General features: G+C 66.6%; 104 protein-coding genes, 3 tRNA genes, 3 pseudogenes and 1 riboswitch (2 of these 111 running past the window's edge). Of the genes and pseudogenes, 66 read left to right on the top strand and 44 right to left on the bottom strand.

From position 1 onward, the window contains the following. On the top strand, positions 1-3361 hold the 3' portion of the coding sequence (locus JOE41_RS14550) for an ExeM/NucH family extracellular endonuclease (protein ID WP_209752762.1). The gene continues 1217 nt to the left of window position 1, outside the view; 3361 of the gene's 4578 nt are visible here — the last part of the coding sequence; the start codon falls outside the window, past its left edge; the stop codon is at positions 3359-3361. A 311-nt stretch (positions 3362-3672) separates the two neighbouring features. Here JOE41_RS14550 and JOE41_RS14545 read toward each other — a convergent pair whose 3' ends face one another. Then, a complete protein-coding gene (locus JOE41_RS14545; protein WP_209752761.1) occupies positions 3673-5655 on the bottom strand; it encodes an FAD/NAD(P)-binding domain-containing protein in 1983 nt (660 codons plus the stop codon). A gap of 61 nt (positions 5656-5716) precedes the next feature. Between JOE41_RS14545 and JOE41_RS14540 the strand changes: the two genes are divergently transcribed. The 3 genes from JOE41_RS14540 (at position 5717) to JOE41_RS14530 (ending at position 9903) form a co-directional block, all read left to right on the top strand. After that, positions 5717-8029 (top strand): prolyl oligopeptidase family protein, encoded by a 2313-nt coding sequence (locus JOE41_RS14540; protein WP_209752760.1) that lies wholly within the window; start codon positions 5717-5719, stop codon positions 8027-8029. A 125-nt stretch (positions 8030-8154) separates the two neighbouring features. After that, positions 8155-8242 (top strand) — tRNA-Ser (locus JOE41_RS14535). A 71-nt stretch (positions 8243-8313) separates the two neighbouring features. Then, entirely contained in the window at positions 8314-9903 is a 1590-nt protein-coding gene (locus tag JOE41_RS14530) for an NAD(P)/FAD-dependent oxidoreductase (RefSeq protein ID WP_209752759.1), read from the top strand. A gap of 91 nt (positions 9904-9994) precedes the next feature. Here the strand turns inward: JOE41_RS14530 and JOE41_RS14525 are convergent, their stop codons facing one another. Both JOE41_RS14525 and JOE41_RS14520 read right to left on the bottom strand, forming a co-directional pair. Next, complete coding sequence (locus JOE41_RS14525) at positions 9995-11440, bottom strand: MFS transporter (protein WP_209752758.1); 1446 nt, start codon at positions 11438-11440, stop codon at positions 9995-9997. A 92-nt stretch (positions 11441-11532) separates the two neighbouring features. Then, complete coding sequence (locus JOE41_RS14520; protein ID WP_209752757.1) at positions 11533-13722, bottom strand: ATP-dependent DNA helicase RecQ; 2190 nt, start codon at positions 13720-13722, stop codon at positions 11533-11535. Positions 13723-13903: 181 nt separating this feature from the next. Between JOE41_RS14520 and JOE41_RS14515 the strand changes: the two genes are divergently transcribed. The 4 genes from JOE41_RS14515 to JOE41_RS14500 all read left to right on the top strand — a co-directional run bounded on the left by JOE41_RS14515 (position 13904) and on the right by JOE41_RS14500 (position 17559). Continuing rightward, a complete protein-coding gene (locus JOE41_RS14515) occupies positions 13904-15322 on the top strand; it encodes a phosphomannomutase/phosphoglucomutase (protein WP_043429355.1) in 1419 nt (472 codons plus the stop codon). Between the two features lie 9 nt (positions 15323-15331). Next, positions 15332-15802 (top strand): hypothetical protein, encoded by a 471-nt coding sequence (locus JOE41_RS14510; protein ID WP_011690537.1) that lies wholly within the window; start codon positions 15332-15334, stop codon positions 15800-15802. Between the two features lie 20 nt (positions 15803-15822). Then, a complete protein-coding gene (locus JOE41_RS14505; protein WP_011690536.1) occupies positions 15823-16272 on the top strand; it encodes an Rrf2 family transcriptional regulator in 450 nt (149 codons plus the stop codon). Positions 16273-16398: 126 nt separating this feature from the next. Continuing rightward, positions 16399-17559, top strand: a complete 1161-nt coding sequence (locus tag JOE41_RS14500; RefSeq protein WP_209752756.1) for a globin domain-containing protein — start codon at positions 16399-16401, stop codon at positions 17557-17559. A gap of 151 nt (positions 17560-17710) precedes the next feature. On the opposite strand, the gene JOE41_RS14495 is transcribed toward JOE41_RS14500, so the two are convergent. Continuing rightward, positions 17711-19546: a phosphoenolpyruvate carboxykinase (GTP) gene (locus JOE41_RS14495; RefSeq protein WP_209752755.1), complete on the bottom strand. Its 1836-nt coding sequence runs from the start codon at positions 19544-19546 to the stop codon at positions 17711-17713. Positions 19547-19824: 278 nt separating this feature from the next. On the opposite strand from JOE41_RS14495, the gene JOE41_RS14490 reads away from it, so the two are divergent. Beyond that, a tRNA-Arg gene (locus tag JOE41_RS14490) sits at positions 19825-19898 on the top strand. A gap of 128 nt (positions 19899-20026) precedes the next feature. Here JOE41_RS14490 and JOE41_RS14485 read toward each other — a convergent pair. Next, entirely contained in the window at positions 20027-20755 is a 729-nt protein-coding gene (locus tag JOE41_RS14485) for a FadR/GntR family transcriptional regulator (protein WP_209752754.1), read from the bottom strand. Between the two features lie 192 nt (positions 20756-20947). Between JOE41_RS14485 and JOE41_RS14480 the strand changes: the two genes are divergently transcribed. From JOE41_RS14480 to JOE41_RS14465, 4 genes are all read left to right on the top strand, one after another. After that, positions 20948-22414: an NAD(P)/FAD-dependent oxidoreductase gene (locus JOE41_RS14480; RefSeq protein WP_209752753.1), complete on the top strand. Its 1467-nt coding sequence runs from the start codon at positions 20948-20950 to the stop codon at positions 22412-22414. Between the two features lie 87 nt (positions 22415-22501). Next, the gene (locus tag JOE41_RS14475) at positions 22502-23176 is read left to right on the top strand and encodes an ABC transporter ATP-binding protein (protein ID WP_011690531.1); all 675 of its coding nucleotides are present in this window, start codon (positions 22502-22504) and stop codon (positions 23174-23176) included. Beyond that, positions 23173-25209, top strand: a complete 2037-nt coding sequence (locus JOE41_RS14470; protein WP_209752752.1) for a YhgE/Pip domain-containing protein — start codon at positions 23173-23175, stop codon at positions 25207-25209. The genes JOE41_RS14475 and JOE41_RS14470 overlap by 4 nt, the downstream gene beginning before the upstream one ends. Next, entirely contained in the window at positions 25206-25823 is a 618-nt protein-coding gene (locus JOE41_RS14465) for a TetR/AcrR family transcriptional regulator (RefSeq protein ID WP_011690529.1), read from the top strand. The genes JOE41_RS14470 and JOE41_RS14465 overlap by 4 nt, the downstream gene beginning before the upstream one ends. 527 nt (positions 25824-26350) lie before the next feature. On the opposite strand, the gene JOE41_RS14460 is transcribed toward JOE41_RS14465, so the two are convergent. The 6 genes from JOE41_RS14460 to JOE41_RS14435 form a co-directional block, all read right to left on the bottom strand. Beyond that, positions 26351-27448: an EamA family transporter gene (locus tag JOE41_RS14460; RefSeq protein ID WP_209752751.1), complete on the bottom strand. Its 1098-nt coding sequence runs from the start codon at positions 27446-27448 to the stop codon at positions 26351-26353. Positions 27449-27493: 45 nt separating this feature from the next. Further along, positions 27494-28207 carry a hypothetical protein gene (locus JOE41_RS14455; RefSeq protein WP_209752750.1) on the bottom strand — a complete coding sequence of 238 codons (714 nt, stop codon included), beginning with the start codon at positions 28205-28207 and terminating at the stop codon, positions 27494-27496. Positions 28208-28343: 136 nt separating this feature from the next. Then, a complete protein-coding gene (locus tag JOE41_RS14450; protein ID WP_011690526.1) occupies positions 28344-28871 on the bottom strand; it encodes a histidine phosphatase family protein in 528 nt (175 codons plus the stop codon). Positions 28872-28928: 57 nt separating this feature from the next. After that, a complete protein-coding gene (locus tag JOE41_RS14445; protein ID WP_011690525.1) occupies positions 28929-29132 on the bottom strand; it encodes a dodecin family protein in 204 nt (67 codons plus the stop codon). 276 nt (positions 29133-29408) lie between these two features. After that, on the bottom strand, positions 29409-30281 hold the full coding sequence (locus JOE41_RS14440; protein WP_011690524.1) for a winged helix-turn-helix domain-containing protein: 873 nt from the start codon (positions 30279-30281) through the stop codon (positions 29409-29411). Positions 30282-30824: 543 nt separating this feature from the next. Continuing rightward, positions 30825-31679, bottom strand: coding sequence for a hypothetical protein (locus tag JOE41_RS14435; protein WP_209752749.1), 855 nt, complete (start codon positions 31677-31679; stop codon positions 30825-30827). A gap of 247 nt (positions 31680-31926) precedes the next feature. Here JOE41_RS14435 and JOE41_RS14430 point away from each other — a divergent pair, with 247 nt between their 5' ends. From JOE41_RS14430 to JOE41_RS14410, 5 genes are all read left to right on the top strand, one after another. Continuing rightward, on the top strand, positions 31927-32667 hold the full coding sequence (locus JOE41_RS14430) for a response regulator transcription factor (protein WP_011690522.1): 741 nt from the start codon (positions 31927-31929) through the stop codon (positions 32665-32667). Positions 32668-32670: 3 nt separating this feature from the next. Further along, positions 32671-34203 (top strand): HAMP domain-containing sensor histidine kinase, encoded by a 1533-nt coding sequence (locus tag JOE41_RS14425; protein WP_209752748.1) that lies wholly within the window; start codon positions 32671-32673, stop codon positions 34201-34203. 138 nt (positions 34204-34341) lie between these two features. Continuing rightward, positions 34342-34526, top strand: a riboswitch (cyclic di-AMP (ydaO/yuaA leader). Continuing rightward, positions 34526-35302, top strand: a complete 777-nt coding sequence (locus JOE41_RS14420; protein ID WP_209752747.1) for a hypothetical protein — start codon at positions 34526-34528, stop codon at positions 35300-35302. Its footprint overlaps the riboswitch before it by 1 nt. 243 nt (positions 35303-35545) lie before the next feature. Further along, on the top strand, positions 35546-36058 hold the full coding sequence (locus tag JOE41_RS14415) for a hypothetical protein (protein ID WP_209752746.1): 513 nt from the start codon (positions 35546-35548) through the stop codon (positions 36056-36058). Between the two features lie 149 nt (positions 36059-36207). After that, entirely contained in the window at positions 36208-37209 is a 1002-nt protein-coding gene (locus tag JOE41_RS14410) for a dolichyl-phosphate beta-glucosyltransferase (RefSeq protein WP_209752745.1), read from the top strand. Here the strand turns inward: JOE41_RS14410 and JOE41_RS14405 are convergent. The 5 genes from JOE41_RS14405 to JOE41_RS14385 all read right to left on the bottom strand — a co-directional run bounded on the left by JOE41_RS14405 (position 37137) and on the right by JOE41_RS14385 (position 40362). After that, on the bottom strand, positions 37137-37505 hold the full coding sequence (locus JOE41_RS14405; RefSeq protein ID WP_209752744.1) for an STAS/SEC14 domain-containing protein: 369 nt from the start codon (positions 37503-37505) through the stop codon (positions 37137-37139). The genes JOE41_RS14410 and JOE41_RS14405 overlap by 73 nt on opposite strands. A 67-nt stretch (positions 37506-37572) precedes the next feature. Next, a complete protein-coding gene (locus JOE41_RS14400) occupies positions 37573-38277 on the bottom strand; it encodes an HAD-IA family hydrolase (protein WP_011690516.1) in 705 nt (234 codons plus the stop codon). Positions 38278-38321: 44 nt separating this feature from the next. After that, the gene (locus JOE41_RS14395; protein ID WP_011690515.1) at positions 38322-38699 is read right to left on the bottom strand and encodes a glyoxalase superfamily protein; all 378 of its coding nucleotides are present in this window, start codon (positions 38697-38699) and stop codon (positions 38322-38324) included. 136 nt (positions 38700-38835) lie between these two features. Then, the gene (gene upp, locus JOE41_RS14390) at positions 38836-39471 is read right to left on the bottom strand and encodes a uracil phosphoribosyltransferase (protein ID WP_011690514.1); all 636 of its coding nucleotides are present in this window, start codon (positions 39469-39471) and stop codon (positions 38836-38838) included. A 12-nt stretch (positions 39472-39483) separates the two neighbouring features. After that, positions 39484-40362: a phosphatase PAP2 family protein gene (locus JOE41_RS14385; protein ID WP_245200720.1), complete on the bottom strand. Its 879-nt coding sequence runs from the start codon at positions 40360-40362 to the stop codon at positions 39484-39486. Between the two features lie 43 nt (positions 40363-40405). Here JOE41_RS14385 and tadA point away from each other — a divergent pair, with 43 nt between their 5' ends. Beyond that, positions 40406-40909 (top strand): tRNA adenosine(34) deaminase TadA, encoded by a 504-nt coding sequence (gene tadA / locus JOE41_RS14380; RefSeq protein ID WP_209752743.1) that lies wholly within the window; start codon positions 40406-40408, stop codon positions 40907-40909. On the opposite strand, the gene JOE41_RS14375 is transcribed toward tadA, so the two are convergent. Genes JOE41_RS14375 through JOE41_RS14365 form a run of 3 tightly spaced genes read right to left on the bottom strand, consistent with a single transcriptional unit; the run spans position 40890 to position 43472 of the window. Then, positions 40890-42032, bottom strand: a complete 1143-nt coding sequence (locus JOE41_RS14375) for a glycosyltransferase family 4 protein (protein ID WP_209752742.1) — start codon at positions 42030-42032, stop codon at positions 40890-40892. The genes tadA and JOE41_RS14375 overlap by 20 nt on opposite strands. Before the next feature lie 9 nt (positions 42033-42041). After that, a complete protein-coding gene (locus tag JOE41_RS14370; RefSeq protein ID WP_011690510.1) occupies positions 42042-42440 on the bottom strand; it encodes a 6-carboxytetrahydropterin synthase in 399 nt (132 codons plus the stop codon). 3 nt (positions 42441-42443) lie between these two features. Further along, complete coding sequence (locus JOE41_RS14365) at positions 42444-43472, bottom strand: dehydrogenase (protein WP_209752741.1); 1029 nt, start codon at positions 43470-43472, stop codon at positions 42444-42446. 105 nt (positions 43473-43577) lie between these two features. Between JOE41_RS14365 and JOE41_RS14360 the strand changes: the two genes are divergently transcribed. Then, positions 43578-43664 (top strand) — tRNA-Ser (locus JOE41_RS14360). A gap of 192 nt (positions 43665-43856) precedes the next feature. Further along, complete coding sequence (locus JOE41_RS14355) at positions 43857-44024, top strand: hypothetical protein (RefSeq protein ID WP_156810606.1); 168 nt, start codon at positions 43857-43859, stop codon at positions 44022-44024. Here JOE41_RS14355 and JOE41_RS14350 read toward each other — a convergent pair. Further along, positions 44014-44433, bottom strand: coding sequence for an SMI1/KNR4 family protein (locus JOE41_RS14350; RefSeq protein WP_043429352.1), 420 nt, complete (start codon positions 44431-44433; stop codon positions 44014-44016). The two genes, JOE41_RS14355 and JOE41_RS14350, sit on opposite strands and share 11 nt — an antisense overlap. 94 nt (positions 44434-44527) lie before the next feature. Continuing rightward, positions 44528-45121 (bottom strand): class I SAM-dependent methyltransferase, encoded by a 594-nt coding sequence (locus JOE41_RS14345; RefSeq protein WP_209752740.1) that lies wholly within the window; start codon positions 45119-45121, stop codon positions 44528-44530. 142 nt (positions 45122-45263) lie between these two features. Here JOE41_RS14345 and JOE41_RS14340 point away from each other — a divergent pair, with 142 nt between their 5' ends. After that, positions 45264-45815 carry a GNAT family N-acetyltransferase gene (locus JOE41_RS14340; RefSeq protein ID WP_209752739.1) on the top strand — a complete coding sequence of 184 codons (552 nt, stop codon included), beginning with the start codon at positions 45264-45266 and terminating at the stop codon, positions 45813-45815. A gap of 38 nt (positions 45816-45853) precedes the next feature. Here JOE41_RS14340 and JOE41_RS14335 read toward each other — a convergent pair whose 3' ends face one another. The 3 genes from JOE41_RS14335 to JOE41_RS14325 form a co-directional block, all read right to left on the bottom strand. Continuing rightward, positions 45854-46639 (bottom strand): alpha/beta fold hydrolase, encoded by a 786-nt coding sequence (locus tag JOE41_RS14335; protein ID WP_307800706.1) that lies wholly within the window; start codon positions 46637-46639, stop codon positions 45854-45856. A gap of 103 nt (positions 46640-46742) precedes the next feature. After that, positions 46743-46892 (bottom strand): hypothetical protein, encoded by a 150-nt coding sequence (locus tag JOE41_RS14330; protein ID WP_209752737.1) that lies wholly within the window; start codon positions 46890-46892, stop codon positions 46743-46745. Continuing rightward, entirely contained in the window at positions 46882-47100 is a 219-nt protein-coding gene (locus JOE41_RS14325; RefSeq protein ID WP_209752736.1) for a hypothetical protein, read from the bottom strand. Before JOE41_RS14325 ends, JOE41_RS14330 begins: the two co-directional genes overlap by 11 nt. Positions 47101-47324: 224 nt before the next feature. Here JOE41_RS14325 and JOE41_RS14320 point away from each other — a divergent pair, with 224 nt between their 5' ends. After that, a complete protein-coding gene (locus tag JOE41_RS14320) occupies positions 47325-47909 on the top strand; it encodes a dihydrofolate reductase family protein (RefSeq protein WP_209752735.1) in 585 nt (194 codons plus the stop codon). A gap of 42 nt (positions 47910-47951) precedes the next feature. Here the strand turns inward: JOE41_RS14320 and JOE41_RS14315 are convergent, their stop codons facing one another. Continuing rightward, positions 47952-48593 carry a hypothetical protein gene (locus tag JOE41_RS14315; protein WP_209752734.1) on the bottom strand — a complete coding sequence of 214 codons (642 nt, stop codon included), beginning with the start codon at positions 48591-48593 and terminating at the stop codon, positions 47952-47954. A 31-nt stretch (positions 48594-48624) separates the two neighbouring features. Next, the gene (locus tag JOE41_RS14310) at positions 48625-49401 is read right to left on the bottom strand and encodes a type 1 glutamine amidotransferase domain-containing protein (protein WP_209752733.1); all 777 of its coding nucleotides are present in this window, start codon (positions 49399-49401) and stop codon (positions 48625-48627) included. Between the two features lie 209 nt (positions 49402-49610). On the opposite strand from JOE41_RS14310, the gene JOE41_RS14305 reads away from it, so the two are divergent. The 3 genes from JOE41_RS14305 to JOE41_RS14295 all read left to right on the top strand — a co-directional run bounded on the left by JOE41_RS14305 (position 49611) and on the right by JOE41_RS14295 (position 51273). Then, positions 49611-50150 (top strand): hypothetical protein, encoded by a 540-nt coding sequence (locus JOE41_RS14305; RefSeq protein WP_209752732.1) that lies wholly within the window; start codon positions 49611-49613, stop codon positions 50148-50150. Continuing rightward, positions 50134-50580, top strand: a complete 447-nt coding sequence (locus JOE41_RS14300; RefSeq protein WP_011690499.1) for a hypothetical protein — start codon at positions 50134-50136, stop codon at positions 50578-50580. Before JOE41_RS14305 ends, JOE41_RS14300 begins: the two co-directional genes overlap by 17 nt. A gap of 99 nt (positions 50581-50679) precedes the next feature. Beyond that, positions 50680-51273, top strand: a complete 594-nt coding sequence (locus JOE41_RS14295) for an adenylate kinase (protein ID WP_209752731.1) — start codon at positions 50680-50682, stop codon at positions 51271-51273. A 45-nt stretch (positions 51274-51318) separates the two neighbouring features. On the opposite strand, the gene JOE41_RS14290 is transcribed toward JOE41_RS14295, so the two are convergent. Next, positions 51319-51663: a hypothetical protein gene (locus JOE41_RS14290; protein WP_011690497.1), complete on the bottom strand. Its 345-nt coding sequence runs from the start codon at positions 51661-51663 to the stop codon at positions 51319-51321. A 227-nt stretch (positions 51664-51890) separates the two neighbouring features. Between JOE41_RS14290 and JOE41_RS14285 the strand changes: the two genes are divergently transcribed. From JOE41_RS14285 to JOE41_RS14270, 4 genes are all read left to right on the top strand, one after another. Beyond that, positions 51891-52109: a hypothetical protein gene (locus tag JOE41_RS14285; protein WP_209752730.1), complete on the top strand. Its 219-nt coding sequence runs from the start codon at positions 51891-51893 to the stop codon at positions 52107-52109. A gap of 213 nt (positions 52110-52322) precedes the next feature. Next, entirely contained in the window at positions 52323-52961 is a 639-nt protein-coding gene (locus JOE41_RS14280) for a hypothetical protein (RefSeq protein ID WP_209752729.1), read from the top strand. Positions 52962-53085: 124 nt separating this feature from the next. Continuing rightward, entirely contained in the window at positions 53086-53880 is a 795-nt protein-coding gene (locus JOE41_RS14275; protein ID WP_209752728.1) for a YcnI family protein, read from the top strand. Between the two features lie 100 nt (positions 53881-53980). Continuing rightward, on the top strand, positions 53981-54622 hold the full coding sequence (locus JOE41_RS14270; protein ID WP_011690493.1) for a DUF4232 domain-containing protein: 642 nt from the start codon (positions 53981-53983) through the stop codon (positions 54620-54622). Between the two features lie 36 nt (positions 54623-54658). On the opposite strand, the gene JOE41_RS14265 is transcribed toward JOE41_RS14270, so the two are convergent. Continuing rightward, positions 54659-55129 (bottom strand): DUF4383 domain-containing protein, encoded by a 471-nt coding sequence (locus JOE41_RS14265; RefSeq protein WP_209752727.1) that lies wholly within the window; start codon positions 55127-55129, stop codon positions 54659-54661. Positions 55130-55255: 126 nt separating this feature from the next. Between JOE41_RS14265 and JOE41_RS14260 the strand changes: the two genes are divergently transcribed. The 3 genes from JOE41_RS14260 (at position 55256) to JOE41_RS14250 (ending at position 62784) form a co-directional block, all read left to right on the top strand. Continuing rightward, positions 55256-56767, top strand: a complete 1512-nt coding sequence (locus JOE41_RS14260) for an FAD-dependent oxidoreductase (protein ID WP_209752726.1) — start codon at positions 55256-55258, stop codon at positions 56765-56767. 184 nt (positions 56768-56951) lie between these two features. Continuing rightward, positions 56952-61952, top strand: coding sequence for a DNA glycosylase AlkZ-like family protein (locus JOE41_RS14255; RefSeq protein ID WP_209753639.1), 5001 nt, complete (start codon positions 56952-56954; stop codon positions 61950-61952). Then, on the top strand, positions 61945-62784 hold the full coding sequence (locus tag JOE41_RS14250; protein WP_209752725.1) for an Fpg/Nei family DNA glycosylase: 840 nt from the start codon (positions 61945-61947) through the stop codon (positions 62782-62784). Before JOE41_RS14255 ends, JOE41_RS14250 begins: the two co-directional genes overlap by 8 nt. On the opposite strand, the gene JOE41_RS14245 is transcribed toward JOE41_RS14250, so the two are convergent. Beyond that, on the bottom strand, positions 62739-63401 hold the full coding sequence (locus JOE41_RS14245; RefSeq protein WP_209752724.1) for a YitT family protein: 663 nt from the start codon (positions 63399-63401) through the stop codon (positions 62739-62741). The genes JOE41_RS14250 and JOE41_RS14245 overlap by 46 nt on opposite strands. A gap of 61 nt (positions 63402-63462) precedes the next feature. Between JOE41_RS14245 and JOE41_RS14240 the strand changes: the two genes are divergently transcribed. Next, entirely contained in the window at positions 63463-64953 is a 1491-nt protein-coding gene (locus JOE41_RS14240; RefSeq protein ID WP_209752723.1) for a PLP-dependent aminotransferase family protein, read from the top strand. 35 nt (positions 64954-64988) lie between these two features. On the opposite strand, the gene JOE41_RS14235 is transcribed toward JOE41_RS14240, so the two are convergent. Both JOE41_RS14235 and JOE41_RS14230 read right to left on the bottom strand, forming a co-directional pair. Continuing rightward, on the bottom strand, positions 64989-65681 hold the full coding sequence (locus JOE41_RS14235; protein WP_209752722.1) for an SRPBCC domain-containing protein: 693 nt from the start codon (positions 65679-65681) through the stop codon (positions 64989-64991). Continuing rightward, positions 65674-66306, bottom strand: a complete 633-nt coding sequence (locus tag JOE41_RS14230; RefSeq protein ID WP_209752721.1) for a helix-turn-helix domain-containing protein — start codon at positions 66304-66306, stop codon at positions 65674-65676. The genes JOE41_RS14235 and JOE41_RS14230 overlap by 8 nt, the downstream gene beginning before the upstream one ends. A 157-nt stretch (positions 66307-66463) precedes the next feature. On the opposite strand from JOE41_RS14230, the gene JOE41_RS14225 reads away from it, so the two are divergent. Both JOE41_RS14225 and JOE41_RS14220 read left to right on the top strand, forming a co-directional pair. After that, positions 66464-67408: an RluA family pseudouridine synthase gene (locus tag JOE41_RS14225; protein WP_209753638.1), complete on the top strand. Its 945-nt coding sequence runs from the start codon at positions 66464-66466 to the stop codon at positions 67406-67408. A 65-nt stretch (positions 67409-67473) separates the two neighbouring features. Continuing rightward, on the top strand, positions 67474-68091 hold the full coding sequence (locus JOE41_RS14220; RefSeq protein WP_209752720.1) for a DedA family protein: 618 nt from the start codon (positions 67474-67476) through the stop codon (positions 68089-68091). Here the strand turns inward: JOE41_RS14220 and JOE41_RS14215 are convergent. From JOE41_RS14215 to JOE41_RS14205, 3 genes are all read right to left on the bottom strand, one after another. Continuing rightward, positions 68088-68393: a hypothetical protein gene (locus JOE41_RS14215; RefSeq protein ID WP_011690482.1), complete on the bottom strand. Its 306-nt coding sequence runs from the start codon at positions 68391-68393 to the stop codon at positions 68088-68090. The genes JOE41_RS14220 and JOE41_RS14215 overlap by 4 nt on opposite strands. A gap of 146 nt (positions 68394-68539) precedes the next feature. Next, entirely contained in the window at positions 68540-71404 is a 2865-nt protein-coding gene (ppc, locus tag JOE41_RS14210) for a phosphoenolpyruvate carboxylase (protein WP_209752719.1), read from the bottom strand. Positions 71405-71605: 201 nt separating this feature from the next. Further along, a complete protein-coding gene (locus JOE41_RS14205) occupies positions 71606-72286 on the bottom strand; it encodes an NADPH-dependent F420 reductase (RefSeq protein ID WP_011690480.1) in 681 nt (226 codons plus the stop codon). Between the two features lie 187 nt (positions 72287-72473). Here JOE41_RS14205 and JOE41_RS14200 point away from each other — a divergent pair, with 187 nt between their 5' ends. Both JOE41_RS14200 and JOE41_RS14195 read left to right on the top strand, forming a co-directional pair. Further along, complete coding sequence (locus JOE41_RS14200; RefSeq protein WP_011690479.1) at positions 72474-73082, top strand: TetR/AcrR family transcriptional regulator; 609 nt, start codon at positions 72474-72476, stop codon at positions 73080-73082. 23 nt (positions 73083-73105) lie between these two features. After that, complete coding sequence (locus JOE41_RS14195; protein ID WP_209752718.1) at positions 73106-73930, top strand: DUF1684 domain-containing protein; 825 nt, start codon at positions 73106-73108, stop codon at positions 73928-73930. Positions 73931-73942: 12 nt separating this feature from the next. Here the strand turns inward: JOE41_RS14195 and JOE41_RS14190 are convergent, their stop codons facing one another. After that, on the bottom strand, positions 73943-75175 hold the full coding sequence (locus JOE41_RS14190; RefSeq protein ID WP_209752717.1) for an acyl-CoA dehydrogenase family protein: 1233 nt from the start codon (positions 75173-75175) through the stop codon (positions 73943-73945). Beyond that, the gene (locus tag JOE41_RS14185) at positions 75172-75963 is read right to left on the bottom strand and encodes an SDR family NAD(P)-dependent oxidoreductase (RefSeq protein ID WP_209752716.1); all 792 of its coding nucleotides are present in this window, start codon (positions 75961-75963) and stop codon (positions 75172-75174) included. Before JOE41_RS14185 ends, JOE41_RS14190 begins: the two co-directional genes overlap by 4 nt. Positions 75964-76094: 131 nt before the next feature. Here JOE41_RS14185 and JOE41_RS14180 point away from each other — a divergent pair, with 131 nt between their 5' ends. From JOE41_RS14180 to JOE41_RS14165, 4 genes are all read left to right on the top strand, one after another. Then, complete coding sequence (locus tag JOE41_RS14180) at positions 76095-77297, top strand: glycoside hydrolase family 76 protein (RefSeq protein WP_209752715.1); 1203 nt, start codon at positions 76095-76097, stop codon at positions 77295-77297. A 201-nt stretch (positions 77298-77498) separates the two neighbouring features. Then, a complete protein-coding gene (locus JOE41_RS14175) occupies positions 77499-78554 on the top strand; it encodes an iron ABC transporter substrate-binding protein (RefSeq protein WP_011690474.1) in 1056 nt (351 codons plus the stop codon). 22 nt (positions 78555-78576) lie between these two features. Further along, the gene (locus JOE41_RS14170; protein WP_209752714.1) at positions 78577-80169 is read left to right on the top strand and encodes an iron ABC transporter permease; all 1593 of its coding nucleotides are present in this window, start codon (positions 78577-78579) and stop codon (positions 80167-80169) included. Further along, positions 80166-81356 carry an ABC transporter ATP-binding protein gene (locus tag JOE41_RS14165; RefSeq protein WP_011690472.1) on the top strand — a complete coding sequence of 397 codons (1191 nt, stop codon included), beginning with the start codon at positions 80166-80168 and terminating at the stop codon, positions 81354-81356. Before JOE41_RS14170 ends, JOE41_RS14165 begins: the two co-directional genes overlap by 4 nt. Before the next feature lie 56 nt (positions 81357-81412). On the opposite strand, the gene JOE41_RS14160 is transcribed toward JOE41_RS14165, so the two are convergent. Beyond that, positions 81413-82009 (bottom strand): YdeI family protein, encoded by a 597-nt coding sequence (locus JOE41_RS14160; protein ID WP_011690471.1) that lies wholly within the window; start codon positions 82007-82009, stop codon positions 81413-81415. Between the two features lie 83 nt (positions 82010-82092). On the opposite strand from JOE41_RS14160, the gene JOE41_RS14155 reads away from it, so the two are divergent. From JOE41_RS14155 to JOE41_RS21175, 8 genes and pseudogenes are all read left to right on the top strand, one after another. Continuing rightward, positions 82093-82809, top strand: coding sequence for a hypothetical protein (locus JOE41_RS14155; protein WP_011690470.1), 717 nt, complete (start codon positions 82093-82095; stop codon positions 82807-82809). A gap of 48 nt (positions 82810-82857) precedes the next feature. Next, on the top strand, positions 82858-83397 hold the full coding sequence (locus JOE41_RS14150; protein ID WP_011690469.1) for an NUDIX hydrolase family protein: 540 nt from the start codon (positions 82858-82860) through the stop codon (positions 83395-83397). 108 nt (positions 83398-83505) lie between these two features. Next, complete coding sequence (locus JOE41_RS14145) at positions 83506-84582, top strand: DUF6707 family protein (RefSeq protein WP_209752713.1); 1077 nt, start codon at positions 83506-83508, stop codon at positions 84580-84582. Positions 84583-84659: 77 nt separating this feature from the next. After that, a complete protein-coding gene (locus JOE41_RS14140) occupies positions 84660-85385 on the top strand; it encodes an SRPBCC domain-containing protein (RefSeq protein ID WP_209752712.1) in 726 nt (241 codons plus the stop codon). 43 nt (positions 85386-85428) lie between these two features. Continuing rightward, positions 85429-86736, top strand: coding sequence for a tRNA guanosine(34) transglycosylase Tgt (gene tgt, locus JOE41_RS14135; RefSeq protein ID WP_209752711.1), 1308 nt, complete (start codon positions 85429-85431; stop codon positions 86734-86736). Positions 86737-86844: 108 nt separating this feature from the next. Then, complete coding sequence (locus JOE41_RS14130; protein WP_209752710.1) at positions 86845-87594, top strand: dienelactone hydrolase family protein; 750 nt, start codon at positions 86845-86847, stop codon at positions 87592-87594. Between the two features lie 167 nt (positions 87595-87761). Beyond that, positions 87762-87887, top strand: a pseudogene (locus JOE41_RS21180) (type IV toxin-antitoxin system AbiEi family antitoxin domain-containing protein); the annotation flags it as partial. A gap of 321 nt (positions 87888-88208) precedes the next feature. Then, the gene (locus JOE41_RS21175) at positions 88209-88724 is read left to right on the top strand and encodes a hypothetical protein (protein ID WP_307800748.1); all 516 of its coding nucleotides are present in this window, start codon (positions 88209-88211) and stop codon (positions 88722-88724) included. Between the two features lie 80 nt (positions 88725-88804). On the opposite strand, the gene JOE41_RS14120 is transcribed toward JOE41_RS21175, so the two are convergent. After that, on the bottom strand, positions 88805-89500 hold the full coding sequence (locus JOE41_RS14120) for a queuosine precursor transporter (RefSeq protein ID WP_043429335.1): 696 nt from the start codon (positions 89498-89500) through the stop codon (positions 88805-88807). Between the two features lie 243 nt (positions 89501-89743). On the opposite strand from JOE41_RS14120, the gene JOE41_RS14115 reads away from it, so the two are divergent. The 4 genes from JOE41_RS14115 (at position 89744) to JOE41_RS14100 (ending at position 92695) form a co-directional block, all read left to right on the top strand. Then, positions 89744-90400: a TetR/AcrR family transcriptional regulator gene (locus tag JOE41_RS14115; RefSeq protein ID WP_209752708.1), complete on the top strand. Its 657-nt coding sequence runs from the start codon at positions 89744-89746 to the stop codon at positions 90398-90400. A 52-nt stretch (positions 90401-90452) separates the two neighbouring features. After that, on the top strand, positions 90453-91358 hold the full coding sequence (locus JOE41_RS14110; protein WP_209752707.1) for a TIGR01777 family oxidoreductase: 906 nt from the start codon (positions 90453-90455) through the stop codon (positions 91356-91358). Then, positions 91355-91774 (top strand): hypothetical protein, encoded by a 420-nt coding sequence (locus tag JOE41_RS14105; RefSeq protein ID WP_043429332.1) that lies wholly within the window; start codon positions 91355-91357, stop codon positions 91772-91774. Before JOE41_RS14110 ends, JOE41_RS14105 begins: the two co-directional genes overlap by 4 nt. 78 nt (positions 91775-91852) lie before the next feature. Beyond that, entirely contained in the window at positions 91853-92695 is an 843-nt protein-coding gene (locus JOE41_RS14100) for a hydroxymethylpyrimidine/phosphomethylpyrimidine kinase (protein WP_209752706.1), read from the top strand. A 124-nt stretch (positions 92696-92819) separates the two neighbouring features. Here JOE41_RS14100 and JOE41_RS14095 read toward each other — a convergent pair whose 3' ends face one another. Beyond that, complete coding sequence (locus tag JOE41_RS14095) at positions 92820-94115, bottom strand: serpin family protein (RefSeq protein ID WP_209752705.1); 1296 nt, start codon at positions 94113-94115, stop codon at positions 92820-92822. Between the two features lie 269 nt (positions 94116-94384). On the opposite strand from JOE41_RS14095, the gene JOE41_RS14090 reads away from it, so the two are divergent. Then, on the top strand, positions 94385-94774 hold the full coding sequence (locus tag JOE41_RS14090) for an iron chaperone (protein WP_209752704.1): 390 nt from the start codon (positions 94385-94387) through the stop codon (positions 94772-94774). A 52-nt stretch (positions 94775-94826) separates the two neighbouring features. Here the strand turns inward: JOE41_RS14090 and JOE41_RS14085 are convergent, their stop codons facing one another. Both JOE41_RS14085 and JOE41_RS14080 read right to left on the bottom strand, forming a co-directional pair. After that, entirely contained in the window at positions 94827-96575 is a 1749-nt protein-coding gene (locus tag JOE41_RS14085; RefSeq protein WP_209752703.1) for a pyruvate dehydrogenase, read from the bottom strand. 324 nt (positions 96576-96899) lie between these two features. Continuing rightward, positions 96900-98294, bottom strand: coding sequence for an MFS transporter (locus JOE41_RS14080; protein ID WP_209752702.1), 1395 nt, complete (start codon positions 98292-98294; stop codon positions 96900-96902). 257 nt (positions 98295-98551) lie between these two features. Between JOE41_RS14080 and JOE41_RS14075 the strand changes: the two genes are divergently transcribed. The 3 genes from JOE41_RS14075 to JOE41_RS14065 are packed head-to-tail and all read left to right on the top strand — an operon-like array spanning position 98552 to position 101672. Next, positions 98552-99220, top strand: a complete 669-nt coding sequence (locus tag JOE41_RS14075) for a response regulator transcription factor (protein ID WP_011690455.1) — start codon at positions 98552-98554, stop codon at positions 99218-99220. Then, positions 99217-100650 (top strand): HAMP domain-containing sensor histidine kinase, encoded by a 1434-nt coding sequence (locus JOE41_RS14070; protein ID WP_209752701.1) that lies wholly within the window; start codon positions 99217-99219, stop codon positions 100648-100650. The genes JOE41_RS14075 and JOE41_RS14070 overlap by 4 nt, the downstream gene beginning before the upstream one ends. Further along, positions 100647-101672 (top strand): TAXI family TRAP transporter solute-binding subunit, encoded by a 1026-nt coding sequence (locus JOE41_RS14065; protein ID WP_011690453.1) that lies wholly within the window; start codon positions 100647-100649, stop codon positions 101670-101672. The genes JOE41_RS14070 and JOE41_RS14065 overlap by 4 nt, the downstream gene beginning before the upstream one ends. Positions 101673-101783: 111 nt before the next feature. Here the strand turns inward: JOE41_RS14065 and JOE41_RS14060 are convergent, their stop codons facing one another. Next, positions 101784-103271, bottom strand: a complete 1488-nt coding sequence (locus JOE41_RS14060; protein WP_011690452.1) for a helix-turn-helix transcriptional regulator — start codon at positions 103269-103271, stop codon at positions 101784-101786. A gap of 181 nt (positions 103272-103452) precedes the next feature. Here JOE41_RS14060 and aceA point away from each other — a divergent pair, with 181 nt between their 5' ends. Further along, entirely contained in the window at positions 103453-104784 is a 1332-nt protein-coding gene (gene aceA, locus JOE41_RS14055) for an isocitrate lyase (RefSeq protein ID WP_011690451.1), read from the top strand. 93 nt (positions 104785-104877) lie between these two features. After that, positions 104878-106542, top strand: coding sequence for a malate synthase A (gene aceB, locus JOE41_RS14050; protein ID WP_209752700.1), 1665 nt, complete (start codon positions 104878-104880; stop codon positions 106540-106542). A 205-nt stretch (positions 106543-106747) separates the two neighbouring features. On the opposite strand, the gene JOE41_RS14045 is transcribed toward aceB, so the two are convergent. Then, complete coding sequence (locus JOE41_RS14045) at positions 106748-107941, bottom strand: CynX/NimT family MFS transporter (RefSeq protein WP_209752699.1); 1194 nt, start codon at positions 107939-107941, stop codon at positions 106748-106750. A gap of 83 nt (positions 107942-108024) precedes the next feature. Continuing rightward, positions 108025-109257, bottom strand: coding sequence for an ROK family transcriptional regulator (locus JOE41_RS14040; RefSeq protein ID WP_209752698.1), 1233 nt, complete (start codon positions 109255-109257; stop codon positions 108025-108027). Positions 109258-109441: 184 nt separating this feature from the next. Between JOE41_RS14040 and JOE41_RS14035 the strand changes: the two are divergent. The 6 genes and pseudogenes from JOE41_RS14035 to JOE41_RS14010 form a co-directional block, all read left to right on the top strand. Continuing rightward, a pseudogene (locus JOE41_RS14035) lies at positions 109442-109993 on the top strand (Gfo/Idh/MocA family protein); the annotation flags it as partial. Continuing rightward, positions 109984-110232 (top strand): annotated as a pseudogene (locus tag JOE41_RS14030) (sugar ABC transporter permease); the annotation flags it as partial. The pseudogenes JOE41_RS14035 and JOE41_RS14030, both read left to right, overlap by 10 nt. Beyond that, a complete protein-coding gene (locus JOE41_RS14025; protein WP_011690443.1) occupies positions 110232-111125 on the top strand; it encodes a carbohydrate ABC transporter permease in 894 nt (297 codons plus the stop codon). The pseudogene JOE41_RS14030 and the gene JOE41_RS14025, both read left to right, overlap by 1 nt. Positions 111126-111180: 55 nt before the next feature. After that, positions 111181-111945, top strand: coding sequence for a sugar phosphate isomerase/epimerase (locus JOE41_RS14020; protein WP_209752697.1), 765 nt, complete (start codon positions 111181-111183; stop codon positions 111943-111945). Then, positions 111942-113060, top strand: a complete 1119-nt coding sequence (locus tag JOE41_RS14015) for a Gfo/Idh/MocA family protein (RefSeq protein WP_209752696.1) — start codon at positions 111942-111944, stop codon at positions 113058-113060. The genes JOE41_RS14020 and JOE41_RS14015 overlap by 4 nt, the downstream gene beginning before the upstream one ends. Before the next feature lie 10 nt (positions 113061-113070). Then, positions 113071-113268, top strand: the 5' portion of a protein-coding gene (locus tag JOE41_RS14010; protein WP_209752695.1) for a Gfo/Idh/MocA family protein. The gene runs 999 nt beyond the window's last position; 198 of the gene's 1197 nt are visible here — the first part of the coding sequence; its start codon is at positions 113071-113073; the stop codon falls past the right edge of the window.

Here is a 113268-nt window from a genome sequence, read left to right as displayed (position 1 = left end):
CGCCCCTTACGGCTCTGCCGAATACACGGCAACCGTGGCGGCCAACGCCGCCCGCGGCATCAAGCTCGACGACGGTGCCACTACCAATTTCCTGAAAGATGCCACCACCAAGGCCCAGGTCCTGCCGTACCTGACCGCCGCGGAGCCCGTCCGCGTCGGCTCCCCCGTGACGTTCCAGACCGACGTGGTGCTCAGCTACGCCAACAACTCCTGGAAGTTCCAGCCGCTGACCCACCTGACGCCGGAAAACGCCAGCATCATCCAGCCCGCAACCTTCGGCGCAACCCGTGCCGAAGCACCCGCCGCCGTCGGAGGCACCCTGAAGATTGCCTCCTTCAACGTGCTCAACTACTTCCCCACCACCGGTGACATGCTGGCCGGCTGCACCTTCTACACCGACCGCGACGGCAACCCCATCACCGTCCGCGGCGGCTGCGACGCCCGCGGTGCAGCCAACGCCGAGAACCTCAAGCGCCAGCAGGACAAGATCGTGGCGGCCATCGGCAAGTCCGGCGCCGACGTCGTCTCCCTGATGGAGGTTGAGAATTCGGCTCAGTTCGGCAAGGACCGCGACGATGCCCTGGCCAAGCTGGTGGAAGCCCTGAACATTCCCACACCGGGAATCTGGGACTACGTCCGCACGCCCGCCAACGCTCCGCCGCTGGCTGACGAGGACATGATCCGCACAGCGTTCATCTACAAGAAGGCAGCTGCGGAACCGGTGGGCGAATCCGTCATCCACAACGACACCGTGGCTTTCGCCAGTGCCCGCAAGCCGCTCGCCCAGGTGTTCAAGCCGGTTGGCGCGTCCGATGACAAGAAGTTCATCGCCATCGCCAACCACTTCAAGTCCAAGGGCTCGGCCGCAACTCCTGAAGACACCGACAAGGGCCAGGGCGCCTCGAACCTTGCCCGCACCGAGCAGGCCAAGTCGCTCCTCGCATTCTCGAACGACCTCCAGGCCTCAAAGGGCACGGACAAGGTCTTCCTGATGGGCGACTTCAACGCCTACGCCAAAGAAGACCCCATCAACGTCCTCACGGCCGCCGGCTACATCAACCAGGACGAGAAGGCGCGGAATGCCGACGGCTCCGCCAAGCACTCCTACCTGTTTGGCGGCCTGGTGGGTTCCCTCGACCACGTCCTCGCCACGCCGGGTGCGGACTCGGTGGTCAGCGGGGCCGACATCTGGAACATCAACTCCGTGGAGTCCGTGGCGCTGGAGTACAGCCGGTATAACAACAACGTGACCAACTACTATGCGCCGGATCAGTTCCGGGCCAGCGACCACGATCCCGTGGTGGTGGGCCTTGATCTGCCCGCCGTACCTGTCCTGCCGCCGAGCGTTGACCTGAACTTCCTGGGCATCAACGATTTCCACGGCCGCATCGACTCCAACACGGTCCTGTTCGCCGCCACCATCGAAAAGCTCCGGGAGGCGGCCGCCCCCGGCGCCACGGCCTTCCTGTCTGCAGGCGACAACATCGGGGCCTCGCTGTTCGCGTCCGCCGTTGCCAAGGACCAGCCCACCATCGACGTGCTGAACTCCCTGGAACTGCGCACGTCCGCCGTGGGCAACCACGAGTTCGACGGCGGCTGGGCGGACCTCCGCGACCGCGTCATCGCCGGCGGGACGAATGCCAGTTTCCCGTACCTCGGTGCCAACGTGTACAAGAAGGGCACCACCGAACCGGCCCTGCCTGAATACACGGTGCTGGAGTTGAACGGCGTCAAGGTTGCGGTGATCGGCACTGTCACCCAGGAAGTGCCGTCGCTGGTCACCCCGGCAGGCATCACCGACCTTGAATTCGGCGATCCGGTGGACGCGATCAACCGCGTTGCCGCGAAGATCACCGCCGAAAAGCTCGCCGACGTCATCATCGTGGAAGATCACGACGGCGCCGGATCCGGCACCCCGGACGGCTCCACTTTGGAGCAGGAAGTCGCTGCCGGCGGTCCTTTCGCCAGGCTGGTCAACGAAACCTCTCCCGAGGTGGACGCCATCTTCACCGGTCACACCCACAAGCAGTACGCCTGGGACGCTCCGGTGCTCGATGCCAACGGACAGCCGACCGGCAAAACACGCCCCATCGTGCAGACCGGCAGTTACGGCGAGTTCATCGGCCAGATCCAGCTGACAGTCGACACTGCCACCATGCAGGTATCCGGCTACAAGGCCGGCAACGTCAAGCGCACCGTTCCCACCACCACCGAGACGGCCGCTGACCTCGTGGCCAGGTACCCGCGGGTGGCGGCAGTCAAGACGGTTGTCGACAAGGCGTTGGCAGACGCCGCGGTGATCGGCAACCAGCCGGTCGGAAAGGTCACTGCCGATATAACCACCGCCTTCACGCCCGCCACGGCAACCAGTCCGGCGTCCCGTGATGACCGCGCGAACGAATCCACCCTTGGCAACCTCGTGGCCGATTCACTCGTGGACGCCCTCGCGGCACCGGACCTCGGCACCGCCGAAATCGGCGTCGTGAACCCCGGCGGACTGCGCAACGAGCTGTACTACGCGCCGGACGGGACCATCTCCTACGCGGAGGCGAACGCCGTACTCCCGTTCGTGAACAACCTCTGGACCACGTCCCTGACCGGGGCACAGTTCAAGACGCTCCTGGAACAGCAGTGGCAGACCAACCCGGACGGCACAGTCCCGAGCCGCGCCTACCAGCAGCTGGGGTTGTCCAAGAACGTCAACTACACCTACGACGCCGCACGCGCCGCAGGGGACCGCATTACGTCCATCCGGGTCAACGGCTCACTCATCGAGCCGGCCAAGTCCTACCGGATCGGCACGTTCAGCTTCCTGGCAACCGGCGGCGACAACTTCCGGATCTTCAAGGAAGGTACCGGCACCAAGGACTCGGGCCTTGTGGACCGGGATGCCTGGATCAAGTACCTGCAGGAACACAACCCGGTATCGCCGGACTTTGCCCGCCGCACCGTGGCTGTCGTGAACACCACGGCCGCCGAGGTCAAGGGCGGGGACTCCATCACGCTGGCGGTTTCCAAGCTGGACCTCACCTCCCTGGGCAGCCCGGTCAACGCCTCGCTGGCGGCCTCTTTCACGGACGCCGCGGGCACGGTTACCCAGCTCGGCACCGTCCCGGTGTCCGGCGGAGCCGCGGCAGTGGACGTGAAAGTCCCGGCCGGCGCGGCTGCCGGCACCGGCACCCTGATGCTCACCGCTGCCGAGTCCGGGACCGTGGTCAAGGCCGCAGTTCAGATTGCCGACAGCGGCCCGGTGCCGCCGGTCTGCACAGCACCGGTACCGCCCACCAAGTGGTACGACTTTGCAGGCTGGATAAAGTACGGCCTGGCCTGGATCCAGTACCAGAAGTGCCTGAAAGGCTAGTTTCCCCGCCTTTCAGTAAATGAACGTGCCCCGCTCCGGGGCCGGGAACCCCTCGGATTCCCGGCCCCGGACGCGGGGCACGTTTCGTTTTGGCTGTGACGCTCTCTCACATCCTGCCGCTCTCCCTGCGACGCTCTCTCACATCCTGCCGCTCCCCCTGCGACGCTCTCTCACTGCGTTGAAGAAAGTGAGAGAGCGTGGGGAATTCAGCGGCAGGAACTGAGAGAGCGTTGGGAATTCAGCGGCAGGAACTGAGAGAGCGTTGGGGATTCAGCGGCAGGAGCTGAGAGAGCGTACGGGGTGGGCCGGGGTCAGTGATCGAGGATGTGGCGCGCTATTTCGTCGGCGTCACGGAGGGTCCGCTGGCCGCTGCGATACACCGGCCCGTTCTGCGGCCGCGCCTCCGCGGCGATGGCCGTGCCCCACTGCGCTGCGGACAGCTGCAGGCCCAGGACATACAGCCCTTCGGTGACGGATCCGTTGGCGCCCACCGGCCGGTAAGGGTGGGGGCTGACGTCCAGGCCCGAAGTCTCCACCGGAGCCCCCTCAGCCCTCATCATCAGCCGTGGACGCACCAGGCCGTCGGCCAGGAGCTGCTCCAGCACCGGCGACACGTTGACTGAAACCCTGTTGGCGGGAGCAAGGGCCTCGATCATGGCACGGGCGCGGAGCTTTCCGTCCTTGACCCACGGCGAGGCAGCACTGAACGTACCGGCGGCGCGGTCCAGCGAAAATTTTGGGTCGGGTCCCACAAAACTCACCACACCGGCCCGGGCGAGCGCTGCGAGCTGCTCCGCGCGGATGGCCGGGGGCCCGCTGGCCAGCCCCTCGACGAACGACTCAAACCAGCCCCGCAGTCCGGCGACCCAGGACTCGTCGGTGATGCCGCCGTCGGCCACTGCCGTTTTCAGCACCGCCCTGCCGTGGTGCAACGCCCCGATGGCCATCTTCACGGGGTCGTCCTCCCCCAGCGCCGAGCGTCGGGCGTCATCGAGCAGGTATTCGACGACGGCGGCATCCACCTCCGCCTGCGAGGCGAAGCTGCGGCCGGCCAGGGGCGCCGCCAGGCCCGGCAGGTTCAGTCGCTGGTCCGGCGCCACGTGCTTGGCGACCAGGGCGTCCGCTTCGGCTTCCCAGTGGGAAACGCTGTGGGCGTGGGGACGCATCACCTCCTGGAGCAGGGCCAGGAACGCGTCGGGCTCCGTGACGGCGTCCGGACGGGTCCGGACCAGGGTGGCGTAATAGGCCCAGAGCGCGTCGCGCTGCATGAGGGGCCAGAGGTCGTGGTCGAAGCCGGGGGTGATTCCGGCTGCGGCGAACCGCCCAACGGCGGCTTCGGTGCAGTACCGCAGCGTCACACCGGACGGGTAGTAGGCCGCCAGATTGGCCTTGGCACGGTAGGGGGTCCCGCGCCGGGACGCCGCAACAATCAGCGGCTCGTCACCGGACGGAATGTATTCCAGCCCGGCCCTCCCCTGCCCGGGAACCGCAGAGCCGTCGGCAGCCGTCGCCACGAACTTGCCGCCGCGGCCTTCGGTCAGCTGGCCCATGACGTCGAAAAAATTCAGGCCCATGCCGCGGACCAGCACCGGCTGGCCGGCCGGCACCACGGACCAGTCGACGTCGGCAGGCACCGCCGGAGGCAGGTAAAGGAGTCCCAGCTGGCCGGCGCCCGCCTGCAGTTCGCGCTGTTCGGCGTTGAGCCGGGACTCCAGGTGCCCCAGGGCCAGCACCACGGAACCGGCGGTAAGCGGCCCGCCGTCGCCGAGTTCGACGTCGAACATTCTGTTCCCTGCCGGCCGGACGGACGTGGCGGTGGTGCGGTGGAACTGCACGGTGACGCCCTCCGGAAGGTGCGCGAGCAGCTCGTCCAACGTGGCGCTGAGGTAACGGCCGTACAGCGCGCGGCTCGGGAAATCCCGGGACCCAAGGGCGGAAAGTTCTGCCTGCTCGTCCTCCGTCAGCGACGCGTCCGGACTGTCCTGACGGGCTTCCCGCCACTGGTCGAAGGTGCAGCCGGCCACCGGCGCAGCCAGTTCAGGGTCTTCGGGAATGACCGTGGGATAGAACGACTGGGTGTTCATCAGGTACAGCCGGGACTGGCCGGGCTGCCACACGTGGCCCGGCCCCGCCGGATAGGGATCCACGACGTCAATGTGAAGGCCCGCAACGCCGCTGGGTCCGGAAGCGGAGGGGCTCCTCAGCCGCCAGTTGGCGAGGAGGCGCTCCAGGACACTGGTGCCGCGGGGTCCGGCCCCTATTAGTACCGTCCGGATGTTTTGCGATGTGCCCACGCCCTCCAGAGTATCCGCATGTGACTTGCTAGCTGCGCGCCGATGCTGTTTCGTAGGGCGCATGACCACCACAGCAGCTGATCACCCGCCCGTCTCCGGCGTCCCTTCCGCCGCCGGGAAAGCGCCCGAACCGACCGACGAAAACATCTGGCTCGAGGAGATCTACGGCGAGGCACCGCTGGCCTGGGTCCGCGAACAAAACGCCCGCACCGAGGATCTGCTCGAAGACCCCGACTACGCGAGGCTCGAAAGCCGCATCCTGGAGGTGCTGGACTCAACGGACAAGATCGCCATGGTAGGCAAGCACGGCGACTGGTACTACAACTTCTGGCGTGACGGGCAGAACCCCAAGGGGCTGTGGCGCCGGACGTCTTGGGAGAGCTACAAAACCGGTGAGCCCGCATGGGACGTCCTCCTGGACGTCGACGCGCTGGCCGCCGCCGAAGGCGAGGAGTGGGTTTTCCACGGCGCCAACTTCCTCCGTCCTGCTCCCGGCGAACCGCACCGGCTGGCTCTGCTGGCCCTCTCCCCCGACGGCGGGGACGCCAACCGCTACCGGGAGTTCGACGTCGAGACCCGGACGTTTGTGGACCCTGCGTCCGGAGGGTTCGACCTGCCCACAGCGAAGGGTAATGCGTCCTGGCTGGACCGGGACACGCTGCTGGTGTCCACCACCGCGGAAGGCATGCCGAAGACCTCCTCGTCCTACGCGCGCACCGCCGTGAAGCTGGCCCGCGGCGGGTCGCTTCCGGCGGCCGAGAGGATCTTCGACATCCCCGAAGACCACATGATGGCCCTGGTGGCCCATGACTCCACTCCGGGGTACGAGCGGACCTTCGCGATGGACTGGATCAGCTTCTTCAACAAGAGCACGTCCGTGCTGCGCGACGGGCAGTGGGTTGTGATCGACGCCCCCACCGACGTGAACCTGAGCGTGCACCGCGAGTGGCTGCTGTTCCGGCCGCAGGGCGACTGGGCCGTCGACGGCACGACGTTCCCGGCCGGCTCGCTGCTCGCCGCGAAGTTCGAGGACTACCTTGCCGGCAACCGGGAACTCGTCGTCCTCTTCACCCCGGATGCGCACACGTCGCTGCAGTCCTGGAGCTGGACCCGGAATTTCCTACTCCTGAACCTCCTGCGGGACGTGTCCTCGGAGATCCGCGTTCTCGATCCGGAGCGGCCCGGGACTGAATCCGCCTGGGCATCCAGTCTCCTGGACGCGTGCCCGCCGCTGCACGATGTCAACGCCTTCGCCGTTGACGACGAGGACGACAGCGTCGAGGTTGACGAGGAGCATGACGACGACGGTACCGGCGGCAATGTGGCTGTGCCGGAAGGCGAGGCGCCCGGCGCGGGGAACGACTTCTGGCTCGTTGCCACCGGCTTCACCACGCCGAGCACGCTCACACGCGGAACCCTGCGCCGCAGCGGCGACGGGGACGTGGTGAGCACCCACGAGGTGGTCCGCACCTCGCCGTCCTACTTTGACGAGGCGGCGTACGAGGTCCAGCAGCACTTCGCGGTGTCGGAAGACGGTACCCGGGTCCCGTACTTCCAGGTGGCATCCAAGAACCTGGTGCTCGACGGCCAGAACCCCACCCAGCTCTCCGGCTACGGCGGCTTCGAAGTTTCCCGCACTCCCGCTTACAGCGGCACGATCGGCCGGGCGTGGCTGGAACGCAGGACGGACGCACCGGATGCGCCGGACGCTGGCCAGGGCGACGCTGAAAGCGGAGCCGGTCCGACGCACACCCGCGGCGGAGTGTATGTGGTGGCCAACATCCGCGGCGGCGGCGAATACGGCCCCTCCTGGCACCGGGCCGCGTTGCAGGAAAACCGCCACCGCGCCTTCGAGGACTTCGCGGCCGTGGCCCGGGACCTGATCTCCCGGGGAGTCACTTCCAGGGAACGCCTCGGCTGTGTGGGCGGTTCCAACGGCGGGCTTCTGGTGGGCAACATGTTGACCCGGTACCCCGAACTGTTCGGTGCCGTGTCCTGCGGCGTGCCGCTGCTGGACATGCGCCGCTACACCAAGTTGTCCGCAGGCCACTCCTGGATCGCCGAATACGGGGATCCGGACGTGGCCGGGGACTGGGAGTTCATCCGGACTTTCTCGCCCTACCACCTCCTCCGCGACGGCGTGGACTATCCCGAAACTTTCATCTGGACTGCAACCTCCGATGACCGGGTGGGTCCCGTGCAGGCACGCAAGATGGCGGCGCGGATGCAGGCCATGGGCATCCCCAACGTCTGGTTCCACGAGGCCCTGGAAGGCGGCCACGCCGGCGCTTCCGACAACCGGCAGGCGGCCGCTTTGCAGAGCCGCAGCCAGCATTTCCTGTGGCGTTCCCTGGCCGGCGGGTCCGGCAGCTAGCTCGGCCGCATTCGCCGGCGGCGGCCCCCTGCCTGCCCTGTTCAGCGAGCCTATCCTCAGGTTTGCGGCCGTTTTGCACTGAATGGCCGGTTCTGCGTATCCTTGGTGGGCTAGGAATAGCAATTGGAGACGTGCCAGAGCGGCCGAATGGGCTTCACTGCTAATGAAGTGTGGGGCACAACTCCACCGGGGGTTCAAATCCCCCCGTCTCCGCGTTTGGCCCCGGTCCCTTGGACCGGGGCCTTTTGCGTTCCCGGCGCGTTTCGGGGTGGCAGGATGGGCCCATGGCGAACAGCAGCAGCTATGACGCGGTCATTGTCGGTGGCGGACACAACGGGCTGGCGGCGGCCGCCTATCTGGCCCGGGCCGGACGTGACGTCCTGCTGCTGGAAAAGCTTGACCACGCGGGCGGCGCGGCCGTATCCGCCCAGGCGTTCGACGGCGTCGAGGCACGGCTTTCGCGGTACTCCTACCTGGTGAGCCTGCTGCCGCAGGAGATCATTGATGACCTGGGGCTGCGCATCAGGCTGGCCCGACGCCGCTACTCCTCCTACACACCGGACCCGGCCAACCCCGGCCGCGGCCTCCTGATCGACAACGGAGACGCGGCCGCCACGGCGGCGTCATTTGCTTCAGTGGGCGCCGCGGCCAGCGACGCCGCGGCCTTTGAACGTTTCTATGCGGAGTGCCGAAAGCTCACCGGTGCGCTATGGCCCACGATGACGTCGCCACTGCCCACCCGTTCGGCTGCCCGGCAACTCGCTGAGGCCGCCGGGGCCGGAGACGCGTGGGAATCGGTGGTGGAACGGCCCGTTGGCGAAGCCATCACCCGCGGGGTGCACAGCGACCTGGTGCGCGGCGTGGTGCTGACGGATGCCCTGATCGGCACGTTTGCCCGGGCCGGCAGCGCGGACCTGCAGCAGAACATCTGCTTCCTGTACCACCTCCTGGGCGGCGGAACCGGCGACTGGGACGTCCCCATCGGCGGCATGGGGGCCGTTTCCGGCGAACTCGAGCGGGCAGCCCGCGAGGCCGGCGCCACCATCGTGACGTCCGCCGAGGTCACCAGCATCCGGCCCGGCGGCTCGGTGGGCTACCGCCACGAGGGCCGGGAACGCTCAGCATCCGCTGAGTGGGTGCTGTCCAACGTCGCTCCCGCGGTGCTGCACAGCCTGCGGAACGGCGGCGCCGGGGGGCCTGCGAACCCCAACCACCGGCGCGAGGGCTCGCAGGTCAAGGTGAACATCCTGCTCAAACGCCTGCCGCGGCTACTGGACCGCAGCGTCAGCCCGGAGGCGGCCTTCGGCGGCACTTTCCACATCAATGAGACCTGGACACAGCTGGACGACGCCTACCTGGCGGCCGAGCAGGGAATGGTCCCGGACCCGCTGCCCTGCGAAATCTACTGCCATTCATTGACCGATCCCAGCATCCTCTCGCCGGAACTGCAGGCTTCCGGCGCCCACACCCTGACGGTCTTCGGACTGCATGTGCCGGACAGGCTCATCACTGCGGAGAACAACGACGCGATGCGGGCACGGCTTCAGGCCGCCGTCGTGAAGTCCCTCAACTCGGTGCTGGCGGAGCCGATCGAGGACCTGCTGCTGACCGGTGCCGACGGAACCCCGTGCATCGAAACCAAGACCACGCTGGATATCCAGCGTGCCGTGGGTATGCCCCGCGGCAACATCTTCCACGGCGGACTCGACTGGCCCTTCGCGGAAGACGATGACCCGCTGGACACTCCCGCCCGGCGCTGGGGTGTGGCCACCGACGATGACCGGATCCTGCTGTGCGGCTCCGGAGCGCGGCGCGGCGGGGCGGTGAGCGCCATTGGCGGGCACAACGCCGCCATGGCGGTGCTGGAGTCTTAGGAGCGCCCGGGGTCCCGGGGCGCTGCCGGGGTCCTGGGCCTGGGCGCCCGGAGCCGGGGTCCCGGCGACGGGATGCCCGGCGACGGGGTCACTAGGGGTTGGCGGCTTTCGGCGCCGCCGAACGCCCGCGGCTGACCTCGGCGCCCGCCTGCCGGTGCAGTGCCAGGCTGTCAGCGGTGCTGAGCAGCATCAGCACTGTGATGGCCAGGAATGCCCCTCGGTAGGGCGCAACGGGGTCGGCGCCGAAAGCGCCGGGGGCGGCGAAGAGCCGGAGGAACAGCGCGCCGACGGCGATGCCCGCACCGGCCGCCAGTTGGACGAGGGTGGCCGAAATCGCGTTGGCGGACGGCAGTTGTCCCGGGGCGATGTCGGCGTATTGGATCGAAGCGTAGGCCGAGAATCCGATGGATCGGAACGCTCCGCTGCACACCAGCAGGGCAAAGATCAGCGGTTCCGGGGTTCCGGCATCGAGCAGGGAGCACAGGGCAAAAGTGGCAGCCGATGCGAGCGAGGCGAAGACGAGGACAGGTTTGAACCCGAACCTGCGGATCAGCGGGGTGGTTGCCGGTTTGATGCCGATGTTGCCGATGAAGACCGCCGCCACCATGGCGCCGGCATGGAGCGGATCCCAGCCAAAACCGTCCTGGAACATCAGCGGCAGCAGAAACGGAACCGCACTGATGGTCAGGCGGTACGCGAACCCGCCGGTGGAGGTGGCACGGAACGTCCGGGTGCCAAAAACGTTCAACTGGAAGAGCGGGTTGCTGGTGCGCCGCAGCCACAGAACCGCAGCGGCGATGGATGCGAAGCCGGCGGCCACGCTGATTGCCCCGAAGGGTCCGGAGGGGTGAGCCGTGGCAAGCTCGAGCCCTACCACCAGGGCGCCCACGCCGGCCGTTGTCAGCAGCAGCCCCACCCAGTCAAGGCGCCGTGACTGGTCCCCGGCACCCTCGGGAACAAGGCGGAGGGCTGCTATGAACGCGGCCAGGCCCAACGGAACGTTGATCAGGAAGATCCAGTGCCACGACAGGAACGTGGTCAGCGCTCCGCCCACCAGCGGCGCGAGGACCGGCGCCAGAAGTCCTGGCCACACAAGATAGGCCGTGGCCCGGAGCAGGTCTTCCTTGGGTGTCCTGCGAAGCACTACCAGGGTCCCCACCGGCACCATCATCGCGCCGCCGGCGCCCTGCAGGACGCGGCTGACCGTGAGCATGGTCAGGTCCTGGCTCAGGGCGCACAACAGCGAAGCAATGGTGAACACGGCGATGGCGGCGCAAAAGACGCGGCGGGCACCCACGCGCTCCGCAAGCCAGCCGCTGACCGGAATACCCATGGCCACGGTCATGAGGTAGGCCGTCATGGTGATGTTGACGTCCGCCGGGGCCACGGCGAAATCTCCCGCGATGCTGGGGATGGCCGTGGTCAGCACGGTGCCATCCAGGAATTCCATAAAGAAGGTCGCAGCCACCAGCAGGGCCAGCCGGGGCTGCCATTCCTGGCGTACCGTCGAAGCGGCGCTGCTCTGGGGTTCGCTCATGGCTCCTGGCCTGGACTCATTCGCCGATCCTATAGGCGTGCCAGGTGCGGTGCCAGAATAAGTCCGCCCCTTACGCGGAGCAGCCGGTGCCCCTATCCGGCCTGTCCCAGCACGAGGGGAAGGACGGCTCCCGCCCCGGCACGGCGCAGGGCCCGGCCGGCAACTGTGACCGTCCAGCGGCTGTCGGTGAGATCGTCCACCAGCATGACGCTCTGCCCCTGGATGCCGGACAGGGCCGCCTCCAGCTCGGGTCCTACAACGAGGCGGTCCCAGACGCCGGCCAGCCGGTAGGCGCTGTTGCCTCCGCGGCCGCCGGTGGGTCCGCCGTGTTCCAGTTGCAGCTGGCCCAGGTACGGTATGCGGCCAATGCCGGAAATACCGCGCGCCAGGGAGTCGACCAGGGCGGGTTTGCTGCGCGACGGGATACTAACGATGGCTGCGGGCCGCCCTGCCCCGCTCCAGCCGGCGTCGCGTCCGTTCCCGGTGCCCCATTCCCGGAGCACCTGCACGCAGGCCTGGAGCATGGCGGGGTCCACCTCACGGTCCGCCGCACCGGAGGCGAAAATTTCCCGCAGGGCCCCGCCCCAGCCGAGGTCCGTCAGGCGGGCCAGCGCCCTTCCTTCGGCGAGGCTTTCATCCGGCTTGATCTTGCCCTTGACGGTCACGCCGAGCCTGTCCATGCCGCTGGGCCACTGCAGCCGCGGTTCCAGTGCCACGCCGGCGCGGCTGAGCGTCTGCCCGGCGGCTTCCGTGGCCGAAGCCGAGATGTCTGCCGGGAACCAGCGCCCGGCGCAGTTGTCGCAGCGGCCGCAGGCACGGGCTGTTTCATCGTCCAGGACCGAGGTGATGTACTCCATCCGGCACCCTGCCGTGTCCTGGTAGATCACCATGGAATCCTGCTCGTCCACGCGGGCCTCGGCAATGCGGCTGTACCGCTCTGCGTCGTAGGTCCAGGGCTGGCCGGTGGAGCGCCAGCCGCCGCCCACCCGCTCCACGGCACCGTCCACGGACAGGACCTTGAGCAGCAGTTCCAGCGGTGTGCGGCGCAGGTCCACGCGGGCTTCGAGGGCCACGGTGGACACGGCGGCCCCGGCCTCGGCCAGAGCGGTCAGGACTGCCGCAGCCTTTTCCTCCGAGGGCATGGACGCCGTGGCAAAGTACTGCCAGATGTCGCGGTCCTCGGACCCGGGCAGCAGCAGGACGTCCGCGTTCGCCGCCCCACGCCCGGCACGGCCCACCTGCTGGTAGTACGCCACCGGCGACGACGGGGCCCCGAGGTGCACTACAAAGCCCAGGTCCGGTTTGTCGAAGCCCATGCCCAGGGCCGAGGTGGCCACCAGCGCCTTGACCTGGTTGTCCTTGAGTAACTGTTCCGCCCGTTCCCGGTCCGCGGGATCAGTCCGGCCCGTGTAGGCGAGGACTTCATGGCCCGCTTCGGCGAGCAGCCGCGCCGTGTCCTCGGCCGCGGACACCGTAAGGGTATAGATGATGCCGCTGCCGGGCAGGTCCGCCAGATGGGTCAGGAGCCAGCCCAGCCGGTCGCGGGAGTCCTGGAGGCGCAGCACGCCGAGCCGGAGCGATTCACGGCCCAGGGCTCCGCGGATGGTGAGCACGCCGTCGCCCAGCTGCTCCTCGATGTCGTGGACCACCCGGGAGTTGGCGGTTGCAGTGGTGGCCAGCACCGGCACGGTGTCGGGCAGCTGGGTGATGAGGTCCGCGATGCGCCGGTAGTCCGGGCGGAAGTCATGGCCCCAGTCGGAGATGCAGTGTGCCTCGTCAATCACCAGGAGACCGGTGCGGCGGATCAGCTCAGGAAGCTGGTTCTCCCGGAAGGACGGATTGGTGAGCCGCTCAGGGGACACGAGCAGCACGTCCACCTCGTCCGCGGCCAGTTGCTCACGGACAGTGTCCCATTCGAGCTGGTTGGCGGAGTTGATGGCAACAGCGCGGACTCCTGCCCTGGCCGCTGCGGCCACCTGGTCCCGCATCAGCGCCAGCAGCGGCGACACGATGAGGGTGGGGCCCGCACCGCGGCGCCGGAGCAGCAGGGATGCCACAAAATAGACAGCCGACTTTCCCCAGCCTGTCCGCTGGACGACCAGGGCGCGGCGGCCGCCGTCGACCAGTGCCTCAATGGCCTCGAACTGGCCGTCATGGAAGCTGGCGTCGGGATGCCCCACCAGCCCCCGCAGCACTTCCAGGGCCTGGTCACGGGTCTCAGTTCCACCCGCGGGGAGGTCAGCGGAAGCGGAAAGGACAGCAGCATTCTGGTTATTGGCCATTGATTCAGTATCCCAGCACCCTCCGACAGCCGCGAAGCCAGGTGACCGGCCATGTGGACAGCCGCACACCGCGCCCACGTCCGCGCAGCCGGCACCTCCTTGACGGCACGCTGCACACCGCGTCCACGTAACGCAACCTCTCCTCCACAGCCGCTTGGCGCTTCCACGTAAGATGGAACGCGTGACTAGCGACCAGACAAAGACTTTTGACCTTTCGGCATCGTTCAAGGCCTATGACGTGCGTGGCATTGTGGGCGAGTCCATTACCGCCGAAATCGTCGAAGCCGTGGGCGCCGCATTCGTGGACGTCCTGAAGCTCGAGGGCCAGACTGTCCTGGTGGGCGGCGACATGCGCCCCTCCTCCCCGGAGTTCAGCAAGGCATTCGCCAACGGTGCCGCCACCCGCGGAGCCAACGTCCAGCTGCTGGACCTCATTTCCACCGACGAGCTCTACTACGCCTGCGGTGCGCTCAACGCGGCAGGTGCCACGTTCACCGCCAGCCACAATCCGGCCGAGTACAACGGCATCAAGATGTCCAAGGCCGGCGCCCAGCCCATCTCCTCGGAGTCAGGCCTGAAGGATATCCAGGCCCGCGCGGAGGAGTACCTCCACGCGGGATCCATCCCGGCCGCTGCCAAGCGCGGCCTCATCGGAGTCCACGACGTCCTGAAGGACTACTCCGAATATCTCCGCAAACTAGTTGACCTCCGGGGATCCCGCCCCCTGAAGGTGGTTGTCGACGCCGGCAACGGCATGGCCGGCCTGACCACCCCTGCGGTACTCGGCGATGCGCTCCTGCCCAAGCTGCCGTTCGACATCATTCCCCTCTACTTCGAGCTCGACGGTTCCTTCCCGAACCACCCTGCCAATCCCCTCGAGCCGGAAAACCTGCTTGACCTGCAGGCGGCCGTTGTGGAACACGGCGCGGACATCGGGCTCGCGTTCGACGGCGACGCCGACCGCTGCTTCGTCATCGACGAGAAGGGCAACCCCGTCTCGCCGTCGGCCATCACCGGAATGGTGGCCCGCCGGGAGATTGCCCGCGCCAAGGCGCAGGGCGAGGAAACCCCCACCATCATCCACAACCTGCTGACCTCACGGGCCGTCCCGGAGCTTGTGGCGCACGACGGCGGCCGCGCGGTGCGCACGCGCGTGGGCCACTCGTTCATCAAGGCCGAGATGGCCGAGGAAGGCGCCGTGTTCGGCGGCGAGCACTCAGCGCACTTCTATTTCCGCGATTTCTGGAATGCAGACACCGGCATGCTGGCCGCAATGCATGTCCTGGCCGCCCTCGGCGAACAGGACCTCCCGTTGTCCGAGCTCGGCCACGAGTACGAACCGTACGTCTCCTCCGGGGAAATCAACTCCGAAATCGAAGACAAGGCGGGCGCCGTGGAGCGGGTCCGCGCCGATTTTGCCGGCGAAGACGTCGAGATCGACACACTGGACGGCAGCACGTTCACGGCCCGCGACGGCAGCTGGTGGTTCAACCTGCGTCCGTCCAACACTGAGCCGTTCCTCCGTTTGAACACCGAGGCCACGGACCGGGCCACCATGGAACGCATCCGCGACCGCGTGCTGGCCCTGGTCAACGGCTAGGCGGCCCGCATGACTGAACTTTCCGGAACATCCTGGCGGGATTCGGTGCCCGAAGCCACGGCCACCGACCTGGAAAACCTGTTGGGCACCGGCGTCGGTGCGGCCCAGGAACAGCTGGGACGCAACGGCGGTTTCCTCCCGTTCGCGCTGGTGGTGGAGAACGACGGCGAGGTGCGCCTCGTCGCCGTCACGCCTGCTGACAGCGAGGACGGCTCGGAGGACGGCTTCGATGCCGACGCGATGATCAGTGACCTCACCGAGCTGCTCCGGCAGCACCGGGACGACTTCCGTGCCGCCGCCGTAGTCTGCGACATCACGTTGCTGGAAGAAGACACCGACGCCATCCACGTCGCTGCCGAGCACCGTGACGGTTCCGTTTTCGCCGCGGTCCTGCCTTACGAACCCAATGTCGAGTCCCATGAATGGGAGTTCGGGCAGCTTGCAGCTGATTCCAACGAGCCCTCCATCTGGGTGGACTAGACCTCCAATGGGTTGCTGACATGAAAATCAACGCGTTCGCGGACGTGAGCCTGCGCGCCATGATGGTCCTGGCGGCCGCACCGGACGGCAACCTCCTCACCACCCAGAGCATCGCCGACGCCGTGGGAACTCCCTACAACCATGTCAGCAAGGCCATGGCCCGGCTCCGCGAACTCGGCGTGATCGACGTCGAGCGGGGTCGAAACGGCGGCTCGCGGCTCAACGAGGCCGGACGCCGGGCCACCGTAGGGCAGCTCCTGCGGCAACTGAACACCCGGACCGATCCGGCCGACTGCCATTCGCTCAATGGCGATTGCCCGCTCATCAACGAATGCCGGCTTCGCGGCGCCCTTGCGCGGGCCAGGGAGGCCTTTTACCGCGAGCTTGACGACATTGTGGTGTCCACGCTTCCCGGCACACGCCAGATGGCGCCGGTCTTCCAGGCGATCGGACTGCGGCCCGGGATCTAAGGCCCGTCCCGATTTGGTTATCTTTTCTACACCGTGTAGAACTTAGGTATAAATACTCGTATTTGAAATACCGGTATTTTTTATCGGTCCGGTTGAAGACCCCGGGCCACTATCTCAGGAGTCAACATGCTCTCGGACAAGTCCTTCCCCGTCATCGAGGCCACCCTCCCCCTGGTCGGTTCCCGGATCGGTGAAATCACCCCCAAGTTTTACGCCCGCCTCTTCGCAGCACACCCGGAACTACTGGACGGGCTCTTCAGCCGCTCCAACCAGCGCAACGGCAACCAGCAGCAGGCGCTGGCCGGAAGCATCGCCGCTTTCGCCACCCACCTGGTGAACAACCCCGGCACCCTGCCCGAGACCGTGCTTGCGCGCATCGCCCACCGCCACGCCTCCCTCGGCATCACCGAACCGCAGTACCAAGTGGTCTACGAGCACCTCTTCGCCGCCATCGCCGAGGACCTCGCCGAGGTCATTACCCCGGAAATCGCCGAAGCCTGGACCGAGGTCTACTGGCTCATGGCGGATGCGCTGATCAAGCTCGAAAAGGGCCTCTACGCCGCACAGGCCAACGGCGTGATGTGGAGCCCGTGGCGGGTCGCCGCCAAGACTGCTGCCGGCACCGGCTCCATGACGTTCACCCTGGAACCTGCCGACGACACCCCCGTCACCCCCGCCCTTGCGGGACAGTACGTGAGCGTCAAGGTCCAGCTCCCGGACGGACTCCGCCAGGTCCGCCAGTACTCGCTGTCCGGCGAGGCCGGCACGAGCCGGACGTTCACCACCAAGAAGGACGACGGCGGCGAAGTCTCCCCCGTCCTGCACAACAACGTCCAAGTGGGCGACATCCTCGAGATCTCCAACCCCTACGGTGAAATCACCCTCAAGGAAGGCGACGGGCCCGTCGTCCTGGCCTCCGCCGGCATTGGCTGCACACCCACCGCCTCCATCCTGCGCTCCCTCGCTGACTCCGGCTCGGACCGCCAGGTCCTGGTCCTGCACGCGGAAAGCGACCTGGACAGCTGGGCCCTGCGCAGCCAGATGACGGACGACGTCGAACGCCTAGACGGCGCCGACCTGCAGCTCTGGCTCGAGCAGCCGGTCGCCGGAACCAAGGAGGGCTTCATGTCGCTGCGCGAAGTCGACCTGCCGGCCAACGCCTCGCTGTACCTGTGCGGTCCGCTGCCGTTCATGAAGCACATCCGCAACGAGGCCATCAACGCCGGGATCCCCGCCACGAAGATCCACTACGAAGTCTTCGGCCCGGACATCTGGCTGGCTTCCTAACAGCAGGAGCGAACGGACACGTAAGCCCCGGGGCTTACGTGTCCGTTCGCGGTTAAGGGCCTAAGTGTCCGTTCGCGCAATGTACGACGGCGGCGCCGAACCTTTTCTGAGAAGGTGCGGCGCCGCCGTCGTGATGTTCTTGTCCAGCTGGCTAGCTGTGGTCCGCCATACGTTCCTTGAGGGCGTCCAGCTCGGCGCGCAGGGCCTCCGGCAGGGAGTCGCCGAACTTCGCGTACCACTCCTCGATGGAGGCAAGCTCTGCGTCCCATTCCTCGCGGTCGACGCGGACGGCGTCTTCCACGTGGGCGTGGGTCAGGTCCAGGCCCGTGAGGTCCAGCGCGTGGCCCGCCGGCACGAAGCCGATCGGGGTCTCAATGGCGTCAGCCTTGCCTTCGATGCGCTCGATGGCCCACTTGAGGACACGGGCATTGTCGCCGAAACCGGGCCAGGCGAAATCGCCGTCGGCGGTGCGGCGGAACCAGTTGACCAGGAAAATGTGCGGCAGGCGCTCCGGGTTGGCCTTGCCTGAGACGCTGATCCAGTGCTTCAGGTAGTCGCCTGCGTCGTAGCCGATGAACGGCAGCATGGCCATCGGGTCGCGGCGAAGCACGCCGACCTGCCCGGCGGCGGCCGCCGTGGTCTCGGAGGAGAGCGTGGAACCCATGAAGATGCCATTGGTCCAGCTGCGGGCCTGGGTCACCAGCGGAACCGTGGTCTTGCGGCGGCCGCCGAAGAGGATGGCTGAAAGCTCCACGCCTTCGGGGCTGTAGTACTCCTCGGCCAGCATGTCGATCTGTGAAATCGGTGTGCAGAAGCGGGAGTTCGGGTGGGCAGCCGGCTTGTCCGAATCCGGCGTCCAGGAGTTGCCCTGCCAGTCGGTCAGGTGCGCCGGGGTTTCCTCGGTCATACCCTCCCACCAGACGCCGCCGTCGTCCGTGAGGGCGACGTTGGTGAAGATGCTGTGGCCCTTGGCGATGGCGCGCATGGCGTTGGGGTTGGTGCCCCAGCCGGTGCCGGGGGCGACGCCGAACAGGCCGGCCTCCGGGTTCGTGGCGCGCAGCTCGCCTTCCTTGCCGATCCGCATCCAGGTGATGTCGTCACCAAGGGTCTCGACCTCCCAGCCCTCGATGGTGGGGTCAAGCAGGGCGAGGTTGGTCTTGCCGCAGGCCGAAGGGAAGGCGGCGGACATGTAGTACGACTTCTTCTCCGGGGAGGTGAGCTTGAGGATAAGCATGTGCTCGGCAAGCCAGCCCTCGTCCCGGGCCATCACGGAAGCGATGCGCAGGGCGTAGCACTTCTTGCCCAGGAGGGCGTTTCCGCCGTAGCCGGAGCCGAACGACCAGATGGAACGCTCCTCCGGGAAATGGACAATCCACTTGTCCGGGTTGCACGGCCATGCGACGTCGGCCTGGCCGGGGGCCAAGGGGGCGCCCAGGGAGTGCAGTGCGGGAACGAAGAACGCGTTCGTGGCGGTGATCTTGTCCAGCACTTCGGTGCCGATGTTGGCCATGATGCGCATGGAGGCAACCACGTAGGCGCTGTCAGTGATCTCGACGCCGAATTTGGGATCCTCTGCGTCAAGGTGGCCCATGACGAACGGGATGACGTACATGGTGCGGCCGCGCATGGAACCGGCGAACAGGCCACGAAGCTTCTGCTTCATCTCGGCCGGTGCCATCCAGTTATTGGTGAAGCCGGCATCCCGCTCGTTCTCCGAGCAGATGAATGTCTGCTCTTCAACGCGCGCCACGTCCGCGGGATCGGAGAATGCGGCGAAGGAGTTCGGGAACAGCTCCGGGTTCAGCCTGGTCAGCGTTCCGGCTTCGACCAGCTCGCCCGTGAGGCGGGTGTATTCCTCTTCCGTACCGTCGACCCAGTGGATCCGGTCCGGCTGGGTAAGTTCTGCAACCTCTTCGACCCATGCCAGCAGGCCAGCATGTGTTGTGGGTGCTTTCTCAAGCAGCGGCAGTCGTGCGAGATCGCCCATTGCGGTTCCCTTCCTCGGGTTCAGTGGTGTGTCCTAAATGCTAGGGCTCTAGACCACTGCACTTTTTGAGTCAGACGTGGGATGTCCGGGCGGCAAAAAAGCAAAAACCGCGGAAAATCAAGGAACCGTATGGGGCGAATCGGGTCTTTTTGTGAGTAAGGTCACATAGACCGGTCTAGTCGTGCACATTACACGCCTGCCGATTTGGAACTCGGCGGCAACTCGCGTAAAGTAATTCGAGGTTCGGGGGTGAACGAAAAACTCCCGGAGCCGAGAATGCGCCCATAGCTCAGCTGGATAGAGCGTCTGTCTACGGAACAGAAGGTCAGGGGTTCGAATCCCTTTGGGCGCACATAGAACGAAAGATCCGCACCGGTTCGCCGGTGCGGATCTTTTTTGTTTCAGTTTGTTTCGCGTGGGTCCGCCTCCCGCCCAGCTCTGGGAGGCAGCCCCGGGCGGGCTGCCCGCCCGCAGGCCGCCCTACTCGTTTATTGCGTCGTGGATGCGGCGGCGGATGCCGTCGAAATGGCGGTTCAGCCGTTCAGCAGCCAGCGCCTTGTCCCCGTCCGCCACGGCCTCGTAGATGCGGCGGTGGACAGCGGCCGTCTCCGTAAGGTCCTCGGTGCCTGCTCCGACTTCCAGGTGGATCTGCCGGTACACCTTCCAGAAGACGGCGAGCAGGCTGATCAGCAGGGTGTTGTTGAGCGGTTCGAACAAGCGCCGGTGAAACTCTGCATCCGCTTCCACGAACGTCTCCCCCGCGGCGGCCAGCTCCTCCATCCGGATCACGGATTCCTCAACGGCGGCCAGCTGGCCGGACGTCATGGTGTCCATGGCGCTCCCGATCAGGCCTGATTCGAGCGCCTGCCTGACGTCCACCAGTTCCAGGGCCTCCCCGCCCTTGTGGCGCAGCGAGAGCCTGCCGCGGAAAGTCAGGCCGTCGGCCAGCGCATCAAAATTGTTGGGCGCCACAAACATGCCGAATCCGTGCCGGATTTCAACAACTCCGAGCGCCTGGAGGACTTTGAGCGATTCGCGGAGGGTATTGCGTCCCACTCCCAAGGCCAGGGCCAGTTCGTTTTCCGTGGGGAGCGGATCACCCGCTTCAAGTTCACGGTCCAGGATGAGGTCCATGATGTCCGCCTGGAGAGCGCGCAGTCGGGCCTGGGCGCTGAAACGCGCCTGCGAAGCGACGCCTGGTGTTGTCATGGGTTCCCCTAACCGAGAGTTCTGAACCACCGTGCGGAGTGGGTCACAGAAAACAATATTGGATGTCCCACCTTCTGTTAAGCGCCCGCGCCAAACACTGACCCGATTCCCGGCACCGCTTCGTATGGTTTCTTCCTGCTTCGTGTGGTTTCTTCCCGCGGGCAGCACCGCCGCCGGGCGTAGTCTGGTGCCATGACGGCCAGAGTTGAACGCGAATTCGATGTCATTGTGATCGGCGCCGGAGCCGTGGGGGAAAACGTCGCGGACCGGGTGGTCCAGGGCGGGCTCACCGCGGTCCTGATTGAGGCGGAGCTGGTGGGCGGCGAGTGCTCATACTGGGCCTGCATGCCGTCCAAGGCCCTGCTTCGCCCTGGAACCGCCCTGCACGGGGCGCAAACGGTCCCCGGCGCCGAGGAGGCGGTCACGCGTACCCTGGATGCCTCCGCGGTCCTGAAACGCCGGGACTACTTCACGTCCAACTGGCAGGATGACGGCCAGGTCAAATGGGTGGAGGACACCGGCATCGAACTGATCCGCGGCCGCGGCCGCCTCACTGGCCCGCGGGCCGTCGAAGTAGCCGGGCGCGACGGCGTCACCTATTTGCTCTCGGCAAGGCACGCCGTCGTGCTTTCCACCGGTTCGGCCCCCACGGCCCCGCCGGTTGCGGGCCTGGCGGGGCTGGACTACTGGACCACGCGCGAGGCCACGTCCGCACGCAGCGTCCCGCAGAGCCTTGCGGTCCTCGGCGCCGGGGTGGCCGGCACCGAGCTGGCACAGGCATTTGCCCGCCTGGGTTCCGCCGTGACTCTCGTGGCCCGCGGCGGGCTACTCAGTATGTATCCGAAGGACGCCGCAAGCCTGGTGCTGGCCGGCCTCAGGGCCGACGGCGTGGACGTCCGCCTCAACACCGGCACGGAGAAGGTCAGCAGGAACGGGGACGGCTCGTTTACGGTCGCCCTGGCCGACGGTGACAGCATCAGGGCTGAGCGTCTCCTCGTCGCCACCGGCCGCCATCCCGCACTGGACGGGCTGGGGCTGGAAGCAGTGGGACTTGGTGCCTCGGACGGCAGGGTGCCACCGCTTCGCACGGATACCACCGGCCTGGTTGAGGGCATGGACTACGCCGGCCAGGGCGACGGCGGGGACTGGCTCTACGCGGTGGGGGATGCGGCGGGCAAGGTCATGCTCACGCACCAGGGCAAGTACTCGGCCCGCGCCACCGGGGATGCCATCGCGGCGCGGGCCAAAGGCGAACTGCAGGGCTCGCCGGAGCCGTGGACCCGCTTCGCTCAGACGGCCAACGATCACGCCGTGCCCAACGTGGTGTTCACGGATCCCGAGCTGGCCAGTGTGGGCCGGTCGGTGGAGCAGGCACGGAAGGACGGCTATAACGTGTCCTCGGTGGAGCTTCCCATCAGCGTGGCCGGGTCCTCGCTACATTCCGAGCATTACGAGGGCTGGGCACAGCTGGTGGTGGACGAGGACCGGAAGGTGCTCCTCGGGGCCACCTTTGCGGGGCCGGACGTTGCCGAACTCCTCCATGCCGCCACCATCGCCGTGGTGGGCGAGGTGCCGCTGAACCGGCTGTGGCACGCGGTGCCTTCCTATCCCACCGTCAGCGAGGTGTGGCTGCGGCTGCTTGAGGAGTACGGCCTCTGACTGCTTGATCACACTTGAACCGATCTATTTGAACTGACTGGTCAGTTTAGTTAGCCTTGGTGCAGACAACCACTGCGAAAGGCTTCCATGCTCTCGGTTCGACAGCTTCATGTGAAAGGCCGGCGGGATGATTTGCTCCCGCCCACTTCACTCCAGGCACGGCGCGGCGAGCTGGTACTGGTTTCCGGCGCCCGCCAGGACCAGAGGACCGCTCTGGCACTCACCCTCAGCGGACGGATGAAACCGACCTCCGGCGAGCTCCTCTGGGACGGCGCGGCGAAGACGAAGCGCCTTCGCGCGGGCAGCTCGCTCGTGGACTCCCCCGGGGTCAATGAGCCTGAACAGCACCTGAGCGTGCGCGACCTCGTCACGGAAGACCTCGCCCTGATCCCGCGGCGCTACCGTGGCGCCCTGCTCAGCACCCCGTGGCTCAAAGTCAACCGTTTCGAGGACATCGCAGGCCTCTGGGCGGAACAGCTGGCCCCCGCCCGGCGCATCGAACTGCTCACCGCCCTATCGCTCGCAAACCCGCACACCGACCTCCTCGTGGTCGACTCCCCCGACCGCCACAGCGCTGCTCCCGCGGACTGGCTGCCGCGGCTCCAGGAGCTGGCGTACGACGGCGGCCGGCCCCTCGCCGTCGTCGCCACCGTCGCTGCCCTCCCGGACAACTGGACGGGCACGGCCGCCGAGATCGGCAACGCCGTCCCCCGCCCCTCCACCGCGACTGCCCCCACCCCCGAAACAGAGGACGCAAAGTGACTGTGCTGAGGCTGGCCCGCTCCGAACTCAAGCGCATGACCGGCGGGCTGCTGCCCAAGCTGACCATCCTTGCCCTGACCATGGTGCCCCTGCTCTACGGGGCTGTGTACCTGTACGCCAACTGGGATCCGTACAGCAACCTGGACCAGATCGACGCGGCGCTGGTGGTGGAGGACACGGGCGCCACCTCCAGCGACGGAACGCAGCTGCAGGCCGGCCGGAAGGTGGCGGACAGCCTCATCGACGGTCACGTGTTCAACTGGCAGTCCGTGGATTCCGCCGAACAGGCCGACCAGGGAGTCAGCAGCGGCAAGTACGCCTTCGCCTTGAAGATTCCGAAGGATTTTTCCGCCAACCTGGTGTCCCCCGGCAGCTTCGACGCCGCCAACCAGGCCATGCTGAACGTGACCACCAACGACGCCAATAACTACTTGCTGAGCACTATCGTGGACAAGCTGACCACTGCCGTCCACTCGAGTGTGGCCAAGGAAGTGGGCGAGGAAACCGCCAACCAGCTGCTCACCGGCTTCGGCACCATCCACACACAGATGGTCAAAGCGGCTGACGGCGCCGGCCAGCTTTCCGACGGCGTCAGCAAGCTCCACGACGGCACCGTCACCCTGCACGAGGGAACCTCGCAGCTCAGCAGCGGCGCCGGGGAACTCTACAATGGCCAGCTCAAGCTGCGCGACGGCGCCAACCAGCTGAACGACGGCGCGGCACAGCTCAGCGACGGACTCAGCCAGCTGAAGGACAAGACAGCCTCACTCCCGGCGGATTCGCAGAAACTGGCTGACGGCGCCGCCCAGGTAGCGGCCGGAAACGCCACGCTGAACACCAAGGTGCAGGACGTCGTGGGGCAATTGGACGCCGCGGACCAGGGACTGCGGAACCGCGTGGTGGAATCCAACGGCAGGCTGATGGCCGCGGGCATCATCACCCAGGCGCAGGCGGACAGCATCCTCAAGGACTTCGACGCAGCCGCGGCATCCGGACCGGTGGCGGACGCCAAGGCAAAAATCCAGTCCGACGCCGCGCAGATCCAGCAGCTTTCGGACGGTTCGGCCGCGGTGAGCGCCGGTGCCGCCAGGCTCGCGGCGGCCACACCCGCCCTGACCGGCGCCATCGCCCAGGCGTCCGCGGGCGCGGACCAGTTGCACACCGGGACCTCCGCGTTGGCCGCCGGGGAGCAAAGCGCCGTGGACGGCACAGCGAAGCTTGCCGAAGGTGCCGGGACGCTCGACAGCGGCGCAGCGCAGCTTGAAGCCGGTGCCACAACGGCCGCCAACGGAGCAGCCACGCTGGCCTCGGAACTCGGCAAGGGCGCCGGCCAGGTGCCCAATCCCGATGACGCCCAGAAGAGCAGCCTCTCGAAGGTCATGGCCGATCCCGTGGCCGTCAGCAACGTCTCCCAGGCGAAGGCCGGGTCCTACGGAGCCGGCCTGGCACCGTTCTTCCTGACCCTCGCGCTGTGGATCGGCATCTTCATGCTGATCCAGGCCATGCGTCCCGTCACCCAGCGGGCGCTGGCTTCCAACGCGCCGTCGTGGAAGATTGCCCTGGGCGGCTGGCTGCCGTTCCTGGCCGTCTCCGTTGTCCAGGCGAGCCTGCTCACCCTGGTGGTGGACGTGGCGCTGGGCCTCAACCCCGCGCATCCGGTGCTGATGTGGCTGTTCATGCTGGCCGCCGCGATGGCCTTCAGCGCCATCATCCAGGGCATCGTGGCCCTGCTTGGCTCCCCCGGAAAGCTGGTGGTCCTGATCCTGCTGGTGCTCCAGCTGGTGTCCTCGGGCGGCACGTTCCCCTGGCAGACCACCCCCCAGCCACTGCATCTGGTGCACGAAATCCTCCCCATGGGCTACGTCGTGACCGGCATGCGGCACCTGATCTACGGCGCGGACCTTTCCATGATCCTGCCCATCGTGGCGGGCCTGCTTGGCTACACTGTGCTGGGGGCCGCGCTGTCAACGCTGGCCGTCCACAAGCACAAGTTCTGGACCCTGAAGTCCCTGAAACCGGAGATCGCCGTATGAGCATGCAGGAAGCCGGCGAAAAGAAACTCCGCCCGGCCCGTACCAATGCCACCAAACAGAAGCTGTTCGACGCTTCCATGGAGCTGATCGGCGAGCGCGGCGCGGCCGGCGTCACCGTGGACGAGATCGCCGCGGCGGCCGGCGTCTCCAAGGGAACCGTGTACTACAACTTCGGCAGCAAGTCCGACCTGATCGCCCAGCTGCTGCGCCACGGAGTGGACATCCTGCACGCCCGGCTGTTGAGCGTGCAGGACTCCTCCGCCGATCCGCTGGCCGCCATGGACGAGATGATCGGTCAGGCGATGGACTTCATGGCAGAGTACCCGTCCTTCGCCAGGCTCTGGGTCAGCGAAAACTGGCGGACCCCCAGCGAATGGCAGGACACCTTCGCGGAGCTCCGCGGACGGCTGCTCAAGGTAATCGGCGGCGCGATCGAGGGCGTCGCCGCGCGCTACACCGTCGACGAGTCCATCTCCCGGGGCAGCCTGGAGACCGCAATCTTCGGCGCGTGCTTCGTGGTGGGGCTGGACCGCCAGACCTACAACCCTGAACGCACCCGCGAACAAAGCGTCGCGGCCATTATGGCGATCATGCGTGGCTACGTCCGGAAGTAGCCCGCATCGGGGAAGATTAGTCACATGCGCCACATGGGTAACAGCGGAAGGATAGCTATTGCGGCGGCCTGTGCCGCCGCAGGGCTCCTGGTGCTGACCGCGATAACGCTCGAAGAGTCCGTGTTGTTCACGTTCCTCGGAGCTGTGGCCGTGGGCTACCTCGCGTGCGTCATCCAGGTGGTGGTCCGGGGCCGCCACCTGGCGCTGCTGGTGGGCGGCATCGGTACGAGCCTGTTCATCGGGTTCACCATCGCGTTCCTGCGCATGTGGGGCCTGGCGTTCACCGCGGAGACGGATTCCCTGGGTGCGGCGGTGACAACCCGGGACTCCGATATCTACTTCTACCTCGCCGCGGTGTCCGGCGCGGGGACGCTGCTGGTTCTGTTCGCAGGGGCGGTATGGCCGGCCGGAAAGCGGCTCCGGTCCGACCGCAGCCGGTCCGGGCGCAGTGAATCCGGACGGCGCAAGCCCTCAGCGGCAAGGCGGCCGACGGCCAGACCGGCGCCCCGCCCTGCCGCAGGGACCACCTACGGGCGTGTCCCGGCGTCGCGATCCGGCGCGGTCCGTACGCCCGCGGCCAAGCGGCCGGCGTCGCCCTCGGCCAAGTCCGCGGTCCCTCGTGCTGCCCGGCCGGCGCCCAAGTCCGCCGCGCCCAAATCTGTGCCTAAACCGGCAGCCAAACCGTCGCCCACGTCCCCGGCGAAGGCTACATCGCGTCGTTGAGCATGCCATCGCCTTTGGCCGGGTGTGGCGCCCTGCCGGCCCGGCAGGAGGACGGCGATTGCCACCCCGCCCAGCAGCAGAAGTCCGCCTGCTACCTCGGCTGGTGACGGCACCTCGCCCAGGACCAGCCAGGCCGTCGTCATTCCCACGACCGGCACAAGCAGCGTAAACGGAACCACGGCGGACGACGGATAGATTCCCAGGAGCCAGTTCCAGATTCCATAACCCACCAGCGAGCCCAGGACGGCCGTGTAGATCGCACTCAGGATGGTGACCACCTGCAAGCCTGCGAGGCTACCGCCTACCGCGGCCGGCCCGTCGATCAACAGGGACAGGCCGATCAGCGGTAGCGGAACCACTGCACCGGACCACACCACAAGCCCCAGGCCGGAAGAGGCCTTGGCCTGCCGGGCGACGATGTTTCCGGCCGCCCACGACAGCGCAGCGGCCAGGACGATGAGCAGGGGAAGGACCGGGGCGACCATGCTGCGGCCGACCGCCACCACCGCGAGTCCGGCCACTCCGAGGACGACGCCGGCAAACTGCCTCACGCTGGGACGCTCACCCAGGATTCCCGCAGCGAGGAGAACAGTCAGCAGCACCTGTGCCTGCAGGACAAGCGAGGCGAGCCCTGCGGGCATGCCCAGCGCCATGGCCAGGTAGAGGAGACCGAATTGTCCGGCGCTCATGAAGAGGCCCACGCCGACGATGGCCCGCCAACTGACGTCCGGCCTGCGGATGAAGAAGATCCACGGAAAGACGACCAGAACGAAGCGCATGGCAACAAAGAGCAGCGGCGGCACCTCAGTGCCGTTGGCGTGCAGGCCAAGGTCTATCGCAACGAAGTTGGCGCCCCACAGGACGGCCACAAGGACCGCGAGGGCGGAATGGCGAAGGTTCACGCTCCGTGCTGCCGGTTCAGTGCCGGGGCGTCAGAGGATGCGGGCTCAAAGATTCCGCGGGCGCTCTCCCGGCGCCCCGTCCGCCCCGTGGTCGGGCACGGCATCATGCTTGGCAGCGTCGCGATCCGCAGCGTCGCGCTGAGGTGGTGCGACCGGTTCAGTCGTGGCTGGTCCGGCATGGCCGGGTTCTGCGGTGCCTGGGACTGCCGTGCCCGGGGCTGTGGTGCCAGCGGCTGTCGCCGGGGCTGTGGTGCCCGGGGCTGTCGCCGGCACGTTGTCACCGCGACCGCGGGTTCCAGCTTCTGCACGCGTCTGCGGCTGTGCGGGAAGGGTCTCGTCCTGCCGGTCGGCGTCATGGCGAACAGCGTCATGGCGATCGGTATCGCGGTTGTCAGCGTCGTGGCGGTCAGCGTCGCGACGGTCGGCTGTGACGACGTCCGGGTCAACCTCATCGGCCTTGCGGAGCTGTTCCTGCGACGCGGCCCGCACGCGCTCGGCTTCCGCCTGCTTTTCGCGGGCGTCCCGGCGCAGGCGCTCCGCCTCGACTTCGGCCTGTTTTGCGTCGGCCTCGGCGCGGGCCGCTTTGGCCTCGCGATCCCGCGCTCCGAGCTCGTCGGCTTTGGCTTTTTCACGCATTTCGGCGGCCTTGTTCCTGTCCGCCTCCACCTTGCGCCGCCGGTTGAAGAAGAGCACCGCTGCGATGATCGCAATCACTACAACAACGCCGATGATGATCCCCACAAGCTGTCCTGAGTCCACGATGATCTCCTTCTAACCGGGGCCGCTGACGAATATCTCCAGTAAACATCACAAACCCCGCGCTGACCATGAACACGGCGGCAGAAGGGGCAGGAGTCAGAGGTGCGCGGGGCTGCCGCGGTCCCGCCAGCGCCCCTTAGTGCGCCCGGGGCACCTTGAAGTGCGTCAGCCGGGCATCCTGGCCATCCAGTTCTGCCCAGGTTTTGTCGGTTTCCAGCACAGTCAGGCCGCTGGTGGGAAACCGGGTGGCGGCGTCCATATAAGCATCGTGGTTGGAATCGCGCGACGCCAGGTGCATGGCAAGATCCTGCACTCCGGGCATGTGGGAGATCACCATCAGCGTAGTCACGGTATCCGGAACGTGGTTGATGACCTTCAGCATGCGCAGCGCGGACGCGCCGTAGAGGCCGTCCTCGAGTTTCGGTGTCGGGGCTTTGTCGCCTAATTCCGCGCACACCCAGGTACACGTCTGCCGAGTACGCAGCGCACTGGAGCAGAGGATGAAATCGGGAACCACCCCGTGCTTGAGCAGCCATTTTCCGGCCAGGGGAGCCTCACGGTGCCCGCGTTCCTCCAGCGGGCGCTCATGATCGGGCACTCCTCCGGGCCAGTCTGCCTTGGAGTGCCGCATGAGGACCAAACGCCTGATGTGATGCTCGCTCATGCCCCAATCCTAGTGCGGCGGCCCTGCCCCTCAGGTCACGGCCGCCCTGCACAGGGTTCAGTCCTCCAGTACGAAGGTCACTTCAAGCACAACGTGCCACGCGACGACGGCGCCGTCCGCGATTTCGACTTTCTGCTCTTTCACCCACGCGCCCGTGACACCCCGAAGCGTCTTGTTGGCGCGCTCGATGCCCTCCTTGATGGCCGCATCGAACGAAGTTTTGGAATTCGAGCTCAGGGTTGTAATGCGTGCTACAGACATAGTTCCTCCTGATGGTCGGATGGACGATCAGAGACTACGCCGCACCACCCGGCACCAACAGGGCCATAGGAACTAAGCCACGGAGGCACATACTCCGAGAGCCCGCCCGCGGGAAGGCGGCCCTTTCGGCTGGATCAAGGGCGCTGAAGCGTAGCGGCACATCCCGAAAGCGCAGTTGTTGCGTGAAGAACGAGCGCACGCGGCGAGGGATCGTGCCGCGAAAGCGAAGGCGCCCGCCCCCACGGAGGGAACGGGCGCTTTCGAACGAGTCTAGGACTAGATGGAGTATTCCGGAGCGGCCCAGACTACGACCTCCGGGTGCTCGTAGAACCGGTAGCCCTGGCCGCGTACCGTGCGGACGGTGTTGGCGAGGCGGCCCAACTTGGAGCGGAGGCGGCGGATGTGGACGTCGATGGTGCGCTCGTTGGGGACCTCTTCGGCGTTGCGCCACAGACCTTCGAGCAGTTCGTCGCGGCCCACGGTGCGGGTGCCGTTTTCGACGAGGTAGTTGAGGAGTTCGAACTCCTTGAACGTAAGGTTCAGGGAGTCGCCGTCGAGGTGGACTTCACGGCGGGCCAGGTCGATGAGGACGCCGGACGGCCGGGGATCCTGCGGCTGCGGCAGCCGGGTGGTCTCGGTGCGCTGCCGGGAGTTGACGGTGGGGTCGCCGAAAGTGGACCGTACGACGTCGAGCGCGGAACCCGGGGCGCTGGCGGGGGCTACGGCCACCGCGGCGTAGCTCTCTGCACCGGAGACGAGCGACTGCGCGTAGGCGCGGATTTCCTGAGCAAGTTTCGCAATGGAGGTTCCGGCTGCTGCCGCCGTTTCCTCGTCGATGCCCATGTAGAGGACAAATCCACGGGCTACGTTTTCGTTTGCGACGGGGCGGACGGCACTGCCGTTGGCCGGTGCAATCACAGGGGTGGGGGCCGTCTGCGGGGCGGCCTCGGCGGCGGGAACAGCGCGAAGCTGGCCATAGGAGTTCGGGTTGTAGCCCTGGGGCGCGTAGCCGGGTGCCGGGAAGCTGTTGCCGGGGGCTGCCGGGGCGAACGCCGGACGGGCACCGAATCCCTGGCGGAGGCCTGAGGGCTGGCCGCCCTTGTTGGCGTTTCGGACGGAGATGTGGACGTATCCAGATGCAACTGACATGGAATGCTTACCTCAATGTGAATGGCCGTCATCGCGGCTCGAATGCTGTCTTTCCCCGCAATGAGATCTGGGGAGGGGCGCCCGACGCTGGGCTAGGGGCGAATGCCTAAAAACTTCTCGGGATGGGAAAGTTAGGCGTGCATTCGACAACAGCGCATGTCTTCGCCAGCGGGTGGGCTGGTCCAGGATTCTGCGGCTGCAGGTGCTGTTGAGTTCTTGTTCACAATTGAAGTGTGCAACGTAACAATGAAAACTTGCAAGTAACAATGGACACTATCGTCCGCATCGTGAGACAGAATCCCGCATTGTGGCCCAAATCACGATTCTGAAATGCCAATAATATAACAGGTGTTTTTCAGAACGATCGATCGGATTCTCTTGAATGCCGAATTTTCTTCTCCATAACTCGTGTTTTCGATGCGAAAATTCAGCCTGTATGGAATTGCTGAAATACGAGGGCCGCGCTTTGCACATGTCCAGCCCCCGGCCGGGCTTCACGGAAAAATTCTGTCCTGCGCAGCCCCGCCGGGCCCGCCGGCCGGCTCAGTTGGACTGACCGGTGAGCGTCGCGGCTACCAGCTGGACCGACTCCGCCGGGAAGCTGTCACCGTCCTTACCCGCAACGATCCTGACCATCGCACCGGACACGATGTCCGCCACGGTGAGTTGGCTGATGGCCGCAGCGCCGGACTGTTGACGCCTTTGTTGCAGATTGCTCACCGCCACATCTGAACCGAGTGCATAAGTGCGGCTGAAGCCGTCCGTGCTCTTGACTGTCACGGAGCCCGAGTTCACTTCGGTGACCGTTCCCTGCTGTTCCACTTTGGTGACGTAGGCGCCGTCCTCGAGGGCCACGTACTCGGAGTGAACGGCGGCGGATACTCCGTTGCCCATTCCGCCCAGGCCATCCGGGGCGAAGTTGCCCGGGCCGCCCTGGGGCGGCATCCCGCCGCCGGCAAAGCCGCCCTGCGCACCGCCGCGGCCGCCCGGCGATGTTTCCTGCAATGCGCCTGCATCGGCCGTGCCGTCAGCCGCCGCAGAGCTGGAGGTCAGGGCATAGATGCCCACGCCGGCTCCGCCTGCGAGAACAGCCGCCGCTCCGGCGGCAGCAACCCCCCGCTTCACGGTCCACGGCTTCGAACGGCCCGCCGGCCCGCCCGGAAAGCCGCCAGGCGGCGGGGTACGCCAGCTGGCGTACGGCCGGGATGATCCCCATCCCGCCTCCGGTAGCGAACCGGAAGCAGCGGACGACGGCGGCGCTCCCCACCCGGGAGCATGCCCGCCGTTGGCGGGGCTAATAGCGGGAATGTTCATACGACCGCCTGCAGGGACCGGATGGTCTTCCGGAGTCCTGTCGGAATCGTTGTCCGGAACCGGCGTGCTGTGGTGGTTGTTCATGGTGTACTCCTTGAGCCTGGCGCTTGGTCCACTCCAGACTCCGAAGCGTTCCTGTGCGGGGCCTGTGCGGGGCAGGAGGCCAAGCTGTGACCTTTCCGAAGCTGGTTTCACCCCGGCAAAGCAGCCGGTCCCCGCCGGGCAGCCCATGGATGGCCCGCCCCTGCGTTCAGCTCGCTAGGCTGGGATTCACAGCTGGCCCACAGGATCCCCATAGCGCCGGCTAAACCGCAGATCGGAGAGTTGTCCCATGGCCACTTCGCACTCCATGACTAACAACCTTCCCCAGCTCACCCACCCGGACGGCTCCCCCATCCGTGCCCTGGTGGTGGACGACGAACCCAGCCTCTCCGAGCTCATGAGCATGGGCCTGCGGATGGCAGGCTGGTCCGTTGCCGTCGCCGGAGACGGCCCGGATGCTGTAAAACTCGCCAAGGAATTCCGCCCGGACGTGCTGGTGCTGGATGTGATGCTCCCCGGGTTCGACGGCGTCGAGCTGCTCACCAGGATCCGCGCCTTCGCGCCGGAGGTGCCCGCGCTCTTCCTGACGGCGAAGGACGCCGTCCAGGACCGCATCCTTGGCCTGGCGGCCGGCGGGGACGACTACGTCACCAAGCCCTTCAGCATGGAAGAGGTGCTCCTGCGCCTGCACCGGCTGGTCCAGCGTTCCGGAGTCGCCGCCATGGACACCGCCGAACTCGTGGTGGGCGACCTCGTCCTCAACATTGACACGCGCGAAGTGACCCGGGCCGGGGAGGAACTGCAGCTGACCGCCACCCAGTTCGAACTCCTCCGCTACCTCATGGAGAACCCCAGGCGGGTGGTCAGCAAGGCACAGATCCTGGACCGCGTATGGGACTACGACTTCGGTGGCCAGGCCAACATCGTGGAGCTCTACATTTCCTACCTGCGAAAAAAGGTGGATGCCGTCCACCCGCCCATGATCCACACCGTCCGCGGCGCGGGATACGTCATCAAACCGGCGGATTGAGCGGTGCCCACACTCTCCGGCGTAACCCGCAAAGACCGCCGCCGCTGGCTTGATCCGTCGACCTGGCACCTGCGCACCCGGCTGGTACTGGTGGCCATGGCACTCCTTGTGGCCATCTGCGGCGCGATCGGCCTGTTCAGCTATGCCTCCATGGATTCCTTCCTGACCAGGCAGCTCGATGAACGGCTGGGGCAGGCCTCACGGCTGTCGAACGAGGCAGGACGGCCACGGCCCAGCAACCCGTCCGGCAGGCAGGACGGGTTCGAAGGCCCGGGCCAGGGCGTCGGAACGCTCATCGCGCGCATAGATAACGGGAATGTCAGCAGCGCCGGGTTCCTCGCCAAAGACGCCACCGTGGCGTCCCTCTCCCCCGAGGATAACCAGATTCTTTTGGCACTCCAGCCCGACGGAACGCCCGTCGATCGGGCACTGTCCACCGGCTCCTACCGTCTGGTGGCAGTCCAGGCGCCATACGGGGACGTGATTGTCACCGGACTCCCCCTGAACGAAAAACAGAACACGCTCAACTCTTTGGTATGGACGATGGTGATCGTGTCGATGGGCGGCCTGATCCTGATCGGCCTTGCCGGAACGGTGCTGATCCGTCGCACCATGAAACCCCTCGAGCAACTGTCCGAAGTCGCCACGCAGGTTTCGAAACTGCCGCTCGACGCCGGCGAGGTGGCCCTCGCAGTCCGCGTGCCGCCGTCGAACGCGCACCCCGGAACCGAAGTGGGCAGTGTGGGGCATGCCCTCAACCTCATGCTGGATAACGTCTCCAAAGCGCTGGAAGCCCGCCAGCAGAGCGAAACCAGGGTGCGCCAGTTCGTGGCCGACGCATCGCACGAGCTGCGCACGCCGCTCACCGCCATTCGCGGCTACACGGAACTCATGCGCATGACCGAGGACTTCACCCCGGACGGCCAGAAGTCGCTGGCCAGGGTGCAGAGCCAGTCTGAACGGATGACCACCCTGGTGGAGGACCTCCTGCTGTTGGCCCGGTTGGACGAAGGCCAGCCGCTAAAGATCAGCGATGTGGACCTGACGCAGCTTGCGGTGGAAACCGTCAGCGACGAGAAGGTCATGGCACCGGACCGCATCTGGCAGCTGGAGCTTCCGGAAGAGCCCGTGGTGGTCCGCGGGGATGCCAGGCAGCTGCACCAGGTGATCGCCAACCTGCTCTCCAATGCCCGCAAGCACACGGAACCGGGCACTACCGTGGTCACTGGAGTGATGCGGTCAGCCGACGGCAGCGCCGTGGTGACCGTAACGGACAACGGTGCCGGGATCCCGCCGGAGTTTGTGGACCGGGTTTTCGCCCGCTTTGCCCGGGCGGATGCGGCGCGAACCAGTCCGGGAGGTTCTGCTTCTGGTTCCGGCGGCACGCGCGCTGCGGCTGCCGAGGGCACGAGTGGCCTGGGCCTGTCGATCGTGCAGTCGATCGTGGAGGCGCACGGCGGAACCGTGGAGGTCAATTCACGCCCGGGACGCACCGAGTTTGCCCTGCGGCTCCCGGGGGAATTACCGGAAGCCTAGCGGCACCGCAAACCCGCTTCCGGCTTCGGCGAACGCGCAAGCCAACGCGCCGCCGTCGTGACCCTCGTTACCGAAATGTGACTTAAGCGCCGGACTCCTGTACGGTTTTTAGAGTGCGGCCACCGTTCCGGCCGCATATCCGGATGGACGCCAAACTCTGCCGCTACCCGGATTTCCTCATGATCAGGCAGAGGCGGGGGACCCAGGTCTCCGGGCATTCTGCATAGCCGCCCTTGGGGTGAAGCCGACACGTGAAGTTCCGTGCGGCCGGATGACCTCATCCGAACCCGACAGCTAACTCCGCCGGCATCGAGAGGCAACCATGACTAAATCCACGCCAGAAGTACGTCCTGAGCCCGCTTCCCGCAAGTCCGCAGCGCCTGCGCAACGCTCACGCCACCGCGCCGAACCAGCCGCCAAGGTGTCCCCGCTGTCCCGGTTCGCTGCCAGCCTGCAGGGCTCCGGCCGCCGGGCCGCAGTAGTAACCACCGCTTGCGCCGTGCTGATTGGTGTCGGCGCCGCCGGCCAGGCTTCCGAACCCGTCGGCCCTGCAACATCGGCAACGGGCGCAGGGAGCGCCGCAACTACTGCCGACGCCGAATCGAAGCTCGCGTTCGAAAAAATCCTCGTTTCCGCCATGCCCGCGCCGTCCTCCGTCAGCGTGAACGCGCAGTCGTCCGGTGAGAAGCCGTCGGAGGAGACGGCACCGGAAGCGCCTGCAGCCGCCCCCGCTCCTGCACCTGCCGCGGCTCCCCAACCGGCTCCTGCCCCGGCGCCGCCCGTAGCCGTGGACGATCCCGCAGCTGCCCAGGCGTATGCAGCCTCCCAGCTTGGAACGTACGGCTGGGCGGCTGACCAGATGCAGTGCCTCACCACGCTGTGGACCAAGGAATCGGATTGGAAGACCACTGCCACGAACGCCAGCAGCGGCGCGTACGGCATTGTCCAGTCGCTGCCGGCCGAAAAGATGGCCAGCGCCGGGTCCGACTACCTGACCAACTTCCGCACCCAGATCAACTGGGGCTTGAACTACGTGAAGGAACGGTACGGCTCCCCCTGCGGCGCCCTGGACTTCCACTACGCCAACAACTGGTACTAGACCGGCACCTGTAGCCACCTTGGTTCGCAACGCCGGAGGCCCCGAATCCATGCTTGGATTCGGGGCCTCCGGCCGTCTTGGCGTTCTTGCTTCCTCCTGGACCCCCGGGGACCTTCGCGCCCCGTTTCGGGTCCACAAGGTTTTCACAAGGTCGACGAGTGACTGTTGGTCGCCGCCGCTTTCAATTGTCTTCCCAGCGGCTGCCGGCCCCAGCGCCGTCATCAAGATGCAGGGAGCACAAGAATGAAAAAATGGTTAGTTCCGACGGCCGTTCTGGCCTCAATCTTCGCGGCCGCCGCTCCGGCCGCCGCCGCCCCTTCGGGCCCGCCGCAGCCACCGCTTCAGACCAATTACGTCTTCCACTGCGGCCAAGCCGCCGGTGGCTTCGACATCGAGGCCACCGTAACTGGCCGCGTAAAGGACATCGTCATCCCGGGTGACAGAGTCATTTCAATAGCCCCGAACCTCAACGTGACCCTAACTGCAAACGGTAAGACCGTAAGTTACGTCATCACGGGCGCCTCACACATCCAATTTGTGCCAAATGCCGAAGATCCCACCAGCGTCGAATTCAAGTCGACCGGCAGGAACCTCCTTTCATTCGCCGATACTGACAAGACCGGACCTGACGTTTCCGGCGTCGTCCTCGTATCGGGCAACTTCAACTTCGCCGTTGCCGGGGACTTCCAGACGGAACTCCGGAGATACTCTGGACCGGGCAGGGTCATAGACGTCTGCGAAGTACTCGCGCCATAACGCACCCAACCGCGGCGGCGGTGCTCCCACCAAAGACGGCGGGCGCACTGTCGCCGGTTCCCTTGCCCTTATCCGCACCCGGCAAGGCCCACAGCAGCTGCACAGCTTCGGCCTAAATTCTTCATATGCGGCGGCGCCATAGTTGAACCATGACGCTCACAGACCTGGCCACGGGAACCCCGCTGCACCCGCAACCGCAGGCCGCCGTCGACCCCAGGCCGGGTCCTCCCGATCCGACGTTCCTCCGGCCGGGTCACGTCCGCCGGGCCCCCATAGATACGCGGATGACGGGCGTGACAGGAACCGCTGCGCCCGTCCTGGATGTAGTCATCCCGGTCTACAACGAGGAACAGGGCCTGGAGCAGTCCCTTCGCCAACTCCACTGGTATCTGGCCGGCACGTTTCCCTACCCGTTCCGGATTACGGTGGCGGATAATTCCAGCACCGACGGCACGCTCAAGGCCGCCGAGCGAGTGGCCCGGGAACTACGCGAGGTCACGGTGGTCCGGCTAACCTCCAAAGGACGCGGCAACGCGCTCCGCACCGTGTGGCTGGCCTCGCCGTCCCCCGTCCTGGCCTACATGGACGTGAGTCTTTCCACCGACCTCGCTGCGCTCGCTCCCCTGGTCGCCCCGCTTCTTTCCGGACACTCGGACCTGGCGATCGGGTCGCGGCTGGCACGATCTTCTTGTGTTGTCCGCGGACCGTGGCGGGGGTTCATCTCCCGCGGCTACAACTTTCTGCTGCATACGCTGATGGGTGCGCGTTTCAGCGATGCGCAGTGCGGCTTCAAGGCTATCCGTGCAGATGTTGCCCGGCACATCCTGCCGCACACGGCCGACACCGCATGGTTCTTTGACACCGAACTGCTGGTCCTGGCCGAAAGATGCGGACTCCGCGTGCACGAGGTCCCGGTGGACTGGAGGGACGGTGGCGACGCCGGTGTGGACCTCTTCCAGACTGCCCTCGCCGATCTTCGCGGCATGGGCCGCCTCAGCCGCGACTTGGCGACCGGCCGCATTCCGGTTCCGGAACTGCGGGCCCAACTCGCGCCGTGGTGCCACCGCCTCGATGACGGCTACGGCAGCCGGAGCCACCGCATGGCTTCCTCCGGGCAGGTGAAATACCGCGTCGGAGCAGCAGGAGAATGAACGCTGAGGAAGAAGTTGGCCAATGCCCTGTCCACCGGAGAAGCCCCGAGGAGCGCCACCCTGGCCACGGTGCTGGGACGGGCAAAGACGCGCCGGGCGCCGCGGCTCATGGACTCAGTCGCAGCCATGTCCACCAGCATCGGAAACGGACGTCCGCAGCTCAGTTCATTGACGGCGGACATCACGGCCACGGCGGCTTCCTCGCAAATGGCCAGGCCAGGAATCCAACGCACATGCAAGACGCCGTTCCGGAGCTCGACGGTGCCCCTGGCGCCGTCAATCGGAATTCCGGTCATCCTATCCCCCCCAAGATAGAGTCAGCCGCCCCCCATGACACTACTGGACAGGGCACCGGGTTGGGCGTCAGAACCGGAAGGAAATCGTCCGGACGCCGGCGTCGTCCACGTCCGTGGTGACGGATACCGCGGAGTAGTCGGCAATGTGCAGGACGCCGTCCGGCAGCGGGCCGGTGTTGGGCCCGATGGCCACGGTCCGGATCCCGGCGGCAACACCGGCCGCAATGCCTGCCGGGGCATCCTCAAAGACCAGGGCATCGGCCGGCTCCACGCCGAGCAGTTCTGCGGCGCGGAGGTAACCTTCCGGATGCGGCTTGCCCCGGGTGACGAGATCTGCCGTGACGGCTGTGGCCGGCATGGCAAGCTTCGCGGCGCCCATTCGGATATCGGCCAGGATCCGGTCGGCTGAAGTCACTAGCGCCACGGCATCCGCCGGGAGGCTGCGCAGCAGGTCGGCCGCCCCGGGCAACGCCACAATGCCCTCTGTCCGGACCCGCTCCATGGCGCCCAGTTCCGCGGTCAGGGCGGCAACGTCGGCGCCGGCGGGCGCAAACCGCCGCACTGTGTCCCCTGCCTGGACGCCATGGGAGGTGCGGAGGATCTCGGCGATGTCCAGGCCGTAACGCACGGCGAATTCACCCCACACCTGCTCCACGACGGCCGTGGAATCAACGAGGGTGCCGTCCATGTCGAACAGGACGGCACGGGCGGTGACGATGGCAGCGGACGAAGCCGCGGTGACCGCTGCGGGGGCGTCGGGGTGAAAGCTCATGCTTCCATCCTGCCCCACCAGAGGCAGCGGCGGGATTCTGTGACCTAGCCGTTCGGACGGTGGGGGATGTACTGGACGGCCCATTTGTTGCCGTCGGGGTCGGCGAAGTGGACGAAGTGGCCCCAGGCCTGGACGTCGACGTCGCTGACGTCAACACCGTTGTCCTTCAGCTGCTTGTGCGCGGCCTGGATGTCGCTGACCACAAGTTGCAGGCCGGGAGCGGTGCCCGGCGGAGCGTCGTTGAGGCCCTCGCCGATGGCGATCGAACAGCCGGAGCCCGGCGGGGTCAGCTGGACGAAACGGAGGCCCTCCATGGGACGTTCATCGTAGTCCGCGTTGAAGCCGACTTTGTTGACGTAAAAATCCTTGGCACGGTCCACGTCGGACACAGGGACAAACACCAGTTCGAGTTTCCAGTCCATGGGCCACAGGCTAGCCGCGGCCACCGGAATCCGGAAGAGGGCAACCGCTTCCCGAGAACGCGGGTGCGGGCCGGGAACTGCGTTCCGGAACGCAGTCCCCGGCCCGCAGCCACGGCTTGAAGATTCAGCCCGGCAGCTAGCCTGCGATGCCGTAGAGGCGGTCCCCGGCGTCGCCGAGTCCGGGAACGATGTAGGACTTCTCGTTGAGCTTCTCGTCAATGGAGGCCAGGACAATGGTCACGTTGGCGTCCGAGAGTTCTTCCTCCAGCTTGGCCAGGCCCTCGGGGGCAGCGAGGAGGCAGATGCATGTCACGTCCGAGGCACCGCGCTTGAACAGGAACTTGATGGCTTCGCGCAGGGTGCCGCCGGTGGCAAGCATGGGATCCAGGACGAAGATCTGCCGGTCTGTCAGGTTCTCAGGCAGGCGCTCCGCATAGGTAATGATGTCCAGGGTTTCCTCGTCGCGGGCCATTCCCAGGAAGCCGACCTCGGCCGTGGGTACAAGCTTGGTCATTCCTTCGAGCATGCCCAGTCCGGCGCGGAGGATGGGAACCACCAGCGGCGTGGGCTTGGTGAACGCAGTGCCGATGGTGGTGCTGACCGGCGTTTCGATGGTGACGGGTTCGGTGCGGACGTCCCGCGTGGCCTCATAGGCGAGGAGCGTGACGAGCTCCTCGGTGAGCTGCCGGAAGACCGGGGAAGGGGTGTTCTTGTCCCGCAGAACGGTGAGCTTGTGAGCGACCAGCGGGTGGTCCACGACGAGTGTGCGCATGGGTCAAAACTATCACCCGGAGGTGGTGTCCCCGCCCCGCGAGCCGCGGGCCTGCCCGGGGCTGTCCGTGCCCTCCGGGTGGTCCTCGGCGCGGTGTGCGGCATGGTGGGCCGCAAGTTCCTCCCGGAGCACCGGGTGGTCGAAGGTCGGGGCAGGACCGGCATGCTCGCGGTGCCGCATCACGTGGAACAGCCTGTGGGCCAGGATCACGATTCCCACCCAGGCAAGGCCAAGGAGCCACCCGGCGATGACGTCAGTCAGCCAGTGGTGGCCGAGGAAGACCCTGCTCAGGCCCATGGCGATGATGAAGAGCGAACCCGCCGTGATCATGGACACCCGGGCCACGGTCCGCTGGATCTGCAGGCAGGCCAGATAGACCACCAGCCCGATGACGACGGTGGTGTTGAGCGTGTGCCCGCTGGGGAACGACGGCGAATCCTCGAAGGGCGGAACAGCGTCCGCATGGTCGGGACGCGTGCGGCCAAAGAGCTTTTTGCCGAAGGTGGTTGCAGTCACCGAGGCAGCAGCTCCGCCGCCCACCAGGATGAGGGGCCGCCAGGTGCGTCCCGCCCAGGTCAGCCAGGCCGTCAGGATGCTGCCGACGATCGGCATGCCGATCCCGCCGCCAATGTTGGTGAAGGCGGTAACGGCGGAATTGAGCCAGGGGGTCCGGAGGTCTTCGGACAGAGCCAGCGCGGGCTTGTCGAGGTTGGCGAGGCCGGCTTCGTCCACCACGTTGTCGTAGACTTCGGCGCCGAGGAACGCCAGCGTCACAACGATTACGCCGCCAATCAGCATGGTGATCCAGAGGGCGGCGTAAGGCACCACCCACCGCCCCCACCGGTCGGTAATGCGGTCAGTCAAGGTCTTCACGTCGTCTCCCGGGCTCATCCGTCGCCTGCGCCTTCCGTATCTTCGAAACTATCATTGAGCCATGACTTCCCCGGAGCCCCGCCATGCCGAATGGATGGGCCTTGCCCTTGCCGAGGCACGGCGTGCCCTGGGGACCGGGGACGTGCCCATCGGCGCCATCGTCATCGGTCCCGACGGCGACATCTTGGGTACTGGCAGGAACGAACGGGAGGCGCACGGTGATCCCACCGCCCACGCCGAGATGGTGGCGATCCGTGAAGCGGCCGCCCGGCTGCAGTTGCTGCCGCAGGGCGATGGCTGGCGGTTGGCGGAGTGCACCCTGGTGGTGACGTTGGAGCCCTGCGCCATGTGCGCAGGCGCCGTTGTCCTGGCCCGGATTCCCCGTGTGGTGTTCGGAGCATGGGACGAGAAGGCAGGGGCGGCCGGTTCGGTGTTCGACATTCTTCGCGAACGCCGCCTCAACCACTGGGTGGAGGTCTACGCCGGAGTCCGCGAGCAGGAGTGCGCCGACCTGCTCCGGGAGTTCTTCGCCGGTCATCGGCAAGTCAGCCAGCCGCTGCAATGAAGTCCAGCACGGTTCCGGCCGTGACGTCCCAGCCCGGCAGCCGGTTCCGCGCAGCCAATGCCGCTTCGCGCCAGCGCAAGCGCAGCTCCGGCGTGCTGAGCCAGCGGCGCAGTGCCCTTTCCAGCGGGGCAGGGTCGGTGCCGAGCACGACGGCGGCGCCCGGCAGCGCGGGTGCCCCGCCGCCGTCGGCAGCTTCTGCCGTACCCGGCGACCCGGCCGCGAGCGCCTCGACGGCGCCCGTGCCGTCCCGCACCACCACCGGGATGCCGCGGGCGAGTGACTCAGTGACCACCATCCCGTAGGTTTCGGCCTGCGAAATCAGCAGGCTGAGATCCGCGCGGGCCCATTCCGCGTCGAGGGCCTGCCCCCTGAGCTCGCCCTCGACTGAGACCCGGTCCCCCAGTCCCAGTCCGGTGATTGCGCTCCTGACGGCTTCGGCATAGGCCGGGTCTGCAGCATCGGAGCCGACCAGTGACGCGGTCCAGGGCAGGTCCCTGATTCCCGCGAGCGCATTGAGCAGCAGGAGCTGGTCCTTGTTAGGCAGGAGGGCTGCCACGGCCAGGAAGTGCGGCGGGTTGGATCCGGCGGCCGCTGGTGCGGCAGAGGTGCCGGGCAGCGCCACATGGATCGGCGTCTGGCTGACCCCGGCCGAATCGTGCCGTAGTGGAGAGTGCCGGGCCCGGAGCTCGGAGGCCGCCGTCGAACTGGCGCAGATGGCACCGGCCGCGGCAGCCAGGGCCCGCCCTTCGAGGTCCGGGTACTCAGCCAGCTGCATGTGTACCAGGATCCAGGCGGGCCGCCCCGCGGCCGCGGCCTCTTCCAGTGCACGAGGCGCACCCAGCGCCACCAGCCCGTCCACGATGGTCACCGGCGGCACGGCCGTCGCACTGCCCGTGGAACCGCCGTCGTCCCCGCCGTCGAGCAGCAACACTGCCAGCCGCCGTCGTTCTTCCTCGCTGCCCACCGGCCAGTTGCCCTCAATGCGGCAGATGCGCACGTCCACCCCGAGGTCCGTGAGCCCGCGGGCCAGTTCGGCGTTGTAGGCGTTGCCCCCTGAGTTGTGCAGCACATTGCCCGGAACGATCAGCCGGACCGCCGGCCTGCCCGCGCCGGACGCAGCCACGGGTCTGCGCTACGCGGCGTCGAAGTCGAGTGAGAACGACGCCCAGGCGTCCGGGTTCTCACGAAGGGTGACAGCCAGTCCGGCAAGTTCCCGCCCGTCTAAACTGCCCCTGACCTTGGCTGCGACAGCCTCGGCGATGTACTGCGCCAGGGCCTCGGTGGTGCTCAGCTTCCCGGCAAAATCGGGGTGCTCGTCCAGGTTCTTGTAGTTCAGGCCCGCCAGCACTTCTTCAATGAGCCCGCCGGCGGCGCCGATGTCCAGGACGATGGCGTCGTCGTTCAAGGCTCGACGGCGGAAGGTCACTTCCGCCACGAAGGTGGCCCCGTGAAGGCCTTGGGCCGGCCCGAAGGCTTCCCGGGGAAGGCTGTGCGCAATCATGAAGTGGCGGCGGACGGTCAGGCTGAACAAGGGCTACCTCTTGTCTTCGGCGGGGTGTTCGGAAGGGTATTCGATGACGTGGCAGAGGGCGTCCAGGCGGCCCTCGGCCAGCTCGTGCACGACGGCGGGAAGTTCCGCAAACGGCGATGCGCCGGTGAGGAACGTGTCGTAGACGGGATCGCTGAGCAGGGACACGGCGAGCGCCAGCCGGTCGGCGTTGGTCCGGCGGTGGCGGCGGGCGCGTGCCACCACTCCCACCTGGCTTGCGCGGATGGAGAGCCGGCGGGCGTGGAAGTCCTCCCCCAGCGGGATGGTGACCTTGCGGTCGGCGTACCAGGACATTTCAATGACGTCCCCTTCGTCGCCCACCAGCTGGAGGCTGCGTTCGAGCCCTTCCTGGGAAGCTGAACAGTGGATAACGATGTCGCAGTCGGCCAGTGCGTCGTTGGGGTTGGTGAATTCGACGCCGAGGGCATCGGCGAACGCCCGCTTCGCCGGATCGACATCCACCAGCTGGAGCCGTTGCAGCGGGAAGGTGCGAAGGAGGGTGGCCACCATGCCGCCCACCAGGCCCGCGCCGACGACGGCGACGCGGTCACCGAGCCGTGGGCCGGCTTCCCACAGGGCGTTGACGGCCGTTTCGACGGTTCCGGTGAGAACCGCCCGCCGGGCCGGGACGTTCTCCGGGACCACGGTCAGGGACTCGACCGGAACAATGTAGCGGTCCTGGTGCGGGTGCAGGCAGAACACGGTACGGCCCACCCAGCCCTCCGGGCCGTCCTCCACGATTCCCACGGAGAGGTAGCCGAACTTCACCGGCGACGGGAAGGACCCCTCCTGCAGGGGCGCCCGCATTTGTTCGGCAACCCGTGGCGGTACTTTGCCGCAGTGGACCACGGTTTCGGTGCCTTTGCTGATTCCCGAATACAGGGCGCGGACCAGCGCCTCACCCGGGCCCGGCGCGGGCAGCTCTTCCGTGCGGAGCTCGCCTTTTTCGTGGCCGACAGTCCAATAGGCCCGGGCTTGGGGACGGTGTTCAGATTGCTGCTGGGAATTGATCATCTTGCTTACGAATCTAGTCCCCGTACCGGGCGCGGGGAAGACTTCCGCCTCCGGCGCGCCCTCGTTTTGGGGAAGCGAGCCATGCTCCGGTAACCTATTCAGGTTGGTGACGTGTCCGAGCGGCCGAAGGTGCAACACTCGAAATGTTGTTTGGTGTCAAAGCCAACGTGGGTTCAAATCCCACCGTCACCGCGAATGAGAAAGGCCCTGGTTCCCTTGTAAACAAAGGGAAGCAGGGCCTTTTGCTTTCTCTAGGACAGGCCAGCGGTAACGCAGCAGTAACAAAATTCTCCCGAAGGCCTACGCCTAGCGAGCAACGGGAAGTCGGCGACCAACTCGCTCACCAAGGCGGCCGAGTCCCTGGCCTTGCGAAAGGATAGGCGCATGACTGCAACCGATCTCGACCCGATTGAGGTCATCGCCCTCGACATCGCACGGGCCGACATGCACTACGTAGAGGGCTCGAAGGCGTTCGACGTCTGCAATCTTCCCGTCTTCCATGCCTGGATAATAGGTTCCAGCACGATCGCGATCGGGCCAATCAGATTTTGAGTCTCCCGGTCATCCATTCCTCGAGATAGCGCATGACAGTCGGCGCAACCAATGCCCGGCTATCGTCCTCGTGGTTCCAGGCGTAGACGTCGTGGTTTCCGCTGAGAGTAACGGCAAACTGGTCACCGTTGCCGGCGTCAGCAAAAAAGACGAGTCCGGTGAACGGCATGAAGGAGTCGCTGACGTCAGCGTCGTTCCGGAAGTAGGCGTTATCGCTGGCGATCCGCTGCGTGCTCCAAAGCAGGCCAAGTCCGTATTCACCCTCGATGCCATTCGTCTCAGCAAGGAGTTGCCGAAGGTAATCAGGGAGTCTGTGCCCGAGTTGGGCTTCGCACGCCTGGATAGCGTCGGCAGATGCTGGGGCGCCAAAGGTTGCATCACCCCAGCGCTGAATCTTCTCCACGAGCATGGCTCCATCATGCCGGACCGGCGTCTATCTCGCTCACCAATTCCGAGCGAACACCGAGGGAGCGGGCGTTCTGAGGGATCCCTTACCGAGCACCTCAGCAAACCGCGAGAATCGCCCCGTGAGATCGCTGCCCCATGATTGTCCTCCCGTGTGTCTCGACCACATCGAAGCCCACGGCTATCAACTCGTCGCAGAGATCACTTACCGGCCATTCGTATGCCGGAGCGACCGCATGATCAAACTTCTCGATGACGTGACCATCGAAGAAGCCGATCAGCAGGGCACCACCAGGGCTGAGTACTCGCCTGAACTCCAGGAGAGGAGTGCGGATAGTCTCTGGCTCATGGTGGATCAGTGAGTACCACGCGAGCACCCCACCAACTGTCCCGGTGCTGAGATCGAGAGCATCGAGACTGCCTGTCCGGAACGGAATGCCAGGATAGGCAACGCGGGCGTGCTCAATGAACTCGGGAACCAGATCCACTCCGAGGGCAGGAAGCCCGGCTTCAGTGAGAAAGTTCGTCCAGTGGCCCGGACCGCAGCCAGCGTCGAGCACCGCACCCTCGATACCATCCGCCCAAGTCGCCACCAGCTGACGATCCGAAGGGTGGACAGCACCCATTGAAGCGAAGCGTTCGACGTATTCCGCCGCCCTGCTCGAATACGCATCACTGACAACGCTGACCATGCTTCGAGTCTAAGGAAGCTACGGATAAATGCCCGGCCGCCGGTCCTCCACCCAAAACGGGCCGGCGGTGACAAACCCAGCCTGTCCGGCATCGAGTGTCTCCTAGGCGGCCCTGGACGATGCCCATGGAGATAATCAGTGTATGACTGAGCACCTACCGTCCTGGCCGACTACGCCCCCGACCTACGGTTCGGTCATCTTGCGCGAGTTCACCGACGACGACGTACATCTCGCCTTGGAGCTGGGGGACGATCCTTACATCCCTCTCATCGGCAGCCTTCCCGCCCTACCCACGCCACAGCAGGCTATGGAGTGGATCCACCGACAGCGCGGACGGTTAGCCGAAGGAAAAGGGCTGTCCTTCGCAATAGCCGATGCCGAGTCCGACAACGCCGTTGGTGCCATCGGCCTGTGGCTTCAGAACATATCCGCCGGCCGCGCAACGATCGGCTACTCGGTTGCCCCCGAGCACCGTGGCCGCGGGATCGCCAGCAGCGCGTTGAAGGCACTGACGGCGTTCGCTTGGACCATCCCGGCTCTGCACCGGATTGAGCTGTACATCGAGCCGTGGAACAGCAACTCACGTCGCGTTGCCGAGGCGTCCGGTTTCCAGCGGGAGGGCCTGCTCCGCAGCCACCAGGAGATTGGTGACACCCGGCGCGACATGCTGCTCTACGCGACAACGCGACCCTGACCGCATCTAGCCTGTTGGAGTGTCGTAGAACGGTCCACTCACATGGCAGACGCGCTGGTCCGTGCGAGCCAATCTTTCACCAGCGCGGCAGTAAGGTCCGGACGTTCGAGATGAGCGTTATGGCCAGCCGCGTCGAGCACCGCGTACGTGCCCCGGACGTAGTGGTCGCGGAGTTTCCAGCCGTCTTCGTAACCAGTGACATGGTCCTGGCGCCCGAAAAGGTGCAATGAGGGAGCCTCGAAGGGAGCAGGGTGCGCGATCTCCGGTTCTACAGAGAGCGCGTACTCCGCTGCCACCCGATCCAGGATCGTTTGGTTCGCTGAGCGAAGACCGGGAAGTGCGTACCGTGTGAATGCCTCCAGCGTCGCCTCGCTCTGAACGACGGTCAGCTCCTCGTAGTCATTCCTCACCTGTCCGGCCAAAGCCAAGACGGAGGGGTCCTCCCGGACAACCTGCCGGCGGGGAAGAATACGCGCCTCATGGGTCGGCTCGAATACGCCCGCAAGAGTAGCCAGCCCAAGGACTCGATCTCGAAGCTCATGCGCGACGTACCGGGCAATCATGCCTCCGAACGAGTTGCCGATCACCGCGAAGGACCGGTCTCCAAGATACTCGTGGATGTCGTCCAGAGCCCCCTGCGCGACCTGCTCCGCGCTGCTGACATCGACGTCAGCATTCCCCGCGGCCCACGGCAGGTCGATGTAGATGCGCTGCCATCCGGACTCATCAAGCGCGTCCTCCAACGGCAGCATGATCCGATGATCGACGCCGAATCCGTGGATGACGACGAGCGGTTGGCCTTCTCCTACGATCTGAGCAATCACGAACCAGAGCTTACAGGCCCAACTAAGGGCCTCCGCGTTCGCGTGTCCCTGACTTGTGGGACCGGCTATTCGGCTCTGACGTGGGCTTTCTGTCACCGTTCATCTACGAGACGCTACCCGAGTTGAGCTGAGCATCGTGCCCGCGAAAGACCAGGGCGACGGCCAGCATTGCGATGACGCCGATCAGCACGGACGGCACGAAACCGGCAGCGTAGCCGGCCAAGTTGCGGAGCGCTCGGGTCCTAGTGGTCATCGGCCGAGGCTATGGATATGGAGCGCTCGCGTTTTGAGGGTCGGCGGTAGATGAAGTACTTCAGGATCAGAGCCAAGCCGATCGGCACGAAGATGATGCCAGTGACCAGGCGCAGAGTGTCCACCGGCGCCCACGTCAGAAAGATTGCCGCCCAAAGCAGGAAGAACACTCCAGCAATAAGCCCCGGTACCGCGGGTCGGCTGCTCATTGACTTCTCCTTCGCTGCGGGACCGGGCTGGTTGTCCTGAGACAGACACATCCCAACCTCGTGACGTGCCGCGAGCCTACCCGCTGAGGCAGCGAACGCAAGTCATAGCCACAGCCCACCAGGCCACTGACGCCGGCACGTGCTACGATCCCCAGAACCCACACGCGACCGCATGCAGGTCGCATTCACTCAGGAGGTTCGCTGTGCCGGACACCACCTGCCACATGTCGATCTCGCTGGACGGCTTCGTCGCCGGGCCGGACCAGAGCCGCGAGGACCCGCTGGGCAAGCGGGGGCTGGAGCTGCACCGCTGGCACATCGGCGACCCGCGAGCCAACGATGCCGACAAGGTGGCGAGCGAGTGGCTCATGCGCCCGCGGGGCGCGTACGTGATGGGTCGGAACATGTTCGGCCCGATCCGCGGGGACTGGGATGAGGAATGGACCGGGTGGTGGGGGGCCGAACCGCCGTACCACGCGCCGGTGTTCGTGCTGACCCATCATGCACATGACCCGATCCAAATGGACGGCGGGACGACCTTCCACTTCGTTACCGAGGGCTTCGACGCGGCCTACTCCGCAGCCTGCCGAGCCGCCGGGGACCACGGCGTGGACATCGCCGGTGGGGCCTCGACCGTCCGGCAGGCACTGTTCGCCGGCGTGATCGATGAGCTCACCCTCGATATCGCGCCGGTCCTACTCGGTTCGGGTGAGCGCATCTTCGACGGCGTTGAATCCTTCGGCTTCGAACCCGCCGAGGTGCTTCACTCACCGCTGGCAACCCACATCCGCTATCGCCGCGTCAGCTAACTCCGCTGCAGTCCCCATACGCAGCAGGACGGTCATTTACTTCTACAGGGGGCCGTAACCCGCGGTGCCGTAAGGGTCGCGCCAGGTGGCCAGATCGTCTTCCACAGCCGTACGGAGAGTTGGGTCCGACTGGACCCGTCGTCGGAAGGACTCCCGCGCCCGGCCCATGACCACCGAAGGGACAAGGATGCAGACCGCCAGAAGAGCCACGGTGAGCACATAAGCGCCGACCACGGCGACGATCGTAGCGGTGCCCCTGGCGGCGCCGGCAGGCAATGCCGCGGCCAGGATCCCGCCCAGGACGGCGGCCAGCAAGGACACCATCACCACGCCGCCGCGGGCCGAGCCAGGGCCCCGCGTGATGAGGAGTCTGTTTGTATCAGGCAGTGAAGCACGTACCCGCTTCCAGGAAAACCGGCCCAGCACCGTCAGGGCAGCACCCGTCAAACCGAGAAACATGACCCACACAGGGTTCCCGGACATGACGGTGATGAACCCGCCACCCAGGATCAGGACGGATCCGCCGCCGATCGCGCTGCTCCATGCCGCGGCCAGGGCTCCTTGGGCGTCGGCTAATTGCCGCAACCGGGAAGGCGCAGCCGGCGGGCTAATCCGGGCCAGTTCAGGCGAGAGCCAGTAATCGAGGGGATGCGCGGGCTGGGCGGCGGCGAAGCTCGTAGGCACTTGCCCTCTCTCAGGTCAGGGGCTGCAGGTGTTAGTGCTCTGCCTCTGCCGCAGCCTTCTTGGCGTTCTTCTCGGCGTCCTTCTCGGCGCGCAAAGCCTCCGTCTCGTGCTGTTCCTCGGCTTTTTCCTGGTGGATGACCTCTGCGAAGAGCTTCTCCATTTCCTTGGCCACGCCGGCGGCCGAGGCCGGGTTCTGGCCGGTCACCAGTCGCTCGTCAACCACGACCTTCTCCTCAAAGACATCCGCGGAGACGTGGGTGGCGCCCTGTTCCTCAAGACGGTCTGCCAAGAAGAACGGGATGACCTTGTCCTTTCCCGCGGCAACCTCCTCGTCGTTGGTGAAGGCGGCCACCTTGCGGCCCTCGACGAGGCGGAACCCGTTCGCCAGTTCCACGTTCAGCAGGCCGGCCGGTCCGTGGCAGACCGCGCCGACCAAGCCGCCGGCGTTGTAGACGCTGGCCACGAGCTTCTGCAAGCCTTCGCTGTCCGGGAAGTCCCACATGGTGCCGTGGCCGCCCACGAGATAGACGGCGTCGTACTGGTCGGGATCAACGACGTCGACGCGGGCAGTGTTGTAGAGACCTGCGCGCGTGGTCTCGTCCTCCGTGAAGGCGACCTGGATGGGATCGTCTTTGTCCACCTCGTCGCGCGGGGGCTGGCCGCCCTTGATGGACGCAAAGTCGACGAAGTGCCCGGAATCCTTGAAGACCTTCCAGGGATGTGCAGCTTCGGCCACGTTGTAGCCGGTCTTCTCTCCCGTATCGCCGATCTCGGAAACGCTGGTCAGTACCATGAGGATTTTCTTCATGAAGTATTCCTTTCGTCCAACTTCCACCCTACGCCCAGCCCAATTCGGGCCCCCACCACCCGTCCGGGCGCTGACAGTCGTCAGCCTCATTTTTCGTTAGTGTGAGGGCTACGTGTCCGGGAGATCTCCACGGATCACGGGCAGTCAGCAACTCGTTGGAAGGGACAAAACAGACCTTGGCCGGCACTGAACCAAGAAAGCATCCCGCCTTGCCCAAGTACTGGTACGGGTACGGTCTTCAGCGGACCAATGAGCTCATCATCCACGCGTACACCCCGGAAGAGTGGGGCCTCGGAGGCAGCAACGCCTCAGGCGGCAACTACCGGGCCAGGACCTTCACAGGGCTTAGCATCGTCACCGTGCTCATGACGATCCCGGCGCTCCTGGCCCCGCTGGGGGTACTTTTCGGGCTCATTGCCCTAGTTACATCTTTCCCGGACCCGGGAGACATGGGCAGGGGCCTGATAACCATCGTTGGTTCCATCGTATGCGCGGCCCTGTTCACCGGCGGCTGGCTCCTTAGCATTAGGGCACTGCGCGAGGAGTGGCAGGCCGGCAAGCTCCGGAAGGCCAGGGGGCTGCCAAAGCCCTTGTACGCGGTGACCGACGATCAGGCACGAAGATGGTTCGAGGAGCACCCCGGAAAGCTGGAGATCACCCGGGAGAACTTTCCTCACAGCAGTGTGCCCTTCCCGGGCGAACCTGGCTACGTTGCCATAGAAAGGACCAACCATGGTCTACGACCGTGAGCGGGAGCGGCGCGAGGATGCCGTATACGCCGAACACAAGACGGCGGTGGCGGCCGGCGAGAAGCGGGTACTCCGCAAGACCAGCACCGGGGAGTTGCACAGCTACCCCAGTGATGAGATCGGCTTCACGCCCGGCCGTGGCCACGCCCAGGTCAGCACATGGTGGGGCATGGGGGTTCTCGCCGTCTTTGCCGGACTGAGCACCGCTTTCTCTGTGGTGCTCTTCCTGGATCCGCTCGGACGTGGAGAGGGCCCGTTCTGGGGCGCACTGTTCCTAACTGCCCTGACGGGAGCCTTCACCTACTACGCCTACACGCTGTCCCGCGATGAATACCGGGCCACCCGGCTCCGGAAGCGCCGCGGCTCCCCGAAACCTGGAACCGGCAACGTCGACCTTGATCTCTTGGAGCTGGGTCAGAAGACGGACTGATCAACCGGAAGCGCGGCGCCCCGCTCCCTTGTGCTCCCGCCTCCGGACGGACACCATAGGGGGACACCTTTCAACGCCACCCGGGGAGCGGTCTCAACGATGCGAATGCTGATTATGGGCCCTCCGGGGTGCGGCAAAGGAACTCAGGCCGAACGGTTGTCGCAGCGCCTCGGCATCAGCGGAGTGTCCACCGGCGAGGTCTTCCGCAATCACGTGAAAGACCTGACGCCGCTGGGTCGGGACGTCAAGGCCCACCTGGACGCGGGCAACTTCGTCCCCGACGATCTCACGAACCACATGGTCCGTGACCGCCTTGCCCAGGCCGACGTCCGGGACGGTTTCCTCCTGGACGGCTATCCGCGCAACACCTCGCAGCTGGCTGAACTCGACGTCATGCTTGCCGCCGACGGTCATGCCCTGGACGTCGCACTCCAACTAACGGTTGACGACGCCGAACTTTCCCGCCGCATGCTTCACCGCGCCACCGTGATGGGACGCGCCGACGATACCGAGGAGGTCATCCTGCACCGCCTCCAGCTCTACTACCGCGAGACGGAGCCGGTGGCCGCGGCCTACTCAGAGCGCGGGATCCTCTTGAGCGTTGAAGGTACCGGCCACGCGGACGAGGTCTTCGACAGGCTGCTTGCGGCACTCCGCGCATCCTTCCCCGATGCCATAGACGGTCCTCCGTAACGCCCCGCTGCCCTTACGGAGCACCATTGGCCCACGGAGCGAACCTTACGGCACGTCCGGCCGCTGGTCGCCCTTGTGCCCGCCGCCCCGCAGGTTCTCCTGGACCTTGCCAAAAAGATCCTTGATGGTGGATTCAGTGTTGGTCAGCATGTCCGGCTGGACGTACACATTCTGCGTGGGGGGCAGGCTGTAGTGCGATTGCAGCCCTCCGGCCCCGTCAACCCCGTCCAGTGCGATGGTTACTCCGCCCTCCTTGCGGGCGACGGCACCGATCCTGCCGAACACCAGCGTGAACTCGTCCGGCTGGAAGCTGACCGTGTGCCCGATGTGAGTCCGGTTAAGCTCGCCCGCCGCAACGGCTTTCTCATTGCCCGTACCTGCGTAGTCCATGGTTGTCTCCTCGGATTGGTGGCTGCTGATGCCAGCAGTCTAGGCCGGGCTCCGGACGCGGCATAGGGACTGCTGGGCGCCTGCACAGTTCCTTCGGCCCAGCCTCAGCACTTCATCCATTGAACGCGCCGCCCCCCGGCGGCTTAGATGAGTCATGTCGGCGCTGACCACCAGCTGCCGGCATCGGGAATCAACCAGGTTTCAGGAACGGGCAACGGGGACTACACGTGACTTCGCAGAACAAATCGGTGATCAGCATTACGGGCTGGGACGACGTGCAAGTGGGCGACAGCGTCCAGCTGAGCCGCAACGGCCGGATCGAGTACACCGGGCAGGTGGACGACCGCACTGCGGACGGTGACGTTGTGTGGATCAAGACCAGCCTTGGCCGCAGGCGGCTGTTCCATGTGGGTGACGGCTACGAGCTGGCCGGGAGCAGCTCGTGACGGCGACCACCGACTCTTCGCAGCAGGCCGCCTCCGGCACAACCCTCTGTGAGGATGACTGCCACTACTGCTCGGGGCCGGAAACGGACTAGCCGGGCGGCCGCCATTTCCCGGCTAGAATTACAGGGATCCGTCACCCTGTTCCACGCGCCAGCGTTGCGGACGGGGCCGCGGAACGAAGCCGGCAACGAACCGATCCCAAGGGAGGTCTCCGTGCGCACTCACCACGCCCGGACTCCTTTCCATTCCCTCCGCGCGGCCATGGTCGCAGCGATGATCGTGACGCTTGCAGCAGCAGCCCACGTGGTTGGCGGCGGTGACCTGCCGGCGCCCGGCATCATGGCGGCGTTCCTGGCCCTCACCGGCATGGCGGCCACTGCGGCCACCCGGTGCAAACTGAATTTCCCCGCGATGGCTGCGCTCCTGGGTACCGGACAGCTGGTCCTCCACGAGGCTTTCAGCGCCCTCAGCTCTCCGGCCGGAGCGGCACCGGCAGAACCGGCGGGGCACCACCCCGCCTCAGTACCGTTCCCCGGCCTTCCGCTGGACGCCGCAGGCAGCGCCGCCACCCACCTGCACCAGTACGAGTCACCTTGGGTTGCCGGCCTTATGCTGGGCGGACACGCCTTGGCCACCCTTGCGTGCGCACTTCTGCTCGCCAAGGGCGAAGCTGCGCTCTGGTCGCTCGCGGCGTGGCTCCGGCCGCTCGTCCGGCTCCCCCGGGCGGCCATGCCCGACGTCGTCGCGGCGCCCGCCGCCGCCGGCTGGCCGGAGGGTTCAGCTCCCCTCCCCTGGCGCAACCTCAGGGCTGACTGCCCGCGGGGCCCGCCCGCCGCCGTCGTACTTTCCTGACACTCTTCCGGCCCCGCCCGCCTGCTGATCCGCCGTTCCCGGCGGTCCCCGCCCGGCGCCGGACACCCCTCGATACTCTCGTGCACCGCCCTGGCGCGTCGTGCACCCCTGAAAGGCCCCTCCTTTGAAAAAGTCATCACCCCTGTCCTTCCGCCGTACCCTCTCCGCAACGGCAGTGGCCGGCGGCACCGCAGCACTCATGCTGGCCGGCGTCACGGCTGCCTCCGCGCACGTAGGTGTCACGCCGGATAACACCGACGCCAACTCCTACGCACTGCTCACCTTCGGCATCCCGCACGGCTGCGACGACTCCGGCACCACCAAGGTGACCATCACGCTGCCCGAGGAACTCAACGACGCCCAGCCCACGGTGAACCCGAACTGGACCGTGGAAAAGGTCGTGGAGCAGCTGCCGGAACCGAAAAAGCTGGCGGACGGTGCCACCATCACCAAACGGACCAGCCAGATCGTTTACGCCGCCAAGGCACCTCTGAACCCGGAGCTCCGCGACGCCCTGGTGCTCTCCGTGAAGCTACCCGACGCCGCCGGCACGACCCTCCATTTCCCCACCCTGCAGAACTGCGAACAGGGCCAGACGGACTGGTCCGAGATCGCCAAGGACGGTCAGGACCCGCACTCGCTCAAAGCTCCGGCACCTTCGCTCACCATCACCGCCGCGGCCGCGGCAGCCGGACACGGCAGCCATGCAGCGGCGTCCACCGAAACAGGGACGGACACTGCCCAGGCCTCCTCCGTTTCGGACTCCACCATGGACGACGGCGCCCAGGCGCGGAGCTGGGCAGGCCTCGTGGCCGGCGTCGGCGGACTCGCCCTCGGCGGAGTCGCGCTGATGCGCAGCCGGACCCGGAAGCCCGCAGAAGCCCCCGTTCCTGGAGCCGCTTCGGTACCGAAGAAGTAACGCGCGGGATTGATGCCCGGAAATCACAATCCGGGCATCAATCCGCGGCAGCGGTCGTGGCATCGTTGACTCAGGCAACCGCAGGCATAAAGTTTGAGCCATGAGGTCTCAGCCAATCAAAAACGGGTTTGCCATCACGACGGCGGTTGCGGCCGCCGCCTTCCTGCTCACCGCCTGCGGGCCCAGCCAGCCGCAGCCCCAGGGAACTTCCGGGGCTGCTTCCACATCCAGCGCCCCCGCCTCCTCGTCGGCCCCGGCCGCGAGCCAGTCGCCCAGCACTCCGGCGGCGTCGCCGCCGTCGTCGACTCCGGCGTCCGCGCAGCAGGGGCTGTGCAAAGCCGCCAACCTGACCGTATCCTCCGATTCCACCGGCGGCGGCGCCGCCGGCAGCATCTATTCCAAACTGATCCTTACCAACTCCGGCACCGAGCCGTGCCTCCTGAGGGGCTTCCCGGGCGTGTCCCTCACCGCGGACGCCAACGGCGCCCCTATCGGTGCCCCCGCCAGGCAGGACGGGTCCTCGCCCGTTGCGGACGTCCTCCTTGCCCCGGGACAGGCGGGGGCCGCGGACATGCGCTACACGCAGGCGGGGAACTACACCGACTGCAACGCTACGCAGGCTGCCGGCTACCGGGTCTATCCGCCGGAGGAGACCGCTTCGCTGTTCCTCGCCGAACCCCGGACCGCCTGCAGCAACGAAGCTATCGAGCTGCTGACTATCGGGGCGTTCCACGTCCGGTAGGCACTTAGCCCCGGCAGGACCCTAAGCGCCAAGAACTTAAGCGCGGGATTCGCGCAACCTTGCGGGGGCATCGCGGGAGAACGCCACGCCGAACCCGATCAGTGCCATGCCCATAATCAGGTGCAGCCAGTTGTCGGCACTGTTCACGGGGAGGATGTTCACGGGCGAGTCCAGTGCCAGGAACTGCCCGAGGGTCCACAGAACCATGTACGACACCCCGGCGCCGATCAGGAAGTTCCGGGCCGGCAGCGGACGCCGCGACATCAGCACGCCGGCGAGTCCGGACAGCAGGTGGATGAGGTTGTGCACCACGGACACCTGGAAGACGCCTAGGAGCATTGCTTCCGAGTCGTGCCCGGCAAAGGCCAGCGCGCCATAGTTCTCAGTGACACCCGGAATGAAACCCAGCACTCCCACAATAAAAAGTGCCGTCCCGGCAAGGAGGGACGACTTCTGGACGTTCTTCCGAAAGCCAAATCGGACACTGGCGGCTTCGGTTGTTTTCATGGTGCCGCTCCTGTTCCCCGGTCACGCTGCTCATGACATGATAAGTCTACTTATGAAGTCCGTCGGAGTCCCGCCGATGACGTTCCGGAAACGGCATTTGCGGGACCGGGGAAGGCAGGCAGGAACATGACCTCGCTCTGGTTGGACCGCGACCATGCCTTCCGCAGCGACCAGTTCCACCCCCGCAGCACCTTTGACACCGTGGTGGCAGGGGCCGGACTGACCGGACTGGTGGCCGCCCTCCTGCTGACCCGCGCAGGCAAGAAGGTGCTGGTTGTCGAAGCCCGGAGCCCGGGAGCCGTGACCACCGGCAACACCACCGCGAAGGTCTCGCTTCTGCAGGGAACTGTGCTTTCAGCGCTGCGCCAGCAGTATTCAGAGAAAGTAGTGGGTGCCTACGTCGAGATGAACCGCGAGGGTCAGGCCTGGCTGCTCCGGTACCTGGCAAACCGGGGTGTGCCTTTCCAGCACCGCGAGGCCTACACCTACGCCACCTCCGCAGACGGGACCGAAACCCTCCGACGGGAGCTGGCCGCAGCCCGGGCCGCCGGGCTCGATGCGGAGTACGTGAACGACCCTGGGCTGCCCTTTCCCGTCAGCGGCGCCATCCGCCTCGCCGGGCAGGCCCAGATTCACCCGATGGAAGTCATCGATTCCCTGGTGGAGGATGTCCGCGCGCACGGCGGGCAGATCGTCTCAGGCGTGCGGCTGAACGGGCTCCGTGGGCCGCGCCTGGGCGGCGGGCGGGACCCCGTGGAAATCCAGACCGACCACGGGCCAGTCCGCGCACGGGACGTGGTGCTGGCAACCGGGACACCGGTCCTGGACCGGGGTCTGTACTTTGCCAAACTCAAGCCGCTCCGTTCCTACGCGGCGGCGTTCGAACTACCCGGAACAACTGCCGTGCCGGACGGCATCTTCCTTTCCGTTGAAACGCCGGTCCGGTCCCTGCGCGATTATCCTGGCGACGGCCGGCGGCTCCTCCTGGTGGGAGGCAACGGACACCCCGTGGGCCATGCCAGGTCAGCGCAGGCTTACCTCGACACCCTGGTCGCGTGGACATCGGCCCAGTTTCCGGGCGCCAGCCTCACCCATTCGTGGTCCGCACAGGACTACCAGGCCACCAACCTGATGCCGTTTTTCGGCAAACTGCCGCGAGGGCGGGGTCGCGTCTATTTCGCCACCGGCTATAACAAGTGGGGCATGACCAACTCCGTGGCCGCGGCACTGGACATCACGGCTGATATCCTCGGCACCCGGCTCCCCTGGGCCGGCGTCATCCACCACCGGGTCACGTCTCCTCCCGGAGCCGCCTCCGCGGTCTCCCTCAATGCGGCCGTTGCGGCTAAGGCAGCCAAGGACTGGGGCCAGGTGGGGCTCAAGCGCCTCGTCGAGTCACGGGAGCAGCCGCCGGAAGGGGCAGGAATCGTGTCCCGCCGCGGCCGGAAACCCGTGGCAGTGTCCACCGTGGACGGCACCCGCTGCACTGTGTCCGCCGTGTGCACGCATCTGGGTGGCATCGTGCGCTGGAACGATAGCGAGAAGTCGTGGGACTGCCCGCTGCACGGCTCGCGCTTCAGCAGCGACGGCACCGTGCTGGAGGGACCTGCGGTCCGCAATCTGCGACAGCTTGACTGACCCGTCAGGGGCGGCCCGCCCGCCCGCGGACGGCGGCGCCGCCAGCCCTGTCAGGGCCGCCGCCAAGAGTGTCGGTGCCGTAGGGCATGATGGAAGAATGCAGGGGAAGGAGTCCGCCAGCGGCATGCCGCCGGGCGACACACCATCAGGAACGCCAGCCGGCGGGCGTACTTCCGCGCGGACCATGGACCGGTTCAGCCAGGCCACCAGGGAATGGTTCCTCGGCGCGTTCTCCGCGCCCACGCCCGCACAAAACGGCGCCTGGAACGCTATTTCGTCCGGGTCCCATGCACTGGTAGTCGCCCCGACCGGCTCCGGCAAAACGCTCGCGGCGTTCCTCTGGGCGCTGGACCGACTCCAGTCATCCGCTCCCGCCGAGCCGGAAGCATTGCCGGGCCTGGACCCGGCCGCCAAAGGCAGGAAGCCCAAGACGCCCAAGCGGAAAACCCGCGTCCTGTACATCTCGCCGCTCAAGGCGCTGGGCGTCGACGTCGAACGCAACCTCCGCGCGCCGCTCATCGGCATCACGCAGACAGCAAAGCGTTTGGGACTGCCCGCACCGCTGATCACCGTGGGCGTCCGCTCGGGAGATACGACGACGGCGGACCGCCGCGCGCTGCTCAGCCACCCGCCGGACATCCTGATCACCACGCCCGAATCCCTCTTCCTGATGCTCACGTCAAAAGCCCGGGAAACGCTGGCCGAAGTGGACACCATCATCGTGGACGAGGTCCACGCCGTCGCAGGCACGAAGCGCGGCGCGCACCTGGCCGTATCACTCGAACGCCTGGATGCCCTCCTGCCCAAACCGGCGCAGCGGATCGGCCTCTCGGCCACTGTGGAGCCCCGTGAACTCGTGGCCCAGTTCCTGGCCGGCTCCGCGCCGGTGGAAATCGTGGCCCCGCCGTCCAAGAAGAACTGGGACCTGACAGTTTCCGTGCCGGTGGAGGACATGTCCGACCTGCAGGGGGCCGCCGGCGCCTTCGACTCCGGGCCTGCCTCAGGGCTGCAGCCGCAGGCCTCCATCTGGCCGCATGTGGAAGAGAAGATCGTTGACCTGGTGATGGCCAACCAGTCCACGATCGTCTTCGCCAACTCGCGACGCCTCGCGGAGCGCCTAACCGCGCGCCTCAACGAAATTTATGCCGAACGCCAACTGGTGGCAGCGGGCGGCGGCTGGGGAGAGTTCGGCGCCGGAGCGCCGGACTTCGGAGCGCCGGACTTCGGAGCGCCGCCTGCCGGAGGAACGGCGGCGTCCCCCGGCGCCGGGGCCCCGGCGTCGACGGCCACCCCGGCCCACATGATGGCGCAGGCGGGGAGTACCGTAGGCGCCGACCCGGTGCTGGCCCGGGCACACCACGGCTCCGTGTCGAAGGACCAGCGGGCGCTGATCGAGGATGACCTGAAGTCGGGCCGGCTGCGGTGCGTTGTTGCCACGTCCTCCCTTGAGCTTGGCATCGATATGGGCGCCGTGGACCTGGTGGTCCAGGTGGAGTCTCCGCCGTCCGTTGCCAGCGGCCTGCAGCGGGTGGGCCGGGCCGGGCACCAGGTGGGCGAAGTGTCGCAGGGTGTCCTGTTCCCCAAGCACCGTGCCGACCTCGTGCATACGGCCATCACCGTGGAGCGCATGCTGGGCGGCAAAATCGAACGGCTCAGTGTTCCCGCCAACCCGCTGGACATCCTTGCGCAGCAGACCGTGGCCGCCACGGCGCTGGGCTCCATCGATGTGGAGGAATGGTTCGCCACGGTCCGGCGGTCCGCCCCGTTTGCGTCCCTCCCCCGCTCTGCGTTCGAGGCCACGCTGGACCTGCTGGCCGGCCGCTACCCGTCAGACGAATTCGCCGAGCTCCGGCCCAGGATCATCTGGGACCGCAATGCCGGCACCATCGAAGGGCGCCCCGGCGCGCAGCGGCTGGCCGTGACGTCCGGAGGCACCATCCCGGACCGCGGGCTTTTCGGCGTCTACATCATCGGCACCGAGGTGGAAGGCTCGGCATCACCGTCCGGCGACGGCAAGGCCGCCAGTCCCGCCGCCTCCGCAGCCAAGGGTGGCCGGCGCGTGGGTGAACTCGACGAGGAAATGGTCTACGAATCCCGGGTGGGGGACGTCTTCGCCCTGGGTGCCACCAGCTGGAAGATCGAGGACATCACGCACGACCGTGTGCTCGTTTCCCCGGCCTTCGGCCAGCCCGGCAAACTCCCCTTCTGGAAGGGTGATTCGCTGGGCCGGCCGGTGGACCTGGGCCGCGCGCTGGGCGCATTTGTGCGCGAACTCTCAGCGTCCGACGTCGGACCCGCCACGGAACGCTGCAAGGCCAGCGGACTCGATGATTTCGCCGCGAACAACCTGATCCAGTACCTCGCCGAACAGAAGCTGGCCACCGAAGTTGTCCCCAGCGACACCACCCTGGTGGTGGAGCGGTTCCATGACGAGCTGGGCGACTGGCGCGTGGTCCTGCACAGCCCGTTCGGCATGCCCGTGCACGCTCCCTGGGCCCTTGCGGTGGGGCAGCGCCTGCACCAGCGCTACGGGATGGACGGCTCCGCCATGGCCGCGGACGACGGCATTGTGCTGCGGGTGCCCATGATGGAGGACGAGCCGCCCGGCGCCGAACTGTTCCTCTTCGATCCGGAGGAGCTGGAACAGATCGTGACGGCCGAGGTGGGCGGGAGCGCCCTCTTTGCCTCGCGCTTCCGTGAATGCGCCGCCCGCGCCCTGCTGTTGCCCCGGCAAAATCCGGGGAAGCGCCAGCCCCTGTGGCAGCAGCGCCAGCGGTCCGCGCAGCTGCTGGACGTGGCCCGGAAATATCCCACGTTCCCCATCGTTCTGGAGACGGTGCGCGAGTGCCTGCAGGACGTCTACGACCTCCCGGCGCTGAAGGACATCGCAGCGTCCATTGAGCGGCGCGAGTTGAGGATCCTGCAGACCACCACGCAGCAGCCTTCGCCGTTCGCAAAGTCACTGCTGTTCGGCTACGTGGCCCAGTTCCTCTACGAGGGCGATTCGCCGCTTGCCGAGCGCAGGGCGGCCGCACTGGCCCTGGATTCAACCCTGCTCAATGAGCTCCTGGGCCGGGTGGAGCTGCGCGAGCTTCTGGACGCCAAGGTCATTGAAGCCACCGAACGGGAGCTGCAGCGCCTCGCCCCGGACCGCCGGGTGCGCGGCATGGAAGGTGTCGCGGATCTGCTCCGGCTGCTCGGTCCGCTGACGCCCGCGGAAGTGGCCGCGCGGCTGGAACCCGCCGGATCGCAGGTAGCCGAGCCAGCCCCGGGCGTCGAGCCAGCCCCGGTGGTTGAACCTGTCGGAACACTCGTGGCCGACGCCGCTGCCCACCTAGCCGCCCTGCAGCGGGCCAACCGCGCACTCCGGGTGAATATCGGCGGCGTCGAGCGCTTTGCGGCCGTGGAGGACGCTGCCCGCCTGCGGGACGCCATCGGGGTGCCCCTGCCCATGGGGGTGCCGCTGGCGTTCATCGAACCTGTCGCCGACCCCCTGGGCGACCTCGTCTCCCGCTACGCCCGCACCCACGGGCCCTTCACCGCAGCGGAAGCCGCGGCCCGGCTGGGACTCGGCGTCGCCGTCGTCGGCACCGCGCTCAAACGGCTCGCCGCGGACGGCCGCGTGGTGGAAGGCGAGTTCCGCCCGCACGCCACACCGCCCCGCCAAGTGCCCGAAACACCGGAACCCGGTGAGGAAGATGCGCCTGCGTTGCCGTCCGCCTCTACCATCACCTTGGCCGGCACCAGTGAATGGTGCGATGCCGAGGTGCTGCGAAAGCTACGCCGCCGGTCGCTGGCGGCGCTGCGGGCCGAAGTGGAACCCGTGGATGCCTCCGCGTACGGACGGTTCCTCCCTGCCTGGCAGAACGTCCGGACTCCCGGCCGCCGGGGCCAGTCCGCCCTGCGCGGGCTGGACGGCATCATCACCGCCGTCGACCAGCTCTCCGGCGTGCCGGTTCCCGCCTCGGCGTGGGAGCCGCTCGTCCTCGCAAGCCGCGTCAGCGACTACCAGCCCGCCATGCTGGACGAGCTGATGGCCGCCGGCGAGGTCCTCTGGTCCGGCGCCGGCGCGCTGCCCGGCAATGACGGATGGGTGAGCCTGCACCTTGCGGACTCGGCCGAACTCACGCTGAACCCCGCTCCGGACTACCAGCCCGGGGACGCGCAGCAGCGGCTGCTGGAGCACCTGCAGAACAACGGCGGCGGCTACTTCTTCCGCCAGCTGACCGACATTGCAGGCGGCATGGATTCCGTGCTGAGCGACCAGGATGTGGTGTCCGCCTTGTGGGACCTGGCGTGGGCGGGCCGCATCACCGGCGACACCTTCGCTCCGGTCCGGGCCATGATCGCCGGCGGCCACACGGCGCACCGGCAGGTTGCCCGGGCCCCGCGGGCGCGTGCACCCCGCATGAGCAGGCTGGGCCGCGCCCACGGAACCGGCCTGATGGGATCTGCCGGGCTGACCGGCGGACGCTACGGCTCCGTGACCGGCGCCGCCCCTACCCCTCCGCTGGCGGCCGGCCGGTGGTCCGCCCTGCCGTTGCCGGAACTGGACCCCACCATCCATGCCCGCGCCACGGCGGAGCTTCTGCTGGACCGCTACGGGGTGGTCACCCGCGGCTCCGTCATGGCCGAGAACATCCTGGGCGGATTCGGCCTGATGTACAAAGTCCTTGCCAGGCTGGAAGAGGCCGGGCGTTGCCGCCGGGGGTACTTCATTGAACACCTCGGCGCCGCGCAGTTTGCCGTTCCCGCCACCGTGGACCGGCTGCGGTCGTACTCTGAAGACTCCCAGCTGGCGAAGCCGGAGCCCGTTGCCCTTGCGCTTGCCGCGACCGACCCCGCCAACCCGTACGGTGCGGCTCTGCCGTGGCCCGCGCTCAGTGTCGAGGCCGGAAGCGGCCACCGTCCGGGCAGGAAAGCCGGAGCCCTGGTGGTGATGGTCGACGGCGCGTTGGCGCTGTACGTGGAGCGCGGCGGCAAGACGCTGCTCGCCTTCGATGAAGATCCGGAGGTGCTGGCCGCCGCGGCAGCAGCCCTGGTCGGCGTGGTCAAACGCGGCGCCGTGGACAAGCTCATCATGGAGAAGGTCAACGGCCACGGCATCCTGGACACTCCCGCAGCCGCTGCCCTGACCCACGCCGGCGCCTATTCGACTCCGAAGGGACTGAGAATCCGTGCCTGAAGGCGATTCCGTCTGGCGGGCGGCGGCCCAGCTGCATGCCGCCCTGGCCGGGCACCAACTCACAGCCTCCGACTTCCGGGTGCCCCGGTTCGCCACCCTGAAGCTGGCGGGCTGGACCGTGGACGAGGTGGTGCCCCGCGGAAAGCACCTCCTCATGCGGCTTCGAGGTCCGGCGGAGGAACGGCTTACCATCCACTCCCACCTGAAGATGGAAGGCGCCTGGCAGGTCTACCCGCCCGGCGGCCGCTGGCGGAAACCGGGGTTCACCGCGCGGTGCGTACTGCGCACGGCCACGGCGGACGCCGTCGGGTTTTCCCTTGGCATCCTGGAAGTGGTTCGCACCGCCGACGAGGACTCCGTCGTCGGCCACCTGGGGCCGGACCTGCTGGGGCCGGACTGGGACATGGCGGAGGCTGAACGGCGGCTGCGCGAAGCGCCGGACGTTCCCATCGGCGTGGCACTGCTGGACCAGCGAAACCTCGCCGGCATCGGCAACATCTACCGCTGCGAGGCCTGCTTCCTGTCCGGCATCCATCCCGCAGCACCGGTCTCCGAGGTGACGGACCTGGCCGCCATGATGACCACGGCCAAGCAGCTGCTGGAGGCCAACCTGGGGCCGGGGCGCCGGACCACCGTCCTCAACCCGCGCGGAATGCCGGTGGGACGGATGGCCGGAAGACCTGGATACTGGGTATACCGCCGCGAGCACCAGCCGTGCCTCAAATGCGGTACGCCCATCCGGCACGGCGTGCTCGCCAAGGGTGCGGGCACCGAGGAGCGGGACATCTACTTCTGCCCGAGCTGCCAGCCGCCGCCGGCAGGAACTGCATGATCGGCGGCTGACTCAAGCGGAAGCGGGACCGGGCGCGGCGCCTCCGGCACCGTGAACCGCGGCAGCAACAACTGCACCAGCGGTCCGATAGCCAGGGCGTACACCACTGTGCCCACGCCCACGGAGCCGCCCAGCAGCCATCCGGCAGCCAGGACCACGATTTCGATGACCGTCCGGGACGTCCGCACCGACCACCCCGTCCGCCGCGCCAGGCCGGTCATCAGCCCGTCGCGGGCGCCGGGGCCGAACCGGGCGCCAATGTAGCAGGCCGACGCGATGCCATTCAGCAGCACAGCCCCCGCCAGCATGCCGATCTGGCCGCCCAGATGCGAGAATTCGGGAATCAGCGCCAGCCCCACGTCCGCGAAAACACCCACCAGCACGGCGTTGCACAAGGTGCCGAAGCCGGGCCACTGCCGCAACGGAATCCAGAGAAGAAGGACGAGGAAGCTCACGATCACCACCACCGCTCCGATGGAGAGGCCCGTCTTTCCGGACAGGCCCTGATGGAAGACATCCCAAGGGTCAAGGCCAAGGCCGGCACGGATGAACATGGCCAGCGAAATGCCGTACATGGCCAGGCCGGTAAACAGTTGAAGGAGTCTTCGGGTCATCATGGGAATCATCCTCCGGCAAAACTGGCCTTGTAATCCATATCCAGTTTGAGATACTGGCTACATGTCCGGATCCCTCAATCCCACTGCCTTGGTGCGCCTCCTGGGCGGGTGGCACCGCGGCGCGGGGCCCGCCTACCGCGAGCTGGCCGACGTCGTACGCCTCCTCATCCTGGACGGGCGCGTCCCCCTGGACATGGCACTGCCCAGCGAGCGCGCCCTGGCCGAAACCCTGGGTGTCAGCCGGACAACGGTGACGGCCGCCTATGCCAGCCTCCGCGAGCAGGGGTTCCTGAGCAGCCGGCAGGGCAGTCGCGGCAGGACCTGCATTCCCCGCCAAATGCCGGCGGGTGCAGGGGGTCCGGCGGCCGCTGAACTGATCAGCCCTAACGCGCTGGCCGGCGCACCGGGACTGGCAGCGCCGCCGGGCCTGCTCGACCTCGCCTACGCGTCCTTGCCGGCCAGCGGCGAAGTGGTGCACCGGGCCTTTGCCGCCGCACTGACGGAACTCCCTGCACTTCTTCCGGGCTTCGGCTATGACGCCGTCGGCATCGCACCGCTGAGGGAGGCCATCGCCGCGCGGTACACGGCGGCCGGAGCCCCCACCACGGCGGAGCAGATCCTGGTGACATCAGGCGCGCAGCACGCACTGAACATCGTGCTCCGCACCCTGGCCGGCCGGCAGGACAAAGTACTCGTGGACCATCCCACGTACCCGCACGCGCTTGATGCCATCCGCGCCAGCGGCTGCCGGCCGGTGCCGGTCGCACTCCCGCACGGGCGCGGCTGGGACGTGGCCGGAATGGAATCCGCCATGATGCAGCAGCGGCCGAAGATGGCTTACGTGGTGCCCGACTTCCACAACCCGACGGGCCGGCTGATGACCGATCCCCAGCGCCGCCGCCTTGTCCGGGCGGCGGCGGCCGCGGGAACAGTGCTGGTGGTGGACGAGACACTTCGTGAATTGAACCTCGACGCCGTGGGCGCGGCCCCGCTGGCGGCCTTCAGTCCGGCGGTGGTCACCATCGGCTCGCTGAGCAAGTCGCATTGGGCCGGCCTGAGGACCGGCTGGATAAGGGCCGGCAGTTCACTGATTCAGCGCTTCGCAGCTGCCCGGACCACCATGGACCTGGGCGGACCGGTGGTGGAACAGCTGGCGGCGGCACACCTGGTCCGCTCGCTCGACGAGCCGCTTCCTGCCCGGCTGGCGGCCCTCCGCGAGAATCGGGCAGCGCTGCTTGAGCTGCTCGGCGGGATCCTCCCCGACTGGGAGCCGGAGCGGCCCGACGGCGGGCTGAGCGTCTGGTGCCGGCTACCTGCACCGATCAGCACCGCGCTGACGGTCCTCGGCCCCGACTTCGGCGTGAGGCTGGCAGCCGGCCCAAGGTTCGGCCTGGGCGGGGCTTTCGAGCACTACCTGCGAATCCCCTTCACGCTTCCGCCCGGGCAATTGGAGACGGCGGTGCGTGCCCTGCGGTCAGCCCAGGACAAGCTCGACGCCGCACCCCGTCTCCGCCGCAGCCTCCGCCGCACGCCCGCCGTCGCCATCGCCTGACTTCGGCACCAAGGCGGGCCGTGGGCGGCCGGCTCCTATGCGTAGACCTTGGCGAGGTAGCCGCCCCACGCCTTTGCCGTAGCCTCGGAATTCCCGCCGCCGCTGAAGTCGTGGACCGTCATGCCCACCGGCGCCCCGAACGCATTGCGGCCGAAGAACCGGTACATGGTGTCCGCGGTCCGCAGGCCCAGGAAGTTCTCGTTGGAGAAGTCCACCTGCCCGGTGAGCCGCCCCACGCCCTCGAGCTCCGCATCGAAGGTGTCACCCTGCGACGCGGCGTCGACGCCAAGGGCTTTCTTCAGCCGCACGAAGCCGTCCGGTACCTGCGAGGCCGCCGGACCCTGGATGTCCGTGAAGACCACCGGGCGGCCGTCAAAGTACTGCAGGTACTGGCCCAGGGTGTGGAGGTAGAACTCCGTGTGCTTGCTGGCGCCGTCGTACTGCTCGTCCCAGTTGTCCGCGAAGATGCCGCTGTGGACGTAATGCAGCCTGGCCCGGCCGCCGTCGAGCGGTTCCAGGACGTGTTCGAGCTGGTTGAACCAGCCGTCCGGCCCGTCCATGCGGGACACCAGGTGCTGCGGATACTCCTCCACCGTTTTCACGTCCGGCCACTGGTCCGTGGGGAACATCCACCCGGGCGTCCCCTTCGTGACGGCTTCCCAGACGCGCTCCGGGGTGCCGGGCAGCTCGGTGTCGTAAACAATCTCGAATTTCCGGTTGTCAGTCATTGTCCTGCTCCTGTTCCTTTTCCCCGGACGGGGTGGTTTGTTTTGGTTCTTTGAGTGCCGGGTGAAGCGCGACGACGAGCCGGTGCTTCCGCCCGCCCGTCCCGCCGTCGTGGTGGTATTTGTCCACGAGCCGGGTGACCGCAACGCCCAGTTCTTCGGCAAAGGCGGCACGGTCTGCGGCGGTGCGGAAGGTGATTTCACCGTCGATAGCGAACGTGGCGAGTTTCTGCCGTGCGGCCGCTGCCCCGGCGATGAGCTTCCCCACTTCCTGGACCATGCGCCCGGCGAGGGCCAGCAGCCAGAAGGCGGAGAACCGGTCCGCGAAACGGTGCGGATCCGGCGCAACGGAGGCCAGTGCCACCGGCGAAATGAGATAGGAAGCGGCCGTGGCCTGCAGCACCCGCTCCGTGACGTTGCCCTTGCGGCGCTCCTCCACCAGCTCGACGAGGCCGTGGCGCTCCAGCGCCTTGAGGTGGTAGTTCACTTTCTGCCGGGGCAGCCCTACTTTCGCGGCGAGCTGGGTGGCCGAACCGGGCTCCGCGAGCTCCCGGAGGATGCGGGTCCGGATGGGGTCCAGCGAGGCTTCCGCAGCCGCCGCGTCCTCGATCACTTCGATGTCCAACATGGCTTAAGTATCGCTACCGACAATTTTATTTGTCAAGAACTTTTTTACCGTCGGCGGCCGTATCGACGGTTCCCTGCCGGCTAGACGTCGCGCAGCGTCTGGCACGCAGGGAACCGTCGAAACGGCGGGGAGGTGGCCCCGGTAGAATGGACCGGTGATGCAATCCCCCCTCCCCGTGCGCGACGGCGTGAACGCGACCCGCCTGCGCCTCCCGGACGAGGGGCCGTGGGATACCGCGATGGACTACATGATGCACCGCTGGGGCCACATCGACCCGCAGGGCATCGAGGACCGTTTCGACGCCGGCGAGATCGTGGGCGAGGGCGGCGTTCCGCTGGACAGGCGCACCAGGCTGGAGGACCACACCTTCATCTGGTACTACCGCACCCTCCCGCCTGAGACGCGGCTTCCCGTTGAACTCAGCATCCTGCACCAGGACGACCACATCCTTGTGGTGGACAAGCCCCACTTCCTGCCCACCACGCCGGGCGGTACATATATCCAGGAGTCGGCCCTGGTGCGGCTTCGGAACCAGCTGGACCTCCCGGACCTGATCCCCATGCACCGCCTGGACCGGATGACGGCCGGCATCCTCCTGCTCTCCACCAACCCGGAGACCCGCGGCAAGTATCAGGTGCTCTTCGAGAAGCGCCAGGTCCAGAAGGAGTACGAGTGCGTGTCCGCCGCGGAACCGGCCGCCGGGTACCCCGCCGTCGGTTTCCCCGTGGTGGTCCGGAACCGCATGACCAAGTCCCGCAGCTACCTGCTGGCCGAGGTGGTGGACGGCGAACCCAACGCGGAAACCCGCATTGAACTGATAAAAACGTTCGACGCCGGCACTCACGCAAGTGAACCGGCGCGCCGGGGCCTGCACCGCCTTGAGCCGCACTCGGGAAAGACCCACCAGCTCAGGGTGCACATGGCGTCGCTGGGACTGGGGATCGTCAATGACGCCTTCTACCCCGAGCTGCTGGACAAGGCACCGGACGACTACACCAGGCCTCTGCAGCTCCTGGCCCGCGGAATCCGGTTTATCGACCCCATCACCGGGCAGCCTGTGGAGTACCGCAGCCGGCTTCAGCTCAGCGAGGCCCCGGCCTAGGACGGACCCGGGACCGGACCACGCCCGGTCCGTCCCACGTCACGAAAATGAGGTACCTTGTGCCCATGGACCTCGCCAACGCTGACACCTGGGGCGCCGCGATCTATTTCTGGATCATCCCCATCGTCCTTGGCGACGCCGTTTTCCCGCCCGTCCCCTCCGAAATGGTGGTGATCACGGGCGGGGCGCTCGCCGCAGAAGGCCGCGCCAACTTCCTGCTGGTGGGACTCCTGGCCGCGTTTGCGTCGTGGGCGGGCGATGTTGTGGTGTTCCAGCTTTTCAAGCGCCGCCTGAGCCATGTCCTGGACCGGTGGGGGTGGGGCCGCACGTTCCACCGCGGCATCCACGCCGCCATCGCCAAAGCGGGCCGTTCCACCACGTACGGCGCCATCATCGGTGTGCGTTTCATTCCGGGCGGACGGCTGGCGACGTCTGCGGCCGCCGGGATCGCCGACGTCACCACCCGGGCATTCAGCTTCTGCGCCGCGCTGGGCGGAGTTCTCTGGGGTACCTGGCTCACAGGGCTCGGCTATTTCACCGGATCAGCCACCAAGCTGCCGTTCTGGGCGAGCTCGCTGATCGGCGTCGCCGTCGGGCTGGTGATCGGTGCGGTGGTGGGCATGATTGTCACCCGACGCCGCGGCAGCCGGTCCCCCGTGGACGAACCCGGCGATCCGGCTTAGACGGGAGCCCAGCGGCCGCGGCTGCGGCGGAGCACCAAAAGTGCGCCAGTCACCGCAACGCGCTCGACGGCGTCGCGCATCATTGCTGCCGATTCCCGCGCCTGGTTGTTCTCGCCGGTGTACTCCGTCGGCTCCACCAGGAAGCGAAGGTTCAACTCCGGGACGCCGGCGGCAATCTGCAGCTGGTTCGACTCCACGTGGTGCCTCGTGCCGAGCGCTTCGACTGCGGCGGCCATCACGGCCTCGGGAGGATTGCCGGGCTTCAGCCCGGTGATCTTGAGTCTGGTCTGGAACGAAGGCATAAAATCAACCCTAGCGTCAGGACGCTCTCTCACCTTTCGTCGGTATTTCCCGGACGCTCTCTCACCTTTGGCCGCCAAAAACCAGACCCTCCCTCACAGGTGAGAGAGGGTCTGGAGATTTCCCGCAGGAAGTGAGAGAGCGTTGGTTATCCGGTGTTGCGGAGGCCCGCCGCCACTCCGTTGACCGTGATGAGCATGGCGCGCTGGAGGCGTTCGTCCACCTCTGCTCCGGAAATGCTCTCGCCCTCGGAACCCTCGGCCCGCATGCGGCGCATCAGCTCCACCTGGAGGTAGCTGATGGGATCGAGGTACTGGTCGCGGATCTCCAGGGAGCGCTTGAGGGTGGGCTGCGCGTCGAGGAGCACGTGCTCGCCGGTGAGCTTCTGGATCTCGGCGACTGTGAGGTCGTATTCCTCCCGGATGGCCCGGAACAAATGGTGCAGCTCTTCAGGTACCAGCGTCGAGACGTAGTAGCCGGCAATGTCCATGTCCGTCTTGGCCAGCGTCATTTCCACGTTGGACAGGACCGAGCGGAAGAAGTGCCAGCGGTCCATCATTTCCGTGAGCTGTTCCGTGTTGCCGGCTTCGCGGGCAGCCTTCAACCCGGAGCCCACGCCGAACCAGCCCGGCACGATCTGCCGCGACTGGGTCCAGCCGAAGACCCACGGGATGGCGCGCAGCCCGCCCAGACCGGCGCCGGAGTCCGGGCGCTTGGACGGACGTGAGCCGATGTTGAGGGAGCCCAGTTGTTCCACCGGAGTGGAGGCCATGAAGTAGGCCGGCAGGTCCGGATCGTCGATGAGCGAGCGGTAGCGTGCGAAGGCGGCATCGGAAATGGTTTCCATGACGTGGCCGTAGCGCTCGCGCTGGTCCTCGGACGTGCGCGGGGTGCGGTGCAGCGCTGAGCCCTGCATCACGGCGGCCAGGGAAAGCTCCAGGTTCTCGCGGGCCAGCTCAGGCAGCGAGTACTTGTCCGAGATGACTTCACCCTGCTCGGTGAACTTGATTTCACCTTCGAGGACGCCGTTGGGCTGCGCCATGATCGCGTCATAGGTGGGCCCGCCGCCGCGGCCCACGGATCCGCCGCGGCCGTGGAAGAGGCGCACCCGGACGCCGTGCTTGGCCGCGACATCGCGCAGCTTCCGCTGGGTCTTGTGGATCTCCCACTGGCTGGTCATCACGCCGGATTCCTTGTTGGAGTCCGAGTAGCCAAGCATGATTTCCTGTACGTCTCCGCGCAGCCGGACGAGTTCCCGGTAGGACGGATCGGACAGCAGCTGGTCCACGATCTCCGCTGAAGCCCGCAGCTCCTCCACCGTTTCCAGCAGCGGAGCAAAGCCGATCTTGGCGTAGGGCGCGTCACCGAAGAGGCTGACGAGCCCTGCTTCGCGGGCCAGCACAGCTGCGGCAAGGACGTCGTCGGCGCCGCGGGTCATGGAAATGATGTACGTCTCGATGACGTCCGGGCCATAGGTCTTAAGGGCCCGGCGGATCTCACGGAAGACGTCGTACGTGCCGTCAGCTACGCCGTCGAGCTTTATCGGGTGGCCGGACAGCGGACGGCGGGACCCCAGTTCCGCTCCCAGCACCTCGAGGCGCTCGGCGCGGCTGAGTTCGGAGTACCGCACGCCGGGACCGCCCAGGCGGTCCATGAGTTGCCCGACGGCGTCATGGTGGTGGTCGGCGTGCTCGCGGATGTCCAGGGTGGCGAGGTGCAGTCCGAAGGAGGCGATGGCGCGGCGCACCCGTGCCAGCGCACCGTCGGCGGCAAGCCCGGCGTGGTGGTTGCGCAGCGATTCCTCCAGCAGCCCCAGCTCGGCGAGGACGCCGGCCGTTGACGTGTAGTCCCGGCCAGGCTCATGGGAGGAGCCTGCCGCCACGCGCTTGGCGGTATTGAGGAGCTTGGCCTTGATGCAGGTGAGCTTGAGCCGGTAGGGCTCCTGGGCATTGAGTTCGAGGACCCGGCGGTCCAGGCCCGGCAGGTTCTTGAGGTCCGTATCGATCGAGTCCAGCAGCTCCTGGTCCGCCCCGGCCAGCGCGGTGGAGTTGGACAGGATGGCAATGAGCTCGTCGATCATGGCAATGCTGATCCGGACGGCATGCTGGTTCTGGATCTGCAGGATCTCGCGGGTGACGCCGGCAGTGACGTTCGGGTTGCCGTCTCGGTCGCCGCCGATCCACGAGCCGAAGCGGATGGGGGCTTTCTGCGACGGCAGCGTCACGCCGTGCTCACCCAAGAGCTCGGAGAGGTCCGAAAGCATTTCAGGCATGGCATCGGTGAGGATGCTGTTCAGGTAATAGATGGCGTTGCGGGCCTCGTCCACGGGGGTGGGCCTGACCTGGCGGAGCTCGTCCGTCTGCCACATCTGGTCGATCACCTCGGCGAGCTGGCGGTCCTGGCGGCGGCGGGCCGAGGTGCCTTCCTCCGTGGAAACTGCCAGGACGTCGGAAAGCCGGCGGATCTTGTCCAGGACGGAGCGGCGGGAGGCTTCTGTGGGGTGGGCTGTGAAGATGGGGCGGACATCCAGCTCGTTGACCACTTCCTGGAGGACTGCCGGTCCGGCCTGGCCGGAGATCTCCTCCACGGCCTTGGCCAGCCAGCCGTCCTTCTCCTGCCGGGTCCGCAGGCCCCGGACCCGGTGGACCTGTTCGGCGGCGTTGGCCAGGTGGAAGTAGAACGCAAAAGCACGGACCAGGTCGGTGGCCTGGTCAATGGGCAGGGAGCCGAGCAGTTCGCGGACCTGGGCGACGACGTCGTGCGAGCTCCAAGGGCCGGTGGCGTCCGCGCCTCCGCGGGCCGCCTCTTTGGACTCCTTGGTCAGCAGGCGGACCTGCTCGACGAGGTCGAGGAGCTCCGGGCCGTGCTGGCGGACCAGCGATTCGCCCAGCAGCGTGGAGACGCGCCGGACATCCGCCCGGAGTTCGGACGCGAGATCAGCGCTGGAATCGGAACCGGCAGGATCAGTGCCTGCCGCGAGATGAGCGCCTGGATTTACTGCAGTGTCAGCCATGGAAACTATCTTTCGAGGGTTCGGACTTGGCTCGTACACTGCGCTGGATACTGTGAGCCGGGTTACGTGTTCCTATGGGATGTTACCCGGCACTCTCGCGGGGTGGGAATTTGTCTCAGATAGTGTTCGTGCCCTTGACGTCCGCGGCGGCCCCCTGTTTTAGTAGGGGCCGCCGCCGGCCTTATCGGGAGGCACGCCGGCCTAGCGTGCGATCTTGAAGTTGAAGTTCGCGGTTCCCAGCGCACCCCAGAGCCGGATCCAGACCGGCAGGAGCATCTCGGCGCCGCGCGCCGTGGTGATGTCCCCCAGGTCGATCACGTCCTGGTGCCCAAGACTCTTGAGGAGGGTGGCCACCTCGGCTTTAGCCGCGGCGTCGTTGCCCGAGACGAACACGGAGTGGTCGCCTCCCGCGGCACGTCCGGGGTCGACCATCAGGCTCGCGTTCATGGTGTTGAGGGTCTTGACCACCTTGGCTTCGGGGAAAGTCCGCTGGATCTGCTCCCCGAGGCTGTCCGTGTTGACCGGGTTAAGGGTCGGGGGCATACCGTGCGAGAAGTCGAGCGGATTGGCGATGTCCACCAAGATCTTCCCGGCAAGGTTCTCCGCGCCGGCAGCGGTGAGGGCCGCGATGGAACTGGCCCCTTCGGTGGCGTTGACCACCAACTCGGCGCCTGCTGCGACATCGGCGAACGCAGCCAGGTGGACGTGGGGATGCTCCGGCAGCCACTGGCTGAAGGGCGGTGCGCCCATGGCGTCCGGCTCAGCGCGTGCCAGCGTGGCCTTCGGATCGCGGGTACCGATGGTTACTTCATGGCCAAGATCTGCCAGCGCCCCGGCCATGGTCCTGCCGACCGTGCCGGTTCCCAGTACAGCGATTTTCATGGCGTCCTCATTCTGGTCGAAAAGCGTCTCTACGGCTGCGTCTCAGTGCATGAGGCGCCCGGGTAGACAGGTCCGTCTACCAGTGAAGAAGACGCTATCAGACAGATCTGTCTACGGCAAGGATCCCTGCGGGCCAGCCGACGACTTGCGCGGGGCGCAGACAGACTGGTCTGTGTACCATAGAGTCATGACGACGCCAGCACCCGCACAGCAGGCTGTCCGAACGCCGGCCGGACCCGCCAAAGAGAAGATCCTGGCCACCGCTTTCAGGCTCTTCTACGCCCACGGCCTGCGCGCTGCCGGCATCGACACCATCATCGCCGAATCCGGAATCTCCAAGGCCACGTTCTACAAGTATTTTCCCGCCAAGGACGAACTAATCCTCGCCTACTTGGACAAGGTGGATGCCATCTGGACGGGACAGCTCCACGCTGCAGCGGAGGCCGCGGGCCCGGACCCTGCGGCGCAGCTTGCAGGGCTGTTCGATGCCCTCGCTTCCGCCTGCCGCCGCGACGGCTACCGGGGCTGCGCCTTCATTAACGCCGCTGCCGAGTCAGCGTCCGGGACGCGGGTTCATGACCGCACCGTTGCCCATAAGAAGGCCGTGCTGGCGTGGATGCAGGGGCTGGCCGCCGAGGCCGGCGCCGCACGGCCGGACCGGTTGGCACGAAGCCTCTCGCTGATTCTGGACGGCGGCCTGGCCAGCGGCGTGCTGGACGGGGACCCCGAAGCCGCCATCACCGCCCGGGAGGCCGCCTCCCAGCTGATAACCGCCAGCCTGGGCAACCCGGAGTGACCCGGACCAATGAACGAGGAACCATGAACACTGCTACTGACGCACAACTGGAACGCTGGAACCGGTTCCGCACCAACCGCAACAAGGCACTGGCCAGCGAGTACGGCTGGCTGACACTCACGTCGTTCCAGTGGCTGGAAAGCCGGCCCGCCGCCGTCGACCTCGTCCCTGGACTCTGGTCCACCGACGGAACGACGGCGTTCCTCACCGCGGCGGCGGCCGACGGACTGACGCTGGTGGCAACGGGCGAAGCCGTGGACGGCACCATTTCCGCCGCGCTGGCGGACGAGGAGTCGCTGATGTGGGTGCAGTACGGCGGCGACGACGGCAGGCAGGTGGTGGTGGAGCTGGCCATGCGCGCGGACAAGTACGCCATCCGAACCCGCGACTCCCGCTCACCGGTGTTTACGGAGTTCGACGGCGTGCCCTCCTTTGAGTACCGCCCCGACCTGGTGGTCGACGCCGAGTTCCGCCCCTATCCGGAGCCCGTGGATGTTCCGATCGGCACCGCGAACCCGCTGGTGGACGGCGTGCACCGCACCGTCGGCGAGCTGGTGTTCCGGCTTCCCGGCAAGGACCATGAGTTCCATCTGCAGGCCGAAGAGGAGAAGCTCGGCGCCCTGACCGTCACGTTCCACGACGAAACCAACGGGGACTCGACGGACGAGTGGCGCAAGGTGTCCACTGCCCGGCCCCGGCCGGACGGTTCAGTGGTTCTGGACTTCAACCGCGCCATCAACTATCCAAGCGCGTTCACCCCGTACGGGACCTGCCCCATGCCGGTGAAAAACAACAGCCTGGACTACCGGATCGAAGCCGGCGAGAAGGACCCGATGATCGCCGGCTGAGCGCGAACTGGCTCAGACGATCGCGGACACGCCGGTGACGGCGCGGCCCACGATCAGCGTGTTGATCTCGAACGAGCCCTCATAGGTGTAAATGGCCTCCGCGTCGGCGAAGATCTTGGCCATCCGGAAATCCGACACAATCCCGTTCCCGCCCAGGATGGACCGCCCCATGGCCACGGTTTCGCGCATCCGGGCGCTCGTGTAAGACTTCGCCAGCGCCACCTGGGCCATATCCGCGGCCCCATCCTGCTGCAGCTGGGCGATCCGGACCATCATGCCCATGCTGGCCACGGCGTTGCCCAGCATGGTCACCAGCTGCTGCTGGATGAGCTGGAATTTGGCCAGCGGACGGCCGAACTGCTGGCGTTCGACGGCGTGCTGCCGGGCAACGTCGAAGGCCGCCAGCTGCTGGCCCACCGCCTGCCATGCCACCATGATCCGGGACCCGCGGAGCAGTTCGTTGGTGTCCTCGAAGCTGCTGATGCCGGCGAAGCGGTCCGTCTCCGCAACCCGGACGTCCCGGAAGACAATGTCCGCGTTTTGCACCGTGCGCAGGGCGATCTTGTTTTCGATCCGGCTCCGGCTGACGCCGGGGAGGGCCGCGTCCACGATGAATCCCCGGATGGCGCCGTCGGCTTCGTCCCGGGCCCACACGAGCATGTAATCGCAGAACGTCCCGTTGCCGATCCAGCGTTTGGCGCCGTTGAGGATCCAGCAGTCGCCGCCGTCGTCCGCTCCCCCGGGAACACGCCGCGCCCGCGTTTCCATTCCGCCGGCCACATCGGAGCCGTGCTCCGGCTCGGTCAGCGCAAAGGCTCCGGTGGTGCGGAGGCTGGCGGCGTCGTCGAGCAGGCGGGCTTTCTGCTCATCGGAGCCGAACCCGTACAGGGATTCCACGAAGAGGTCATGGTGCACCAGGAAGAACGTGGCAATGGACGTATCCACCCTGGTGATTTCGGCAATCACCAGGCCCGCGAACAGGTGGCTGTAGCCGCGCTGGGCGGGGGCGCTCAGCTCGAGGGCGGCCAGTTTCGGCAGGATATGGGCGGGGAATTCGGCGTTGTTCCACCACTCCGTGGCGAACGGTGCGATCTCGGCCGCCAGGAATTTGCGCAGCTCCTCCAGCTTCCGCCGCTCCCGGTCGCTGAGCAGTGACTCGAACCCGAAGAAGTCGGCCGTTGGCAGCGAATCCACGTCATTCGCAGCCGGAGCCGCCGGCTGCACCGGGACCGCCGCCGGGGTCATTTCGGTCCCATCCGGATGGCGCCGTCGAGGCGGATGGTCTCGCCGTTGAGCATGGCGTTATCCACGATGTGCGCGGCCAGGCTGGCGTATTCGGCAGGCCTGCCCAGGCGGGACGGGTGCGGTACTTGCTTTCCCAGCGAATCCTGGGCTTCCTGCGGCAGTCCGGCCATCATGGGTGTCTCGAAGATGCCCGGCGCGATGGTGACCACGCGGATCAGGGACCGGGCCAGTTCCCGGGCGATCGGCAGGGTCATGGCCGCCACGGCACCCTTGGATGCAGCGTAGGCGGGCTGGCCGATCTGGCCGTCGAATGCGGCCACGGAGGCGGTGTTGATGATGACGCCGCGCTCCGGTCCGCCAAGTTCGGTCGAGACGGGCTCGGTGGCGGCCATGGCAGCGGCCGCCAGGCGGATCACGTTGAAGGTTCCCACCAGGTTGATCTGGATGACGCGGCTGAAAGTATCCAGCGGCAGCACACCGTCGCGGCCCAGGACCTTCCCCGGTGTGGCGATGCCCGCGCAGTTCACCACAATGCGCAGCGGCCCCAGCGCGACGGCGGCGGCGACGGCGGCCTGCACCTGCTCCTCGCTGGTTACGTCGGCAGGGACAAAGACGGCCGTTCCGGCCCCGCTGGCGGCGCTAAGCTCCGCCGCAAACGCTTCGCCACGCGACGACGGCAGGTCCACCAGCACCACCGATGCCCCGGCGTCGAACAAGCGCCTCGCCGTTGCAGCGCCCAGCCCGGATGCCCCGCCTGTAATGAGCGCGACAGTACCTTTGATGTCCATGCATCCTCCTTGATGTGGAACCGAACCCGGCGTAACGCTAGTTAATGAATGTTAACTGGAACAGGCGCAAACCGCACGTTGGGCGGCTGCCCTCGAGGGACGCGGCCGGACTCCCCCGCTAGGCTGGGACCATGACCTCTCCAGACGCCGCCGCACCCGCGGACTGGTCTGCCAGGGCCGACGAGGCCGCCCGGTCCGTGACCAGGATGTTCGGGCAGCGGCTCTTCTTCCTGCCCGGGACGCATATCGCGGCGATCGAACGTCCGTCCAGCCGGCTGAAGAACCTGAGGCGGCCATGGCACTACTGGTGGCAGGCGCACTATGTGGACTGCCTCGTGGACGCCGGCCGCCGTGAACTGGCGCGGGGTGCGAGGTTCGACGGCGGGAACCGGCCCAGTGCCGGAAGGCTCGCCTCGCAGCTGGTCACCGGCATCCGGCTGCGCAACTTCCTCACCTTCGTCAACAACTACTACGACGACATGGCCTGGCTCGCACTGTCCACCCTCCGGCTGGAGAAACTCGCCGAAGAGACGCGAAAGCCGGGCAGCCGGCGGCACGCCCGGATCCGGCAAAGCCTCACGCTGCAGTTCGACTCCGCCTCCACGGATGACCTGGGCGGCGGCACCTTCTGGAGTAAGAAAAGGGACTTCAAGAACACGCCCGCCACGGCTCCGGTGGCGCTCTACTATGCCCGCACCGGGAATGCGGCCAAGGCCCAGGCCCTGGTGGACTGGCTCCACGCCAAGCTGTTCGACCCGGCCCAGGGCATGTACCAGGACGGGCTGCGGATCGGCGCCGGCGGCGAAGTGGTGCTGGAAGCCGCCATTTACACCTACAACCAGGGCCCGGTCCTGGGAGCGCTGCTGGAGCTCGGCGGCCAGGGGAACCTTGACCGGGCTGCGGCCCTGGTGGACGCCGTGTCCCGCAACCTGACCCGCCCCGCCACTCTCGCGTCCGGCAGGACAGCCGCCGTGCTCCGCTGCGACGGAACGGGCGACGGCGGCCTGTTCACCGGGATCCTGGCGCGGTACCTGGCGCTGGCGGCAGTGGACGGACGGCTGCCCGACCGGACGCGCGCCATCGCGTCCACACTGGTTGCGGAGACCGCGCAGGCGCTCTGGGAAGGCCGCCGCGCCGTGGATCCGAAGGAACCGCTGGCGCGCCACGGCGCGCACCTGGTGTTCCCCCTGTTCCCCGAGACGCCGGCAGGCCGGTCGTATCCGGCGGGCGCCGCCGTCGAACTTTCCACCCAGCTGCAGGCCTGGATGGTGCTGGAGGCTGCCGCGGCGGTCCAAGCCGCCGGCCATGGCACGCGGCCCGGCGCACCGAACTGACTCCCGGGCGCCCCCACCGCCGGGCGCCCCTAATTAAGTCACGTAAAAGTTCCGTAATTGATGTGATCCTGATCACTTAAGGCCGCTTCAGCTTGGTTCCTTAGGTTTGGCTAACCTACAGTTTTTTGCAGTGAGCATGCCCTAACTTCCCCCTCACGCGGACTCCGGTCCACCGAGACTTTTTTCCAGAAAGAAGCCCCAATGAAGATCCGCACCAACGCGCTGGCAGGAATCGCACTCGCCGCCACCGCAGCCCTCGGCCTCGCCGCCTGCGGCTCCGGAAGCTCCACCCCCGCTGCAAGCACCGCCGCGGCCGACGGCAAAGTGTCCGGCGAAATCACCGTCTACAACGCCCAGCACGAAAGCCTGACCAAGGAATGGGTTGACGCTTTCACCGCGGAAACCGGCGTCAAGGTCACCCTTCGCCAGGGCTCGGACACCGAGATGTCCAACCAGATCATCCAGGAAGGCGCAGCCTCCCCGGCCGACGTTTTCCTGACTGAAAACTCCCCCGCAATGGCGCAGGTTGAGAACGCCGGACTGTTCGCGGACGTGGACAAAGCCACCATCGACCAGGTGCCTGCCGAGTACCGTCCCTCCACCGGCAAGTGGACCGGCATTGCAGCGCGCTCCACGGTCCTGGTTTACGACAAGGCCAAGCTGAGCGAAGACCAGCTGCCCAAGTCCATGCTGGACCTGGCCAAGCCGGAGTGGAAGGGCAAGTGGGCCGCTTCGCCGTCCGGTGCTGACTTCCAGGCGATCGTTTCGGCCCTGCTGGAGCTCAAGGGCGAAGCCGCAGCCGAGGAATGGCTCAAGGGCATGAAGGAAAACTTCAAGGCCTACAAGGGCAACAGCACGGCCATGAAGGCCGTCAATGCCGGCGAAGTCGACGCCGCGCTGATCTACCACTACTACTACTACGGCGACCAGGCCAAGACCGGCGAGAACTCCAAGAACGTCACGCCGTACTACTTCAAGAACCAGGACCCGGGCGCATTCGTCTCCGTCTCCGGCGGCGGCGTGCTCAACTCCTCCAAGAACGCGGCCGCAGCCCAGGCCTTCCTGAAGTTCGTCACCGGCAAGAAGGGCCAGGAAGTCCTGCAGAAGGGCACCTCCTTCGAATACGCCATCGCCTCCGACGTCCCGGCCAACGACAAGCTGGTTCCGCTGACGGAACTCCAGGCACCCACCGTGGACCCGGCCAAGCTCAACTCCGAAAAGGTCACCGAGCTGATGACCAAGGCAGGACTCCTGTAAATCAGTGCCAAATGGTAAATCAGTGCCAACTGACCTAGCGGCTCCGGACACTTCCGGAAGCACGACGACGGCGGGTAGGGGCAAGCGCCCCCGCCCGCCTTTCGGCGTTTCCGCGGTATCCGTCATTGCCGTCCTCATTGCCCTGTTCTCCTTGGTCCCGCTGGGGTATGTCATCGTGATGACGGCCGCCACGGGGTGGGACACCGCCGTCGGACTGATCTTCCGCGAGCGCGTAGGGGAGCTTCTCCTCAACACGGTCCTGCTGATGGCCGTCACCGTACCGCTCTGCGTGGTCCTGGGCGTGGGCGGGGCTTGGCTGGTGGAACGGACCACACTGCGGGGTCACAAATGGTGGGCCGTCCTGCTGGCCGCGCCGCTGGCCATCCCGGCCTTCGTCAACAGCTACGCCTGGGTTTCCGCCGTGCCCTCCCTGGGCGGGCTCTGGTCCGGTGTCCTGATCGCCACGCTGTCCTACTTCCCGCTGGTCTACATCCCCGCCGCAGCCACGCTCAGCCGGCTTGACCCCGCGATCGAGCAGTCCGCGGCGTCGCTGGGCCTGAGCGCCTGGCGCACGTTTTTCCGGGTGGTCCTCCCGCAGCTCCGCATCGCCATGACCGGCGGGGCGCTCCTGGTCTCGCTGCACCTGCTTGCCGAATACGGCGCGTTCGCGATGATCCGCTTCGACACGTTCACCACTGCGATCATGGTGCAGTACCAGTCCACGTTCAACGGCACCGCCGGGAACATGCTGGCCAGCGTACTGGTGTTCTTCTGCCTCATCCTGCTCCTGGTGGAGGTGCGGAGCCGCGGTACCGCACGCTACGCCCGGGTGGGCTCCGGCGCGCAGGCCAGGGCCCTCCGCCTGCCGCTCCACGCCTACCAGGCTCCGGCACAGTTCTTCCTGGCCAGCCTCACGGCCCTGGCCTTCGGCCTTCCGCTGACATTCGTCCTGCGGTGGATCGTCGCGGGCGGAGCGGACATCTGGGTGGCCGACGAATTCCTTCCGGCCCTGATGCAGACCATGGGCTACGGCCTGGCCGGTGCGCTGGCCACCACCGTGGTGGCGTTCCCCATGGCCTACCTCGCCGTGCGGCACCCCAGCTGGTTCAGCAAGGCGCTGGAGCTGTCCAACTACGTCACCAGCTCCATGCCGGGCATCGTGGTGGGCCTGGCCTTCGTGACCGTCAGCATCAGGGTTGCCCCCGGCTTCTACCAGACCACCGTGCTGCTTATCGCGGCCTATGTACTGCTGTTCCTGCCCCGCGCGCTGGTTAACATCCGGGCGGGGCTGGCCCAGGCACCCAAGGAACTCGACGAAGCCGCGCAGGCGCTGGGCAAGCCGCCGCTGGTGTCTTTTATCCGCGTCACGCTGCGGCTCACCGCGCCCGCTGCGGCAGGTGGGGCCGCACTCGTATTCCTTGCCATCGTCAACGAACTCACGGCCACCCTGCTGCTCTCCCCCAACGGCACACGGACCCTTGCCACAGAATTCTGGAGCAAGAGCAGCGAGATCGACTACGCCGGCGCGGCACCGTATGCGCTGCTGATGATCCTCATCTCCGCCCCCATGACCTACCTCCTCTTCCAGCAGTCCAAGAAAGTGGCCGGACAGTGACAGATTCCTACACTTCGCCTGATGCCCCCTCCAGGCTTCCGGAGCCGCGGATCGCCCCGTCGGTGGCGACCAGCACCAACAGCCACCTGGAGATCGAGTCCGTCACCAAGAACTTCGGTTCGCAGGCGGTCCTCAAGGGCGTCAACCTGTCCGTGGCCAAGGGCGGGACCACCGCGATCGTGGGCCCATCCGGCTCCGGCAAGACCACCCTGCTTCGCCTCATTGCGGGCTTCGAGCATCCCGACACCGGCAGCATTTCGCTCAACGGCGCCAAGGTGGCCGGCGAAGGTTTCTGGGTGCCGGCGCACAAACGCCATGTCGGCTATGTGGCCCAGGACGGCGCCTTGTTCCCGCACCTCACCGTGGGCCAGAACGTCTCCTTCGGCCTCAGCGCCAGCCGCCTCTCCGGCGGCCGGCGCGAGGTGGCGGCCCGCGTCGCTGAACTTCTGGAAATGGTGTCCCTGGATCCGTCCATGGCCAAACGCCGGCCGCATCAGCTCTCCGGCGGGCAGCAACAGCGCGTAGCCCTCGCCCGTGCCCTGGCCCGGGAGCCGGAGCTGATGCTGCTGGATGAGCCCTTCTCAGCGCTGGACGCAGGTCTCCGCGTCGCCACCCGCCGCGCTGTGGCCAAGGTCCTCAACGAGGCCGGCGTGACCACCATCCTGGTCACGCACGACCAGGCCGAGGCGCTCTCCTTCGCCGACCAGGTGGCCGTGATGCGCGGCGGCAGGCTGGCCCAGATCGGCAACCCCTTTGTGGTCTACACCCGCCCGGCGGACAGGGCCACGGCGGAGTTCCTGGGCGACGCCGTCATCCTGGACGCCTGGATGGAGGGCTCGCTGGCGACGTGTTCGCTGGGCGGCATTCCCGTGCGCAGGCCGCCGGCCCAGGGCCGCGTGCAGCTCATGCTGCGGCCCGAGCAGATCCGCATCGCCGAAGACGGCCCCATCCGCGGCGTGGTGGTTGATACGGACTACTTCGGGCCCGAAACCACTGTGCGCCTGAAACTGGCCGTGCCGCCGGAACTGGCTGCCGGCGCCGTCCCGGACCACCGTTTCCCGGGCGGCGGCGAAGTGATCACCATCCGGCACTGGAACGCCTCCATCGCGCGGCCTGGCATGGAGCTCTGCCTGCGCGTGGTGGGAGAGGCCGTGGCCTTCCCCGTGGACGAGGACGCCAGCGCCTGACGCGGGGTTTCTGATGCCCGCACCAGGCGGCCGGACGCCCGCTGCCCGGCGGGGCGTTAGCCGGCCGGGCGTTTCTTCTGCGGATAGGGCGTCTCGCCGCGGGCGAGCATATCCACGAATCCGGCAATCTTCCGTTCCCGGGTGGCTGCCTGTTTAACGGAGTTGGTGCGGTAGATCAGGGCGAAGCGGTTCACCGACGTCAGCACGTCGAACATGGCCTGTGCCCGCGGTTCGGCGGCGATGGCGGCGGCCAGGTCCGCAGGCACTTCGGCGGAGGCCGCTCCGGAATACGCCGCCTCCCAGCGCCCGTCCGCTTTGGCGGCTTCGACGGCGGCCCGGCCGGCTGCGGTCATCCGGCCCGCCGCTTCAAGCTTTTCGATGCGGTCCACGTTCCGCGCCGACCACACGCTCTTCGGTCCGCGGCGCGTCATCCGCTGGAAGGAGCTGTGGTCGTCGCGCCTCTTCCCCTGGCCGTCGATCCACCCGAAGCACAGCGCCTCCTGCAACGCCGCTTCATAGTCCAGCTCAGTGGTGTTGCCGCCCTTCTTGTGCAGCACCAGCCAGACGCCCGGGCTGGTGGCGTGGTGCTGTTCCAGCCAGGCGCGCCATGCGGCGGCATCCTTCACCAGCAGTTCCTCAAGTTCGATGGCCATGGCACCATTCTGCTACCCGGGACTCCGCAAACAAGGCGTGGCATCATGGCAGTGTCACCGTCATTCCTACTCCGGGAGATCCAATGCTGCGTGTCCGCCCCGTCCATTTCACCTCCCGCCCGGACCAATGGGAACAGCTCCTCACGGCGCTGGGAATGGTGAAGACCGTCGACGACGGCCCCTGGAAAGAGTACGACTCCGGTTCGGGCCGCCTGGCGCTGCACGCTGCCGAGGCCGGTTCCGCCGAGGACGGCACGACGTCGTTCGGCGTCGAAGTGGGCGACCTCGCCGAATTTGCCCGCCGCACCAACGCGGCCGGGATGGAGGAGGGCACGACGCCGGCCGAGCTGGTCGACGCCGACCACGGCGCCTCCTGCCGGATCACCGGCGAGGACGGCTTCAGCTTCTTCGCGGACAAAGCAGCCCACGGCGCCCAGTGCGCGGACGCCGATCCGGGGCTCGCCGTCGTCGAAATCTGGTTCACTCCGGACGCCGCAGCCGCAGCACAGACGCTCCGGAACATGGGCGCGCGGCTCCGGCCGGTGCCGGACAACGACGAAACCGCGGATTTCACCGCAAAGAATGGCGGTGTGCTGATGGTCCGCCCCGGCAGCGGCGCTCCGCGGTCCGGGCTGGGCTTCGAGTACACGGGCGAGCTGTCGGTCCTCCGGGACCGGCTGGCGGCCGCGGGCATCAGGACCACCATGACGGAGGAAGCATTCGGGCGGACCCTGCATGTGGCCAATCCGGACGCCACAGCCGGGGACGCCCCGGCGCTCTGGGTTTCTTCCCGTCACTGAAGGGCGGTCCGGCGCGGGGTTCTGACAGGGATGGGGTAGAACTTAAGCATGAACGTGCGCACTCCTGACCCGAACCCCGGCTGGCTGTCCGATGAGGACCTCTTCGAAGCCAGGGGCCGGCTTCCCATGGTTTACGTGGAAGCCGTACCCGTCCGCCTCGATCCCCTGGGGTTCGTGAACGAAGTCGGCACGCTGCTGCAGGCCGACGAGGACGGAACCATGATCCGCTCCCTCGTGTCCGGCCGCGTCCTCTACCGCGAAACCATCCGCGCCGCCCTGCTCCGTCACATGGAGAAGGACCTCGGCCCCCTGGCATTCCCGCAGCTGCCCATCAGCCCGGTCCCGTTCACGGTGGCCGAGTACTTCCCGGCACCGTCCCACACGGGATTCACCGACGACCGCCAGCATGCCGTTTCGCTCGCTTACATCATTCCGGTCACCGGTGAATGCGAGCCCCGGCAGGACGCACTCGAACTCACCTGGATGACCCCCGAAGAGGTCCTGAGCCCGGACGTGCAGCTGGAATTCAGCGGCGGCCGCGGGGTACTGGTCCGGCAGGCACTCGCGTTCGCGGGCGTCGGCAGCTAAGCTCCGCGGCTAATCCGGGGACGCTCGAAGGAACCCGGGCGTCCCCGGATTTGGGCAGGCTCCTTTGTAGACTGTAGGGCGGACCGCAAGAGAACTTAAGGACTCCCGATGACCCACCGCCCAGCCGCCCAGCACTACAACGAGCTCCAGGCTGGCTCTCTGCAGGCCGGCCACCTGCTGCTCCTCCCCGACGGCGAACGGTCCGCCGAAATCCAGAGCGTACTCGTTGAGGACGACGATTTCGGCACCCCGGCCGTAGTCCTCGCAACGCTCACCGGCGGCGGGATCCTTCGCATTGCGGCCGGCTCCACAGTGCTGGTGGCCGGCTCCGGTGCGGGCATGGAGGCCGCCTCCCCCGGCGGCACCGCAGCCAACGCCGGCGGCGAAGAGACGGCAGTTTCCGAAGAGTCCGACGCCGCCACCCCGCTTCAGCTGGTTGAGCCCCCCGCCGCCCGGGCAGAGTCCGCCGGGGAGGCCGCCGCCCCGGCGGCTCCCGCCGTCGTCGTACCTCCCCTTCCCGCCACCACTCCGGCCGCAGCCGCTGCGGCGGCGGCCGGTCCGAGTGCGGAAGAACTGGCACTGATCCCGGAGCCCGCGGGAACACCCGAGTCGGTGGTGGAGTCGGTTGCCTCGGCCCACCCGGACGCAGTGGGCGTGATGCTGCTCAGCGACCGCCTGGCCAAGGGCATCAACACCAAGTCCGGAAGCTGCCTCAAGGACCTCAACGACCTCGCCCACGAACTTTTCGTCGCGCTCAAGGATGCCGAGGGCGCCCTCGCCGTCGCAGACCTGCTCAACGTGCTGCCCTTTGACGGCAACCCTGGCCGCTGGACGTCCGTCGAGGCGGCACTGGCCCTCTCCAGCTACATCTGCCGGCAGACCGGGCAGGAGGAACGCGCCGAGGTGTATGAGAAGCTCCTCCGCGCCCCCGACGCGATGGAAACGGACCCGTTCAAGGCCCGGATGAATGCCAAGGTCCGCCAACGCTCGCTGAACGAACCCAATCTGTACGACAAGGAAATTTTCCGGGCCATCGACAACTCGAACCCGGACGCCGAACGCGAATGGCGGCTGCTGCGGCTTGAGGCCCTGATGTTCCTGCGGGCGCACGGGGGATCGGAAACCATCGGGCTAAAGGAACTGGAACGCCGGATCGGCAACGAGCTGGAGTCCGTGCGGGCCTGAGGCCCATCAGCGCCGGTCCTGGAGCCCGTTCCCGTTAGGCCCTACCCGGGCGGCGCCCGGAGTTGTAGATTCGCCCCATGACGAACAATCTGAGCGTTGTGATCAACTCCGATGCGCAGCAGGTTTGGACAATGCTGCGTGAACCCGCCAAGGTAGCCCAGTGGCACGGCTGGGAGGCCGACGACCTTGCCGCCGAAATCAACGAGATCTACTTCAAGGACACCGTGGTCGAAGGCCCGGACCACACCAGCCTGACCGTGGACGGCGGGGACGAGTTCACCCTGAAACCCGTCCCCGCCGGCACCGAAGTCAGCGTGACCCGGGCAGCCCTTGACCACAATTCCGAGTGGGCCGCGTGGGACGAGGACATCACCCAAAGCTGGCTGACGTTCCTCCAGCAGCTCCGCTTCGCACTGGAGCACCACCCGCACGGCAAACGCCGCACAGCTTTCTTCTCCGTTCCGGGCGGAGACGGTTCGGCCATCGACAAGCTGGGCCTGGGGGACGTTCCCAAGCCGGGTGAGCCGTACTCGCTGACCCTTGCGACCGGCGAGGAAATCTCCGGCAAGGTCTGGTACCGGACCAACCACCAGGTGGGACTCACCGTGCACAGTTACGCCGAGCACGGCGACGGCCTGCTGATCGTGGCCGACCAGCCGCCCATTGCCGAAATAAGGCCCGACGGCGGGTCCATGGTGATCGTCTCCACCTACGACCTCGGCGCCCACCGGCTCGAGGAAATCCGCAACAGCTGGGACAGCTGGCGGGCTGAGAACTATCCCACATCGGACCCCGTGCACTGACCGCCAGCTAAGTTTCCCGGTGCCAAGCTGGCACACTTGAACCGTGCCAGCCAATACTGAACCCTCACTCCCGCCTCTCGAGCCGGGTGCCGCAGCCCTGCAGTCCGAGTTTTCCTTCACCGTGGGCAAACGGCTAAGCGAGACGTGCTCACCCACTCCGGAGCAGGTGGCCGCCAACGGCGGAGAGTTCCTGGGCCGCACCGGCACCATCAGCACCCCGCACGGCGAGATCCAGACGCCGGCGTTCATCGCCGTGGGCACCAAGGCCACGGTGAAATCAGTGTTGCCCGAGTCCGTCGCCGAACTCGGCGCCCAGGCGGTGCTGGCCAACGCCTACCACCTGTACCTCCAGCCGGGGGCGGACATCCTGGACGAAGCCGGCGGTCTGGGAGCCTTCATGAACTGGCGCGGGCCCACATTCACGGACTCCGGCGGCTTCCAGGTGATGAGCCTGGGCTCCGGGTTCAAAAAAGTCATCGACATGAAATCGGTGGACACCTCCGGGCCGGACGACGCAGTGGCACCCGGCAAGGAACGCCTGGCGCACGTGGATGAGGAAGGCGTGTGGTTCAAGAGCCACCTTAACGGCGACAGGCACCGCTTCAGCCCCGAAATCTCCATGAACGTCCAGCACCAGATCGGCGCCGACATCATGTTCGCCTTCGATGAACTGACCACGCTGCAGAATTCCCGCGGGTACCAGGAGGAGTCGCTGGAACGCACCCGCCGCTGGGCGGAACGCTGCATCACCGAGCACTTCCGGCTGACCGAGTCCCGGTTGGGGAAACCGTACCAGGCGCTGTTCGGCGTGATCCAGGGCGCCCAGTACGAGGACCTGCGCCGCAAGGCCTGCCGGGACCTCGGCGCCATGAACTTCGACGGCTTCGGCATCGGCGGGGCGCTGGAGAAAGAGAACCTGGGCACGATCGTGCGTTGGTGCAACGAGGAACTTCCGGAGAACAAACCGCGGCACCTGCTGGGCATCTCCGAGCCCGATGACATCTTCACCGCGATCGAGAACGGCGCGGACACCTTCGACTGCGTCTCCCCCACCCGGGTGGCCCGCAATTCGGCGTTCTACCACCCGGAGGGACGGTTCAACCTCTCCGGCGCCAAGTACAAGCGCGACTTCGGCCCGCTGCAGGAAGGCTGCGACTGCTACGCCTGCCTGAACTATTCCCGCGCTTACATCCACCACCTGTTCAAGGCCAAGGAAATGGTCTCCGCCACGCTGATCTCGATCCACAATGAGCGCTTCGTGGTGAAGATGGTGGACGACGCCCGGCTCGCCATCGAGGCCGGCAACTTCTTCGACTTCAAGGCCGAGACCCTGGGCCGCTACTACTCGTAGTCCGGACGAGGGATGCCGGACGCGGGGGGGCCGGACGCGGGGGGCCGGACGCGGGGGCGGGGCGCCCGAAAGGCGCCTCCCGCCGTCGTCCTCCGATATTCTGACCGGATGCTCATCGAGATCCCGGCCGCAGACGGAACTGCCGAGGCCCTTGTCGCCCGCCCCTCCCAGGGCCCGGGCCCTTGGCCGGGTGTCATCCTGTACATGGACGCATTCGGTCTGCGTCCCCGCATCCAGGAGATGGCGCAGCGCATCGCCGACTGGGGCTACGTGGTCCTGGCGCCGAACACCTTCTACCGCGAAGGAACGGCCGCAGAAATCGAACCGCACACGGACATGACCACCCCGGAGGGCCGGGCCGTTGCCGGCAAGGAAGCGTTCCCGCGGGTCGGACGCCTCACAACGGACAAGGCGCAGCCTGACATTGACGCGTGGGTTGCTGCGCTGCGAACGCTCGACGGCGTCGCACCAGGCCCGATCGGCACCTTCGGCTACTGCATGGGTGCCCGGCTCGCGGTGCGCACGGCCACCACCCATCCTGGGGTGGTGGCAGCATGCGCGGGCTTCCACGGCGGCGGGCTTGCCACCGACGCCCCTGACAGCCCGCATCTGGAACTCGGCAACGCCTCGGCCCGATTCGTGTTCGGCCACGCCGACCATGATCAGAGCATGGATGCCGACGCCGTCGCGCGCCTGGGCAGGGCGCTCGACGCCGCGGGCCTCGAAGCTACGAACGAGATCTACCCCGGCGCATCCCACGGCTACTCGATGGCAGACACCTCTGCATTCCACGCCGAGGCCACGGAACGGCACTTCCGGGAACTCCGGGCCCTCCTCGACTCAACGCTCAAGGGCTGACGCCGGGCTGCTCTCCTGACCTGCCGATGCCTCGCCGTTACGACGGTTCCGTGCAGGATAGACGCTTCCCGGCGTCGAGCGGGCAGGGAACCGTCGAAACGGCTTGTTGTCCACATACCCGCGATGATGCCTGGGCGGTGCAGTGAGCGCGGTGGAAGCTTGGTCTCATGATTCACGAAAGCCCACCAGGCGCGAACCTGTGGCGCACGGACCAGCTCCTTGCTTCCGGATCCAATTCCCGTGCCATAGCCAGGCTGGTGCAAGAGGAGAAACTGGTCCGGCTGCGCCGCGGTTGCTATGCCCGCGGAGATTGGTGGCGCTCCTTGAACGCCACCGCCCGACGTCGGCAGCTGATCTTTGCGCATTCGCTCGGAACGCTCACGACGTCAGCGGGAAGGTTCGCTTATAGCCATGTGTCCGGAGCCAGCCTCCATGGCCTCCAGTTGTGGAAGGTCGATGACCGAGTGCACCTCACCCGAGAAGGCTCCCCCTCCGCAGTCACACATGGGAGAGACGTAATTGCCCACACCCGTCCGTTGGGTGGCCGTGAGCTCTGCTTCGTGGACGGGCTCCCCTGTACGTCACTGGAACGCACGGTAGTCGACTGCTCGCTGATGTTCACCGTGCAACAGGCCGTGATCCTGGTTGATCACGCCGCACGCATGGGAGCGGACCTTGGCCTGCTCCGCTCTCAGTGTTCCGACCTCATCGGCCGCAACGGAGTAGTCGCCCTCCGCCGGGCCCTCGAACTTGCTGACCCGCGCTCGGAGTCGGCCGGGGAAAGCCTCACAAGGGAACTGCTGCACCGGCTCAGAATCACACCGCCGGAGCTGCAGTACCAAGTCCGGAGTCCGTTTGGGGAACATCGGCTGGACTTCGCGTGGCCGGAGCGCAGGGTCGCCCTCGAATTCGACGGGAAGACCAAGTACTTCGACTACCGGCCCACCGGAGATGTTCTGTTTGCGGAGCGGCGGCGCGAAAAGGCACTGATTGAACAGGGCTGGACGTTCCTACGTATCGAATGGAAAGACCTGTTCAACGAGGTGGAGTTCAAATACCGGGTCCTGGCGGCGCTGAACCTCGGAGCAGGCGCAGGCGCCTCGCCGTTACGACGGTTCCGTGCAGGATAGACGCTTCCCGGCGTCGAGCGGGCAGGGAACCGTCGAACCGGCGGTGCTGAGGGTGCGAAGGCTCCGCGGAGAGCCGGGGCCTACGCGCCGTAGCTCGGTTCGCGCTTCTTGATCCAGCCGATGGCGGACGCAGTCACGGGCACAAAGAGGAACTCCACCAGGGTCTTGTAGAGGAAGCCGACCAGCACATAGTTCACGAAGCTGCCGGCGTCGGTGATGCCGATGACGGACGCCGCAATGCTGCAGAAGATGAGTGTGTCCACAAACTCACCGGCCACTGACGAGCCCATGATCCGCGCCCACAGGGATTTCTCGCCCGTGCGGGCCTTCATCTTCACCAGGATCCACGAGTTGATGGTCTGGCCGGCCAGGAACGCCAGCAGCGAAGCCAGGACGATCTGCGGAACCGGCCCCAGCGCACCCTCGAGCGCGGCCTGCTTGGACGTACCGAACTCGTCGTCGAAGCCGGGCAGCGCAATGATGACCCAGTAGCAGGCGGATGCGAACACAGACAGGGCAAAGGTGGTGATGATCGCCTTGCGAGCCACGGCGAATCCGTAGACCTCGCTGATGACGTCGCCCAGGATGTAGGCCAGCGGGAACAGGAAGAAGCCGCCGTCCGTGATGATGGGACCGATCGCCACGCCCTTGGATGCCCCGATGTTGGACAGGATCAGCACCACCGCCATGAAGGCCAACATGATGCCGAAATAAGGGGAACCGATCGAGGCGAATTTCGGCGCCGCGGAGGCGGGGAAAGTCTTGGCGGAAGTCATGGGTGATCCATTCGGAGTGGTTCGCGCGGCTGCCCGGGAACGATCGCGGAGGAGATCGCTGCAGCAGCCGGCTGTATTAGCACTGGGAGGGGTCCCGCAGCGTCCTGCCGCCGGAACCGTGTTCCATTGTCGCATCACCGGCTGAGGGAGGTGCCACTGTTGCGGACGGCGAGAGTATTTGAACACGTTCAGTTTTCGTGCCACACTTCTTGAACACGTTCAAAAAATGGGGAGACGGTAACCATGGCGCGCAAGAGCGAGCAGACCCGGCAGTTGGTTGCGGATGTGGCGCTGCGCATGTTCCGCGAGATCGGCTTCGAAAAAACCACCATGCGCGCCATCGCCACCGAGGCCGGAGTGTCGGTGGGCAATGCCTACTACTACTTCGCGTCCAAGGACGAACTGGTCCAGGAGCTCTACGTCCAGGTCCAAGCGGAGCACGCGGCCAAGGCCGCCGAAGCCCTCGAGGGTGTCAAGGACCTCAGCGGCAGGCTCAAGGCAACGCTGCACACCGGGCTGGACGTCATGGAGCCCTACCACCGCTTCGGCGCCGAATTCATCGCCACCGCAATCCGGCCGACGTCGCCCGTCAACCCGTTCTCCGGCGAGTCCACGGCTGCCCGCAACGCCTCGCTGGCCATCTTCCGGAACGTCGTGGAGGGCGCCAGCCCGTCAGTTCCCAGGAAATTCCGCGCGGACCTTCCGGAACTGCTGTGGCTCGGCTACATGGGTGTGGCTCTCTTCTGGGTCTACGACACGTCGGAGGACCGGCGCCGCACCCGGAAGCTGGTCGACGGGATGGCGCCGCTCATTGCGCGCGGGCTTTCCCTGGCAAGGATCCCCGGCGTCAACAAGGTCCTGGGCGACGTCCTCAGCCTGAGCCGCGGCGTCCGGGACTAGCCGGGCATCAACACCGGCGGAGACGAGTCATCAACAATCATTCGGGGGAACCATGAACAACCGTAAGACCGTGGTCCTGGCCGGCGCATCCGGCTTCATCGGCGGCTATTTCCGGACGCGCTTCGAGCAGGACGGCTGGCAGGTGCTCGCCGTCGGCCGCAGCGGCGCTGACGCAGTCCGCTGGGGTGACCACGACGGACTCACCCGGGCACTGGACGGCGCCGAGCTCCTGGTGAATCTCGCCGGACGGTCAGTGGACTGCCGCTACAGCCAACGGAACAAGGCGCAGATCCTGGAGTCCCGGGTGTCCACGACGGCGGAACTTGGCCGGGCAGCGCGCCGCTGTTCCGCTCCCCCGGCGACATGGCTCAACGCCAGCACCGGCACCATCTACCGCCACGCCGAAGACTCGCCCCAGTCGGAGCACGACGGTGAGCTGGGCGACGGGTTCTCGGTGGACGTCGCCCGCGCTTGGGAGTCCGCCCTGGCCGCCGCCGAAACCCCGTCCACCCGCAAGGTCCCGCTCCGGATCTCCATCGTGCTCGGCCCGGGAGGCGGGGTGATGCGGCCCTTCGCCGCCCTCGCGAGGCTTGGCCTTGGCGGGCACATGGGCGGCGGCAGCCAGAAGTTCAGCTGGGTCCACGTGGAGGACCTCTACCGCAGCGCGCTGTTTGTGCACCAGCGGACGGACCTCACGGGGCCGGTGAATGTGGCTTCGCCCGAGGTCGTGGACAACCGGGAGCTGATGCGCCTGGTACGCCGGGCCTACCGGGTTCCGTTCGGCCTGCCCACACCCGGCTGGCTGTTGGAGCTGGGGGCCGCGATGATCCGCACCGAGACCGAACTGGTCCTCAAAAGCCGCTGGATCCAGCCGCAGAAGCTGCTGGACGCCGGCTTCATCTTCCGGCATGCCGAGCTGGGCAACGCGCTCCAGGACGTTACCGGGCGGCAGGCATGAGCCGGCCGCAGCGCGTGGTGCTTGGCGCCGGCGCGGTGTGGCTCGGCATCCTCGTGACGCATCTGACGTTCTGCCTGGTGCTCGGCGCCCGTGTGCAGCTGCTCAATTCCGGAGCCGTGTCCGGCGTCTGGTTCGCGGTGATGGCCCTGATGGTCGGCGCCATCCCCGCGGTAGTCGTCGGCTGGGGCGTGGCCCTGCCGACGGGCCTGCTGATGCGGCCGGTCGGCAGCCAGTGGCTGCATGTCGCTGCCTTCGGCGTCCTGGGCCTTGCCCTGGGTGCGCCGTTTGGAGGGTTCGACTCCCCGCCGGACTTGTTCACGGCGACGGCGATGGGCACGTCGGCGGCGGTGGGACGCCTTGCCGTGTGGAAGCTCGCCCGGCAGTACGACGGCGGCCCGCCGGCGGCCGCACCGTAAGTCCCGTAACCGGCCGGTTTCGTCAGATTGGTCATCCGCACAATGCGGCCAATTTAGGCGCGGTGGCAATATAGGTGGATGACTTCTGCTGCTGTTGACACGTATCCCGCCGTCGCCCTGACCATTGCCGGTTCCGAGGCGACGGGCGGTGCTGGTGCGCAGGCGGACCTGAAGACGTTCCAGGAACTGGGTGTCTTTGGCATCGCAAACCTGACCTGCATCGTTTCCTTCAACCCGAACGACAACTGGAACCACCGTTTTGTACCAGTGGACCAGCAGGTCATCGCCGACCAGCTGGAGGCGACGACGGCGGCGTACGGCGCCGCGTCCGGCGCGCCTTCCGTGCTGGACACCGTGAAGATCGGCATGCTGGGCAGCCCGGCCACGATTTCGACCGTGGCGTCCGCGCTCGCTGCCGGCGCGTTCTCCAACGTGGTGCTGGACCCTGTGCTGATCTGCAAGGGCCAGGAACCGGGCCCCGCACTGGACACGGACCAGGCACTGAAGGCACAGATCCTGCCGCTGGCCACGTTCGTCACGCCCAACCATTTCGAAGCAGAGTCCCTCTCCGGCCTGGAAATCACGGACGTCGAATCCCTTAAAGCCGCCGCAATCCGCATCCATGAGCTGAGCGGAGCCGCGGTGCTGGCCAAGGGCGGCGTGCGTCTGGCCGGGCCCGACGCCGTCGACGTCTACTACGACGGCGACACCTTGGAAATCCTCTCCGCCCCCAAGGTGGGCGAAGTAGCCGTGTCCGGTGCCGGCTGCTCCCTCGCCGCCGCAGTGACCGCCGAGCTTGCCAAGGGTGCGACCCCGCTTGAGGCTGCCCGCACGGCGAAGGCTTTCGTGACCGCCGGGATCCGCAACCGCGTGGCCTCGGGCGCCCCGTTCGACGCCCTCTGGCAGGGCGGCCCGCGCTAACCCGTCCCCGCGTTTCGGGACGCTCTCTCACTTTTCGCGCGAAAAACCACGACGCTCTCTCACTTTCCTCAAGAAAGTGAGAGAGCGTCGTGTTGTAAGCTGCACGATCTGAGAGAGCGTCCGGCTAGGAACGGGGGTCGGCCACCGTTCCCATGAAGAGCGGCAGCCCGGTTTCGACGTGCACAATCTGGTAGTGGAACGGCCGGTCGAACGTGATGGTTCGTTCGGGCTGGGGCGGCGCGCTGGTGACAGCTCCGTTGATCTGGGTCACAGCCGCGGCAACCGTGCCCTTTTCCGCGACCGTGATGTTGGCTGCCTGGGCGGCCTGGGTGATCATCATCCCGGGCTGGATGTTGTTGAAGTCCTCCGTGGTGGTGAGGGTCTTCCGGAGCCCCAGGGATTCAAAGACTTTCCTCAGGTCGAAGCTGCACTTATGGTCCCAGCGGGGCAGCTGGATCTGCACGGTCTCCAGCGGTGCGCGGTCCAAAGCATCCGCAATGTCCGTGAGCCGTTCCGCACCAAAGACCGGCGAACCGGCGCCTGTGCCCGCACCTGGGACGCCTGTGTCCGGAAGGACCAGCCGCATGACGAAACCGTCGGCGTAGGGCAGGTCCACGCCCTGCCAGCCAGCCCCCTCCGCGTATTTCATCTCCAGCTCGTTGTGCATTGCCGGGGCGTCGATCTTCTCGCCGGCAGCCGTCGTGAAGGGCAGGTCCGAGGTGTCATTCGGATCAAAGGGCGCGCGCCAGGCGGACGCGAAGTAGAGAGAGTTGAGCAGGCTGAACGTGTTGTCGCGATCGTATTTTGCGGGGGCCTCCTTGATCCTGCCGCCCGTGTTCCGGTTCACCCAGGCATCGATGGCCGGCTTGGTTGCCGCTTCGTTGCTGAAGTCCACGGGATAGACGCCGGTTCCGTAGTGCCGGGCCAGTGTTTCCAGGAAGGCGTCGCCCGTGGGCACGTCCTTGTCCACGAACAACCCGTTGGCGGCGTGCATCACGGGCTTCCGCGGCGGGTTGTCCTCATCCACCGAGCCGGGGTCGCCGTCGAACTTCCCGAGCGAGCTGAGCAGCGCGTTCATGGCTTCGTCGCGATGTTCCGCGGGGAGCTTCAGGACGCTGTCCAGCTCGGCCGCCGTCTCGCCGGATGCCCCGGTTCGGAGCATGGCGAGGGCAATCAGCAGACTCCCCGGCGAGGAGACCACGTTCCCTTTGGAGCCGTCGCCGCCGTCGGCCAGCAGGGCCTCGCCGAGCCCGAGAGCGGAGGCCCGGAAGGAGCGCAGTTCAGCGGCATACGCCGCGCCGTCCACCGAAATCCGTTCCACGCCGTCGGCCTTCAGGAGCTCCGGGGACGACGCCGAACATGCGGTGAGCGCCGCAAGGGCACCGGCCGTCGCGATCATGGCCACGCGGTGCGTTTTCATGTTTCCCCCTTGGACCGGCCGTCGGACCGGCCGTTGGACTGCCCGTTGGACCGGCGGCGCGGGCTCCTGCCATGCCGGCATTTGGCAGGACTCGGCCTGCCTCCTTCAGTCAACCAGCCTGACCGCCGCCGAACGATGCCCGCAGGGTCACGGTTTGCCGTCGTTTTGGTCTCGCCTGCCGACGCTCTCCCACTTTTCGCAACGTTTTGAGCAACGCTCTCTCGCTGCGGGCACCGGCGTACTCTCGGGAGATAACGAAGGAGCGGTAAATGGCACAGCATTTCGACAACGTTGACGAGTACATTGCGTCGTTTCCGGCCGAGGTACAGGGCACACTTCAGGAAATCCGGCGCAGGTGCCATGAGGCCGTCCCGGAGTCCGGCGAGGTGATCAGCTACGGCATCCCCACCATCACTTTGAACGGCAAGTACGTGGTCTATTTCGCGGGCTGGGCACACCATATTTCCGTGTATCCCGTCCCGGCCGGAGACGAGGCATTCGAAGCTGCGATCGCGCCGTACCGGGCAGCCAAGGGAACACTGAAATTCCCCCTGGGCAAGCCGGTCCCGTACGAGCTCATCGAAAAGACGGCGGCACGGCTTGCCGCCGGGCGCCGCGGCCCCCAGCCGCCGTCGGACACGCACGACGGCGGCTGGTAGCCGGCGCTGGAGGCGACCGTAACCGCGCGACCCGCGAACCGTCGTCGGGCACCTACCGCCGCGGGATATTGCGCAGGTTGCTGCGGGCCATGCTGACGGCCTCGCCGGCGCCCCGGTTCAGGACCACCTTCGACATGGCTGTTGCGAAGCCAAGGACCTGCGAGCCGGTGATTTTCGGCGGGATCGACAGCGCCTTCGGATCCGTGATGAGCTCCACCAGCGACGGTCCGGGGTGGGCGAAGGCCTCCCGGTAGGCGTCCTCGATCCGGGCCGGATCGGTCACGCGGACAGCGTGGAAGCCGAGCGCGCGGGCGACGGCGGCGTAATCGGCGTCGGGAACGTCAACGCCGAAATCGGGAAGCCCGTCCACGAGCATCTCGAGTTTGACCATGCCCAGCGTGGAGTTGTTGAAGACCACCACGTTCACCGGCAGCCGGTGTGCCGCAACGGTGATGAGCTCTCCCAGCAGCATGGACAGGCCGCCGTCACCGGACACCGAAATGACCTGTCGGCCGGGATAGGCCAGCTGCGCGCCGATCGCATGCGGCAGCGCGTTGGCCATGGAGCCGTGCAGGTACGATCCAATCAGCCTGCGCGTGCCCAACGGGTTGATGTAGCGGGCCGTCCAGACATTGCACATGCCGGTGTCCGCGGTGAATATGGCGTTCTCCGCCGCCACCTGGTCCAGGATCGAGGCCGCGTACTCCGGGTGGATGGGCTGTTTCTTCTCCACCTTGCGGGTGTAGGCGCCCACGGCCTTGTTCATGAGCCGGTCATGCTTCTTGAGCATCTGGTTGAGGAAGCGGCGGTTCTTTTTCCGGGCGAGCAACGGCTTCAACGCGCCGAGCGTGGGCAGCACGTCGCCATGGACGGCGATGTCGACGTCGGTCCTTCGCCCCAGCTTGTGCGCGGCGCGGTCCACCTGGGCCGTGAGCGTGCCGGGAAGGAACTGGTCGTACGGAAAGTCGGTGCCGAGCAGGATCAGCAGGTCTGCATCCTCGATGCCCTCCGCCGCGGCGCCGTAGCCGAGCAGCCCGGTCATGCCGATGTCGTAAGGGTTGTCGTACTGCATGAAGTCCTTGCCCCGCAGCGAGTGGCCGATCGGGGCGCCGATGAGTTCCGCGAGGGCCACCACTTCATCGTGGGCACCCTGCGTTCCCGCGCCGGCAAAGATGGCGACCTTCTCCGCCGCGTTGATGGCATCGGCGAGCTCCCGGACACTCGCGGCGTCGGGAGTCAGTGTGGCGCGCCGGAAGGTTGCGGGCAGCGGCGTTCGGCCGGCGGCTTCCAGCCCGGCGATATCGCCGGGGAGGGTAACGACGGCGACTCCCCCGAGCCCGACGGCGTGCTGGATGGCGCTGTGCATCACCCGCGGCGCCTGCTCTGCCGTGCTGACGAGTTCCGAGTACACCGAGCATTCGTTGAAGAGCCGGTCCGGGTGGGTTTCCTGGAAGTAGCCGCTGCCGATCTGCTTACTCGGAATGTGCGAGGCGATGGCCAGCACCGGCGCGCCCGAGCGGTTGGCGTCGTACAGGCCGTTGATCAGGTGCAGGTTGCCGGGGCCGCACGAGCCGGCGCAGACGGCCAGCCGGCCGGTCAGCTGGGCTTCGGCCGCGGCGGCGAACGCAGCTGCCTCCTCGTGCCGCACGTGGATCCAGTCGATGCCGCCTTGCTGGGAGCCGCCCGTCTTGCGGACGGCGTCGACAATCGGGTTGAGGCTGTCGCCCACGATCCCGTAGATTCGCTGCACACCGGCAGCCTGGAGTTGTTCAATGAGCTGGCTGGCGAGTTCCTTGGCCATGAGTGCACACTCCCGCGATCAGGTTTGATGAGCTGACAGGGCCAATATAGTCCGCCCGCCTTGGGGCGCCTCCCAGGCTGTCAGCCGCCAGGTTCTCAGCAGCCGACGACGTCGGCCGCCGCCGGGGACCCCCTACCGGCTGAACGCTCTCTCACTTAAGGCAAGAAAACCCGGGACGCTCTCTCACTTTCCCTAAGAAAGTGAGAGAGCGTCCCGGGATTTACCGCAGGATCTGAGAGAGCGTCCGGGGCGGGGGGCTGCTGGGCTGCCGCCCGCCGTCGTACTTTCGCTCCCCGCACCTTACGGCCGCCGTACTGTAACCGGTCAGACGTTGAGGAGGTCCTTGTCCTTGTCGTCATCCTTGCGGGTCTGGGACCAGGCGTGGCCCTGTTCGTGATCGAGGTGGGTGGCCTTCTTGTTCCTGAGTGCGAAGATGTAGACGACCAGCGAGATGGCGATGGCCACGGTGACGTAGGTGAAGAACAGGTCCACCCGCTCGGCCTTCTGGAACGCGGCGCCGATCAGCGGGACGGTTCCGCCGAAGAGCGAGTTGGCGATCGCGTAGCCCAGGCCGACGCCGAGTGCGCGGATGGACGCGGGGAACAGCTCCGCCTTCACCAGGGCATTGATGGAGGTATAGCCGCCAACGATCAGCAGGCCGCCCATCATCAGCAGGAACGCCGTGAACGGGTCCTTGGTGTTGGAGAGCGTGGAGAGCAGCGGCCAGGTGAAGAGGACGCCGGTGATGCCGAACCACAGCAGCAGCGGCTTGCGGCCCACCTTGTCCGAGATCAGGCCGTAAACGGGCTGGAGCAGCATGAAGATGAAGAGGGCCCAGAAGTTGATCACCGAGGTGTCGGTCTTGGCGATGCCGGAGGTGTCGTTCATGAACTTCAGGATGAAGTTGGTGTACGTGTAGAACGCCACGGTGCCGCCGAGGGTGACGCCGATGCAGATCAGCAGCGGCTTCCAGTACTGCGTGAACAGCAGCCTCATGGTGCCGGGCTGCGCGACGCCCGCAACGGCCGGGATCTTGGCGGCTTCGACCTGCTCAGCCGATACCGTCTCCTCCATTGAGCGCCGCAGCCACAGAACCACCAGCGCAGCTACGCCGCCGATGGCAAACGGAATACGCCAGCCCCACTCAGTCAGGTCGCCCTTCGGCATGACGTTCTGCAGGATGACGAGGACCAGCAAGGCCATCATCTGGCCGCCGATCAGGGTCACGTACTGGAAGCTGGAGAAGAAGCCGCGGCGCTTGGACGTGGCGGCCTCGGACATGTAGGTGGCGCTGGTGCCGTACTCCCCGCCCACGGAGAACCCCTGGATCAGGCGGATGAGTATCAGCAGCACCAGTGCCCAGACGCCGACCTGCTGCGTTGTGGGCAGGAGCGCGATGGCGAAGGAACCTGCCGACATCAGCGTCACGCTGAGCGTCAGCGCCGCCTTCCGGCCCTTGCGGTCCGCGTACCGGCCGAAGAACCAGGCGCCGATGGGGCGCATCAGGAACGACGTCGAGAAGACGGCCATCGCCTCCAGGCCGGCCTGCAGCTCGTCCTTGGAATTGAAGAAGTGGGACTGGAAATATGCGGCAAAGACTGTGTAGACGTAGAGGTCGTACCATTCCACCAGGTTGCCGGCCGAGCCTTTGAGGATATTGCTCACGGCGCGGCGGGTCTGGGCTGACTCACTCTGGACTTCGGCTTGCTGGGTGCTCATCGCTGAACCTCGCTTGGCTGTGCTCCCGGCAACCGTTCCGGGCAAAATCCTGTGCTGTCCATGGCAACATTGCTCATGGTTCCTCCTCGACATTGACGGTCCTCCGAAAGCCGAGGACCCATCCACGCTATGGGTGATCCACCCCACTAGCTACGTAAAGGGGGAATTCCTAACACTTCCTTAGGTTTCGCCGGGACAAGGGATAATCTCCACAGCGGGCAGATCGAAGATGCCCCGTCAACGAACAGGACCAGGCAATGGATGTGCTCATCGTCGAGGACGACGACGCGATGGCGTCCGCCCTCGATGCGGCGGTGGTTTCCGCCGGACACACGGCGTCCCGGGTTGCCCGCGGGGCTGACGCGCTCCTTGAGCACCGCCGGTTCGAGGTCATCCTGCTGGACCTGGGGCTGCCGGACATGGACGGCCTCGACGTGCTGCGGAAGCTCCGCCAGGTCACACCGGTCCCGATCCTCATCCTCACCGCCCGCGACGACGAGCGCAGCGTGGTCCTTGGCCTGCGGTCGGGAGCCGATGACTACCTCGTCAAGCCGGTGAAACTGGTTGAACTGCTTGCCCGCATCGAAGCCGTGACGAGGCGTGCAGGCCGCAGCAAGGACAGCAGGCAGCGGAGCATCGTGCTGGGCGAACTCGAAGTGGACCTCGAACGGCGCGTGGCCGCGGTCGGTCCCAGGGTCCTGCCTCTGACCGCCACCGAATTCGACCTGCTCGCACTCCTGGCCGGCCATGCCGGTTCAGTGGTCACCCGGGAGCAGATCCTGGATGCGCTGTGGGGGGACGCCTTCCTGGCGTCGTCGCGGTCCCTTGACGTGCATCTGACGGGTCTCCGGGCAAAGCTCCAGCTCCCCGGCTTCATCATCAATGTGCGCGGTGTGGGCTATCGGGTCGAGGCGGATCCTGCGTGAAGCTGCGTGTCCTCGGAGTCCTGAGTGTGCTGTCTGTCCTCATCGTCATCTTCGCCTCCACCGCCCTCCTGACCTCGGCCAGCCGGGAGCTCACCCAGGAACTCCAGATCAACCGGGCGGCTGCGCTCAACAGGCTCGCGCAGGTGGCGTTCGACGCCGCGAACGACGGTGAATCCATCCAGCTGCAGGCAGAGATGGACAGGTACTCGGAACTGTACGGTGAGGGGGTGCTGATCCGCCTCCAGCAGGGCACCCTGCGCTCAGGCGGCCTGAGCGAGGACAGGGCAGACGTCCGCGATGCTGTTGCCCGGGCAAAGCTGAACCTTAGCGACACCACGCTCAGTCAGATTCAGCCGTTCGGAACCGGTTCTGAGGTGATCTCACGCTCCTTCGGCAGCGCAAGCCAGGTTCTTGGCGAGGCGGTTTTGGAGGTCAATCTGGATGCGGCCCGGCAGAAACTCCGGGAACGGTGGCTTCTCGTCGGAGTGGCGGCGGCCGCCCTCGCTGCAGTGCTCCTCCTCGGTGCGGCCCGGGTGACGCGCTGGGTACTGCGTCCGGTACACCGCCTGAATTCGGCGGTGACCGAGCTTGAGGCAACAGGCAGGAGCAGCCGGCTTCCGGAGGACGGGCCGCCGGAGCTTCGGGAGCTGAGCCGGTCCTTTACCAGGATGGCCCGGACGGTCAGCGACAGCATCGACTCCCAGCGCCAGCTGATTGCCGACACCTCCCACCAGCTGCGCAACCCCGTCGGCGCCCTGCGCTTGAGGATCGACCTGCTGCAGCTTGAACTGCAGACAGCCCGGGAGCACAATGCGGCGGCCGGAGTCCTGGCGGAACTCGAACGTGTGGAAGAGATCCTTGACGGGGTATTGAAGCTGGCGACGGCCGAGCACAGGGCCTTCGAAGACTCTGCCGGAGGCCCGCCGGGGGCCCCTTCGCGCGGGTTCCGTGCCGTTATTGATCCGTACCCTGTCCTGCAGGAAGAGACCGAACGGGCAGGACCTGCGGCACGGCGCGGCGGCTCGTCGATCCTGCTGGAGGATCCGCCGGACCCGGCGGCGCACATCGCCTGCAACGCCGCAGAACTGGCCCAGATGGTGGGGGAACTGATCAATAACGCCATCAAATACGCCGCCGGCGCCCGAATATCCGTGGCAGTCCGCGTACGCCAGGATGCGGTTGCCGTAGAGGTCTCCGATACCGGCCCCGGGCTTTCCGCTGAGGAACGGGCTGCTGCTACCAGCCGCTTTTGGCGCTCCCCGCAGCACCGTGAGATCCGTGGCAACGGCCTGGGCATGACCATTGTGGACAAACTTGCGGGAGCCAACGGGGGCCGGCTGCTTCTGACGGAAACGTCGCCCCACGGCCTGACCGCGCGCATCGAGTTTCCGCGCGCCATGGCTTCCCAGGGGCCGGAGGCCCTTTCATGACCGGCATGACTGACCTGGCTGGAAGCCTGCCGCCACGGAGGGCCGCCCTCAAGGCCGGGCTGGCCGCTGGCCTGGCCGGACTGCTCATCCCGGCCCTCACCGCCTGCACTGCCGAGGACAAGCCAGGCACCGTCACCGTGGCAGGGGGTGAGCCGGGAGGCTTCTACCTTGAATTTGCAACGCTGCTGGCGGAGTCCATCCAGCGCCATGGCGTGGCCGGCAGCGCTTCAGCCCTGACCACCGGTGGCAGCCTCGACAACCTGCGGCAGCTCCTGACGGGGCAAGCGACGTTCGCCGTCGCACTCGCGGATGCCGCGGCACAGAAGATGCCGGCGGGCGGCCCGTCGGACGCGGGAATCGCGGCCCTTGGAAGGGTGTACGAAAACTACGTCCACTGCGTCGTCCGGAGGGCTGGCGGCATAAGGACCCTCACGGAACTGGCTGGCCGGACCGTGGCTGTCGGCGAGCCCGGTTCAGGGACGTCGCTTACCACTCCGCGCCTGCTGGAGGCCGCCGGGCTGGCTTCCGTGGCTGTGGGCGCCGCGCCCGCCGCAAATGGCGGCAAGACGGTCACCGTCCTGAACCTCGGACTCAACGCGGGGCTTGCGGCGCTGCAGGACGGGTCGGTGGACGCGCTGTTCTGGTCCGGCGGGGTGCCTACGGCCGCCATTGCCGCCACCCACCATGAGGTCGGGCTCGGATTCCTGGACCTCTCCCCGCTGCTGCCCAAACTGCGGACCAAGTACGGCGCGTTCTACGACCGGGTCCTGATCCCGGAAGGCGCCTACGAGGGCATTCCGGCTGTCTGGGCAGTGGGTGTGGCCAATCTGCTCCTGTGCCGCAGTGACCTGGATGAGCGGACAGTGAAGAGAACCGTCGAACTGCTGGTGGACCACGCCGAGGAACTGATCCCCCGCTCCAGCATGGGAGTCCAGTTCCTGAGCCCGGAATCGCTGATCAACACGGCCGGCCTGCCGTTGCACCCCGCAGCCGCTGCCGCCTACCGGGAACTGCACGGGTAAAGCAAGACGCTCCCTCACCTCCGGCAGCAAATGCGGCAACGCTCTCTCACTTTCCCCAAGAAAGTGAGAGAGCGTCTGCGGGAACACGGCCAGAAGTGATAGAGGGTTTGTTCAGCTTCCCGAGTGCGCCTGCAGGAACGAGTAGACCTCGGTCTCGTCCACGCCGGGGAAGGCGCCCGGCGGCATCGCGGCGAGCAGGTGCGAGTGCGCCCGCGCCGACGGCCAGGCGTTGCCCGCCCACTCAGACGTCAGCGACGCCGGCGGACGGCGGCAGCAACTCTCGTCCGGGCAGGTGGACTTGGACCGTTCGGTCGTATCCCGGCCGCGGAACCACTTCACCTGCGCGTACGGGACGCCGACGGAGAGTGAAAATTCACCGTTGGCCGAGCGCTCGGTCCGTGCCGTGCACCAGTAGGTTCCCGCCGGTGTATCCGTGTACTGGTTGTACGCGCTGAACTTGTCCGGCACATCGAACACCACCCGCGATGTCCAGTTCTTGCACGAGGGCTGGCCCTCAATGGCGCCGGTGTGATCCTGCGGGAACGTCACGCCGTCGTTCTCGTAGGCCTTGTAGATGATGCCGCTCTTGTGCGTTTTCTGGAAGTGCGTGCGGATGTCCAGGTGCTGGGTGGCCAGGTTGGTGAACCGGTGTGCAGCGGTTTCGTAGGACACGGCGAAGGCGTCGCGGATGTCCTCCACGGCGATCTCCTTGGCCTGCTTGGCTTTCTGCAGGAACTCCACGGTGGCCTGCTCAGGCAGCATCAGCGCGGCTGCGAAGTAGTTCGTGGCCACGCGCTGCATCAGGAAGTCCCCGTAGTTCGACGGCGTCTGGTGGCCCAGAACGTAGTGGCCCAGTGCCTGCAGCAGCACCGAACGGGGGTCATGATCCGAGCGCTGGTTTTGCGTGAGGTAAATTCGGCGGTTCTTAAGATCCGTCACGGAGCGGGTGGAATGCGGCAGATCGCCCACGTGGTGGAGGCTGAAACCGAGGTGCCCGGCAATGTCGGCAATGACGTGATGGGACAGCGGGCCGTTCTTGTGCCCCACGGACGCCAGGACCTTCTGCGCCTCCGCCTCGTACTCAGGGAAGTAGTTGTTGCGTTCGCGCATCATGGCCCGCAGCTCTGCGTTGGCGCGGCGGGCCTCCTCCGGCGTCGCCACTTGTTCGTTGAGCCTGCGCTCCAGCTCATGCTGCAGGCCCACCATAGATTCCAGCACATCCATCGGAAGCCGCGAGCTGATGCGGATTTTGGGCAGGTTCAGGGACTCGTAGAGGGGGCTGCGCTGGTAACGTTCCAGCTCGATCTCCAGGGCCGCCCGCCGGTTGGGCGGCTCCGCCCCGAGCAGCTGGTCGATGCTGACATTCAGCGCGGCGGCCAGCTGCTGCAGCAGGCCAAGTTTGGGCTCCCGCTTCCCGTTCTCGATCAGGCTCAGCTGGCTCGGCGCGGTCCCGACGGCGGCACTCAGGTCATCGAGGGTCATCGCCGCCGCTTTGCGCAGGTGGCGTACGCGGCGGCCCAGGCTGATGACGTCCAGTTCCGCGGTTGCAGGGGACGACGGCGGGGTGGCGGCTTTGCGGTTCCAGCTCGTAGGCGACATTTATTGAGCATACGCGAAGAAACGCATTTCTTTCCACGGTTTTCCTCTAGTAACCCGCTTGAAAGTGCAGAAAAGTAGATCTCACGGAAAGAAACACCGCACCGGTCCAGCCGGTCCCCCTCTGCAAAGGCGCAGGGCGGGACCGGCCAGGACACCCCGGAGCACAAACAAGGAGACAAAGATGACTGCAGCATTTGAGCCCACCCAGCAGACGCCCGAGCAGCAGGCCGCCGCACTGGAGCTCGAGTGGGCCGCCAACCCGCGCTGGGAAGGTGTGACCCGGGACTACAAGGCTTCCGACGTCGTCCGCCTCCGCGGCCGCGTCTCCGAAGAGCACACCCTGGCCCGCCGCGGCTCCGAGAAGCTGTGGAAGCAGCTGACCGAAGAGCACAAGACCGGCGGCTACACCAACGCCCTCGGCGCCCTCACCGGCAACCAGGCCGTGCAGCAGGTCAAGGCCGGCCTCCGCGCCATCTACCTCTCCGGCTGGCAGGTTGCCGCGGACGCCAACAACTCCGGCCACACTTACCCGGACCAGTCGCTGTACCCGGCCAATTCCGTTCCCACGGTGGTCCGCCGGATCAACAATGCCCTCCTCCGCGCCGATCAGATCGAGTTCTCCGAAGGCATCCAGACCGTCGAGGACTGGATGGTGCCGATCGTCGCTGACGCCGAGGCCGGCTTCGGCGGCCCGCTCAACGCCTACGAACTGATGAAGTCCATGATCCAGGCCGGCGCCTCAGGCGTTCACTGGGAGGACCAGCTCGCTTCCGAGAAGAAGTGCGGCCACCTCGGCGGCAAGGTGCTCATCCCCACCCAGCAGCACGTCCGCACCCTGAACGCGGCCCGCCTGGCCGCCGACGTCGCCGGCACCCCGTCCGTGGTCATCGCCCGCACCGACGCCGAGGCGGCAACCCTGATCACCTCCGACGTCGACGAGCGCGACCAGGAATTCATCCTCCGCGAAGGCGGACAGCCGGTCCGCACCCCGGAAGGCTTCTACAAGGTCCGCAACGGCATCGAACCCTGCATCGCCCGCGCCAAGGCCTATGCCCCTTACTCCGACCTCATCTGGATGGAGACGGGCACTCCGGACCTCGAACTTGCCCGTAAGTTCGCCGAAGCCGTCAAGGCCGAGTTCCCGGACCAGATGCTTTCCTACAACTGCTCGCCGTCGTTCAACTGGCGCAAGCACCTGGACGACGCCACCATCGCCAAGTTCCAGCGTGAACTCGGCGCCATGGGCTTCACGTTCCAGTTCATCACCCTGGCCGGCTTCCACGCCCTGAACTACTCGATGTTCGATCTCGCCCACGGTTACGCCCGTGAAGGTATGAGCGCCTACGTCGAGCTCCAGGAAAAGGAATTCGCCTCCGAGTCCCGCGGCTACACCGCGACCAAGCACCAGCGCGAAGTCGGCACCGGCTACTTCGACGACATCGCAACTGCGCTCAACCCGAACGCATCCACCCTCGCATTGGTCGGATCGACCGAAGAGGGCCAGTTCCACTAACTCTTCCCCAACTAGATAGCAGTAGGTGTCGTTTTGGAGGCTCAAAACGACACCTACTGCGACTCAGTTGGGCCTTGCACCAGGAGAACTCTCATGAACAGCTTCACTGACAACTTCGCTATCAACGGGATCACGCTGACCGCGCAGCCTATTTGCCGGCAGGGCGAAGTTCTCACTCCGGATGCTTTGGCGTTTGTTGCCAAGCTGCACCGGGCCACCACGGAACGTCGGCAGGAGCTGCTCCAGGGCCGCCGCAACCGTCGGGCCGAGATCGCCAAGGGGCAGGATCCGCGTTTCCTCCGCGAAACCGAGTCCGTCCGGAACGACCCGAACTGGCGCGTTGCTCCGCCTGCTCCGGGCCTGGAGGACCGCCGTGTCGAAATCACCGGGCCGGTGGACAAGAAGATGACCATCAACGCGCTGAACTCCGGCGCCAAGGTGTGGCTGGCTGATATGGAAGACTCCTCCACGCCGTCGTGGCGCAACGTGATCCAGGGCCAGCTCAACCTGACGGACGCGCTGGAACGCCGGATCGACTTCACCTCCCCCGAGGGCAAGGACTACAAGCTGCGCCCGGCCGGCGAACTGCCCACCATCGTGGTCCGCCCCCGCGGCTGGCACCTGCCCGAGAAGCACATGCTCATCGACGGCGAACCCATCGCCGGCGGCATCGTGGACTTCGGCCTGTACTTCTTCCACAACGCCCGCCGCCTGCTGGCCCAGGGCAAGGGCCCGTACTTCTACCTGCCCAAGATCGAGAACCACCTCGAAGCACGCCTGTGGAACGACATCTTCATCCTCGCCCAGGAGCTGCTGGGCATCCCGCAGGGCACCATCCGCGCCACCGTGCTGATCGAGACCATCACAGCCTCCTTCGAAATGGAAGAGATCCTCTACGAGCTCCGCGACCACGCTGCGGGGCTGAATGCCGGCCGCTGGGACTACATCTTCTCCATGATCAAGAACTTCCGCACCCGCGGCCCCCGCTTTGTCCTGCCGGACCGCGTGCAGGTGACCATGACGGCCCCGTTCATGCGCGCCTACACGGAGCAGCTGGTCCGCGCCTGCCACAAGCGCGGCGCGATGGCCATCGGCGGCATGGCCGCAGCCGTCCCCAACCGCAAGGACGAGGAAGCTAACGCGATCGCCTTCGAAAAGGTCCGCGCGGACAAGACCCGCGAGGCCAACGACGGCTTTGACGGCTCCTGGGTGGCGCACCCTGACCTGGTTCCCGTCTGCCGCGAAGTGTTCGACGCCGTCCTCGGCGAAAAGCCGAACCAGCTGGACCGCCTCCGCGAGGACGTCACCCCGGACGATCGCGCGCTGCTGGACATCGCCGCCACGAAGGGCACCATCACCGAGCAGGGCATCCGGAACAACATCGAGGTGGGCATCCGCTACATCGAGTCCTGGCTGCGCGGCAACGGTGCCGTGGCCATCCACAACCTGATGGAAGATGCCGCCACTGCGGAGATCTCCCGCTCGCAGCTGTGGCAGTGGATCTTCTCCCGCGCCATCACCGACGAAGGCGAAATCATCACCCGCCACTGGGTGGAGGAGCTGCTGGACGAGGAATTCTCCCGGCTGGAGCGCTTCGAAGGGGACCGTTTCGCCGACGCGCGGGACATCTTCGAGGAAGTCACCCTGGCCGATGCGTTCCCCACGTTCCTGACGCTGCCTGCCTACGCCCGCTTCCTGCACGAGGCCCGGGACCGTTCCGAGGAGCCCGTGGAGGACGCGGAGCTCGTCGCCGCCTGATCCGGCGGTAATCGAGAAGATTTCCGTTCGCCGGGCTGCCATGCCCTCCGCAACAGGCACCCCGAAATCCGGGGCGGCGGCCCGGCAACGGAAGAACCACTAAGCGCGAACTGGCAGCTAATGACCCGAAACTTCGTTTTGAGGGCATTAGCTGCCAGTTCGCGCTTCTGTTGAAGGGCGTGAAGTACGACGACGGCGGGACCCGTCAGCGGGTCTTCGGCACCTTCCGGACGGAGAGGGTCGTGCCCAGGAAGAACGCCGCCACCGATGCAAGGATCAGCAGCAGCGGGTTGGTCCAGGATCCGGACAGCCCGTGGACGTAGCCCAGGAGCGTCGGGGCGACAGCGCCTACCGAGTAGCCAACGCCCTGGACGACGGCCGACATCCGGCCTGCCGATGCCTGGTCGCGGGCCAGCTTGATGATGGCAATAAAAATCACAGTGATGCCGCCGCCCTGCGCTGCGCCGCCCACGGAGGACCAGAGCCACCACAGTTCCGGGGCGAGCAGCAGGCCAAGTGGAACGGTCAGCCACATCAAGCCCAGGGTGACCGCCACCGCCGTCGTACTGGCAAACCTGGCCACCATCGGCACCCCGAGGCCGCCCACAATGGCGAGGATCTGGAAGAGCGAGGACCCGGCGCCGGCGGCGGAGGGCGCCATGCCCAGTTCGTCGATCAGGAAGGTGGGCAGCCAGGCAGTGACGCCGTAGTAGGAGAAAGCCTGCCCGGCAAAGCCCGCCGTCAGCCCGGCCGTGATCCAGCGGGACGCCGGCCGACCGCCGGCGGGACGGGGATCGGACTCTTCGACGGGGGACGGAACGAAGGCTTGCCGGCCCACCGCCATCACCCAGAAGACTGTGGCGGCCACGGCGAAGAGCCCGCTGGCTGCCAGCGCGAGCCGCCAGCCGGCCACCTCGGCCAGGGGCGCGGTGACCACCGACGTGAGGAAGGACCCGATGTTCAGGGCCGCGGTGTAAATGCCCATGGCGGTCCCCTGCCGCTGGGGCGAAAAGTCCCGCCTGATGATCAGCGGAACGGCGATGTTGCCGATGGTGATGGCCACGCCGATGATCGCGGTTCCGAACAGCACCAGGCCGCCGTTTCCGGCCGAGCGGACAATGACGCCGGCCAGCACGCCCAGCAGCGTGAGCATGATGGCAAATTCCGCCCCGAGTTTTCGGCCCGCAAACGACGCGAGCGGCGCCGCCAGCGAGAAGCACAGCACCGGAATGCCGGTCAGCAGCCCCAGTTCCACGGGTGAGAACCCAAGGTCCTGCTGCATCGGGCCAACCACCGGGGCCACAGCCACGAACGGGCCGCGCATGTTCAGCGCGATGAGTCCGATGCTGGCCAGCAGGATCCAGCCGCGCGGGACCCTGGCGAGGATGTTCGCCGTCATGAGGCGGGCTGCGGTTTGGTGAGGGAGCTGGGAATCCGTGTCATCAGATCATTGCTATCATGCCCGCGGCAACATGACGGACGTTATCCCGTTGCCTGCAGGGTGGCTTCTATCACGGCAGGAGATAACACGTGTTGCGTGACCATCTGGCTGGCGCCAAGGATCGCGGCCTGGTCCCCGGCCATCGAAAGGGCTATCCGAAGATGTGACGTGGCCAGCGGCAGCGACCGCCGGTAAACCACTTCGCGCACTCCCGCCATCAGGTGCTCGCCCGCCTGGCCGAGGCTGCCGCCGATCACGATCACCGACGGATTCAGCAGGTTGACCACCGTAGCCAGTACGTCCCCGACGTCCCGGCCGGCCTGGCGGAGCGCCTGGATGGCCTGCAGGTTTCCCTCGGCAACGAGTCGCAGCACATCGCTTCCCTTCTCGGCCGGAAGCCCATGGCGGGCCAGTTCTCGGGCGACGGCGGGGCCCGAAGCCAGTGCCTCGAGGCAGCCGTAGTTGCCGCAGCGGCAAAGGACTTCGTCCCCGCGCGGGACCCTCACATGGCCCAGGTCCCCGGCCGTTCCGTTGGCGCCGCGCTGGAGTTCGCCGCTGCTGATGATGCCTGCACCGATGCCGGTGGCCACCTTGATGAAAAGGAAGTTGTCGTGTTCGGGCCAGTACGCCGTGCGTTCGCCGAGCGCCATGATGTTGACGTCGTTGTCCACCAGCACGGGGACCGGCAGCGAGCGCCGGACGTAACGCACCACGTCGAACCCGTCCCAGCCGGGCATGATGGGCGGCTTAACCGGCATGCCGGTGGCATGCTCCACCGGGCCGGGCAGCCCGATCCCGATGCCGGCGAGGTCCGCGGCTGTCCGGCCTGCCTCACTGAGGAGTGTTTTTCCTTCCTCGACCACACGGCCCAGTACCGCTTCCGGACCGACGGCAACGTCCTGGGCCAGGCGCCGTTCGGCAAGGACGTTGCCGCCTAGGTCGGTGACGGCAACGATCACGTGCGTGGCGCCGACGTCGACTGCCAGGACAGAGCGGGCGGCGGGGTTGAAGGCAAAGCGCGACGGCGGCCTGCCACCGCTGGAATTGGCCTCACCGGCCGGGCCCACCAGTCCGGAGGAGATGAGCGCGTCGATGCGGGCGGCCACCGTGGACCGTGCCAGGCCAGTCGTCAGGGCCAGTTCGGCCCTGGTGCGGGCCTTGCCGTCGCGGAGCAGCTGGAAGAGGTCGCCGGCCCGGGAAAGGCTCCCCGCACCATCAGGCGCGGCATCGGTTCCGGCGTCGATGCCGGTCTCTTTTCCGGACGTTGGACTCATGAATCATAGATAGCACGAAGGCCTTATGCATGTCACGCCACCGAAAGATCGCCGATTACTTTTCAACTTTTGCTTGACCATCGGCAAAAGTCGTTCTAGCTTGATGTGTGAGCGGTGTCACTGAGACGAGGCACCGCCGAAGTCCGGGTCATAACGCTCCAGCTAGTACAAAGAGGTAAGCAACTTGTCGAGCCAAGCACAGGCATCACCGGCCCTCCTCGGCGTCGGCATTCTGGGCGCCGGACCTGTGACCCAGGCGATCCACCTTCCTTCGCTCGCACGGCTGGGGGACATCCTTGATGTCCGCCACATCATGGACGTCGACCCCGCTGTGGCGGAAGCCGTGGCCGGAAGGGTTGGTGCGAAGTTCAGCACCAGCATGGAAGAGCTCCTCGCGGACCCCGCAGTGGACATTGTGGCCATCTGCAGTCCGCACCAGTTCCACGCAACGCAAGTGATCGCCAGCTGCCGGGCCGGCAAGAAGGCCGTGCTGTGCGAGAAGCCGTTCGCCATGACCGGAGAAGAGGCGGCCCGCATCGCCGCCGTTTCAGCCGAAACCGGCGTCCCCATCATCGTGGGCGCCATGCACACCTTCGATCCGGGTTGGCTGGCAGCGGAAGACGCTTGGGGCGAACTGCCGGAGCAGGTCCACACCGTCCGGTCATCCATCGTCCTTCCGCCGAACCCTCGATTCGAGGACTTCGCCACGGAGATCGTGGGCCGCATTCCCGCGCCACCTACATCAGCTGGATCCTGATGACCATCTTCTGCGTCAACGACTTCCCCACTATCTACCTGCTCACCGGCGGTGGCCCGGTCAGCGCCACCACCTCCCTGGTGGTCCTGGCCTACCGCACGGTCTTCCAGGACTTCGCCACCGGCCCCGGCGTCGCCATCGCCTTCCTCATGACCATGACCCTGGTAGTCATCTCCGTCCTCCTGTACCGCCAGATCCGAAAGTCGAGCGTCGAATAATGAGCGCAGCAGTCCACGCCCATCCCGAGTCCGGCCCAGTCCTCGGCGTCGCCGGCCCGGCCAAAAACCTACGCGTCCTCTCCGAAGCCGGCCACCGCGGCCAATGGTGGCGGTTCGTCGCGATCCTGGCCATCACCGCAATAGTCCTCGTCCCCATCATGGTCACCGTCGTGCTCGCCTTCACCCCCGGACCGACCAGCACCGCCAAAGGCCTGACCTTCGAAAACCTCGCCAACGTCTTCTCCGGAACCCTCGCCGCCACCTGGCTGCAGAACAGCCTCATCACCACACTCGCCACCGTGACAGTCTCCGTGGCCGTCGCCGCACCCGCCGGCTACGTCCTCTCCCGCGGCCGGTCCAAAGCCGTCTCCGGATACTCCCTGCTGCTGTTCGTCATGCAGTCCCTGCCCATCATCACCTCAGTGGTCCCGCTGTTCATCCTCTTCGCCGGCATGGGTCTGGTGGACAACCTTCTGGGCATTACCATCATCTACGTCGGCTCCACCATGACCGTAGCCACCTGGATGATGGCCGCCTACTTCGACTCCATCCCCATCAGCCTCGAGGAAGCGTCCTGGATCGACGGCTGCTCCGTCTTCGGCTCCTTCACCAAAGTGGTACTCCGCAACTCACTCCCCGGAATCCTCTCCACCGCGATCTTCGCCTTCCTGCTGGCCTGGAACGACTACCTCGTAGCCATCGTCTTCCTGCGCTCCAACGAGATCTTCACCCTCCCCATGGGCGTCCAGTCCTTCTTCCAGCAGAACGCCACCGACTGGACCTCCGTCATGGCCCTGGCCGTAGTCATGATGCTCCCGCCCGTCATCGTCTTCGCCACCCTGAACAAGTACTTCAGCGTCGGCGGCATCGGCGGATCCCTCGCCGGCCGCTAACCAGCGCCGCACGCCTCTTTTAGAAGAACCTTTAGTACAACCGCAAAGGAACGACATGTCTTATTCACTCCAGCTCTACACCCTGCGCAATGCCATCCAGGAAGACCTGCCAGGCACCATCCGAAAGGTCGCTGAGGTCGGCTTCACCCAGGTTGAGCCCTATAACTTCGTGGCCACGGCCAAGGAGCTCGGCGCCGCCCTGAAAGAGAACGGCCTCACTGCACCGTCAGGCCACGCTCCCCTGCTCAGCCAGGATCAGGACGAGATCTTCGCCGCCGCCAAGGAACTCGGCATCAGCACCGTCATCGACCCGTTCCTGCCGGCCGAGCACTGGCAGAAGGCCGAGGACATCCAGGCCACGGCTGCGAAACTCAACGCTGCAGCGAAGAAGGGCGCCGAATACGGCATCCGCGTCGGCTACCACAACCACGCCTGGGAACTGGAGTCCACCATCGACGGCCGCACGGCACTGGAATATTTCGCCGACCTCCTGGACCCCGAACTGGTCTTGGAAGTGGACACCTACTGGGTTGCCGTCGGCGGCCAGGACCCCGTGGCCATCCTGACCAAACTCGGCGACCGGGTGAAGTTCATCCACATCAAGGACGGCCCCCTCAACACGGACACCAAGGCGCAGCAGCCCGCCGGCCAGGGCAAAATCGCCGTGTGGGACGTCATCGGTGCGGCCAAGTCCCTGGAAATGGGCGTGGTGGAGTTCGACGACTACTCCGGCGACATCTTCGACGGCATCGCCCAGAGCCTGGAGTTCCTGAACGCCGGAGCCAGCGAAGGCGCCCAGTCCGAAGGAGCACGGGCATGAGCACTTCTTCCATGAGGAAAGGCCCGGTGGGCGTCGCCGTCATCGGCGCCGGAAACATCAGCAAACAGTACCTGGACAACCTGACCGTCTTCCCGGACCTGAAGGTCCATGTCATCGCCGACCTCTTCGAGGACGCCGCAGCCGCACGGGCGAAGGAATACGGGATCGCCGAGTACGGCGGGGTGGACGCCGCCCTGAACCATCCCGACGTCGAAATCATCGTCAACCTGACCATCCCGGCCGCGCACGTGGAGGTGGCGACCGCCGCCGTCAACGCCGGCAAACACGTCTGGACCGAAAAGCCGTTCTCACTGGACCGCGAATCCGGGCTGGGGCTGCTGAAGGCCGCCGATGCCGCAGGGCTGCGGCTCGGCTGCGCCCCGGACACCTTCCTCGGCGCCGGTCTGCAGACGGCCCGGCGGCTGATCGAACGCGGCGACATCGGCACCCCGCTGACCGCCATGACCACGTTCCAGACGCCGGGACCGGAATCCTGGCACCCGAATCCGGCGTTCCTTTTCCAGTACGGCGCCGGACCCCTGTTCGACATGGGCCCGTACTACCTCACCGCGCTGGTCCAGACGTTCGGTTCCGTGCGCAAGGTGGCTGCGATTGGCTCCAAGTCCAAGGAAGTCCGGGTCATCGGCTCCGGCCCCAAGCTGGGCGAGGAATTCACGGTAGAGGTGCCCACCCACGTGTCCGCGATGGCCCAGTTCGAGGGCGGCCAGTCCTCGCACAGCGTCTTCTCATTCGAGTCGCCGCGGCAGCGGATGGGCTTCATGGAAATCACCGGGACGGAAGCCACCATTTCCCTACCGGATCCAAACTACTTCGACGGCGACGTGCGGCTCTGGCGCGCGGGCGACGAAGAGTGGACCGTCATTCCCGCCACCGGCCCGTCCAACGGCCGCGGCATGGGCGTTCTGGACATGGCCAGGTCCATCCGGGCCGGGGTACCGCATCGTGCCACGGGCAACCTCGCCTACCACGTGCTGGACACCATGGTCTCGATTTCCGAGTCCGTTGAATCCGGCACCTTTGTCAATGTCGAAAGCTCTGCCCCCGCGTCCCCGGCCCTCCCCGAGGACTGGAACCCCACCGCTTCCACTCTCTAGGACTCACGCAATGAACTCCCCCGAAAGCACGGACGGCACCAACCCGGACAACCCGCCGCTGGGTGTGGCGATGATCGGCTACGCGTTTATGGGCAAGGCCCATTCGAACGCCTGGCGCAACGTGGCCTCGTACTTCGATGTCCCGGCCTTCGAGCAAAAAGTGCTCGTAGGCCGGGACGCGGGGCAGGTCGCGGCGGCCGCCGCGAGA

It is taken from the genome of Arthrobacter sp. PvP103 (assembly GCF_017833075.1).
GTDB lineage: Bacteria > Actinomycetota > Actinomycetes > Actinomycetales > Micrococcaceae > Arthrobacter.
The sequence above is the reverse complement of the archived record's forward strand: the minus strand, read 5'-3'. Positions and strand labels throughout refer to the sequence as shown.

Excerpts from the sequence above, each read along its gene's own strand:
- aceB (WP_209752700.1), top strand. The coding sequence starts at position 104,878 with ATGAACAGCTTCACTGACAACTTCGCTATCAACGGGATCACGCTGACC.
- JOE41_RS14140 (WP_209752712.1), top strand. The coding sequence starts at position 84,660 with ATGACGAACAATCTGAGCGTTGTGATCAACTCCGATGCGCAGCAGGTT.
- JOE41_RS14450 (WP_011690526.1), bottom strand. The coding sequence starts at position 28,871 with ATGAGCGAGCATCACATCAGGCGTTTGGTCCTCATGCGGCACTCCAAG.
- JOE41_RS14475 (WP_011690531.1), top strand. The coding sequence starts at position 22,502 with ATGCTCTCGGTTCGACAGCTTCATGTGAAAGGCCGGCGGGATGATTTG.
- JOE41_RS14485 (WP_209752754.1), bottom strand. The coding sequence starts at position 20,755 with ATGACAACACCAGGCGTCGCTTCGCAGGCGCGTTTCAGCGCCCAGGCC.
- JOE41_RS14020 (WP_209752697.1), top strand. The coding sequence starts at position 111,181 with ATGTCTTATTCACTCCAGCTCTACACCCTGCGCAATGCCATCCAGGAA.
- JOE41_RS14110 (WP_209752707.1), top strand. The coding sequence starts at position 90,453 with ATGAACAACCGTAAGACCGTGGTCCTGGCCGGCGCATCCGGCTTCATC.
- JOE41_RS14265 (WP_209752727.1), bottom strand. The coding sequence starts at position 55,129 with ATGAAAACAACCGAAGCCGCCAGTGTCCGATTTGGCTTTCGGAAGAAC.
- JOE41_RS14260 (WP_209752726.1), top strand. The coding sequence starts at position 55,256 with ATGACCTCGCTCTGGTTGGACCGCGACCATGCCTTCCGCAGCGACCAG.
- JOE41_RS14405 (WP_209752744.1), bottom strand. The coding sequence starts at position 37,505 with ATGACCGGAATTCCGATTGACGGCGCCAGGGGCACCGTCGAGCTCCGG.
- JOE41_RS14255 (WP_209753639.1), top strand. The coding sequence starts at position 56,952 with ATGGACCGGTTCAGCCAGGCCACCAGGGAATGGTTCCTCGGCGCGTTC.
- upp (WP_011690514.1), bottom strand. The coding sequence starts at position 39,471 with ATGCGCACACTCGTCGTGGACCACCCGCTGGTCGCTCACAAGCTCACC.
- JOE41_RS14300 (WP_011690499.1), top strand. The coding sequence starts at position 50,134 with ATGGTCTACGACCGTGAGCGGGAGCGGCGCGAGGATGCCGTATACGCC.
- JOE41_RS14105 (WP_043429332.1), top strand. The coding sequence starts at position 91,355 with ATGAGCCGGCCGCAGCGCGTGGTGCTTGGCGCCGGCGCGGTGTGGCTC.
- JOE41_RS14065 (WP_011690453.1), top strand. The coding sequence starts at position 100,647 with ATGACCGGCATGACTGACCTGGCTGGAAGCCTGCCGCCACGGAGGGCC.
- JOE41_RS14115 (WP_209752708.1), top strand. The coding sequence starts at position 89,744 with ATGGCGCGCAAGAGCGAGCAGACCCGGCAGTTGGTTGCGGATGTGGCG.
- JOE41_RS14440 (WP_011690524.1), bottom strand. The coding sequence starts at position 30,281 with ATGTCAGTTGCATCTGGATACGTCCACATCTCCGTCCGAAACGCCAAC.
- JOE41_RS14325 (WP_209752736.1), bottom strand. The coding sequence starts at position 47,100 with ATGAGCAGCCGACCCGCGGTACCGGGGCTTATTGCTGGAGTGTTCTTC.
- JOE41_RS14205 (WP_011690480.1), bottom strand. The coding sequence starts at position 72,286 with ATGAAAATCGCTGTACTGGGAACCGGCACGGTCGGCAGGACCATGGCC.
- JOE41_RS14155 (WP_011690470.1), top strand. The coding sequence starts at position 82,093 with ATGCTGCGTGTCCGCCCCGTCCATTTCACCTCCCGCCCGGACCAATGG.
- JOE41_RS14435 (WP_209752749.1), bottom strand. The coding sequence starts at position 31,679 with ATGAACAACCACCACAGCACGCCGGTTCCGGACAACGATTCCGACAGG.
- JOE41_RS14410 (WP_209752745.1), top strand. The coding sequence starts at position 36,208 with ATGACGCTCACAGACCTGGCCACGGGAACCCCGCTGCACCCGCAACCG.
- JOE41_RS14150 (WP_011690469.1), top strand. The coding sequence starts at position 82,858 with ATGAACGTGCGCACTCCTGACCCGAACCCCGGCTGGCTGTCCGATGAG.
- JOE41_RS21175 (WP_307800748.1), top strand. The coding sequence starts at position 88,209 with ATGTTCACCGTGCAACAGGCCGTGATCCTGGTTGATCACGCCGCACGC.
- JOE41_RS14080 (WP_209752702.1), bottom strand. The coding sequence starts at position 98,294 with ATGAGCACCCAGCAAGCCGAAGTCCAGAGTGAGTCAGCCCAGACCCGC.
- JOE41_RS14495 (WP_209752755.1), bottom strand. The coding sequence starts at position 19,546 with ATGGGCGATCTCGCACGACTGCCGCTGCTTGAGAAAGCACCCACAACA.
- JOE41_RS14505 (WP_011690536.1), top strand. The coding sequence starts at position 15,823 with ATGAAAATCAACGCGTTCGCGGACGTGAGCCTGCGCGCCATGATGGTC.
- ppc (WP_209752719.1), bottom strand. The coding sequence starts at position 71,404 with ATGGCTGACACTGCAGTAAATCCAGGCGCTCATCTCGCGGCAGGCACT.
- JOE41_RS14225 (WP_209753638.1), top strand. The coding sequence starts at position 66,464 with ATGCAATCCCCCCTCCCCGTGCGCGACGGCGTGAACGCGACCCGCCTG.
- JOE41_RS14295 (WP_209752731.1), top strand. The coding sequence starts at position 50,680 with ATGCGAATGCTGATTATGGGCCCTCCGGGGTGCGGCAAAGGAACTCAG.
- JOE41_RS14510 (WP_011690537.1), top strand. The coding sequence starts at position 15,332 with ATGACTGAACTTTCCGGAACATCCTGGCGGGATTCGGTGCCCGAAGCC.
- JOE41_RS14060 (WP_011690452.1), bottom strand. The coding sequence starts at position 103,271 with ATGTCGCCTACGAGCTGGAACCGCAAAGCCGCCACCCCGCCGTCGTCC.
- JOE41_RS14090 (WP_209752704.1), top strand. The coding sequence starts at position 94,385 with ATGGCACAGCATTTCGACAACGTTGACGAGTACATTGCGTCGTTTCCG.
- JOE41_RS14215 (WP_011690482.1), bottom strand. The coding sequence starts at position 68,393 with ATGCCTTCGTTCCAGACCAGACTCAAGATCACCGGGCTGAAGCCCGGC.
- JOE41_RS14320 (WP_209752735.1), top strand. The coding sequence starts at position 47,325 with ATGTCGATCTCGCTGGACGGCTTCGTCGCCGGGCCGGACCAGAGCCGC.
- JOE41_RS14075 (WP_011690455.1), top strand. The coding sequence starts at position 98,552 with ATGGATGTGCTCATCGTCGAGGACGACGACGCGATGGCGTCCGCCCTC.
- JOE41_RS14530 (WP_209752759.1), top strand. The coding sequence starts at position 8,314 with ATGGCGAACAGCAGCAGCTATGACGCGGTCATTGTCGGTGGCGGACAC.
- JOE41_RS14420 (WP_209752747.1), top strand. The coding sequence starts at position 34,526 with ATGACTAAATCCACGCCAGAAGTACGTCCTGAGCCCGCTTCCCGCAAG.
- JOE41_RS14355 (WP_156810606.1), top strand. The coding sequence starts at position 43,857 with ATGACTGCAACCGATCTCGACCCGATTGAGGTCATCGCCCTCGACATC.
- JOE41_RS14395 (WP_011690515.1), bottom strand. The coding sequence starts at position 38,699 with ATGGACTGGAAACTCGAACTGGTGTTTGTCCCTGTGTCCGACGTGGAC.
- JOE41_RS14195 (WP_209752718.1), top strand. The coding sequence starts at position 73,106 with ATGAACACTGCTACTGACGCACAACTGGAACGCTGGAACCGGTTCCGC.
- JOE41_RS14500 (WP_209752756.1), top strand. The coding sequence starts at position 16,399 with ATGCTCTCGGACAAGTCCTTCCCCGTCATCGAGGCCACCCTCCCCCTG.
- JOE41_RS14190 (WP_209752717.1), bottom strand. The coding sequence starts at position 75,175 with ATGACCCCGGCGGCGGTCCCGGTGCAGCCGGCGGCTCCGGCTGCGAAT.
- JOE41_RS14415 (WP_209752746.1), top strand. The coding sequence starts at position 35,546 with ATGAAAAAATGGTTAGTTCCGACGGCCGTTCTGGCCTCAATCTTCGCG.
- JOE41_RS14520 (WP_209752757.1), bottom strand. The coding sequence starts at position 13,722 with ATGGCCAATAACCAGAATGCTGCTGTCCTTTCCGCTTCCGCTGACCTC.
- JOE41_RS14385 (WP_245200720.1), bottom strand. The coding sequence starts at position 40,362 with ATGAGCCCGGGAGACGACGTGAAGACCTTGACTGACCGCATTACCGAC.
- JOE41_RS14245 (WP_209752724.1), bottom strand. The coding sequence starts at position 63,401 with ATGATGACCCGAAGACTCCTTCAACTGTTTACCGGCCTGGCCATGTAC.
- JOE41_RS14230 (WP_209752721.1), bottom strand. The coding sequence starts at position 66,306 with ATGTTGGACATCGAAGTGATCGAGGACGCGGCGGCTGCGGAAGCCTCG.
- JOE41_RS14465 (WP_011690529.1), top strand. The coding sequence starts at position 25,206 with ATGAGCATGCAGGAAGCCGGCGAAAAGAAACTCCGCCCGGCCCGTACC.
- JOE41_RS14130 (WP_209752710.1), top strand. The coding sequence starts at position 86,845 with ATGCTCATCGAGATCCCGGCCGCAGACGGAACTGCCGAGGCCCTTGTC.
- JOE41_RS14240 (WP_209752723.1), top strand. The coding sequence starts at position 63,463 with ATGTCCGGATCCCTCAATCCCACTGCCTTGGTGCGCCTCCTGGGCGGG.
- JOE41_RS14350 (WP_043429352.1), bottom strand. The coding sequence starts at position 44,433 with ATGCTCGTGGAGAAGATTCAGCGCTGGGGTGATGCAACCTTTGGCGCC.
- JOE41_RS14200 (WP_011690479.1), top strand. The coding sequence starts at position 72,474 with ATGACGACGCCAGCACCCGCACAGCAGGCTGTCCGAACGCCGGCCGGA.
- JOE41_RS14525 (WP_209752758.1), bottom strand. The coding sequence starts at position 11,440 with ATGAGCGAACCCCAGAGCAGCGCCGCTTCGACGGTACGCCAGGAATGG.
- JOE41_RS14445 (WP_011690525.1), bottom strand. The coding sequence starts at position 29,132 with ATGTCTGTAGCACGCATTACAACCCTGAGCTCGAATTCCAAAACTTCG.
- JOE41_RS14015 (WP_209752696.1), top strand. The coding sequence starts at position 111,942 with ATGAGCACTTCTTCCATGAGGAAAGGCCCGGTGGGCGTCGCCGTCATC.
- JOE41_RS14400 (WP_011690516.1), bottom strand. The coding sequence starts at position 38,277 with ATGAGCTTTCACCCCGACGCCCCCGCAGCGGTCACCGCGGCTTCGTCC.
- JOE41_RS14175 (WP_011690474.1), top strand. The coding sequence starts at position 77,499 with ATGAAGATCCGCACCAACGCGCTGGCAGGAATCGCACTCGCCGCCACC.
- aceA (WP_011690451.1), top strand. The coding sequence starts at position 103,453 with ATGACTGCAGCATTTGAGCCCACCCAGCAGACGCCCGAGCAGCAGGCC.
- JOE41_RS14045 (WP_209752699.1), bottom strand. The coding sequence starts at position 107,941 with ATGACGGCGAACATCCTCGCCAGGGTCCCGCGCGGCTGGATCCTGCTG.
- JOE41_RS14160 (WP_011690471.1), bottom strand. The coding sequence starts at position 82,009 with ATGGCCATCGAACTTGAGGAACTGCTGGTGAAGGATGCCGCCGCATGG.
- JOE41_RS14095 (WP_209752705.1), bottom strand. The coding sequence starts at position 94,115 with ATGAAAACGCACCGCGTGGCCATGATCGCGACGGCCGGTGCCCTTGCG.
- JOE41_RS14270 (WP_011690493.1), top strand. The coding sequence starts at position 53,981 with ATGAGGTCTCAGCCAATCAAAAACGGGTTTGCCATCACGACGGCGGTT.
- JOE41_RS14365 (WP_209752741.1), bottom strand. The coding sequence starts at position 43,472 with ATGATCAATTCCCAGCAGCAATCTGAACACCGTCCCCAAGCCCGGGCC.
- JOE41_RS14085 (WP_209752703.1), bottom strand. The coding sequence starts at position 96,575 with ATGGCCAAGGAACTCGCCAGCCAGCTCATTGAACAACTCCAGGCTGCC.
- JOE41_RS14290 (WP_011690497.1), bottom strand. The coding sequence starts at position 51,663 with ATGGACTACGCAGGTACGGGCAATGAGAAAGCCGTTGCGGCGGGCGAG.
- JOE41_RS14340 (WP_209752739.1), top strand. The coding sequence starts at position 45,264 with ATGACTGAGCACCTACCGTCCTGGCCGACTACGCCCCCGACCTACGGT.
- JOE41_RS14025 (WP_011690443.1), top strand. The coding sequence starts at position 110,232 with ATGAGCGCAGCAGTCCACGCCCATCCCGAGTCCGGCCCAGTCCTCGGC.
- JOE41_RS14235 (WP_209752722.1), bottom strand. The coding sequence starts at position 65,681 with ATGACTGACAACCGGAAATTCGAGATTGTTTACGACACCGAGCTGCCC.
- JOE41_RS14310 (WP_209752733.1), bottom strand. The coding sequence starts at position 49,401 with ATGAAGAAAATCCTCATGGTACTGACCAGCGTTTCCGAGATCGGCGAT.
- JOE41_RS14120 (WP_043429335.1), bottom strand. The coding sequence starts at position 89,500 with ATGACTTCCGCCAAGACTTTCCCCGCCTCCGCGGCGCCGAAATTCGCC.
- JOE41_RS14430 (WP_011690522.1), top strand. The coding sequence starts at position 31,927 with ATGGCCACTTCGCACTCCATGACTAACAACCTTCCCCAGCTCACCCAC.
- JOE41_RS14540 (WP_209752760.1), top strand. The coding sequence starts at position 5,717 with ATGACCACCACAGCAGCTGATCACCCGCCCGTCTCCGGCGTCCCTTCC.
- JOE41_RS14145 (WP_209752713.1), top strand. The coding sequence starts at position 83,506 with ATGACCCACCGCCCAGCCGCCCAGCACTACAACGAGCTCCAGGCTGGC.
- JOE41_RS14345 (WP_209752740.1), bottom strand. The coding sequence starts at position 45,121 with ATGGTCAGCGTTGTCAGTGATGCGTATTCGAGCAGGGCGGCGGAATAC.
- JOE41_RS14480 (WP_209752753.1), top strand. The coding sequence starts at position 20,948 with ATGACGGCCAGAGTTGAACGCGAATTCGATGTCATTGTGATCGGCGCC.
- JOE41_RS14220 (WP_209752720.1), top strand. The coding sequence starts at position 67,474 with ATGGACCTCGCCAACGCTGACACCTGGGGCGCCGCGATCTATTTCTGG.
- JOE41_RS14100 (WP_209752706.1), top strand. The coding sequence starts at position 91,853 with ATGACTTCTGCTGCTGTTGACACGTATCCCGCCGTCGCCCTGACCATT.
- JOE41_RS14330 (WP_209752737.1), bottom strand. The coding sequence starts at position 46,892 with ATGACCACTAGGACCCGAGCGCTCCGCAACTTGGCCGGCTACGCTGCC.
- JOE41_RS14180 (WP_209752715.1), top strand. The coding sequence starts at position 76,095 with ATGACCTCTCCAGACGCCGCCGCACCCGCGGACTGGTCTGCCAGGGCC.
- JOE41_RS14040 (WP_209752698.1), bottom strand. The coding sequence starts at position 109,257 with ATGAGTCCAACGTCCGGAAAAGAGACCGGCATCGACGCCGGAACCGAT.
- JOE41_RS14185 (WP_209752716.1), bottom strand. The coding sequence starts at position 75,963 with ATGGACATCAAAGGTACTGTCGCGCTCATTACAGGCGGGGCATCCGGG.
- tadA (WP_209752743.1), top strand. The coding sequence starts at position 40,406 with ATGACTTCCCCGGAGCCCCGCCATGCCGAATGGATGGGCCTTGCCCTT.